Source organism: Streptomyces sp. NPDC020192 (assembly GCF_044388685.1).
Taxonomy (GTDB): Bacteria; Actinomycetota; Actinomycetes; order Streptomycetales; family Streptomycetaceae; genus Streptomyces.
In genome coordinates this window covers 54,745-166,544 of sequence record NZ_JBIRXG010000001.1, presented here as the reverse complement: position 1 = coordinate 166,544, position 111,800 = coordinate 54,745, and the positions used below count along the sequence as shown (strand labels likewise).

Below are 111,800 nucleotides of genomic sequence, written 5' to 3'. Positions count from 1 at the left end.
AAGCCGCGGATCATCGAGCTGCTGCTCATCACCACCGTTCCGGTGATGTTCCTGGCGCAGAAGGGCGTGCCGGACCTGAAACTGGTCCTGCTGACCTGCGTCGGCGGCTACCTCTCGGCGGGCGGCGCCAACGCGCTGAACATGTACATCGACCGGGACATCGACGCCCTGATGGACCGCACCTCGCAGCGGCCCCTCGTCACCGGCATGGTCAGCCCGCGCGAGTGCCTGGCCTTCGGCATCACCCTCGCGGTCGTCTCGACGCTGCTGTTCGGTCTCACCGTCAACTGGCTGAGCGCCTGGCTCTCCCTCGGAGCACTCCTCTTCTACGTCGTCGTCTACACGATGATCCTCAAGCGGCGCACGTCGCAGAACATCGTGTGGGGCGGCATCGCCGGCTGCCTGCCGGTGCTGATCGGCTGGTCCTCGGTCACGAACTCGATGTCCTGGGCGCCGGTCATCCTCTTCCTCGTCATGTTCTTCTGGACCCCGCCGCACTACTGGCCGCTGTCCATGAAGGTCAAGGAGGACTACGCGCGCGTGGGCGTGCCGATGCTCCCGGTCATCGCCTCCAACAAGGTCGTCGCCCGGCAGATCGTCATCTACAGCTGGGTGATGGTCGCGGTCTCCCTGCTCCTCACCCCGCTCGGCTACACCGGCTGGTTCTACACGGTGGTCGCCCTCGCGGCCGGCGGCTTCTGGCTCTGGGAGGCGCACGGCCTGCAGAACCGGGCCAAGGCCGAGGTGACCGGTGCGAAGCTGAAGGAGATGCGGCTCTTCCACTGGTCGATCACCTACGTGTCGATCCTCTTCGTCGCGGTCGCCGTGGACCCGTTCCTGCACTGACACCCGTCGGGCGTACGTCACAGGGGCCTGCTCTCGCCAGTCGATCTACTCGTGGGTAGCATCCTGACCATGGCAGACACGCAGCAGGTTGACCCGAAGGCCGAGCGCAAGGCGGCCAAGCTGGCCCACCAGATCAGCGCCTTCGCCAAGGCACACGGCGGCGCCGAGGGCCAGGTGGCCTACATCGGCGAACGCGGCGCCCGCATCGTCCTGGTCGGCGAGGACGGCGGCTGGGGCGACCTCGTCGCCCCGACGTACGCCATCGCCGAGCAGGCGGTGCAGAAGTCCGGGATCACGGTCCACGAGTCCTTCGACGGCGAGTTCGCTGCGAAGGTGAAGACGGGCACGTACGAGTGGAAGCGGATGGCGGGCATTCAGCTGGGCGGCTGACGGTCGAGCAGCCAACCCCCCTGAGCTGAACCGCGACCTCGAACCCTGTTCACCCGTTAGGACGTGTAAGGCAGCACGCGTCCTCACGGGGAGCCCCGGATGATCGAAACGCCGTCCCTCGTGGATCAGTACTGTCACGGCGTACTGCGGACGGAATTGGGCCTCGGCACCTTCGAGGCTCAACTGGCGCGTACCGAGGGACCCCCGGCCCCCGGTACGACCCTCTTCGACACGCAAACGGGCTTCGCCGTACGGCGCTGGTGCCCACCGCTCCTGGGACTGGAGCCCCACTGCCCGCCCGCCCGTTATCTGGCCCGCCGCCGTGAACTGGGCGTCCTGGAAGCGGGCCGCAGGCTGCTGCGGGGCAGCGGTATCACCAGCTACCTCGTCGACACCGGCCTGCCCGGTGACCTCACCGGCCCCGCCGAGCTGGCCTCCGCCGGTTCCGCCGAGGCCCACGAGATCGTCCGGCTGGAGCTGCTCGCGGAGCAGGTCGCCGACACCTCCGGCACCGTCGAGTCCTTCCTCGCCAACCTCGCCGAGTCCGTGCACGGCGCCGCCGCGAACGCCGTCGCCTTCACCTCCGTCGCCAGGCTCCGGCACGGCCTCGCCCTCACCCCCGAGCCGCCGGGGCCGGGGGAGGTGCGGGGCGCGGCGGGCCGCTGGCTGGCCGGGCGCAGGGTCGGCGGGGCGCTCTCCGACCCCGTGCTGCTACGGCACCTGCTGTGGATCGCCGTCGCCTCCGGACTCCCCCTCCAACTGCACGCGGGACTCGGCGAGCCCGGCTCCCGCATCGACCGTACGGACCCGGTGCTGCTCACCGACTTCGTGCGGGCCACGGCCGGCCTCGGCACCGATCTGATCCTGCTGCACGGCTATCCGTACCACCGGCACGCCGCCCATCTGGCCGGTGTCTTCGCGCACGTCTACACCGACTCCGGCGCCGCGCTCGTCCGTACCGGGGCCCGGGCCGCCACCGTCCTCGCCGAGATCATGGAGCTGGCCCCCTTCGGTAAGATCCTCTTCTCCACCGGCGCCCATGGCCTGCCCGAGCTGCACGTGGTCGGGGCCCGGCTGTTCCGCGAGGCACTGGCCCGGGTCCTGGGCGGCTGGGTCGCCGACGGGGCATGGTCCCTGGAGGACGCCCAGCGGGTGGCCCGGCTGGTCGCGGCGGACAACGCGCGCCGGGTGTACGGACTGCGGTGAACCGACCAGACTGAGCGGATGCCGACGGACACCGAATCCCTGCTCGCCCGCTTCCTGACCGACCTGACGCCGCTTCGTCCCTCAGCCGTGTGGGCCCATGGCTCCCTGGCCGGCGGCGACTACCAGGAGGGCCGCAGCGACCTGGACCTCATCGCCGTACTGCCGGGCCCGGTGACCCTCACGACCGTACGCCGGGTGGTGGCGTCACACCGGCGCCTGCGCGGCGATCCGCTCGCCGCCAAGCTGCACTGCAGCTATCTGACCCCCGCCACCCTGGACGACCCGGACCGGTCCCACCTCACCTGGGCGCACCGCCATGTGCTGCGCCGTCCGGTCACCCCCGTCACCCGGCGCGAGCTGCACGACTTCGGCCGGGTGCTGCACGGTGAGGCACCGGCCGGGCTGCTGCCGCCGGTGCCCGAGCGGCAGCTGCGCGCCTTCGTGGTACGCGACCAGCGCGACTTCTGGCGGCCCAACGTCGACAAGGCCCGGCTGTGGAAGCAGGACATCTGGGTCGACGCGGGCCTGCTGACCTTCGCCCGCGCCACGGTGACCCTGCGGGACGGCCGGCTGATCTCGAAACGGGAGGCCCTGGCCGAGCTTCCGACCCTCGGCGCCCCTGTCGAGGTGGTCGAGGACATCACCCGGCGGCGTTACGACAAGGGCCCCGCCCTGGCCACCGGGAACTGGGTCAACCGTCGCGCGGAGCTGACCCGGGCGTACCTGGGCCCGGCGATCGACACGCTGGTCACCACCTACGGGTGACTCACGCGCGCGTGCCCACCGTCACCTCGGACGAGGGGCCGGGCAGGTCCACGGTGGCCTCCGAGCGCTCGCGGAGCGACAGCAGGACGCGCAGGACGCCGATCCACACCAGGCACGAGCCGAACATGTGCAGGCCCACCAGCAGCTCGGGCAGGTGGGTGAAGTACTGCACGTATCCGATCACACCCTGGCCGAGCAGGATCAGGAACAGATCGCGCGTGCGCGCGAGCGGCCCCTTCGGCGCGTCCACCGCCTTCAGCACGAACCACAGCGCGAACGTCAGTGTCACCACGATCCAGGCGAGCACCGCGTGCAGCTTGGCCACCGTCTCCCAGTCGATGGGGATCCGCTTGACCTCGCTGGAGTCCCCCGCGTGCGGCCCGGCTCCGGTCACCACCGTGCCGACCGCGATGAGCAGCAGGGACGCGGCCACCAGGAACCACACCAGCTGCTGCACGGCCTTGCCGACCAGCGGCCGGGGCGCGCCGTCGCCCTCGCGGGTGCGCTGCCACATCACCGCGGCGACGGTGGTCAGGGCCGTCGCCAGCAGGAAGTGGGCCGCGACGGTGTACGGGTTGAGGCCCACGAGCACGACGATCCCGCCGAGGATCGCGTTGCCCATCACCAGCCAGAACTGCGCCCAGCCCAGCCGGGTCAGGCTGCGCCGGTACGGCTTCTCGGAGCGGGCGGCGATGATCGCCCAGCCGACAGCGGCGCACAGCACGTACGTCAGCATCCGGTTACCGAACTCGATCGCGCTGTGGTAGGTCAGCGCGTTCGTCGGCGTCAGCGAGCCGTCGGTGCACTCGGGCCAGGTCGGGCAGCCGAGACCGGAGCCGGTCAGGCGTACGGCGCCGCCGGTGACGACGATGACCACCGACATCACGAGCGCGGCGAGGGCCGCCCGCTGGACCGTCCGGGGGGAGGGGGTCCAGCGTTCGGCGATGAAGGCGAGCGGGTTGCGCACGGCCGCTGCGGCGTCGGCGGGATTCAGCTTGGGCACGCGCACCATCGTAGGCCGCCGCTTGTGCACGCTTTCACGAGGGTCCATCGTGGCGGCTCACTCCCAGCGGAAGAGCTTCCCCGCCGCCGCGAGCCCGGCGACCGCCCACACGGCGAGGATCCCCAGGTCACCCCACGGCATGCCGGCCCCGTGCTGGAGCACGCTGCGCAGGCCGTCCGACAGCGCGGAGATCGGCAGCAGCCCGAGCACGTCCTGCCCGGCGGAGCCGAACTTGTCCAGCGGGACGATGACTCCGCCGCCGACGAGCAGCAGCAGGAAGACCAGGTTGGCGGCGGCCAGGGTCGCCTCCGCCTTCAGGGTGCCCGCCATCAGCAGGCCCAGCCCGCAGAACGCGGCCGTACCGAGGATCAGCAGGAGCAGGACGGCTATGGGGTTGCCCTGCGGGTTCCAGCCCAGCGCGAACGCGATCACCGTCAGCAGGATCACCTGGAGGACCTCCGTGACCAGCACGGACGCCGTCTTGGCGGTCATCAGGCCCCAGCGGGGCAGGGGGGAGGACGCCAGGCGCTTCAGGACGCCGTAGCGACGCTCGAAGCCGGTCGCGATGGCCTGCCCGGTGAACGCCGTCGACATCACGGCGAGGGCCAGGATGCCGGGGGCGAGGAAGTCGACCGCCTTGCCCTTGCCCGTGTCCACGATGTCCACGGAGCTGAAGAGCACCAGCAGCAGGGTCGGGATGACGACCGTCAGCAGCAGCTGCTCGCCGTTGCGCAGCAGCATTTTGGTCTCGAGGACCGCCTGGGCGGCGATCATGCGGGGCAGCGGCGCCGCTCCCGGCTTCGGGGCGTACGTACCCGTAGCGGTCGTCATGAACGCAGCTCCTTGCCCGTGAGCTCCAGAAAAACGTCTTCCAGGGTGTGCCGCTCCACCGAGATCCGGTCCGGCATCACCCCGTGCTGGGCGCACCAGGAGGCGACCGTGGCCAGCAGCTGGGGGTCGACCCTGCCGACGACGCGGTAGCTGCCCGGGGTCAGCTCGGCGGCCGTGCAGCCGTCCGGGAGTGCCTTGAGCAGGGAACCGACGTCGAGGCCGGGGCGGCCGGTGAAGCGCAGGGTGTTCTCGGCGCCGCCCTTGCACAGCTCCTCCGGGGAGCCCTGGGCGATGACCCGGCCGCCGTCGATGATCGCCACGTCGTCGGCGAGCTGCTCGGCCTCCTCCATGTAGTGCGTGGTGAGGATCACCGAGACGCCGTCGGCGCGCAGGTCCTTGACCAGGTCCCAGGTGGCCCGGCGGGCCTGCGGGTCGAGGCCGGCGGTCGGCTCGTCCAGGAAGACCAGCTCCGGGCGCCCGACGACGGCCATGGCGAGCGCGAGCCGCTGCTGCTGGCCGCCGGACAGCCGGCGGTACGAGGTCCGGCCGCAGGAGCCGAGCCCGAGCCGCTCGATCAGCGCGTCCACGTCCAGCGGATGTGCGTGCAGCTTCGCCACGTGCCGCAGCATCTCGTCCGCGCGGGCGCCGGAGTACACGCCGCCGGACTGGAGCATGACGCCGATGCGGGGACGCAGCTCGGCGGACTGCCGTACCGGGTCGAGGCCCAGGACGCGCACCGTGCCGGAATCCGGCTTCCGGTACCCCTCGCAGGTCTCGACCGTGGTCGTCTTCCCCGCCCCGTTGGGACCGAGGACGGCGGTCACGCCCGCCTGGGCCACCAGGTCGAGGCCGTCCACCGCGGTTTTCGTGCCGTACCGCTTCATCAGGGCCTGGACCTGGAGCACCGGCTCACTTCGCATGGGTCCAGAGTCTAGGGAGAGGTCGGACCGCTCAGGTGGCCGGGTGCGGGAACTCCTCCTCACGAGGTCGGTGCACCGGCAGCCACCGCTCCGCGTAGGCCACCGCGTCCGCCACCGGGAACAGCCGTACGTCCGCCGCGCCGACCTTGCCGCGCACGACGGGCCGGTCCCGCTCGAAGTCGTGGCCCAGCTCGTCGAACCGATCGGAGGTGATCGAGACCTCGGTCACCGTCTCCCAGCCCCCGCCCGGTGCGGGCCGGCCGACGGCCACGAGCGGCCCGGGTATCCGGTACTCGGCCAGGTGGAAGCTGGTGCAGGCGTCGTAGCCCGCGCCCAGCAGCAGGACCCGGGCGCCGCGCTTCTCCAGCCGGGCCAGCGGGCTGTGCTCGCCGAGCCGGCAGTCGGGCGCGTGACCGTCGGTGATCTCGCGCGCGTGCGGGCCGACGGCCGCGAAGGAGGTCTGCGGGTGGGCGCTGCGCAGCGCTCCGGGCCAGGTCCGCACGGTCTCAGGGATCACGCCGACCCCGCGCGTGGGCGTGATCCGGGGGTCGTACGGCGGCATGGTGGCCCGGATCCGGTCCCACCACTCCTCGGGCACCGGCGGGTTTCCCCACACGGCCGGATCGGACAGGTCGCCGGACTGGGCCGGGACGACGAGCGTGCCGTCCGGACCGAGGGCGTCGAGGAGCCCCTGGACGACGGCGACCGCGCCTCCGTTGACCCAGCCGAGCGCGCTGAGCGAGGAGTGCACGAGGAGGATCTCGCCGGACTCCGCACCGAGCAGACGCAGCTGCGCGGCGAGTGTGTCCCGGGTGACAAGTGGGCCGGTCGGAGGGGGTGTGGGCATGGTTCCGGAGTCTTCCCGACGGGCCCGCGCGGCGCCACCGAATTGGCCGTGACGGGGTGCCCGGATGATCGATCAAAGATCGTTTCCGCAGGTCGGATTAGGTATGCCTAAGTGACGCAGGGCACCGCCCGGTGATCCGGAGGGCGCTTGTCAGGCTCCGCGGAATTACGCAACAATGGCGTTGTGAAAAACGTCGGCGAGGCTCGGGAGACCCCCCTGGGGGCCCCTCAGGAGGAGCTCGCGACCGGTGAGCGTTCCACACGCAACCGCGTCGCGCGATCCATCCTGGACCACGGCCCGTCGACCGTCGCCGAGCTGGCCGGCCGGCTGGGACTGACCCAGGCCGCCGTCCGGCGCCACCTGGACGCCCTGGTGGCCGACGACGTCGTGGAGGCACGCGAGCAGCGGGTGTACGGCACGCGCACGCGTGGCCGCCCCGCCAAGGTCTTCGCGCTCACCGACTGCGGCCGGGACGCCTTCGACCAGTCGTACGACAAGCTCGCCGCCGACGCGCTGCGCTGGATCGCCGAGCAGGGCGGTGGCCCCGAGGCGGTCGCCGCGTTCGCCCGCGCGCGGATCACCGCCCAGGCGAGCGCCTACCGCAAGGCGATCGAGGCGGTCACGCCGGACAAGCGCGCCGAAGCACTGGCCAAGGCCCTGAGCCTGGACGGGTACGCTGCTACGGCGCGCAGCGCACCGGTCGGCGAACAGCTGTGCCAGCACCACTGCCCGGTCGCCCATGTCGCGGAGCAGTTCCCGCAGCTGTGCGAGGCGGAGACGGAGATCTTCGCCGAGCTGCTGGGGACCCACGTCCAGCGACTGGCGACCATCGCGCACGGCGACGGCGTCTGCACGACGTTCATTCCCAAGATTTCCACTGACGCACCTGCAAGCACGGCCGGGAGGAACCCCGCATGACTCTCCCCACGGAGACTGCCCACCCTGAGCTCGAGGGCCTGGGCAAGTACGAATACGGCTGGGCCGACTCCGACGAGGCCGGCGCCTCTGCCAAGCGCGGTCTCAGTGAGGAGGTCGTCCGGGACATCTCCGCCAAGAAGAGCGAGCCGGAGTGGATGACCAAGCTCCGCCTGAAGGGTCTGCGCCTCTTCGACAAGAAGCCCATGCCGAACTGGGGCTCGGACCTGTCGGGCATCGACTTCGACAACATCAAGTACTTCGTGCGCTCCACGGAGAAGCAGGCGGAGTCCTGGGAGGACCTGCCCGAGGACATCAAGAACACCTACGACAAGCTGGGCATCCCGGAGGCCGAGAAGCAGCGCCTGGTCGCCGGCGTCGCCGCCCAGTACGAGTCGGAGGTCGTCTACCACCAGATCCGCGAGGACCTGGAGGAGCAGGGCGTCATCTTCCTCGACACCGACACCGCGCTGAAGGAGCACCCGGAGCTCTTCAAGGAGTACTTCGGGACCGTCATCCCCGTCGGTGACAACAAGTTCGCCTCGCTGAACACCGCCGTGTGGTCGGGCGGCTCGTTCATCTACGTCCCGCCGGGCGTCCACGTGGAGATCCCGCTCCAGGCCTACTTCCGCATCAACACGGAGAACATGGGCCAGTTCGAGCGGACCCTGATCATCGTCGACGAGGGTGCCTACGTGCACTACGTCGAGGGTTGTACGGCCCCGATCTACAAGTCGGACTCGCTGCACTCCGCGGTCGTCGAGATCATCGTCAAGAAGAACGCCCGCTGCCGCTACACGACCATCCAGAACTGGTCGAACAACGTCTACAACCTGGTCACCAAGCGCGCCGTGGCCTACGAGGGCGCGACCATGGAGTGGATCGACGGCAACATCGGCTCCAAGGTGACGATGAAGTACCCCGCCGTCTACCTGATGGGCGAGCACGCCAAGGGCGAGACCCTCTCCATCGCCTTCGCCGGCGAGGGCCAGCACCAGGACGCCGGCTCCAAGATGGTCCACATGGCGCCGAACACCTCGTCCAACATCGTCTCCAAGTCGGTGGCGCGCGGTGGCGGCCGTACCTCCTACCGCGGCCTGGTCGAGATCGGCGAGGGTGCCCACGGCTCGAAGTCGAACGTGCTGTGCGACGCGCTGCTCGTCGACACCATCTCCCGCTCCGACACGTACCCCTACGTCGACGTCCGCGAGGACGACGTGTCCATGGGCCACGAGGCGACCGTCTCCAAGGTCTCCGAGGACCAGCTCTTCTACCTGATGAGCCGCGGCCTCTCCGAGTTCGAGGCGATGGCGATGATCGTGCGCGGCTTCGTCGAGCCGATCGCCAAGGAACTGCCGATGGAGTACGCCCTCGAGCTCAACCGGCTGATCGAGCTCCAGATGGAAGGCGCGGTCGGCTAAGCGCCCACCGCCGGTCCCATCAAGCCACTCACGTAAGAAAGCGAGCAGACCGACAGCCATGGCTGAGGCTCAGAACATCCCCGTGGGCTCGACCACCGCGGGCCAGATCGCGGTGGCCGCCGAGTCGACCGTCGCCACGCGCATGAGCGCGCCCCCGTCCTTCGACGTCGCGGACTTCCCGGTCCCGCACGGCCGCGAGGAGGAGTGGCGGTTCACCCCGCTGGAGCGCCTGCGCGGGCTGCACGACGGCACCGCCGTCGCGGGCGGCGGGGGCGTGAAGGTCACCGTCGAGGCCCCCGAGGGCGTCACCGTCGAGACCGTCGGCCGCGACGACGCCCGCATCGGCAGGGCCGGCACCCCGGTGGACCGCGTGGCCGCCCAGGCGTACTCGGCCTTCGAGCAGGCCGGCGTGGTCACCGTCCCCAAGGAGACGGTGCTCACCGAGCCGATCCGCATCGCCGTGCACGGCGAGGGCGGGGTCGCCTTCGGCCACCAGGTGATCGAGCTGGGAGCCTTCGCCGAGGCCGTCGTCGTCATCGACCACACCGGTGACGCGGTGCTCGCCGCCAACGTCGACTACGTCCTGGGCGACGGCGCCAAGCTGACCGTCGTCTCCGTCCAGGACTGGGACGACAAGGCCGTCCACGTGGGCCAGCACAACGCGCTGGTCGGCCGGGACGCCACCTTCAAGTCCTTCGTGGTCACCTTCGGCGGCGACCTCGTACGCCTGCACCCGCGCGTCGAGTACGCAGGCCCCGGCGGCGAGGCCGAGCTGTTCGGCCTGTACTTCACCGACGCCGGGCAGCACCAGGAGCACCGCCTGCTGGTCACCCACAACACCCCGCACTGCAAGTCGAACGTCGCCTACAAGGGCGCGCTCCAGGGCGACGACGCGCACGCGGTCTGGATCGGTGACGTCCTCATCGAGGCCAAGGCCGAGGGCACGGACACCTACGAGATGAACCGCAACCTGGTCCTCACGGACGGCGCGCGCGTCGACTCGGTGCCGAACCTGGAGATCGAGACCGGCGAGATCGTCGGCGCCGGCCACGCCTCCGCCACCGGCCGCTTCGACGACGAGCAGCTCTTCTACCTGATGGCCCGCGGCATCCCGGAGCACGAGGCCCGCCGCCTCGTGGTCCGCGGCTTCTTCGCCGAGCTGGTCCAGCAGATCGGTGTCACCGACATCGAGGAGCGCCTGCTCGCCAAGATCGAGGAGGAGCTGGAGGCGTCGGTCGCATGACCAGCACCTTCGTACGCGTCTGCGGGCTCAGCGAGCTGGAGGAGGACACCCCGAAGCGGGTGGAACTCGAGGGCACGCCGGTCTCGGTCGTGAAGACCGAGGGCGAGGTCTTCGCGATCTACGACATCTGCTCCCACGCGAACGTCTCGCTCTCCGAGGGCGAGGTGGAGGACTGTCAGATCGAGTGCTGGCTGCACGGCTCCAGCTTCGACCTCCGCACCGGCAAGCCATCCGGCCTCCCGGCCACGCGCCCCGTCCCCGTATACCCCGTAAAGATCGAAGGGGACGACGTGCTCGTCTCCCTCACCCAGGAGTCCTGAGGCACCCATGGCAACGCTTGAAATCCGAGACCTGCACGTCACCGTCGAGGCCGACAACGCCACGAAGGAGATCCTCAAGGGCGTCGACCTCACCGTGAAGCAGGGCGAGACGCACGCCATCATGGGCCCCAACGGCTCCGGCAAGTCGACCCTCGCCTACTCGCTCGCGGGTCACCCGAAGTACACGATCACCGAGGGCACCGTGCTGCTCGACGGCGAGGACGTCCTGGAGATGTCCGTCGACGAGCGCGCCCGCGCGGGCCTGTTCCTGGCGATGCAGTACCCGGTCGAGGTCCCCGGCGTCTCGGTCTCCAACTTCCTGCGCACCTCCGCCACCGCCGTCCGCGGCGAGGCCCCCAAGCTGCGCACCTGGGTGAAGGAGGTCAAGGAGGCCATGGAGCGCCTCAACATGGACCCGTCCTTCGCCGAGCGCAACGTCAACGAGGGCTTCTCCGGCGGTGAGAAGAAGCGCCACGAGATCCTTCAGCTGGAGCTGCTCAAGCCCAAGGTCGCGATCCTCGACGAGACGGACTCCGGTCTGGACGTCGACGCGCTCCGCATCGTCTCCGAGGGCGTCAACCGCGTCCGCGAGACCGGCGAGGTCGGCACCCTGCTGATCACGCACTACACGCGCATCCTGCGCTACATCAAGCCCGACTTCGTCCACGTCTTCTCCGCCGGCCGGATCGTGGAGTCCGGCGGCGCCGAGCTCGCCGACAAGCTGGAGGACGAGGGCTACGAGGCATACACGAAGGGTGGCGCATCCGCGTGACACAGCTGCCGGGCCTCCTCGACACCGAGGCGATCCGCAAGGACTTCCCCGTACTGGACCGCGTGGTCCACGACGGCAAGAAGCTCGTGTACCTGGACAACGCGGCGACCTCGCAGAAGCCGCGCCAGGTACTGGACGCCCTGAGCGAGTACTACGAGCGCTACAACGCCAACGTCCACCGCGGTGTGCATGTGCTCGCCGAGGAGGCCACGGCGCTGTACGAGGGCGCGCGCGACAAGGTCGCCGAGTTCATCAACGCGCCGAGCCGCGACGAGGTGATCTTCACCAAGAACGCCTCCGAGTCGCTGAACCTCGTGGCGAACATGCTGGGCTGGGCCGAGGAGCCCTACCGGGTGGACCACGAGACCGAGATCGTCATCACGGAGATGGAGCACCACTCCAACATCGTGCCGTGGCAGCTGCTCGCGCAGCGCACGGGCGCGAAGCTGAAGTGGTTCGGCCTCACCGACGACGGCCGGCTCGACCTGTCCAACATCGACGAGATCATCACCGAGAAGACGAAGATCGTCTCCTTCGTGCTGGTGTCGAACATCCTGGGCACGGTCAACCCGGTCGAGGCGATAGTGCGCCGCGCCCAGGAGGTCGGCGCGCTGGTCTGCGTCGACGCCTCCCAGGCCGCCCCCCACATGCCGCTGGACGTGCAGGCCCTGCAGGCCGACTTCGTGGCCTTCACCGGCCACAAGATGTGCGGCCCGACCGGCATCGGCGTCCTGTGGGGCCGCCAGGAGCTGCTGGAGGACCTGCCTCCGTTCCTGGGCGGCGGCGAGATGATCGAGACCGTCTCGATGCACTCCTCCACCTACGCCCCGGCACCCCACAAGTTCGAGGCGGGCACGCCCCCGATCGCCCAGGCGGTGGGTCTCGGCGCGGCGATCGACTACCTCAACTCCATCGGCATGGAGAAGATCCTCGCCCACGAGCACGCGCTGACCGAGTACGCGGTCCAGCGTCTGCAGAAGGTCCCGGACCTGAGGATCATCGGCCCGACCACGGCCGAGGACCGGGGCGCGGCGATCTCCTTCACGCTCGGCGACATCCACCCGCACGACGTGGGCCAGGTCCTCGACGAGCAGGGCATCGCGGTCCGCGTCGGCCACCACTGCGCGCGTCCCGTCTGCCTGCGCTACGGAATTCCTGCGACCACGCGAGCGTCGTTCTATCTGTACTCCACGCCGGCCGAGATCGACGCACTGGTCGAGGGGCTGGAGCACGTACGGAACTTCTTCGGCTGAGGGGCGTGCTGAAAAGGTGAAGCTGGACTCGATGTACCAGGAAGTCATCCTGGACCACTACAAGAACCCGCACGGGCGTGGTCTGCGGGATGGCGACGCCGAGGTGCACCATGTGAACCCGACGTGCGGCGACGAGATCACCCTTCGCGTGAGGTACGACGGCACGACGATCACGGACGTCTCGTACGAGGGGCAGGGCTGCTCGATCAGTCAGGCGAGCGCCTCCGTACTGAACGAACTCCTCGTCGGCAAGGAGCTGGCCGAGGCGCAGAAGATCCAGGAGACCTTCCTGGAGCTGATGCAGTCCAAGGGAAAGATCGAGCCCGACGACGCCATGGAGGAGGTCCTGGAGGACGCGGTCGCGTTCGCCGGAGTCTCCAAGTACCCCGCGCGGGTCAAGTGCGCCCTCCTGAGCTGGATGGCGTGGAAGGACGCGACGGCCCAGGCGCTGGGTGGCGCCGAAGCCGAAAGGAAGACCGCATGAGCGACACCGTCGAGATGAAGCCGGCCTCGGAGGAGGAACTCCGCGAGGCCCTGATGGACGTGGTGGACCCCGAGCTGGGCATCGACGTCGTCAACCTCGGCCTGATCTACGGCATCCACATCGACGAGTCCAACATCGCGACCGTCGACATGACCCTGACCTCGGCGGCCTGCCCGCTGACCGACGTCATCGAGGACCAGGCCAAGTCCGCCACGGACGGCCTCGTCAGCGAACTGCGCATCAACTGGGTCTGGATGCCCCCGTGGGGCCCCGACAAGATCACGGACGACGGCCGCGAGCAGCTGAGGGCGCTCGGGTTCAACGTCTGACCGCACCGCGTGCGTGAAGCGGCGGCACCCTCGGGGTGCCGCCGCTTTGTCGTGCCCAGATGTCTTCCTGTGCTCAGCCCAGCCCGTCCACCAGCAGGAACGCCGAGTCCGCGCGGTACAGGTCGGTGTTCTCGTAAGGGGCCAGCTTCAGCTGGAAGTTCTGGTGGCGCAGGAAGCGGCCGGGGTAGTTGACCGACTCCAGCATGGTCGCTCCGGGGTAGGCGGAGGGCCGGGGGCAGAAGGTGGCGTCCTGGCGGAACAGGGGTGTGCCGTCGTCGGGTTCGTCACGCAGGAGGAAGCTCCGGTGGCGGAGGTAGCCGCCGTCGGCCGTGGCGAAGGAGTAACAGCCGCTGTTCGCCAGGCCCTTGACGACGGTGAACGTCGCGGCCTGGCGGTTGCCGGGTGAGGTGACCGAGTCGAGCCGGACGAAGTCGCCGCTGATGTGCCAGTAGCGGTCCGGGTAGTTGACGGACTGGACGGAGGTCCCCGCTTCCTTCGGGGGCTCCGGAATGGGTGAACTCCCTTTGTTCGTTGATGACTTGGACGGTGCCGACGCCGGATGCGGTCCGGCCGAGGCAGAGGCCGTCGTCGTCTCCGGGGTCATCGACGTCATGGCGCTGCTGCCCTTCGAGGGGGCGCTCGTATGCGTCGAGGGAGAGGCGAAGGACAGCAGGCCGGGGCCGGCCGCCGTCGGGGCGCCGTTCGTCGCCGGGACGGCCTCCGACTTCGGGTCCTCGCCCTGCAGGGCTATCGCGGTGACGCAGACGGCGACGGCCGCGAGCGCCAGCGCGCCGGCCAGCCAGAGTCTTCGGGTGCCGGGGGTCCGGGAGGCGTCGGCCGTCCAGCCGTTCTCCCAGGGTTGGGGGGTGTGGTCGGGCATGGGCCCGCACATTAGTGGCCGGACGGTGTGCAGTGAGCGGTTTCTGTGAAAGTGAAACTTTTTCGTCGCCGAAGCCGCGTTGTGTACGCTCGTACACATGGGATATCTCTTGCTCGCCGGCGCCATAGCCGCCGAGGTCGCCGCGACGACGGCGATGAAGTACAGCGCGGGTTTCAGCCGGCTCGGACCCTCGCTCGTGACGACGCTGGGCTACGTCGTCTCCTTCGCGCTGCTCGCCCAGACGCTGAAGACCGTGCAGATCGGCACCGCGTACGCGATCTGGTCCGGCGTGGGCACCGCGGCCATCGCCGCCCTCGGGCTGCTGCTGTTCGGGGAGGGGCTGAGCGTCACCAAGGTCGCCGGGATCCTGCTGATCATCGGGGGAGTCGTGGTGCTGAACCTGGGCGGGGCGAGCCACTGATGGCCCGGCGCTACGACCCCGAGCGGCGGCAGCGGATCATCGACGCCGCGATCCGCGTGGTCGGCCGGGACGGCATCGCCGGGCTGAGCCACCGCTCCGTCGCCGCCGAGGCGGACGTACCGCTCGGCTCCACGACGTACCACTTCGCCACCCTCGAAGAGCTGATGGTCGCCGCACTGCGGCAGGCGAACGAGGGCTTCGGCCGGATGCTCGCCGAGCGGCTGCCGGAGGGCGGCCAGGGTGATCTCGCCGCCGAACTGGCCGCCGAACTCGGTGCGTGGCTGGGCGGCGAGCGCACCGGCGTGGAGCTGGAGTACGAGCTGTATCTGGCCGCGCTGCGCCGCCCCGCGCTGCGCCCCGTCGCCGCCGAGTGGACCGAGGACGCGGCCGCGCTGCTGGCCCGGCGCACGGACCCGGTCACGGCCCGGGCGCTGCTCGCGCTCATGGACGGCATCTGTCTGCAGGTGCTGCTCACGGGCGGTTCGTACGACGAGGAGTACGCGCGCGCCGCACTCGCCCGGCTGATCCCCTGAAGCCGTGCCCGGCACGTGAGACGCCCCGGCACCGGTTCGCCTCCACGACCCCGCTCACGTTAGGTTTTGGTACATGACCGACTCTGCTTCCCGCACCACCGGCGCCGTCGCCGCCGGCCTCGCCACGATCGCCGCCGACGGCACCGTTCTCGACACCTGGTTCCCGGCCCCCCAGCTGGTCGAGCAGCCCGGCCCGGCCGGCACCGAGCGGCTGACCGCCGAGCGGGCGGCGGAGCTGCTGGGAGAGGGCGCGACCAAGGCGGTCGGCCCGGACGCCCGCCGGGGTGTCGAGGGGGTCGCGGTCCGCACGGTCATCTCCTCGCTGGATGAGAAGCCGATCGACGCGCACGACGTCTACCTGCGTCTGCACCTGCTCTCGCACCGCCTGGTCAAGCCGCACGGCCAGAGCCTGGACGGCATCTTCGGCCACCTCGCCAACGTCGCCTGGACCTCGCTCGGCCCGGTCGCCGTGGACGACATCGAGAAGGTGCGCCTCAACGCCCGCGCCGAGGGCCTGCACCTGCAGGTCACCTCGATCGACAAGTTCCCGCGCATGACGGACTACGTCGCCCCCAAGGGCGTCCGCATCGCCGACGCCGACCGGGTCCGTCTCGGCGCGCACCTGGCCGAGGGCACCACGGTCATGCACGAGGGCTTCGTCAACTTCAACGCCGGCACGCTCGGCACGTCGATGGTCGAGGGCCGCATCTCCGCCGGTGTCGTCGTCGGCGACGGCTCCGACATCGGCGGCGGCGCCTCCACCATGGGCACGCTGTCCGGCGGCGGCAACGTGATCATCTCCATCGGTGAGCGCTGCCTGATCGGCGCCGAGGCGGGCGTGGGCATCGCGCTCGGCGACGAGTGCGTGGTCGAGGCCGGCCTGTACGTCACCGCGGGCACCCGGATCACCATGCCCGACGGCCAGATCGTCAAGGCCCGCGAGCTGAACGGCGCCTCCAACATCCTCTTCCGCCGCAACTCGGTCACCGGCACGGTCGAGGCCCGCCCGAACAACGCGGTCTGGGGCGGCCTGAACGACATCCTGCACAGCCACAACTGATCATGGGTGGCCGTGACCTGCGGCCGCCTTGTCGATCAACGCTCTGATCTGCTGCCGAGCTGTCGGCACCGGTTGGCGTCGGTCATCGTCGAGCGCCCTTCCACGGCCCCAGGACGGCCCGGGAGGGCGCTCGTGCACGACCACTGCACGAGGAGTTCGCTCGGGGTGCTCTGCGTCGGCCGGCGCAAACTCATCCCCGGCTGTCGACTCACCCGTCCGGACCTGTCGGACTGCGCAGGCGGTGCGGTCGGCATGACGCTGGAAGCCGAGCCCGCGGGACGGCCGGAGAGGCAACCCGGGCCCCCGGTCGAGCCGATCAGTGGCCGGGTTCCCGCGCAGGGCTGCACCGGGGGCGCTTCCATGCTGCCCATCCTCCAGGAGCGTGACTATGGCCCGGAACCGCTGTCTGATTCTGAGCTCGCCGTCCGAAGTCTGGCGCCTGCTGTCCGACGGCCACCGCTACGGGGAGTGGGTGACAGGAACCCAGCAGGTCCTCGCCGCGGACCCGCATTGGCCAGACGTAGGCGCCCGACTGAAAGTCCGCGTCGGCGCCGGTCCTCTGACCCTCGACGACACCTGCGTCGTCCGCATCTCCGAACCGCGACACCGTCTGGAACTGGAAGCGAAGGCAGATCCCTTCGGCGCAGCTCGCATCGCTATGAAGTTGACCCCCTGGGGCGAGCACACCCTCTTCACCCTGGATTGGCACGCCCTCCGGGGCCCCGGCACCCGGATGCACGGACTCCCCGTGGACTACTTCGTCAGGGTCCGCAACGGCATGATGCTGACGAAGCTGGCTCGGATCGCGGTGCGCGAGCATGACGCGAGAGTGTGAGGCACCTTGGTCATGCGGGCAGCCCGGCCACGAACTTCCGCAACGCCGTGAAGTCGCCCTCGCGCAGACCGATTCTCGGGTTCACGTGATGCAGCAGGGCGGGGCCGGAGTGACGGTCCGCGACATACGCGCTGTCGGCCGGGCTCTGTTCGTCGTCCACCCAGGCGAACGGCCGCCCCTCGGCGTACGCCACGATCGCCTCCGTCTTCCAGTGGACGCCGTCCGGCCGTTCGGCGAACAGACCGGTGCCGAATTCGACGTACGGCAGATCGGCGGGCAGCCCGACGACCGGCGAGATCCAGACGTTGGCCTCCTCCATCCAGCTCGTCGCCCACACCAGCTCGTACCCGAGCCGCAGCAGCGCCGGGCCGTGCTCCGGATTCAGCCAGACCCGCAGGGGGCGCCGATAGGCGCAGGGCACCCGGATCGTCGTGTACCCCTCGGGCCGGCGCTCCGGCTGCGCCGCGTACGGGTTGAGGGGGCCGTCGACATCCAGGAACAGCAGGGGGCGGCTCACGGGGACACCGTACGGCAGGGCGGTCCGGCCCACCGGAATTTTTCAGCGGGCCGCCGTCAGCTCCTGGTACCGCGCCAGCAGCCCGTCGGCCGCCTCCTGGCCTGCGGGCAGGAGAGGCGCGCGCACCGGGCCCGCGGGCAGTCCGAGGCGGTTCAGGAGGGCCTTGGCGGTGACCGTGCCCGGCAGGCCCGCGTTCATCATCGCCTCGATCAACGGCGTGGCACGCAGCTGGAGTTCGCGGGCGCGGGCGGTGTCGGCCGCGTCGTAGGCGTCCAGGATCGACGTGATGTGGCCGGGGACGACGTTCGCGACCGTGCTCACACAGCCCGCCGCGCCGACCGCGTACAACGCGAGCACATGCTCGTCGCAGCCCGCGTAGTACGCCAACTCCGTGTGTGCCAGCACCTTCTGCGTGCCGAGGAAGTCGTAGGAGCAGTCCTTGACCGCCACGATCCGCGGGTGTTCGGCGAGCCGGATCATCGTGTCCGGCTCGATCCGGGTGCCGGTGCGGCCCGGGATGTCGTAGAGCATCAGGGGCAGGCCGCTCGCGTCGGCGACCTGCCGGAAGTGCGCCTCCACCGCCTCCTGCGGGGGACGGCTGTAGTACGGCGTCACCACCAGCACCCCGTCGGCACCCGCCTTCTCGGCCGCGAGCGCCAGCTCGACGGTGTGCCGGGTGTCGGCGCTGCCCACGCCCGCGACCAGGGACACCCCGTCGCCGACCGCCTCCCGGACGGCCGCGACCAGCTCCGCCTTCTCCGCGTCCGTGGTGGTCGGCGACTCACCCGTCGTGCCGTTCAGCACCAGGCCGTCGCAGCCCTGCGCCACCAGCCGCGCCGCCAGGCTGCGGGCGCCGTCCGGATCGAGGGCGCCCGCCTCGGTGAACGGCGTGATCATCGCGCAGAGGGAGCGGCCGAAGGGAGAAGAGGGCTTGCGTGTCGTCGTCATACGGGTAGTCTCGGCAGCGCGACGGTGAAGCTCTACTTAATTCTTCTAAGAGATATTGATAAGCAGCACTAATGAGTTGGGTCGACGGCCGAAGGCCCTGTGTCCAACTCGGCCCCTCATGGGTCACTATGGCCGAAGGGTCACCGACGTCACTCATGGGAGGCACCATGAAGCTCGGCAAGGCACTGGCCACCGGAGTCGCCGAGGAGCGGCCGCTCGGCCGCGAAGAGGCCGTCCGGGAAGAGGACATCGCGCTCCGCGAGGACACCGTCACCGTCGAACCGGCCGAGCCGGCCCGCGAAGAGGCCCCGGCCGCCCGATGAGACTGCGGCTCCCGGCGGAACGCCCGACGGAGCCGCCGACCGGATACAAGATCGCCCACCCGGTGCTGTCCCAGGACGGCACCCGGGCCGGGTTCACCGGAGTGTCGCTCGGCGGCGCGCTGCCGTACGGCGTGCTCGACGACGCCTCCTGCGTCTACGGCCGACGGCACCGCCCGCCCGCGCGGCTGTGCGACTGTGGTTTCCACTGCGTCCACGACCGCACGGCCGCCGAGGCCATGCTCTGCACCGCCGAGCACCGGGACGCCGTGCTGCTCGAGGTCTGCGTGCTCGGCGCCTACATCCGTTTCGAGCGCGGGTTCCGCTATGCCCGCCAGCGGGTGCGCACCGCCACCGCCGGCCCCTGTGCCTGCGGCGCCACCGCCGTTGCGCTCGCCGACGCCGGCTGGGGCCGCTCCGGCTGGCGCGCCCTCGTCCCCGTCTGTGCCGGCTGCGTGCGCGGCCGTACGTCCGTCTCGCTCGCCGACTTCGCACGGCTGGCCGGGGAGGGGCTGCGGGTGCTGGCCCGCGGTGGCGGTCCCGGGCTGCCGGCGTCCGGCGCGGAGCTGGGCGTGCCCGAACTCGTCGCCGAGGCTGCGCTGTTGCAAGCGCGCCTCGACTGGTTCCAGAGCCAGCTGGCCCGCCTCGGCGAACGGGGGGACAAGGGCCAGCCACCGAAAACTTGATCCGTCTGGACAAAAAAAGTTTTCGGTGCGAGGGTGGGCGCATGCTGGACGTGACCGTGATCGAGGACCCCGAGGCGGCGGCTGTGTCGCTGGACCCCATACGGGCCCGGCTGCTCGCCGAGCTGGCCGCCGAGCCCGCGTCGGCGGCGATGCTGGCCGGCAAGGTCGGACTGCCCCGGCAGAAGGTGAACTACCACCTCAAGGCGCTGGAGCGGCACGGCCTGGTCGAGCTGGCCGGAGAGCGCCGCAAGGGCAATGTCACCGAGCGGCTGATGCGCGCGACCGCCGCGTCGTACGTCATCTCGCCGGCCGCCCTGCCCGCCGTACAGCCGGACCCGGACCGCTTCCGCGACCAGCTCTCCGCGCGCTGGCTGCTCGCGCTCGGCGCCCGCCTGGTGCGGGACGTCGGCGCGCTGATCACCGGTGCCACGAAGGCCCGGCAGCGGCTGGCGACCTACGCCCTGGACGGCGAGGTCCGCTTCGCCTCCGCCGCCGACCGTGCGGCCTTCGTCCAGGAGCTGACGGCGGGCGTGAGCGCCCTCATCCGCAAGTACGACGCCCCCGACGCCGAGGGCGGCCGGGACCACCGGATCGTCGTCGCCCTCCATCCCACCGTCAAGGACCCCGCGGTCACGGACCAGCCCCCCATAGAAAGCTGAGCAGGAGCCCCACCATGTCCAAGGAATTCGAGATCGTCCGCGAGTTCGAGGTCGACGTGCCGCCCGAGCAGGTGTGGGACGCGGTCATCAACGCGTCCGGTGCCTACCTGTGGCCGATGGACCCGCCGGAGCCGCGGGTGGGCGGTTCGGGACCCTTCGGGTCGACGGTCACCGCCTGGGACCCGCCCCACCGCTACACCAACCGCAGCGAGGACGTCGGCTTCCCCACCCAGACCGTCAACCAGCTCGACTACACCATCGAGCCACGCGACGAGAGCCGCCGCGCCTGGGTGCGCTATGTCCACAGCGGCATCTTCACCGACGACTGGAACAACCAGTACGACGGCGCGAGCAAGCACACCAACTTCTATCTGCACACCCTGTGCGAGTACCTCACCCACTTCGCGCCCCGCCCGGTCACCTTCGCCCAGTTGGAGGGGCCCAAGGCCTCGCAGACCACGGAGGCGCTCGCCGCCGTCGGCCACGCCCTCGGCCTGCCGGACGACGCGGCCGCGGGGGCGAAGGTCAGCGCGCAGGGACCCGGCGGGCGGACCCTGGACGCCGTACTCGACTACCGGAACCCGTACTTCATCGGGCTGCGCACCGACCACGCGCTCATCCGCTTCTTCGGGCGCGGCCACTGGGGCGCCCCGCTCGGCATCAGCGTGCACGACTTTGCGCCGGACGCCGACGCCGAGGCGAACGAGAGCGCGTGGCAGGCCTGGCTGAACGGGGTGTTCAGCCAGGCGTGACCATCCTGATCAGGGACGGAACCGCAGCACCTGCGGGTCGTGGTCGCTGATCTGGTCGTTGAACTCGGCGTTGATGTGCACGCTGTCGTACTCGGAGTCGCAGCCGCGCCGGATCGCCGGGCTGATCAGGATCTGGTCCAGGACCTGCTCGTTGCCCTGGTAGTCGTAGGTGTAACGCTCGCTCCTCGGCAGCGACTTGATCGCCGACCACAGCTCGCCGTCACCCTCGAGGATCTTCGCGGTGCCGGAGAACTCGAAGTCGTTCATGTCGCCGAGCGCGACGACGTTCGCGTTCTTCTGGACCTTCAGGATGTCCTTGACGAACGCGTTCACCTCGGTCGCCTGCGCGTGGCGCTGGATCTCCGAGCTGCGCGTCGGCGGCTGGTACTGCGAGGTCAGGCCCTGGTCGCCGCCCTTGGAGATCAGGTGGTTGGCGATGACGAAGACGGTTTTGCCACGGAAGACGAACTGACCGACCAGCGGCTTGCGGCTGTCCTTCCAGGCCGCGTTCGCCGGGTCGATGCGGCCCGGCGAGACCGTCAGCTCGGCCTTGCCGTTCTCCTTGGTGACGCCGGCCGCCGTGGTCGAGTCGCCGCCCGCGCGGTCCACGAAGGACACCCGCTCCGGGTTGAACAGGAACACCTGGCGGATGTTGCCGCCGGGCTGGCCGCCGTCCTGGTCGTTGACCGGGTTGATGGAGCGCCAGTCGTACTTCGGGCCGCCTGCTGCGACGATCGCGTCGATCAGCTTGTTCACGGTGACGCTCGCGTCGACCGTGCCGTCGTCCGTGACGCCGTTGTCGTCCTGGATCTCCTCCAGGGACACGATGTCCGGCGACTGGAGGTTGTTCACGATCGCGGCGGCGTGCGCGTCGAACGTGCTGTCCGACGGGTCGAGGTTCTGGACGTTGTACGTCGCCATCGCCAGTTCGCGGCCCGACTGCTTGCGCGTGGTCTCGCGCTCCAGGCCGCCGCTCTTCAGCGTGCCGAGCCGGCTCGCGACCAGGGTGTAGCCGCCGAACTGGTTGAAGTCCAGCGGGCCGGTGGTGGTGCCGGCGAGGGTGTCGCCGACGTTTGCCTTCGGGAAGTCGGCGGTCGAGCCCAGCGACTGGATCTGGAGTCGGCCGGTGTTCTGGGAGTCGTAGGAGCCGTAGACCGTGCCGCCCCGGCGGTTGCGGTGCTCCCACGGCTTCGCCGTGACCCACAGCTCGCTGTACGGGTCGGTCGCGGTGACCACGCGGACGTCCTTGACCTCGACGTTCATGCCCTCCAGGGACTCGTAGTAGTCCAGGGCGTACGTGTCGGGGTCGAGGGTCAGGCCGTTGACGGAGCCGCCGGCGGCGGTGTCACCCTCCGGCGCGTACGCGTCCGGTACGGAGTTCTCGTCGATGACGACCGGTGCCGGGACCTGGTTGCCCGTGGAGACGGTGGTGACCGTCGGCTTGGTGATCTCCGTGACCGACTGGTTGCCGGAGGAGGCGCCGCCCGGGACGTACTCGGAGACCGTGCCGGTCACCGTCACCGAGTCGCCGACCGCGACCTTCGGCATGGAGCCGGTGAAGACGAAGACGCCCTCGCTGGTGCGCGGGTCGTCGTCCGGGTTCGGGTCCTGTATCCAGAAGCCTCTGGAGGAGCCGTACGTGCGCGTGGCCGTGACGATGCCGGGCACGTCCGTCACCTTCTGGCCGGCGTACGGCGAGATCCGGGTCGTGCCCTGGATGTCGTGGATGCGCACCGAGTCGGCGTGCGCGGGCGAGGTGAGGACGACGGTGGACGCCGCGCTGCAGACGGCGGCGACGGTGAGCGCGGCGAGGCGCGCGGAAGACCTGCTCGGCAAGGGATCCCTCCGGGGACATGACTTAAGTGCCGGGACGAGGTGGTACGGGAGCGTGGGGGGCTCGTAGCCCTCCGTGATGCACGTAGAGCCGAGTGAACAGTTGTCCCCCGAACTTCTACGCGCGTCAATCTCTTATCTGCGTAAGGGAGTTGTCAAGGTTTCGGCCATGTACGGCGGCCGACGGGGAGATGAACCGGGTGGCATGGGTGGAAATCCGTCTAGGCTGAGCGGCTGAGCCCGTTCACGGTCCGAGGAGAACCAGCCGATGTCAGACAGCTCCCCCCTGCCGCCCGTACGGCTGCACCCCGAAGCGGAGCTGGCACGCGCCGCGCTGTCCACGCCGTTGCTCTCCCGCGCCGCCCGCCTCGCCCGCTGGGCCGGACCCGAGACCCGCGTGGACGCCGGCGGCGGCCTGCTCGAGGGGCAGCTTCCGGCCGCCGTCGAACTGCTCGGACTGGCCGGCGACGACGCCGCCGCGTACGCGAGCGAGGCCTGGCGGGTCGCCGTGGACTCCGGCCTGGTCGAGATCACCGACGAGGAGGACGGCACGGTCCGCACGGGCGAGGAGCTGAAGCTGCTCACCGGTGGTTCCCCGCACGACGTGCTCACGGTGTGGCTCGCCGCGCTGGACACCGTCCTCGCCGACGCCGCCGTACCCGACCTGGACGACCTGGTCGACGCGCTGGACGCGGGCGGCGAGGTCGATTTCTCGTCACTCGACTGGGACCCCGAGACCGAGGCCGATTTCCTCGACGGCGTCCTCGGCAACCTCTACCTGCTGACCGTGAGTGAGGACGGCCCCGGCGACGCCCCCGTCCCGCTGCCCGCCCTCGCCGCCTCGATGATCGTCCCCGACGGCATGGGCGAGCCCACCAACGACGTCCTGGAGCAGGTCTCCGACGCGATGATGCGGCTGGACGACCAGTTCCGGACGCTGGAGCCGATCGGGCTGGTGGAGTACCAGCCGGTCGACGAGGCGCTGATGGCCGACGCCGACGAGGAACCGTCGGCGCTGGTGGACGACACCGACGTCACCCGCTACGGCATGGTCCGGCTCACCCCGCTCGGCGTGTACGGGCTGCGGGCGCGGCTGCTGGACGCCGGGTTCGAGGCGCCGGCCGTCGGTGAACTCGCCGACAAGGGCGCGGACGTCCTGCTCGACGGCACGGCCGGCTTCGGGCCCTCCGCGGCCCAGGACGAGACCGAGCGGTGGCTGGCGCGCCGCGAACCGCTCGGCGCGGCACGGGAGTTGCTCGTCGCGGCGCGCGGCGCGGACGAGGGTGCGCCGCTACGGCGGCTGCGCTGCCAGCAGGCCCTGTCGCTGATCGGCGGGGAGGCCGAGCCCGCGCTGCGCGAGGTGCTGGACGATCCCGAGCTGGGCGGCCTCGCCCGGGTGTGGCTGACCGAGCAGGGCGCCACCGGGGTGCCGGCGCCGTCCGAGGAGATGGTGTTCTGGCTGACCATCGACACCGTCGCCGCGCAACTCGCGGCCGAGGGCGACTCCGAGGAACTGCACGCGCTGGTGGAGGGGCTGGCCGCGCAGCACAGCGAGTTCTTCGCCGCGGCCTGGCGGGTGGGGCATCCGGCCACCGCCGATGTGCTGGAGGCGATGGGGCGGCTGCATCCGGACAAGAGGGTGGCGAAGGCGGCGCGGAAGGCCGCCTTCAAGGCGCGGTCGCAGCGGGGGAGTTGAGAACGACAGGAAAAACCCTTGGGCTTGACTGGCACTGGCGGGCAGCGTCGGCGCGCTCGCCACCGCCCCGGGCGCCCTCGCCGCCACGGACGACGTCGAGCCCACGGACGGCGAGTCGGCCCACGGCCACCACCACGCGGTCGGCTACGGCCCCCTGATCGCCGACCCGGACGGCATCCTCGCCCTGCCCGAGGGCTTCACCTACCGGGTCATCACCTACAGCGGCAGAACCAAGCTGGAGTCGGGCGAGTTCACCCCGTCCCACCACGACGGCACCGCCACCTTCGCCGGCCCCCGCGGCACCACCCTCCTCGTCAACAACCACGGGCTGAAGGGCCCGCGCGCCAACTGGACGCACCCGGTGCCGCTCACCGAGGGCCTCGTCTACGACCCCGCCGCCTCCGGTGGCTGCACGGTGGTCGAGGTCTGCCGCGACCACGTCGCCATTGGGGTCTCCCCTGCTCGAACGTAGTTGAGAGCTTGGGGAAGGGTCGGCATCGCGGGCACCTCCACCAACTGCGCGGCTTCCGCCACGGCCGCGGCAAGCTGCGCACCCTCGCCGACGACGCCGGCGTCCTCCAGGCCTTCACGTGCTTCGACTCCGGCGGCATGTTCGTCGACGACCTCTCCCGTGCCACGAAGACCGGCACGGTCTACGGCGTCGACTGGGCGGACGTCCCCGACCGCGACGCCAAGTCCGTCCCGGTGCGCAAGCAGTTCACCACTGGCCAGATCACCCGCGCCCGCAAGCTCGAGGGCATGTGGTGGGGCGACGGCGGCGCCTACATCGTCTCCTCCTGCGCCCGCGAGGAGAGCCCGGTCCAGCACGACGGCCAGGTCTGGTTCTACGACCCCAAGCGCCGCACCCTCACCCTCAAGGTGCTCCTCGGCGTGAACCCGGACCCGGCCGAGGACGGCACCTTCGACGGCCCGGACAACATCACCGTCTCCCCGTACGGCGGCCTCGTCATCGCCGAGGACGGCGAGGGCGTCCAGCACCTCTTCGGCGCCACCGAGAGCGGCCGCACCTACCCGATCGCCCGCAACGAACTGAACATCGGCACCGAAGAAGCGCCGGAGTACGGCGAGTTCACCGGCGTCACCTTCTCACCCGACGGCAGGACCCTGTACGCCAACATCCAGACCCCGGGCATCATGCTCGCCATCACCGGGCCGTGGAAGCGGCAGAAGCGGTAATTAATTCATTCGCTCGGACCGCGGCCGTCCTCCTAGAGTGATCCACGTCCAGGTGCGACAGGCAGGACCTACTTCCGCTCATAACGGGGAGGTCGCGGGTTCGAGTCCCGCCGCCGGTACAACAGGCCGGTGTAGCTCAGGGGTCAGAGCACCAACACGTCGGTTCCGCCGATCTCGATCTCTGGACACCGAAAAACTTCACGCACCTCCCGGTGCGGGGGCAGCGGCTACTTCCCTTTCCAGGAATGCACAACAGCCGCAGCCCAGTTGATCTCGGGAGGCGTGGCGCATGGTGGGTGTCCGGTGCGCAGGCAGCGGATACTTCAGGGACCTGGTCCGTAAGGGTGCGGGTTCGAATCCCGTCATCGGCCCAGGGCCGGTGTGGCGGAACGGAAGACGCGCCAGGCGTTAGTCCCGTCGCCGACTCCCGACCTCGGACACCCTCCTTCTGCCACGCCTCCCACCGAAATCCGAAAGACAGCGAATTCGGGGGGAATTCATCATGGCGCGATTCAATACGCGTGCCGTCAAGGCACAGGTGAAGTCGGCGGTCACGTCGACAGGCCGGGTCCTGCGGACCTACGAGGGTGGCCGGGGACAGGAGCGCGAGCCGCGCTCCGAGCTTTTCCTGCTCGCGGTATCCCACTTTCTCACGGGCACCTTCTACGAGAATGCCAAGGACCGCGACGACCGCTTCACCCGCCTGGTCCGCGACCTCGCCGTCAGCGACCCGGACTGGACGGCCGGCCTGCTGCGCTGGCTGCGCGGTGAGGGCAACATGCGGACGGCGTCGATCGTGGGCGCCGCCGAGTACGTGCACGCCCGGCTGACGGCCGGCGCGACCGACGGCCCCTCGAACCGGCAGGTCGTGGACTCCGTACTGCAGCGCCCGGACGAGCCGGGCGAACTGCTCGCGTACTGGACGTCGACGTACGGCCGCGCGATCCCCAAGCCGGTCAAGCGGGGCGTCGCCGACGCGGTACGACGGCTCTACCACGCCAGGTCGCTGCTGAAGTACGACACCGCGTCCAGGGGCTACCGCTTCGGCGACATCCTCAACCTGGTGCACGCGGCGCCGGACCCGGACAAGCCGTGGCAGGGCGAGCTGTTCCGGTACGCGCTCGACCGGCGGCACAACCCGGACACGGCCGTACCGCCCGCGTCGCTGCCGCTGCTCACCGCGCACCGCGAGCTGATGGCGCTGCCCGTCGAACAGCGGCGAGCGGTCGTCACGGCACCGGGCGGCGCCGAGCGGCTGGCGGCGGCCGGGATCACCTGGGAGGCGCTGGCCGGCTGGCTCCAGGGCCCGATGGACAAGGCGGCCTGGGAGGCGGTGATTCCGTCCATGGGCACCATGGCGCTCGTCCGCAACCTGCGCAACTTCGACGAGGCCGGAGTATCGGACGAGGTCGCCGCGCAGGTCGCGGCGCGGATCAGCGACCCGGTGGAGGTCGCGCGCTCGCGGCAGTTCCCCTTCCGCTACCTCGCCGCGTACCAGCACGCGCCGTCGCTGCGCTGGTCCTACCCGCTGGAGCAGGCGCTCGGTCACTCGCTGGCCAACGTGCCCGCGCTGCCGGGTCGGACGCTGGTGCTCGTCGACCGGTCGGGCTCGATGTTCTGGTCGCCGGCCTCCGAGCGCTCCCGGCTCACCCGGGCCGACGCGGCGGCGGTCTTCGGCACGGCACTCGCGCTGCGGGCGGCGGACGCCGACCTGGTGGAGTTCGGTACGACGAGCAAGGCGGTGGCGTTCCGCAAGGGCGAGTCGGTGCTGAAGATCCTGGACCGCTTCGGCGACCTGGGCGGCACCGACACCACCGAGGCGGTGCGCCGGCACTACAAGAAGCACGACCGGGTGCTGATCGTCACCGACGAGCAGTACACCTCGAACCGGAACGGCGGCCCGACCGCCCAGATCCCGGCCCACGTGCCCGTCTACACCTGGAACCTGGAGGGCTACCGGGCGGGCCACGGCCCGTCGGGCACGGGGAACAGGCACACCTTCGGCGGCCTTTCGGACGCGGCGTTCCGGATGGTGTCGCTGCTCGAGTCCGCCCGGGACGCGCAGTGGCCGTGGCAGGCCTGAGCGGCGTCCCGTGATGAGCGTGGCCCGCATTTCCACGGGGGATGCGGGACACACCTCTTCCCCCATGGGCCACTGATATCTAACATTTCAGTTGTGGAGGCGATACGACCCGTTCCCCGCACCCTGCTCCGCGACCGTGCCTACGCCGCGATCCGGGACGCCATCGTGGCCGGGGAGATCGAACCCGGCGCGGTGGTGCGCGACGCCGACCTCGCCGAGCAGCTCGGGCTGTCCCGGGCGCCCGTACGCGAGGCGTTCTCCCGGCTGGTGGACGAGGGCCTGCTGGAGAGCAAGCCGCAGAGCTACACCCGGGTCACCCCGCTCGTCGCCGCCGATGTCCGGGACGCGGCGGCCGTCGTCGGCGCAATGCACGAGCTGGTCGCCCGGACCGCCGTACCCCGGCTACGGGACGCGGACTTCGAGGAGATGCGCGCGGCCAACGGCCGGTTCGCCGCCGCCGTACGCGCCGGTGAGGTGGACGAGGCCCTGCACGCCGACGACGCCCTGCACGACGTGCTGGTCCGGGCGGCCGGCAATCGCGCGGCCGCCGCCACCGTCGCCCGCTACACCCCGCTCATCCGCCGCCTGGAGCGGCGGCGCTTCGGCGAGGGCGGCTCGTGCCGCTCGGCCGGACTGCACGAGCGGCTGATCGAGGCCTGCGCCGACGGTGATGTGGACGGGGCGGTCCGCGTCACGGAGGAGATCTGGCGCACGCTCACCGACCTGGCCGACCCCGACTGATCCCCCTCGCGTCTCTGGAGGTCCCGTGTCCCTGCCCGCGTCCCTGGCGTCGTACGACCGTTACCCCCTTCTCTTCGGCCCCTCCCCGGTGCACCCCCTGGAGCGTCTCACCGCGCATCTCGGCGGTGCCGCCCTGTGGGCCAAGCGGGAGGACTGCAACTCCGGTGTCGCGTACGGCGGGAACAAGACCCGGAAGCTGGAGTACCTGGTCGCCGACGCCCTCGCGCAGGGCTGTGACACGCTCGTGTCAATAGGCGGGGTGCAGTCCAACCACACCCGCCAGGTGGCCGCCGTCGCCGCTCGCGCGGGCCTCACGTGTGTGCTGGTCCAGGAGAGTTGGGTCGACTGGCCGGACTCCGTGTACGACAAGGTCGGCAACATCCTGATCAGCCGGCTCGCCGGCGCCGACGTACGGCTGGTGAGGGCCGGGTTCGGAATCGGGTTCAAGGACAGCTGGGAGCAGGCGCTGCGGGACGTCGAGACGGCGGGCGGGAAGCCGTACGCCATCCCGGCCGGTGCCTCCGACCATCCGCTCGGCGGCCTCGGCTTCGCCCGCTGGGCCTGCGAAGTCGCCGAACAGGAGCGGGAATCGGGTGTCTTCTTCGACACCGTGATCGTCTGCTCGGTGACCGGTTCGACCCAGGCGGGCATGGTCGCCGGGTTCCGCGCCCTGGAGGAGGCGGGCGGGCGGCGGCGCCGGGTCATCGGCATCGACGCGTCCGCCAAGCCCGCCGCCACGCGGGAGCAGATCGCGCGGATCGCCGGGAACACCGGTCGGCTCATCGGTGTGGAGAAGGAGTTGACCGAGGCCGACGTCGAGCTGGACGAGCGGTACCACGCGGGGACGTACGGCATCCCCGACGAGTCCACCCTGGAGGCGATGCGGCTGGCCGCGCGTACCGAGGGAATGGTCACCGACCCCGTGTACGAGGGGAAGTCGATGGCCGGGATGATCGACCTCGTCCGGCGAGGGGAGATCGGCCGCGACTCCACCGTGCTCTACGCCCACCTCGGCGGCCAGCCGGCGCTGAACGCGTACAGCGCGCTGTTCTAGACGGATCGGCGGCGGCCGGTGAGCATCGTCGCCGCCACGGCGAGCGCGGCCACGGAGAGCAGTGCGCCGACGCCGAAGGCCCGGGCGGAGCCGTGGACGAGGACGGCGTCCGGTGCCCCGGTGGTGTGCCGGGTCGCCGTGCCGTACACCGTGACCAGGACGGACAGGCCGACCGTGCCGCCGAGCCACTGGAGGGTCTGGAGCAGACCGGAGGCCGCGCCCGCCTCCCGGGGCTCGACGGCGGCGAGGATCGTCGCGTTCAGCGGCATGAAGCTCAGCCCGGTGCCGAGGCCCAACAGCAGCAGCGGGCCGAGCAGTCCGGTGACGTACCCGTCCCCGGCCCCGAGCCGCCAGAGCCAGCCGGTGGCCAGCACGACCAGGGTCATGCCGGTCAGCAGTACCGGCTTCACCCCGAAGCGGGCCAGCAGCCGGGGCACCAGTCGTACGGCCGTGAACATCACCAGCGTCATGGGCAGGAAGGCGAAGCCCGCGCGCAACGGGCTGTAGTGCAGGGCCTGTTGGCAGACCAGGGTGAGGAAGTAGAAGGCGCCGAACATGCCGGCGGGCAGCACCAGAATGCTCGCGTAGCCCCCGGCCCGGTTGCGGTCGGCGAGCAGGCGCAGCGGCATGACCGGCTGGCCGGCCCGGGACTCGACCAGGACGAAGCCGGCCAGCAGGGCGGCGGCCGCGCTGAAGCCGAGCTGGGCCCGGGTGTCGCTCCAGCCGGACTCGGAGACCCGGATGAACGCGTACACCAGCGAGGTCGTCCCGGCGGTTCCGGTCAGCGCGCCCGCCAGGTCGAACCGGCCCGCGTGGCGCGGGGTCTCGGTGACGAAGCGGGGCAGGGCGAGGGCAAGCGCCACGCCGATCGGTACGTTGATGAGCAGGGCCCAGCGCCAGGAGGCCCAGGAGGTGAGCATGCCGCCGAGGACGAGGCCGACCGAGCCGCCGATGCCGGCCATGGCCGAGTAGACGCTCAGGGCATGGTGCCGACGGGGGCCGTCGGGGAAGTTGGTGGTGATCAGGGCGAGCGTGCTGGGGGCGATCGGGGCGGCGCCGAGACCCTGGAGCGCGCGGGCCGCGAGCAGCCAGCCGCCGTCGGCGGCGAGACCGCCGAGCAGGGAGGACAGCGCGAACAGCAGGACGCCGATGGTCAGGGTGCGGCGGCGGCCGAGGATGTCGCCGACACGCCCGCCGAGCAGCAGCAGACCGCCGAAGGCGAGGGTGTAGGCGTTGAGGACCCAGGACAGGCCGGTCCGGCTGAAGTGCAGCCCCTGCTGGATGTCCGGCAGGGCTACGTTGACGACGGTGGAGTCGACGCCGACCATCAGGTAGGCGGTGACGATGACGAGGAGGGTGGTGCCGAGCCTCGCGGGTGGCGAGGGCGCGGTGGACGCGGTGGTGGCGGACGGTACGGACGGGGTGGACATGGCGGTCTCCCGGTCTGGGCGTCCCCGGGCGCGCGGCGGTGCGCGGGCAGGGGTGAGCTGCCCACGGAGTACGACGACGGTAAGCGGGGACTGTCTCCGTTTAGTCCTCGGTAAAATACGGAGAGAGTCCCCGGTTTGGCAAGGAGTAACTGGATGACGCAGGTCAGGCCCATGCGCGCGGACGCTCGGCGCAACTACGAGCGGTTGCTGAAGGTGGCGGCGGAGGCCTTCGCCGAGCATGGGGAGAACGCGTCACTCGACGACATCGCCAAGCGGGCGGGCGTCGGCTCCGGCACGCTCTACCGGCACTTCCCGACGCGGCAGGCGCTGCTGGAGGCCGCGTACGTGGACCGCATCGCGGCGCTGGGGACGCGGGCGGACGAGCTGGCGGCGGAACTGCCGCCGGGCGAGGCGCTGATGGAGTGGCTGTACGAGCTGTGCGTCGGCACGATCCAGGTGCGCGGGCTGAAGGCGCTGCTGGGGTCGGCGGTCACGGACGGAGGCTCGGCGGCGATGACGGCGTGCGGGACGACCGTGCGGAGCGCGGCGGGCCGGCTGATCGAGGCGGCACGAGCGGAGGGGTTCCTGCGGGCCGACCTGGAGCCCATCGAGCTGCTTCGGCTGGCTCATGGGGTGGCTACGGCGTCGGAGTTGGCGGATGGGAAGGGCGCGCAGATCCGCCGGTATCTGGCGTTGCTGACGGAGGGGCTGCGGCCGGGCGGGGAGACGTGAGAACCCGGCGCCCCCTGACGGACGGGGGCGCCGCAGGCTGTCGCAGGACCCTCTACAGCGCCCGCGCCCCCGGTTCCACCATGTTCCGCACCGTGCGTGCCTTCACGAAGTCGCCCAGCGCGGTCATGTCCCACTCGCCGGAGAACTGGCGGATGAGCTTGGCCATCATGACGCCCGTCTGGGGCTCGGCATGGGTGAGGTCGAAGCGGACCAGTTCCTCGTCGGTGGCGGCGTCCACCAGGCGGCAGTAGGCCTTGGCGACGTCCGTGAACTTCTGGCCGGAGAAGGAGTTCACCGTGAAGACCAGGCCGGTGACCTCCTGGGGGATGCGGCCGAGGTCGACCACGATCACCTCGTCGTCGCCCGCGCCCTCACCGGTGAGGTTGTCCCCGGAGTGCTTGATCGCGCCGTTCAGGATGGTCAGCTTGCCGAAGTAGCAGCTGTCGACATGGTTGCGCTGCGGGCCGTAGGCGATGACGGAGGCGTCCAGGTCGATGTCCGCGCCACGGAACGCCGGCTCCCAGCCGAGGCCCATCTTGACCTGGGAGAGCAGCGGGCGGCCGGCCTTGACCAGGGACACGGTCTGGTTCTTCTGCAGGCTGACCCGGCCCTTGTCCAGGTTCACCTTCCCCGCACCGGGAACGGGAGCCGGGGGAGCCGGAGGAGCTTGCGGGACCGGCGGGGCCACCGGCTGCTGCGGCGGAGCCGCCGGTGCCGTGGCCGGTTCCTCCACCGTCACCCCGAAGTCCGTCGCGATGCCCGCCAGCCCGTCGGCGTACCCCTGGCCCACCGCTCGGGCCTTCCACTGGCCGTTCCGCCGATAGATCTCGACGATCACCAGGGCCGTCTCGGCACCGAGCTGCGGGGGCGTGAACGTGGCGATCACGCTGTTGTCGTCCGCGCCACGAATCGTGGCCGTCGGCTCGATGCCCTGGAAGGTCTGGCCCTGGGCGTCCGGACTGGCGGTGACGACGATCTTCTCGATGCCGGGCGGTACGGCCGCCGTGTCGACGGTGATCGCGTCAGGGGCCGTACCGCCGCCCGAGCGGTAGGTCACGCCCGGGCCGCTCGGCTGGTTGTAGAAGATGAAGTCGTCGTCGGAACGCACCTTGCCGTCGCCCGTGAGCAGCAGGCCCGATACGTCGAGCCGCACCGGGGCGGCGACGTCCACCGTCACGCGAGTGGTGGGCAGCGGGATGTTCGAGCCGGGGGTCATAGCTGTCATGCCGGGTGAACGAGCAAGGGCGCTTTACCGTTCCCTTAAACTTCTACGGCACCACGACGATCTTCCGCCCCACCCCCGCCGCGAACTGCTCCAGCGCCTGCGGGTACCGCTCCAGCGGGATCCGGTCGCTGATGAAGACCTGCGGATCCAGCACCCCGTTCGCGAACAGCTCCGCCGCCCGCTCGAAGCTGTGCAGCACCGCCATGGACCCGGTGATCGTAATCTCCTGGTTGTAGATCCGGTACGGGTCGATCGTCACGCGTGTCGCGTAGTCCGCCACCCCGAACTGCAGGAACGTGCCCGCCTTCGCGACCCGGTCCAGGCCGTCCTGGATCGCGGCCGCGTTGCCGGTCGCGTCCACCACCAGGTCCCAGCCCTGCGGGCGGTCCAACTCGTCCGCGCTGCCCGCCGCCCCCGAGACGCCGAGCCGTCGGGCCGTCTCCAGCCGGGCCGGGTTCACGTCCACCACGTCCACGCTCGCCGCGCCGGTCCGCTTGGCCAGCTCCAGCATCATCAGGCCCATGGTCCCGGAGCCGTAGATCAGGACGTGGGAGCCGAGGCGGGACCGCAGGACGTCGTAGCCGCGGACCGCGCAGGACAGCGGTTCCACCAGGGCCGCGTCCTCGGTGCGTACGTGCTCGGGCAGCTTCACGCAGTTCGCCACGGGCGCCACCGCGTACTGTGCCGCTCCGCCGGCCGTCGTCACACCGATCGCGGCCCAGCGCTCGCACAGGTTGTTGTGTCCGGTACGGCAGTAACGGCACTCGTAGCAGTACAGCGAGGGGTCCACCGCCACCCGGTCGCCGATCGCGAGCTCGGTGACCTGGGTGCCGACCCCGACCACCTCGCCCGCGAACTCGTGTCCGGGGACGATGGGCAGCTTGGGCGCGAACTCGCCCTGGAGGATGTGCAGATCGGTGCCGCACAGGCCGCAGGCGGCCACGTCCACGACGACCTCGCGCGGGCCCGGTGCCGGGTCGGGCACCTCGGTGACGACGGCGCGGCCCACGGACTCGATGACGGCGGCCTTCATTTCACGGCTCCCAATGACAGGCCCTGGACCAGCTTGTCCTGGGCGGCGAACCCCGCGGCGAGCACCGGCAGGGAGATGACGAGCGACGCGGCGCACACCTTGGCCAGGAACAGGCCCTGGCTGGTGATGAAGCCGGTCAGGAAGACGGGGGCGGTCTCGGCGACCACGCCCGTCAGGACTCGGGCGAACAGCAGCTCGTTCCAGCTGAAGATGAAGCAGATCAACGCCGTCGCCGCGATGCCGGGCAGGGCGATCGGCGCGACCACGCGCGCGAGGATCGTCGGGAGCCTGGCGCCGTCCACTCTCGCCGCCTCGATGACGGCCACCGGCACCTCGGCGAGGAAGGACTGCATCATCCACACCGCGATCGGCAGGTTCATGGAGGTGTAGAGGATGACCAGGAGCCATATGTTGTCGAGCATCCCGGTGTTCTTGGCGAACAGGTAGATCGGCAGCAGGCCCGCGACGGCCGGCAGCATCTTCGTGGACAGGAAGAAGAACAGCACGTCCGTCCACTTCTTCACCGGCCGGATCGACAGCGCGTACGCCGCCGGAAGGGCCAGCAGCAGGACGCAGACGGTGGAGACCACGGACGCCACCGTGGAGTTGACCAGCGCGGGCCACGGGCTCGCCCCGCCGCCGCTGCCGAAGAACTCGCGGTAGCCGTCGAGCGTCAACGACGCCGTGAGGGACGGCGGGTTGGTCGCCGCGTCGGACTCCGAGTGGAACGACGTCAGCGCCATCCACGCGATCGGCAGGAAGAACACGATCCCGGCCAGCCAGGCCACGAGGCCCAGCCCGTTGTGGCGCAGTACGGCACTCAGTCCGTTCCGGCGCGGTACGGCGGTCATGCGCGGGACACCTCCTCGCGGAACAGGGACGACACCACGCGCAGCGCGAAGGTGGCGATGATGATCGAGCCGATGACGACCAGGACGCCGGCGGCCGAGGCGAGGCCGTTCTCGTGGGCCTGGTAGAAGCTCTGGTAGACGGTGTAGGGGAGGTTCGCCGTCCCCAGACCCCCGGAGGTGATCGTGAAGACAGCGTCGAAGTTCTGGACGATGTAGATCGAGCCGAGCAGGGCGCCGAGTTCGAGGTAGCGCCGCAGGTGGGGGAGGGTGAGGTGGCGGAAGATCTGCCAGTCGTTCGCGCCGTCGACCCGCGCGGCCTCGATCTGCTGCTGGTCCCGGCTCTGCAGCCCGGCGAGCAGGATCAGCATCATGAACGGCGTCCACTGCCACACCAGGGAGGCCTCGACCGCGAGCAGCGGGGTGTTCGAGATCCAGTCGGGCTGTGGGCCGCCCACATAGTGCAACAACCCATTCAGCAAGCCGTATTCAGGGTTGTAGAGCACATGTTTCCAGAGCAGGGCCGCGGCCACCGGCACGATCAGGAAGGGGGCGATGAGCAGGGTGCGCACGATGCCCCGGCCGCGGAACCTCCGGTCCAGCAGCAGTGCGAGCGCCAGCCCGAGGACCAGGCTGGCCACCACCACCGCCACGGTGAGTAGCACGGTCGTCCACACCGAGTGGCGCAGGTCGGCGTCGGTGAGTACCTGGCGGTAGTTGTCGAGGCCGGTGAAGTGGCGGGCCTTGGGGTAGAGGGCGTTCCAGTCGAAGAAGGAGATCACCAGCGTGGCCACGAACGGCAGCTGGGTGACCGCGATCATGAAGACGAGGGCCGGCAGCAGCGGGGCCCGGGTGGCCCAGGCGCGCAGCCGGGCCGAGGGCTGCTTCAAGGCCCGTGCGGGGGTGGCCGTGAGAGGGGCCGTGGTCGTCGCTGTCATCGTCCCTCGTACTCCTTGGAGATCTTCTCGGCGAGAGCCTGCGACGTGTTCAGGGCCGAGCCGACGGACTGGCGTCCGGCGATGGCCGCGCTGATCTCCTGGGAGACCTTGGTGCCGAGGTCGGTGAACTCGGGGATGCCGACGAACTGGATGCCGGGCGCGGGCCGTGGCTGCACGCCCGGGTCGTTCGGGCGGGCGCTCTCGATGGCCTCCTTGGTCATCTCCTGGAAGGCGGCGGCCGACGTGCGGTAGTCGGCGTTCTGGTACGTCGACGCCCGCTTGCCCGCGGGCACGTTCGGCCAGCCACTGGTCTGGCCGACCAGCTGCTCATAGCCCTTGCTCGACGCCCAGGAGATGAACTTCCAGGCCTTGTCGGGGTTGCGGGAGGCCTTCTGGATGCCCCAGGCCCAGGTGTAGAGCCAGCCGGAGGACCGGGTCCTCTCGACCGGGGCGGGCGCGTAGGCGAGCTTGCCCCTGACCGGTGAGTCCGTCGCCTCCAGCAGTCCGGCCGCACTGGTGGCGTCGTACCACATGGCGACCTTGCCCTGGGTCATGTCGTTCAGGCACTCGGCGAAGCCGGACTGGGCGGCGCCGGACTCGCCGTGCGCACGGACCAGATCGACATAGAACTTTGTCGCCTTCTCGAACTCCGGCGAGTCCAGACGCGCCGTCCACTTCTTGTCGAACCAGGTGCCGCCGAAGGTGTTCACCACGGTGGTCAGCGGCGCCATCAGCTCGCCCCAGCCGGGCAGGCCGCGCAGACAGACGCCCTTCATCCCGGGCTGCGCGCCGTCCACCCGGGCGGCCAGGTCGGCGACCTGCTGCCAGGTGGGGTGGGCCGGCATGGTCAGGCCCTTCGCCGCGAACACGTCCTTGCGGTACATCAGGAACGACGACTCGCCGTAGAAGGGCTGCCCGTAGAGCCTGCCGTCGGCGGCGGTCAGCGACTGCCGCATCGGCGCGAGGACGTCCTGCTCGTCGTACGACGGGTCCTTCGCGACGTACGAGTTCATCTCGTGCAGCCAGCCGTTGCGGGCGTAGATCGGTATCTCGTAGTTGGACAGGGTGGCCACGTCGTACTGGCCGGCCTGGTTGGCGAAGTCCTGGCTGATCTTGTCGCGGACGTCGTTCTCGGGCAGGACCGTGAAGTTGACCTTGATGCCGGTCTCTTTGGTGAAGTGGGCGGCGGTGAGCTTCTGGAGCTCGGTCATCTGGGGGTTGTTGACCATCAGCACGTTGATGGCGTCGCCGCCGGAACCGGACCCGCCCGCGCCGACCCAGCAGCCGGAGAGCAGCGGGGCGAGCAGCGTCCCTGCGGCGGCCATGGCGAGCGTGGCTCGCGGCCTCCGTCGGCTCTGGGTTCGCATGGATCGCTCCTGGATTAATGGGGATATAAAGGGCACTTCATGGCGTGGATGTGCCGCGTGTGCGCGTGAGTTGACTTTTTTGGACCGAGTGAGTTGGTTTTTCAGACCCGGATGACCTGCGGGCCCAGCAGGGAGTAGCGGTGGGCTTCTGAGGCCGGCAGCAGGGTGCTCGTCACGATCGCCTCCAGCGCGCCGACCTCGGCGAACCGGCAGAAGCTGACCGCGCCGAACTTGGTGTGCACGCCCGCGAACACGGTCCGCCGGGCGGCCCGTATCGCCTGTGCCTTGACCTCGCTGACGGCTGGGTCGGGCGTGGTCAGACCGTGTTCGCGGGAGATGCCGTTGGCGCCGATGTAGGCGAGGTCGATGACGAATCCGGCGAGCATCTTCGTCGTCCAGTGGTCGACGGTGGCCAGCGTGCCGGCCCGGACCCGGCCGCCGAGCAGCAGCACCGACATGTTCTCGGCCTCCGCCAGGGCGCCCGCGACCGGCAGGGAGGCGGTGACCACGGTCAGTGGCCGGTCGGTGGGCAGGGCCTCCGCGATCAGCTGCGGGGTGAAGCCCTCGTCCACGAAGACCGTCTCGGCGTCCCCGAGCAGCTCGGCCGCGGCGGCCGCGATCCGGCGCTTCTCGGGTACATGGCTGGTGGCGCGGAAGGCGAGCGTCGTCTCGAAGCCGGCGCTCTCCACCGGATAGGCGCCGCCGTGCGTACGGCGGACCAGGCCGTGGTTCTCCAGGGCGCGCAGATCGCGCCGGATCGTCTCCTTGGCCACGCCCAGCTCGGCCGCGAGCGCGGTGACGTCGACCTGCCCGGTGGCGCGCGCCGCCCGCACGATCTCGCGCTGGCGCTCTTCGGCCGTCCTCGTGCTCATCTCGTCACCACCTTCCCGCTGTGCTCCATGGCCTGCCCGTTCGGGCTCATGGGGGAAGTTCTACAGCGGGTGCGCGGGACTGACCAGGCCTGTTGCGGGCCCGATACTGCCCGCTTGGGCCCGTTCACCCAGGGCGGTGCCCGGCGCGGACCTGCGAGGCCGTGGCCGGCGGGGTGAGAGCGGGCGGTCCGGATGCCCGAACACGACGGCGGGCGGGCCCGTTCGGTGCCCGCCCGCGCGCGTGAGCGACTGTTTTCCGCCGCCCGGAGCCTTCGCCGGGGTCAGTGCGGCCAGATCGGCGGGTCGCTCACGAAGTGCCCGCCCAGGTGGCTGTGCGCCGGGTTCCCCGGGTCCAGCTCGCCCTGCTCGGCGATCAGCTTCTCGGCGTACGGCTCGGAGTCGTCCTGCGGCTCGTAGCCGAGCGCCCGCGCGGTGGTCAGGTCCCACCACAGGCGGGTGTTGGCGGAGGAGCCGTAGACGACCGTGTGGCCGACCTCCTCGGCGGTCAGGGCCGCGTGGAAGAGGCGGGCGCCGTCGGCCGGGCTCATCCACACCGAGAGCATGCGCACGCTGGTCGGCTCCGGGAAGCACGAGCCGATGCGCACCGAGACGGTCTCCAGGCCGTGCTTGTCCCAGTAGAGCTGGGCGAGGTCCTCGCCGAAGGACTTGGACAGGCCGTAGAAGGTGTCCGGGCGGCGCGGGGTGTCGATCGGGATCAGCGGCTCACCCGCGCGCGGGGCCGGGGCGAAGCCGACGGCGTGGTTGGAGGAGGCGAAGACGATCCGGGGCACGCCCTCCTGGCGGGCGGCCTCGTACAGGTTGTACGTGCCCTCGATGTTCGACTTCAGGATCTTCTCGAACGGGGCTTCGAGCGAGATGCCCGCGAGGTGGAGGATCGCGTCCACGCCGCGTACCGCCTCGCGCACCGCCGCCGTGTCGCCGAGGTCGGCGGTGATCGCGTCCGGCGCGCCCTCGACCGGACGCACGTCGAACAGGCGCAGCGTGTAGCCGTACTCCGGCAGCAGGGACCGCATCAGAGTGCCGAGCCCGCCGGCGGCGCCGGTGAGCAGAACGGTGCGGGGAGCGGGCATCCTCGGTCCTCCTTGTGGCCAGTATTCACATACGTGGACAAGCTAGAGAGTTTCGCCGTGCACCGTCAAGTGTCCCGTGATCTCGGTGAATTCGCTTCGGGGTTGCGAGTTTGCCTGCTTGACCTGCCCCAAGGGGGCCCCTTAGCGTGGTCGCGTTCAGAAATGTAGACGTTAATCAGAAACATGCACTGGTGTGCCTCAAGACCGGTGTGTCTCAAGGGAGAGCCCGTGACGCCAGCCCCTCTCACCGAACGGCTCAGCGATCCGCGCGGACCGCTCTTCTTCCCCGTCACGGCCTACGGCCAGGACGGCGCCCTCGACCTCGACGCCTACCGCACCCATGTGCGCCAGGGCGTCGAGGCCGGTGCCGCCGCCGTGTTCGCCTGTTGCGGCACCGGAGAGTTCCACGCGCTGCTGCCGGAGGAGTTCCAGGACTGCGTCCGGGCGGCCGTGGAGGCGGCCGGGGGGCGCGTGCCGGTGGTCGCGGGTGCCGGATACGGCACCGCGCTCGCCGTCCGCTACGCGTGCCTGGCCGAGGAGGCGGGCGCCGACGGACTGCTCGCCATGCCGCCGTACCTCGTCCAGGCCGGCCAGGAGGGCCTGCTGCGCCACTACCGCGAGGTCACCGCCGCCACGGCCCTCCCGGTCATCGTCTACCAGCGCGACAACGCCGTCTTCACCCCGCACACGGTGGTCGAACTCGCCCGCACCGACGGCATCGTCGGCCTCAAGGACGGCCTCGGCGACCTCGACCTCATGCAGCGCATCGTCAGCGCCGTGCGCACCGAGGCCCCCGGGGACTTCCTGTACTTCAACGGCCTGCCCACCGCCGAGCAGACCCAGCTCGCCTACCAGGCCCTCGGCATCACCCTGTACTCCTCGGCCGTCTTCTGCTTCGCCCCCGAGATCGCCCTCGCCTACCACCGCGCCCTGAACACGGGCGACACGGCCACGGTCCGGCGCCTCCTGGACGGTTTCTACCGCCCGTTCGTGGAACTGCGCGCCCAGGGCCGCGGCTACGCCGTCTCCCTCGTCAAGGCGGGCGTACGGCTGGGCGGCCTGGACGTCGGCGAGGTCCGGCCCCCGCTCCACGAGCCGCCGGAGGAGCACGTCAAGCAGCTCGCCCAGCTGATCGAACGGGGCTACGCGCTGCTGGAGGAGGGCCGGTGAAGACGTCCGCGTTCCTCTACCCCTGGGACGTCACCGGGGACCCCGAGGCCCCCGCGCGCGTGGCCGGGCTCGGCGTGGAGCAGGTGACCCTCGCCGCCGCCTACCACTCCACCCGCGCCCTGACCCCCCGCCACCCCCGCCACCGCATCGTCACCGCCGAGTACGCGGCCGCCCTCTACCCGCCGGGCGAGCGCTGGGCGGGCCGGGGCCTCAGGCCGTACCCGGCCGGCCGCTGGGCCCCGGGCGACGCCTACGGCGAGGCCGCGCAGGCCCTCGCGGCGGCCGGTCCGGAGGTCCACACCTGGGTCGTCCTCGCGCACAACTCCCGCCTGGGCGCCGAACACCCGGACACCTCGGTCGTCAACGCCTACGGCGACCGCTACCCCTGGGCGCCCTGCATCGCCCAGCCCGCCACGCGCGCGTACCTCGTCGACCTGGCCGCCGAGGCCGCCGTACGCCCCGGCGCGCACGGCACCGAGCTGGAGTCCCTCGGCTGGTACGGGCTCCAGCATCTGCACGCCCACGACAAGACCGGCGGGGTCGGTCTCGGGGAGGCCGGGCAGTACCTGATGTCCCTGTGTTTCTGCCCGTCCTGCCGCTCCGGGTACGGCGAACAGGGCCTGGACCCGGACGAGTTGGCGGCCTCCGTGCGGGACGCGCTGGAGCCGCTGTGGCGGGGCGCGGCCGGCGACGAGGGCTGGCCGACGGTCGGCAAGCTGCTCGGCGAGGAGACGGCGGCCCGCACGCGCGCGTGGCGCGAGGAAACCGCCGGCACCCTCCAGGAGGAGGCCGTCGCCGCCGTACGCGCCGCCGCACCGTCCGGCTTCCAGGTCCTGCTGCACGCCGACCCGGTCTCCTACCACTGTGGCGCCAACGCCGGCGTCGACCCCGCCCGCGTCCTCTCCGTCGCCGACGGCGTCGTCGTACCGTGCACCGGCGGTACGGCCCCGCTGGAGCCCTTCGCCGCACACGCCCGAAAGGAGACGGTGCTGGCCGCCCACTTCACCGTGGTCTCCGGCATGGGCGGCAGCCCCGGCACCCTCGCCGACGACGCGGCACGCGCGCGTGCGCGGGGCGCGACGGAACTGCGGCTGTATCACGCCGGATTGGCGTCGGACTCGGATCTGGCGGCGGTGCGCGAGGCGCTGGCGGCGCGCTGACACAGGGAGGCCGCCGTCAGCAGCAGCGCCAGGCCGTAGAGCGGCAACAGCAGCCCGGGGGAGGCCAGTTCGACCAGGCCCGCCCCGACGCCCAGCCCGATGACGTTGGGCGTGAAGACCAGGGTGTTCGCGGTGGCCGTCGCCCGGCCCAGCAGCGGGCCGGGCGTCTGCTGCTGCACGGCGGTGAACGCCGCGACGAGCACGCAGGGCAGCCCGAGACCGCCCACCGCGGAGGAGGCGAGGGCGACCGGGTCCCACGGCACGGCACGGGCGATCACCGAGAGTGCGGTCAGCGCGATCCCCGCCGCCGCGAACCGCCGCGCGCCGAGCCGCCGTAGCGCGGCGCCCGAGACGAGCCCGGCCGTCACCGAACCGGCGCCCTGGACGGCGTAGAGCAGGCCCGTGTACGCGGGGGAGTGGCCGAGGCGGTCGACGACCGCGTACAGCGTGGTGCTGCTCAACGAGGCGAGGAGCATCGTCGTACCGCCCGCCCGGACCAGTGGTCGCAGCTCCGGGTGGCCCCACAGGTGCCGGACGCCCTCCGCGGTCTCCCTCCGCCGGCTGCCGCCGGACCGGGCGGGCCGCTCCTCGCGCACCCGCAGCAGGGCGTACAGCCCGGCGGCGACCGCGAAGGTGCCCGCGTCCAGGCAGGCGACGGCCGGGCCGCCGAAGGCCGTGTACAGACCCGCCCCGGTCAGCGGGGCGACGAGCTTCATGCCTTCGGTGACGGCCATGCGCAGCCCGTTGAAGTCGCCGAGCCGCTCCGGGCCGATCACAGCGGTCACCAGGGCCGACTCGGCCGCGTCATGGACGACCTCGGCGGCGCCGTAGACCAGCAGGACGGTGAAGAGCAGCCACAGGCCGCCCGGGGAGCGCACGGTGCACAGGGTGAGCAGCAGGGCTGCCAGTCCCGCGTTCAGGGCCACCAGCAGGGGCCCCCGCCGCACGCGGTCGGCGATCGTGCCCAGCGCCGGGCCCACCAGGGCGGGGGCCCACATGGCGAGCATGCACAGCGCGGCCAGGCTGTCGGAGCCGGTCAGGTCCCTCACCCACACACCCGATGCCAGAAAGAGCGCGGAGTTGCCGAAGCCCGACACCACCACCGCCGCCAGATACAGCCCCGCGTTGCGGTCGCGCAGCACGCGCGGCAGGGTCCAGGAGGTCGTCATGCCTGGTCATCGTGGGGCTAAGGGGGGTGAGCGTGGATCGGCAAGGTGCCTTATTTCGCCGTGGCAGACCGCTGGCGGCAATCCGTCGGAACGTGTCAGTCGTGCCCCTGGGGCACGGGCGGACGCGCCCCTACCGTCGAGCGCATGCGTTACGTCGCCCCGATCATCATCGGTCTCGTCTACGTCCTGTTGATGTCCCTCATCCCCGAACCCCGCCGGCGCCGCTTCAACGCGGTCATGGTGGCCGGCGCGGGCGCGGCCTACCTCAGTGGCGGCGGCCTCGGCGGCTGGGAGTTCGCGTTCACCGCCCTGTCCACCTACGTCGCCTACAAGGGGCTGGACTCCTGGGCCTGGATCGGTGCCGGCTGGCTGCTGCACACGGCCTGGGACGTCGTGCACCACCTCAAGGGCCACCCGATCATCCCGTTCGCCCACGACTCCTCGTTCGGCTGCGCGCTGTGCGACCCGGTGATCGCGGTGTGGTGCCTGGGCGGCGGGCGGTCGCCGTGGACAAGACGGCGTGGGACCGATGAGTCTTCCGGAGCCCGCCGGTCTGCCCTTCGTACAGGTAGCGCGACCCTGAAGGAGTGAGACAGGAATGACCACGCTGGACCTCGGACCGCAGACCAGGATCGTGGCGCGGCTCGCCGAAGCCGTGACCGACGAGCGGCTGACCGGCCCGACACCCTGCCCTGACCTGGCGGTACGGAATCTGCTGGGCCATCTGCTGGGGCTGTCCGTCGCCTTCCGCGACGCGGCCCGCAAGGATCTCGGCCCCACGACCGACACCAGCCCGGCCGTCGCCGCCTCGGACATCGGGCCCGGCTGGCGCGAGGAACTGCCCAAGGTGCTGGACGATCTGGCCGACGCCTGGCGGTCCCCGGCCGCGTGGACCGGGGACACCCGGGCCGGTGGCGTGGACCTGCCCGCCGCGGTCGCGGGTGCCGTCGTCGCCGACGAGCTGGTCATCCACGGGTGGGATCTGGCTCGCGCCACCGGGCAGGAGTACGTCCCTGATCCTGCTGCGTTGGGGGCGGCGCTCACGTTCTTGCGTGCCGCGGCCGACGATCCGAATCGGGGGAGCGGGCTGTTCGGGCCGGTCGTTCCGGTGCCGGAGTCCGCGACGTTGCTGGACCGGGCGATCGGTTTGAGCGGGCGGGATCCGAAGTGGCGTCCGGTGCTGGGGTAGAGGCTTCCCGCCGTAGGGGTGCTGACCGCTTCCGGCTGCGGGTGCGTCGTGGCTGGTCGCGCCCACGCGGCGGAGCCGCATGTCGACACAGCCCAGCGCCCCTGAGGGAGTTGCCGCGCCCCTCGTTCACAAGGCGCCGTAATCTTCCCCCATGCCCCTCAGCCTCACCGTCCTCGGCACCGCCTCCCCGCACCCCGGCCCCGGTCGGCCCTGTTCGGGGTATCTGCTGGCCGGGGGCGGGGCCGAGGTGTGGGTGGACGCCGGGGGCGGGTCGTTCGCGGCGTTGCAGCAGCACACGGATCCGGCGCGGCTCACCGCGATCTGGATCTCGCATCTGCACGCCGACCACAGTGCCGATCTGCTCGCCGCGGCGTACGCCTTCGCCTTCGGCGGCATGACCCCGCACGCGCCGGTCCCCGTGTACGCCCCGCAGGACTGCGCCCAGCGGCTGGCCGGCTTCTTCGGGCGGCCGGACGTCGAGTTCCTGAAGGGCGTCTTCGACTTCCGGGCCCTGTACGACGGTCATGACGTCCGGCACTGGAACCTGCGGCTGACCGCCCGTGCCGTCGCCCACGACACCGAGGCCTACGGGCTGCGCGCCGAGTGCCAGGGCAGTGTGTTCGCGTACTCCGGGGACAGCGGGCCGTGCGCCGCGCTCGGCGAACTCGCCTCCCGCGCCGACCTGTTCCTGTGCGAGGCCGACCTCGACGCGCATCGCGAGAGCGAACACGGCGAGCAGGTGCATCTGACGCCCGAGGACGCCGGCCGCATCGCCCATGAGGCGCGGGTGCGGGAGCTGCTCGTCACCCACGTCGGGCCCACGCTCACCCGCGAGTCGGCGACCGCCCGCGCCGCCGCCGTCTCCGGCCGGCCCACCCGCGCCGCCGTCGAGGGCGACGTCCACACCGTCTGAGGCCCAGGCCTCGGCCGCCACAACTTCCTTTGCGGGAAGCATTGACGAAGCACAGGCCCCCTCTTACCTTCAACCGCGTCGTACTTCGTACGTCATATATGAGACGCGATATGTGAGATCCGAGAGGGCCGCATGACCTCTGTGCCCACCCCGATCCCGTCCCGCACGCAGTTCGTGCTGGACGCGATCAAACACCGCATCCTGACCGGGCAGTTGACGCCTGGACAGGCCCTGGTCGAGACCGAGCTGGCCGCGCAGTTCGGGGTGTCCAAGACTCCCGTGCGCGAGGCGCTGAAGACCCTCGCCGGGACGGGGCTGGTCGTGATGAGCCAGTACAAGGGCGTCACGGTGCGCATGGTGGACGCGGACATGGCGCGCGAGGTCTACGACGTGCGGTTGCTGCTGGAGCCCGAGGCGCTGCGAAGGGCCGTGCGGCGCGGTGCCTCCCTCGATGCCGCCCGCGACGCGCTCTCCCGTGCCGACGAGGCCACCGACACCGCGGAACGGTCGCTCGCCAACCGGGAGTTCCACCGCGCCCTCTACCTGCCCTGCGGCAATCCGCTGCTCGGCCGGATGCTGGACGAGGTCCGCGACCAGGCCGCCCTCGTCTCCGCCGTCGCCTGGGCCACCGACCCCTCCTGGGGGCGGGAGGCCGCCGAGCACCGGGAGATCCTGCGGCTCGCGCTCGCCGGCGACGCCGACGGTGCCGCCGGCGCCCTGCACGCCCACATCGGCTCCTTCGTCCAGCGCGCATTCCCCTCGGACACCTTGGACACCTCGGACCCCGAGCCTCCCGCAGAGGAAGGTCTTCAATGAGCAGCGTGACGTTCGAGAGCAGGCGGGCGGCACTGGCCGACGTGGTGGCCATCCCGGTGACGCCCTTCGCCGCGGACGGCTTCGTGGACGGCGGCACCCACCGGGCCCTGCTGCGCCGCCTGCTCGACGCCGGGATCAGGACCCTCACCCCGAACGGCAACACCGGCGAGTTCTACGCCCTCACCCCCGAAGAGCGGCGCCTGGTCACCGAGTTGACCATCGAGGAGACCGGCGACCGCGCGGCGATCCTCGTCGGGGTCGGCCACGATCTGCCCACCGCCGTCGCCTCCGCCCGGCACGCCCGTGACCTCGGCGCCGGGATGGTCATGGTGCACCAGCCCGCGCACCCCTATGTCTCGGCGGCCGGCTGGGTCGACTACCACCGCGCCATCGCCGAGTCCGTGCCCGAGCTGGGTGTGGTGCCGTATCTGCGCGACGCCCGGCTGCCCGGCGCCCGGCTCGCCGAACTGGCCGACCACTGTCCGAACGTCATCGGCGTCAAGTACGCCGTACCGGACGCCTCCCGCTTCGCCGCCTTCGCCCGCGACGCCGGCCTCGACCGCTTCGTCTGGGTCGCGGGTCTCGCCGAGCCGTACGCACCCTCCTACTTCTCGGCGGGCGCCACCGGCTTCACCTCCGGACTCGTGAACGTCGCCCCGGCCGTCTCGCTGAACATGATCGAAGCGCTTCGATCCGGCGACTATCCGGCCGCCATGAAGGTCTGGGAGCAGATCCGCCGCTTCGAGGAACTCCGTGCCGCCCATGGCTCCGCCAACAACGTCACCGTCGTCAAGGAGGCCCTCGCCTCGCTCGGCCTGTGCCGCCGGGACGTCCGCCCGCCGAGCCGGAACCTCCCCGAGGACGAGCGCGCCGAGGTCGCCGCCATCGCCGCCGGGTGGTCCATGTGAACGCGCCCCGCAAGCGCCCCGAAGAGCTCAGAAGCCACCAGTGGTACGGCACCGACGGACTGCGCTCCTTCAGTCATCGGGCCCGTACCCGCCAGCTCGGCTATCTGCCCGAGGAGCACCTCGGCAAGCCGGTCATCGCCGTCCTCAACACCTGGTCCGACATCAATCCCTGCCATGTGCATCTGCGGGACCGGGCGCAGGCCGTCAAGCGCGGGGTGTGGCAGGCCGGGGGCTTCCCGCTCGAGTTCCCGGTCTCCACGCTCAGCGAGACCTTCCAGAAGCCGACCCCCATGCTCTACCGCAACCTGCTCGCGATGGAGACCGAGGAACTGCTGCGGTCGTACCCCGTCGACGGCGCGGTGCTCATGGGCGGTTGCGACAAGTCGACCCCCGCGCTGCTCATGGGGGCGGCGAGCGTCGGCCTCCCCGCCGTCTTCGTGCCGGCCGGGCCCATGCTCCCCGGACACTGGCGGGGCGAGGTCCTCGGCTCCGGCACCGACATGTGGAAGTACTGGGACGACAAGCGGGCCGGCCTCATCGGCGACTGCGAGACGGCCGAGCTGGAGAGCGGCCTGGCCCGCTCGCCGGGCCACTGCATGACCATGGGTACGGCGTCCACGCTGACGGCCGCCGCCGAGGCGCTCGGCGTGACCGTGCCGGGGGCCTCCAGCATCCCGGCGGTGGACTCGGGGCACGACCGGATGGCCGCCAGGGCGGGGATGACGGCCGTCGAACTGGTCCACCGGGACCGGAGACTCTCCGAGATCCTCACCCGTGACGCCTTCGAGGACGCGGTCACCACCGTGCTCGGTCTCGGCGGCTCCACCAACGCCGTGATCCATCTGATCGCCATGGCCGGCCGGGCGGGCGTCCGGCTCACCCTGGACGACTTCGACCGCATCGCGCGTACCGTGCCGGTCCTCGCCAACGTCCGCCCCGGCGGCCGGAAGTACCTCATGGAGGACTTCCACTTCGCCGGCGGCCTGCCCGGTTTCCTCTCCCGGATCCCGGACCTGCTCCACCTGGACCGGCCGACGGTGTCGTACGACACCCTGCGCGAGCAGATCGCGGGCGCCCGGGTGCACCACGACGACGTCATCCGGACCCGGGACAACCCGGTCGCGAGCGAGGGCGGGGTCGCCGTGCTGCGCGGCAACCTCTGCCCGGACGGCGCGGTCATCAAGCACATCGCCGCCGAGCGGCAGCTGCTCAAGCACACCGGCCCGGCCGTCGTCTTCGACGACTACAGGACCATGCAGCGCACCATCGACGACCCCGCGCTCGGCATCACCGCCGACAGTGTGCTGGTGCTGCGGGGCGCCGGGCCCAAGGGCGGCCCTGGCATGCCCGAGTACGGCATGCTCCCCATCCCGGACCACCTGCTGAAGCAGGGCGTGCGGGACATGGTGCGGATCTCCGACGCCCGGATGAGCGGCACGAGTTACGGCGCCTGCGTGCTGCACGTGGCCCCGGAGTCGTACGTCGGCGGGCCCCTGGCGCTGGTGCGCACCGGGGATCTCATCACCCTGGACGTCGAGGCCCGCAGCCTCCATCTCCACGTGGACGACGCGGAGTTGGCGCGCCGCAGGGCCGAGTGGACTCCGCCGCCCGCCCGGTACGAGCGCGGCTACGGCGCCCTCTACAACGAGCAGATCACCCAGGCCGACACCGGCTGCGACTTCGAGTTCCTCGCCCGGCCGGGCCAGGTGCCGGACCCGTACGCCGGCTGACCCTCGTCTCTCCATCGTCGAAGCGCTTCACCCATATGTATCTAGCAAGCGCTTCCTGTAGAGCCCCACCCGCTGTAAACGTCCACTGCGAACGGAGAACAGTCATGGCCCAAGCCGCAGCCGTGGCGAAACCGCCCGCGCCACCCCGGCGGCGCCGTGCCTCCGCGACCCCGCGCAGGCTGCCGTACCTGCTGATCGCCCCGGCGGCCCTGCTGATGCTGGGCTTCATCGCCTACCCGGTGCTCAGCGTCTTCTACTACAGCCTGCAGAACTACAACCCGACCAAGCCATGGCGGAACGGCTTCGCCGGATTCGGCAACTTCACGCAGATCTTCGCGCACGACCCCCAGTTCTGGGACACGCTGACCTTCAGCGCCAAGTGGGTCGTGGTGGAAGTCGGGTTGCAGCTGCTGTTCGGCCTGACGCTGGCACTCATCGTCAACCAGACCTTCGTCGGGCGGGCGTTGGGCCGCGCGCTGGTCTTCTCCCCGTGGGCCGTCTCCGGCGTGCTGACCTCCGCGATCTGGGTGCTGCTCTACAACTCCCAGACGGGCATCACCCGTTACCTCGCCGACGCGGGGATCGGGTCGTACGGCACCAGCTGGCTCTCGGACACCTCGACGGTCTTTCCGGCGGCGGTCGTCGCCGACCTGTGGCGGGGCGTGCCCTTCTTCGCGATCCTCATCCTCGCCGACCTCCAGTCCGTCTCCAGGGACCTGTACGAGGCCGCCGAGGTCGACGGGGCAAGCAGGCTCAAGCAGTTCTGGCACATCACCCTGCCCCATCTGAAGGACGCCATCGTAGAGCCGACTCATGAGAAGCAGCATCCGCAGAAGCCGGCACGCCGCCACGGCCGTCGCCCTGGGCTCCGTCCTCGCGCTGACCGCGACCGCGTGCGGCGACAACGGCAGCGGCAGCGCGGGGGACAAGGGGAACGAGGGGTCCGGCAAGGGCACGATCACCTTCTGGGACAACAACGGCGGTGTCCGCACGGACATCTGGAAGCAGATCATCGCCGACTTCGAGCAGAAGTACCCGGATATTAAGGTCAACTACGTCGGCATCCCGGCGGCCGGCGCCCAGTCCAAGTACGACACCGCGATCCAGGGCGGCGGGCTGCCCGACGTCGGTGGTGTGGGCACCGCGATGCTCGCCGAGATCGCGGCCCAGAACGCGCTGGAACCCCTGGACTCCCGGCTGTCGAAGAGCACCCTCAACGGAAAGCTGAGCCAGAACCTACTTGACGTCAGCAAGGCGGCCGGCGGCCGCAACACCCTCTACCAGGTGCCCACTTCAGCGAACAACGGCACGCTGTGGTACCGGACGGACCTGTTCAAGAAGGCGGGTCTGGACGCTCCGACCACCTGGTCGAAGTTCTACGCGGCCGCCGACAAGCTGACGGACAAGGGCAAGAACGAGTTCGGCTTCACCATCCGCGGTGGTGCGGGATCGATCGCCCCGGCCCTGGACGCGGTGTACGGCCAGACCGGCATCACCTCGTTCTGGAACGGCGACAAGACCACCGTCAACGACCCCAAGAACGTGGCCGCGCTGGAGAAGTACGTCGCGCTCTACAAGAAGGACACCCCGTCCGCCGACGTCAACAACGACTTCACGAAGATGGTCGCCCAGTGGGACAGCGGCACCATCGGCATGCTGGGCCACAACCTCGGTTCCTACCAGGACCATCTGAAGGCGCTCGGCAAGGACAAGTTCCGGGGCGTTCCGAACCCGACGCAGGACGACGGAACGCGCGTTCAGGTGTCCAACCCGGTGGACGGACTCAGCCTGTTCAAGTCCGGCAAGAACAAGGCGGCCGCCTGGAAGTTCATCGAGTTCGCGGTCTCGGCCGCGGAGAACTCCAAGTTCAACCGGTCGGCGGGGCAGGTGCCGGCCAACACGGACGCGGCGAAGGACGCGTGGATCCAGCAGGCCGAGCCGACCAAGCTGGCGGCCGAGGCGCTCAACGGGGCCAACACGAAGATCGTCCAGCTGCCGTACTACCTGCCCGACTGGAACACCATCTCCAAGTCCGACAACGAGTCCAACTTCCAGAAGCTGCTGCTCGGAAAGCTGAGCGCGAAGCAGTTCCTGGACACGCTCGCCGACCAGCTCGACAAGGCGCAGGCGGACTGGAAGAAGAACCACTGATGTCCCTTACCCGCAGACAGGTGACGGCCGCCGCTCTGGCGGCCGTTCCCCTCACAGGTCGTGCCCCGCGAGGGCAGCGCACCCTCTACATCGCCGGTGATTCGACGGCAGCGCGGAAACACGCCGACGAGGCTCCTGAGACGGGGTGGGGAATGGCCCTCCCCTTCTTCCTCAGGAAGGAGGTGACGGTCGCCAACCGTGCGGTGAACGGCCGGAGTTCGAAGAGCTTCGTCGACGAGGGACGACTGGAGGCGATCCTCTCCGAGATCCGGCGCGGCGACCTCCTTCTCGTCCAGTTCGCGCACAACGACGAGAAGGCCACCGACCCCACCCGCTCCACCGAGCCGTGGACGACGTACCAGCAGTATCTGCGGCTCTACCTCGACGGCGCCCGGGCCCACGGGGCCCGGCCCGTCCTCGCCACCCCGGTCGAGCGCCGCAGATTCGACGCCGACGGCAACGCCGTGCCGACCCACGGCGACTACCCGGCGGCCATGCGCGCGCTCGCGCGGGAGGAGGGCGTCGCGCTGCTCGACATCGAGGCGCTGTCGCTCGCGCTGTGGCAGCGCCTCGGGGTGGAGGAGACGAAGACCTACTTCAACTGGACCGCCACCGAGCAGGACAACACGCACTTCAACCCGCCCGGCGCCATCGCCGTGGCCCGGCTCGTGGCGCAGGAGCTGCTGCGCACCCGGGTGCTGGCGCGGCACGACGTCGTACGGCTGCACGAGGACATCCCGGCGTCCTGGATCACCTGGCCGCCGGCGCCCACTGCCTGACCTTCACAGAGGAGACCCGCACAGTGCGCACACAGAAATGTCATGGACGCGTCATGGCATGGCTCGTGGGCTGCACGGCCCTGGTCCTCGCCGTCACCGGCACCGCCACCGCCTCCGCCCAGCCCGGTCCGCGGACGGGGCTGGACCGGCAGGTGCTGCCGGCGAACGACGGCTGGGCGGCCGACGGCACCGGGACGACCGGCGGGTCCGCCGCCGACTCCGCGCATGTGTACACCGTCAGCACCTGGGACGCGTTCAAGGCGGCCCTCAAGGACGGCGGCACCGCCCCGCGGATCATCAGGGTGAAGGGGACCATCGACACGACACGCGACTGTTCCTCCTTCGCCGTGCCCGGCTACGACTTCGCCACCTACCTCAAGACCTACGACCCGGCGGTGTGGGGCCGTACCAAGAAGCTCGACGGCGAGCCCGCCGACAGCCCCGAGGGCCTGCGCCGCGCCTCCGCGGCCGACCAGGCCGCCTACGTCGAGGCGAACGTCCCCGCCAACACGACGATCGTCGGCATCGGCAAGGACGCCGGGTTCAAGGGCGCCAACCTGGTGATCAAGGGCGTGGACAACGTCATCGTGCGCAACCTGCGCCTCGAGAGCGCCCTCGACTGCTTCCCGCAGTGGGACCCGACCGACACGGCCGTCGGCAACTGGAACTCCGAGTACGACGACGTGACCGTCTACGGCAGCACACACGTGTGGATGGACCACAACACCTTCACCGACGGCGACCACCCCGACAGCTCCCTGCCGTCCTACTACGGCCGGATCTACGAGCAGCACGACGGCGAGATGGACATCGTCAAGGGATCCGACCTCGTCACCGCGTCCTGGAACGTCTTCGAGGACCACGACAAGACGACCCTCATCGGCAACAGCGACGGCGCCGCCACCGCCGCGATCGACCGGGGCCACCTCCGGGTCACCCTGCACCACAACCTGTACCGCAACGTGCTGGAGCGCGCCCCGCGCGTCCGCTTCGGCAAGGTCGACTCCTACGACAACCACTTCGTCGCCGGCGGCAGCGACTACGTCTACAGCTACGGCATCGGCATGGAGTCCCAGATCGTCGCCGAGCACAACGCGTTCACCCTGCCGGACGGGGTGAAGGCGGGCACGATCCTGAAGAAGTGGAAGGAGTCGCCGATCACCGCCGACGACAACTACGTCAACGGTGAGCCGACCGACCTCATCGCCGTGCACAACGCCCAGGTGCCCGGCGAGATCCTCCAGCCGGGCGCCGGCTGGACCCCGACCCTGCGCACGAAGGTGGACCCGGCGCAGGCCGTACCCGGCATCGTCGACCACCAGGCAGGCGCCGGCCACCTGTGCTGAACCGCCGGCCGGGGCGCGCACCCCACCGCCCCGGCCGTCCTCCTCCCGCTTCTCAGAGCCGCACGCACCGCGAAGGAGCATGCCCATGCCCTCGCCCCAACTCCCGCCGGATCCTGTCCGTGGTCCGATCCCGAGAGGCCGGTTCCCTCACGACCTGGCCATGTGGGTACGGCCAGAGGCGACGGGGAGGCCCCGAACCACCACTCTCGTGGAGCGGGGGCCCCGCACTCCCCCAGCTACCGCTGGGGGTGCCCCCAGGCACCGCACCCGGCGTCCCAGATCACACGATCGAGTTGAACCGGCCTTCATGCACGCTTCACGGCGAGCTGTCCTCCCCAACAAACCGCTCACCCATCCGCTCGCTCTGAGCCGGCGAAAGGACCCGCACGTCATGCGTCGTATCAAGAGCACGATCCTCGCCCTCACCGTGGCCGCCGGCGGGCTCGGCCTGCTCGCCGCGCCCGCGCACGCGGCCACGGTGGTGGTCAGCAACTCCACGGACCTGGCGAACGCCGTCAAGAACGCCACCGCAGGCACCGTCATCCAGGTCCGCGGCGGCACCTACCACCCGACGGCCACGCTCCAGTCCACGGCCAACGGCACCTCCTCGTCCCCGGTCACGCTGACGGCGTACGGCTCGGAGACGGTGAAGATAGACGGCTCGTCGCTCCCCTCCGGCTCGTGGATCTTCAAGCTGACGGCCGACTACTGGAACGTCTCGGACATCACGTTCCAGAACGGGCCGAGCCACGCCGTCGTCTGCCAGTCCTGCACCGGGACGTGCTGGAACAACGACAAGACCATCGACAACGGCGACTCCGGCTTCACGCTCACCGGCGACGGCACCGTGAACAACACCGTCAAGAACCTGGACAGTTACGGCAACTACGACGCCGCCACGCACGGGCAGAACGCCGACGGGGTCGCCATCAAGTTCGGCTCGGGCACGGGCAACCTGGTCACCGGGGCCCGGCTCTTCAACAACTCGGACGACGGCATCGACCTGTGGTCCTTCTCCTCGCCGGTGACCATCGAGCACACCTGGTCCTTCGGCAACGGCAAGAACCGCTGGGGCGACAGCGCCTTCGAGGGCAACGGCAACGGCTTCAAACTGGGCGGCAACGGAGTGACGGTCGCCCACGTCGTCAACAACTCGGCCGCCTGGGACAACTCCGGCAACGGCTTCACGGAGAACTCCAACACCGGGTCGATCGTCATCAACCGTACGACGGCCTACGCGAACGCCAAGTGGGGCTACTACTTCGCGACCAGCTCGGCCAAGCTCGGCAAGTACCTGGCCGTTGGCAACGGCAGCGGTCCGGCCGGCAAGGGCTCCAACGTGACGTCGGCCGGCAACAACTGGGACTCGGGCATCGCCACCCCGCCGTTCATCTCCACCGACGCCACCACCGCGTACAACGCCCGCACGTCGGACGGCTCCCTGCCGGACACGACGTTCCTGACGACGGGGAGCACGACGATCGGAGCGACGATGAACTGAGCGACGGGAGTCAGCTCCCGCCGCCCCACTCGGCGCGGAGACCCTGACGTCGCATGGCATGCCCCCGTACGGTGAACCGCACATCGATCAGCGAAAGAGCGTATCGATCGGATAACAGCCCTCGCAGGGTCGGGTGTTATGCGCGTAGACAGTCTCTGACCTGGTACGTCACTCCAATCACCAGATCCGGAGAATTCATGCGGAAGTCCCACAGAGCCGTTGCCCTCGGTGCTGCCTGTGCCCTCGCCGGTGTCGCGCTGTACGGCGCGGGCGCGGCCGGTGCCCGGCAGTCGACGGCGAACTCCACCCACGAGCCCTACAACATCGGGCAGTTGGTGAAGGACATCGACACGTACTACGGCACCGGCCTCGACGGCAACGGTGTCTACCAGGCGTCCCCGGACAGCCCGTACGCCAAGGACCTGGACCGGATCGACGCCGACGCCAAGGCCTACATCGACAAGGCCGCACGCAAGGCGCACCGGCACGGTGAGAAGCCGGCCGTCATGTTCGACATCGACGACACGCTGCTGCTCAGCCTGGACTACGAGAAGCGGTACAACTACACGTTCAGTCCGACCACGTGGAACGACTACGTGAACCGTGCCGACCGGCCGGCCGTCTTCGGCAGCCCCGAGCTGGTCCAGTACGCCGAGTCCAAGGGCGTCGAGGTCTTCTACAACTCCGGTCTCAGCGAAGCCCAGCGCGCCGCCGCCGTCGCCAACCTGAAGAAGGTCGGCGCCGATGTGAACCTCGACGCCGACCACATGTTCCTCAAGGACAAGGCCAACCCGCCGGCCTACCTGAGCGACTGCGCCACCCCGGGCACCTGGACCTGCACGACGGTGCAGTACAAGTCCGGCACCCGCAAGCACATCGAGGACGACCTCGGCTACGAGATCATCGCCAACTTCGGCGACCAGTACTCGGACCTGGACGGCGGTTACGCCGACCGCACGTACAAGATCCCGAACCCGACGTACTTCGTCGGCTGAGCCTAGCCGTACGTCCTGAGCAGCCGCTCGTACTCCGCCCCCGTCACCGGCAGCACCGTGCCGTGGCGGGGGCTCGCCGGCAGCGCGTAGCCCGTGGACTGCGTCCACTTGCCCGAGGCGAGATCGGTGGTCTCGAAGGGCACGTACCCGCGCAGGCCGTACTCGTCGATGAACAGGTACCACTTGTTCTCGGTGTTGGACTTGAAGACGGTCGGCCCCTCACCGCGCTGGATGGCGCCGCTGCCGATGCAGTCCGCGACGAAGTCGTACTTCGTGGCCGTCAGGTCCCGCGACTTCTCGGCGGTGATGAACTTCGAGCACGGCGAGCTGGAGCTCGGATCCCGCTCGTCCTTCGTGAAGCGGTAGTACGTCCCCCTGTCCTTGATCACCGTCGAGTCGATCACCGAGTACCCGGGGTCGTCCCAGACCTTCGGCGCGCTGAAGGTGCGGAAGTCCTTGGTGGTCGCGTACATCATGCGGTTGTACGTCGAGCCGGTGTGGTCGGGGTCGTCGGCCGCGTACAGCTTCGACGCCCAGAAGACGACGTACTCGTGCAGCCGTGAGTCCCAATGGGCCTCCGGCGCCCAGGTGTTGCCCGCGTTGTCCGGTGCGACCTTCACCAGCCGCTGGTCGGTCCAGTGCACCAGGTCGGTGGACTCCCGGATCATCACCGACTTGCTGCCGTGCCGCTGGACGTAGTCCCAGCTGCCGCTGCTGTTCTGATACATCATCAGGTCGGTCGCGATCAGGAAGAACGTGTCGCCCTTCGGGGAGCGGATCACGAACGGATCGCGCAGGCCCTTCTCCCCGATGGTCGACGACAGCACCGGCTTGCCCCCGTTCAACTCTCGCCAGTGCAACGCGTCGTTGCCCTGGCTGAGGGCGAAGTGGATCTGCTCGCCGTCGGCCAGGCCCTCGCCGGTGAAGTAGACGAATAGATAGCCGGCGTACTTGCTCCGCGCGATGTGCGCGGAGCCCGGCTGGGCGGCCAGCAGGGTGAGAACAAGGGCGAACAGGGGAACCAGCAGATTTCTGAGACGCATGTTTCTGAGACGCATGGCCGTCCTGGGGGATCGTGGGGCTTTCTGTTCAGTGTTGTGCGTTCCGCGCTCTGGGAGTGTGGCCAGCGGGGGACAGTGCGTCAATCGGTGCGTGCGTGATGCGGGCGGCCGAAAGTTTCGGTTGTTTTCGCGCGGGCCCGGCAACCTGTTCCGGCCACGGCGACGACTGGAACCCGTCACACCCCCGCCCCATCCCCGAGGAAAGGAACCACCCGTGCGGCAGAGCACCGGACGCCACCGCAGGACACGCACCCTCTCGATCGCCGCCGCGGTGGCGGTCGCCGCGGGCGCCGGCGGCGTCTACCTCGGCCTGACCGACGGCGGAGCCCAGGCCGCCACGGCCACGGTCACCGTCTCCACCACCGCCCAGCTGGAGTCGGCCGTCAAGAACGCCGGCGCCGGCACCGTCATCCAGGTCCACGGCGGCACGTACTACCCCACGGCCACCCTCAAGTCGACCGCCAGCGGCACGAGTTCGCACCGCATCACGCTCAGGGCCTACGGCACCGAGAAGGTGCGGATCGACGGCTCCAAGCTGCCCGCCGGCTCCTGGCTGGCGGGGATCTACGGCAGCTACTGGACCGTGGAGAACCTCACCTTCCAGAAGTCCCCGGCCCAGGGCTTCGTCGCCACCTCGTCGACCGGCGGCATCTTCAGGAACCTCGTCACCGCGAACAACGGCGACTCCGGCTTCACCCTGCGCGGCGACGACACCGTCGACAACCTCGTCCAGAACCTGGACAGTTACGGCAACTACGACGCCGCGACGCACGGCCAGAACGCCGACGGCATCGCCATCAAGTTCGGCTCCGGCACCGGCAACAAGGTCACCGGAGCGCGCCTGTACAACAATTCCGACGACGGCCTCGACCTGTGGCAGTTCTCCTCGCCGGTCACCATCGAGCACTCCTGGTCCTTCGGCAACGGCAGGAACCGCTGGAACGACTCCGCCTTCCAGGGCAACGGCAACGGCTTCAAGCTGGGCGGCGGCGGAGCCTCGACCGCCCACTTCGTGGGCGACGACGCGGCCTGGGACAACACCCTCAACGGCTTCACCGAGAACTCCAACACCGGCGCGATCGTCCTCAACCGCGACACAGCCTTCGGCAATTCGGCGGCCGGGTTCTTCTTCGAGACGGGGAAGGCCCGGCTGGCCCGCAACCTGGCCGTGGGCGACAAGGGCGGCCCGGCCAAGCTGGGTTCACACACCGTGTCGGCCGGCAACAACTGGGACAGCGGGGTGAGCACGCCCGCTTTCAGGTCGACGGACGCGAGTTCCGTGTACGGGGCGCGTGGCGCGGACGGTTCCTTGCCGGCCACGACGTTTCTGACGACAGGGTCCGGCACCATTGGAGCGACCATGAACTGAGTCGCGGTTCAACTGTGTGGCGCGAAGCCGCCCTTCACCGCGTACGGCTTGCCGTCTGCGGTGCCCGTGATGGTGTAGCTGTCGTTCTTCGCGTCCCGGCCGCCGCGATCGTGGTTGTACTGCCCCGCGAACACCCACTGGCCCGCCGGGACCGTACGGCCGTCCTTGAGGGTCCAGGTGTAGACGAGGAAGCCGTCCCGCTCTTCCACGGTCTGTGTGAAGTCCGTCTCCGGCAGGGAGCGCCAGGCGCCCGTCGAGGACACTCCGCCGGTCTGGGCGACCTTCAACTCGACGGTGAGGGAGGTCAGTTGCTTCGAGTTCTTCAGGGTCAGGTTGCTCTGCGCCCAGAAGTCGTTGCTGTGCGGGTCGACCGAGCCGTCCGACCACAGGGGACCGTCCTGCTCGCCGTGGGCCACGGGCGGCTGTACGGAGGATTCCGGCGTGCGGGACGGTGAGGAACTCGGTGCGTGCGTCGAGTGCGTGACGCCCGCGCTGGGTGCCGGGTCGCTGGAGCCGGACGGTGCCGGTGGGCGCGAGGTCGCGGACGGCGACGGGGTCGGGGACACCGCCACCGTCTGTTGCGCGGGAGGCTTGTCCTTCACCGCGGACGCCACCGCGTACCCGCCGACGGCGAGCACTCCGGCCACCGCCGCCGTGGCGCCGACCACCCGGGCCCAGCCGAGGACCAGCGGGCGCGTGGCCCGGTGGCCGGAACGGGAGGAGCCGGAGGAACGGGAAGGCGCGGCCATGCCGCGTTCCACGCGGGCCAGGATGCGCGCGCGGTCGGGTTCGTGGGCCCCGGCCGCCTCGTGCAGCCGGGCGCGCAGCTCGTCGTGCACGTCCTGCTGCCTCATCGGTTCCTTCCTCCGCTCTCGCCGCCCCGGGCCGCCATCGCCGCGTGCATCCGCCGCGGATCGCCCTGGGAGCCGAGCAATCTTTGCAGCTCGGCCATGCCCTTGGACGTCTGGCTCTTAACCGTACCTACCGACACCCCGAGCGCGAGCGCGGTGTCCTTCTCCGAGAGGTCGAACGCGTGCCGCAGCACCACACACGCCCGTTTGCGGAACGGCAGTCTGCGCAGCGCCTCCTGGACGTCCACCACACCGGCCACGTCCGGGTTCTCGGTCTTCTCCTCGCGGTGCGACCAGAACAGCGCGATCCGGCGCCGTTCGCGCACCGCGCTGCGGATCCGGGTGCGGGCCAGGTTGGCGACCACGCCCCGCGCGTACGCCACCGGATGGTCGGCGGCGCGCACCCGGTCCCAGCGGTGCCACAGTGCCAGCAGCGCGTCCGCCGCCAGGTCGTCGGCGGCGTCCGACTCACCGGTCAACAGATAGGCCAGTCGGGAGAGTTCGGCGTAGTGACGTTCGAAGAAGGCATGGAACTCCACGGAGGCGGCGTCGTCGACGACTGTGCCCACGGGTGACCTCTTCTCGGTGCGGCGACTGCACGTGTCTGCTGTGAGTGTCATGCGAATGACATGCGGGGGTCCGGAGGAGACCCGGACGGAGATCCGGAGCGTAGCAGTGATCGTTCTGTGTACGTCGTACGGGGGGTCGGACACCGTATGGTCCACCGAACCGCATTCCGTAACACGGAGAAAACCTGAATCAGGTTGAACGAGGGAACAATCCAGCCAGCATCCGCACACCGCCCATCAGGCAACGAGGAGTTGGACCATGTCCGCACCACGGAACGGCGTCGACCGTTTCTTCAGCATCTCCGCACGTGGTTCCACGTTCGGCCGGGAGATACGCGGCGGTTTCGCCACGTTCTTCACCATGGCCTACATCCTTGTCCTGAATCCGATCATCCTGGGCAGTGCCAAGGACAAGTACCAGCACACCCTCGACACCGGCCAACTCGTCACCGCCACCGCGCTGGTGGCCTGTGTGATGACGATCATCATGGGCGTCGGCGGCAACCTCCCGCTCGCCATCGCCGCCGGCCTCGGCCTGAACGCCGTCGTCGCCTTCCAGCTCGCCCCGCTGATGAGCTGGTCCGACGCGATGGGCCTCGTCGTCCTCGAGGGCCTGATCATCTGCCTCCTGGTCCTCACGGGACTCCGGGAAGCGATCATGAACGCGATCCCGCAGCAGCTGAAGCAGGCCATCGGCGTCGGCATCGGCCTGTTCATCGCCTTCATCGGCTTCGTCGACGCCGGGTTCGTCAGCCGTATCCCGGACGCCGCGAACACCACCGTGCCCGTGCAGCTCGGCGCCGTCGGACGGCTCACCGGCTGGCCCGTGCTCGTCTTCTGTCTCGGCGTGCTGCTCACCATCGGACTGATCGCCCGGAAGGTGAAGGGCGCGATCCTCATCAGCATCGTGACGATGACCGTCGTCGCGATCATCATCAACGCCGTCGCCGACATCAAGAGCTGGGGCCTGACCACGCCCAAGCTCCCGGACAAGATCGTCGCCGCCCCGGACTTCGGACTGATCGGTCACTTCAGTCTGTTCGGCGGCTTCGGCAAGGCCGGCGTGCTCACCGCCGTCCTGCTCGTCTTCACCCTGATCCTGTCGGACTTCTTCGACGCCATGGGCACGATCGTCGGCATCAGCGCCGAGGCCGGGCTGCTGGACGAGAAGGGGCAGGTGCCCGGCATCGGCCGGGTGCTGTTCATCGACGGCGCCGCCGCCGTCGCCGGCGGTCTCGGCTCCGCCTCCTCCAACACCGCCTACATCGAGTCGGCGGCCGGCGTCGGCGAGGGTGCCCGCACCGGCCTCGCCAACCTCGTCACCGGCGGCCTGTTCGGCCTCGCCCTCTTCCTCACCCCGCTGCTCACCATCGTCCCGCTCCAGGCGGCGGCGCCCGCGCTGATCGCGGTGGGCTTCCTGATGATGACCCACGTCAAGCACATCGACTGGGACCGGTACGAGATCGCCGTCCCGGCGTTCCTCACCATCGCCGCGATGCCGTTCACCTACTCCATCACCGACGGGATCGGGGCGGGCTTCCTGTCCTACGTCCTCATCAAGACCGTCCTGGGCAAGGCCAAGGAGGTCAACTGGCTGTTGTGGGGCGTGTCGGCGCTGTTCCTGGTGTACTTCGCCATCGATCCGGTGGAGCAGCTGCTCGGGGTGAAGTAGCGCCTCAGCTCTTCAGCGCCGCCTGCATCATCGCCTTGGCCACCGGTGCCGCCAGCCCGTTACCGCTGACCTCCGACCGCGCCGCGTCCGACTGCTCGACCATCACCGCCACGGCCACCTCCTTGCCGGTGCTGTCGGACTTTCCGAACGACGTGAACCAGGCGTACGGAGTCTTGCTGTTGTTCTCGCCGTGCTGGGCGGTGCCGGTCTTGCCGCCGACGGTGGCGCCGTCGATCAGGGCGTTCGTGCCGGTGCCGTCCTTGACGACCGTCTCCATCGCCGACTGGAGCTGCTCGGCGGTGGAGGAGCTGAGGATCTGCTTGCCACCGGCGTCGGAGTCGTAGTCCTTCAGCACATCGCCACCGCTGTCGGTGATCTGCGACACCATGTGCGGCGAGACCAGCTTGCCGCCGTTGGCTATAGCCGCGGACACCATGGCCATCTGGAGCGGGGTCGCGGTGACGTCGAACTGGCCGATGCCGGACAGCGCGGTCTGCGCCTTGTCCATGCCCGACGGGTACACACTGGCGTAGGCCCGCACCGGCACGTCCTGCGCGTCGTCGTTGAAACCGAACTTGTCGGCCATCGCCTTCACCTTGTCCTGACCGAGGTCGACGGCCATCTTGCCGAAGACGTTGTTGCAGGAGTACCGCAGGGCGGTGCGGATCGAGGCGTTCTTGCAGGGCGCCGACCGGTTCTCGTTCGTCAGCGGACGCACCGTGCCCGGCAGGGTGTACGGGTCGGGGCTGTCGGTCGGCTCGGCCACGTTCTTGTAGAGCCCGTCCTCCAGCGCGGCCGCCGCCACGACCAGCTTGAACGTCGACCCCGGCGGCAGCGGCTGACGCAGCGCGCGGTTGGTCAGCGGCTTGTCCTTGTCGGCGCCCAGCCGCTTCCAGGCCGCACCGGCCGTGTTGACGTCGGTGAGCGACGAGGGGTCGTACGACGGCGTCGACACCACGGCGAGGATCTTTCCGGTCTTCGGGTCGATCGCGACGGCCGCGCCCTTCTTGCCACCGAGGGCCTGGTAGGCGGCCTTCTGCACCGCCGGGTCGATCGTCGTGAGCACGTTGCCCGGGTCGGCGCGCTCGCCGGTGAGCGTGTCCAGGACGGTCTTCAGCTTGGTGTCCGTGCCGTTGAGCAGGTCCTTGTAGACGCCCTCCAGCTGGGTGGGGGCATAGGCCTGCGAGGCGTAGCCCGTCACCGCCGCGTAGAGCTCGCCGTTCGTGTACGTCCGCTTGTACGCGAGGTCGCTCCCCTTGGTCCGAGTGGATCCGGTGATCGCGTTTCCGGCCACGATGATGTTCCCGAGCGGCCGCGAGTACGTCTCGATCGCGCCTCGCCGGTTGTCGTTGTCGTCCGCGAGGGCCTGGCCGTCGTAGAACTGCACCCAGGTCGCCCTGACCAGCAGAGCGAGCACGAGCAGCAGCGCGAAGACGGACGCCCGCCTGATCGTCTTGTTCATCCCGCTCCGAAGACGATCGGGACGGGGCCGATCGTTCCCGTACGCCCCGTTTTCTCATCGCGCGTTCAGGAACCGCCTCACTGCGCGTTCAGGAAACCGGCCTCGTACGCGGCGATCACCGCCTGGGTGCGGTCCCGGGTGCCCGTCTTGGCCAGCACCGCCGCCACGTGCGACTTCACGGTGGCGGGGCCGACGTCCATGCGCCGGGCTGTCTCGGCGTTGGTGAGGCCCGCGGCCATGTGCCGCAGCACCTCGCTCTCGCGCCCCGTGAGCCTGCTCACCCACGCCGGGGGAGCGGGCGCCCGGCGTGCGTGCCCCGCCGCGAGGGCCCGTACGGCCGACGGGAACAGCAGGCTGTCGGTGCGCGCGACCAGCCGTACCGCCTGCACCAGGGTGTCGGCGTCGGACCGCTTCAGCAGAAAGCCGGCGGCACCGGCGCGCAGGGCGTCGTACACATAGGAGTCGTTCTCGAAGGTGGTCACGACCACGATCCGCGGCGGCTCCGCCATGGTGGCGACGATCTGCTCGGTGGCCCGGATGCCGTCGACCTCCGGCATGCGGACGTCCATGAGCACGACGTCGGGCCGCAGTTCCCGGACCGCCGACACGGCCTCGGCGCCGGTCGTCGCCTCGCCGGCCACCTCCAGGCCCGGCTCGGCGGAGAGGATGGCGCGCAGGGCGGTGCGGACCATGCGCTCGTCGTCGGCGAGGACGATCCGGATCGAAGGCTGGGTCATACCGGTCCTTCCAGGGGCAGTCGTACGTGCAGACGCCAGATGTCCTCCGCCGGGCCCGCCTGCGCCGTGCCGCCCAGCAGTCGCACCCGGTCGGCGATGCCCCGCAGACCGTGACCGCCGCCGGGGCGGGGAGCCGGGGCCGCGCCCAGGGGGTTCTCGACGGTGATCTCCAGGTGCCCTGCGGCGGTGCCGATGCGGACGGCGACCGGCGCGCCGGCGTGTTTCAGGGCGTTGCTCAGGCCCTCCTGCACGATCCGGTACGCCTCTCGGGAGACCAGCGGCGGCAGTGCGGCGGGGTCGGTGTCGACGGCGGCCGTCACGGGCTGCCCGGCGGCCCGGGTCCGGCGCAGCAGCCCGGCCAGGTCGGTCGCGAGGGTCGGCGCGGGCGCGGTGCCCGGCGCGTCCCCGTCCCGCAACACGCCCAGCACGGCGTCGAGTTCACCGACCGTGCGCCGGGTGGTCTCCTCGATCGCGGCGAGCGCCTCGCGGACGAACTCGGGGTCGGTGTCGAGGAGCCGGCGGGCCGCACTCGCCTGGAGGGTGACGGCGCTCAGCGCATGGCCGACGGAGTCGTGCAGCTCGCGGGCGAGCCGGTTGCGCACGGCGAGGTCGGCGGCGCGGGCCTCGGCAGCCGCCAGCCGGTCCTGAGGCGTGGGCCCCAGCAGCGCGGGCGCCCAGCGGGCCAGCAGGGCCCCGCAGCCGGCGGCGCACGCGGCGAGCGCGAGCAGCGTGGCCAGGCCCGCGACCGGGGACAGCGCCAACGCCCAGCCGTGGTCGAGGACTTCGGGCAGGGCGAGCGGGGAGTGACGCAGCCCGGCGAACAGGGGCAGGACGATCAGCACCACCGCGAACGGCGGCACGGCCAGCGACATCCCCGCGATGATCCCGCCGAGGCCGAGATGCAGCGTGAACCAGGCCGCCGTGCACACCCGTTCGGCACGGGTGCGGGCCGGGCCGTGGGCGAGAGCCTCCGCGTCGATCCCGCACAGGGACCGCACCGCGGCCGACTCCAGCGGCCGGGTCAGCGGGAACAGCGAGGTGACGGCGGCGATCGGCAACCCGACCGCGAACGAGCCGAGTTGCAGGGGCAGTGAGCCGAAGACGTCGTCCACGCCGGTGAGCGGACCGACGACCAGCGAGCCGAGCAGGACGTACGGCATGGCGAGCGCGCCGCCCAGGATCAGATGGATCCACCGGCGCCGCGCCCGCCCGCCGAAGAGCGGCCTCAACATCTCTGTCACTGCGGGGCTTTGCGGGACCGCTCCGCGAGGAAGCGGGCGATGAGGGTCGCCACGAGCACGCCGGTGATCATCTGCCCAGCGTAGGTGAGGCCGGTCAGCGTCGTCGGCCGTCCACCCGACACCAGCGTGGCCAGCGACATCCAGCCACCCCAGCAGGCCACGGCCCCGGAGCCGGTCCAGGCCAGCGCCAGTGGCACCGCCACCGGCAGCGCACGGCCGCGACGGAAGGCGAGCTGCCAGGCACCGGTGACGGCCGCGACGAGGAAGAGGAGGTACACGCACTGCAGGGACCGGTCGCCGCTGCCGTCCGGGCTCGCCGCACCACAGGCCCGCAGCAGCCGTACCACGCCCGGGAACAGCGCGAGCAGCGCCGCCGTCACGGCCGTCAGCCGCTGCGCCCCCGCCGGGCCCGCGACCGGCAGCTCCCGCACCCGCCCCCGCCACAGGTGCCCCCAGCGCTCGCGGGCGTACCCGGTGAACAGCGCGCCCAGCGCCAGCCCCTGCACGATGAACCCGCTGTACACCACCCCGAAGACCCAGTCGGCCAGGAAGGGTTTGTCGTCGCTGTGGCCGCCTCCGCCGCCGTGCAGGACGAGTTGCAGCGGGAAGCCCACCATGATGGGGGCGAGGAGACCCACGGCGAGCCACATCGGCACCGTCAGCAGCCAGGCCGGCACCCGCCGCCCCCACGGTCGGGTGAGCAGCAGTGCCAGCACCACGACGGCCGCGTCCATCAGGACGGTGAGGCCGTTGGCGGCGATCATGGTCAGCCGGTGCTTCAGCAGCGGGCTGCCGTCCGGGATGCCGAGGTGACTCCCGGCGATCCAGGCGAGCTTGAGGGACAGATAGGGCAGGCAGGCGGCGGTGGCCACGAGGCGGAGCGAGCGGCGCCGGACGGAGACACCGACAGCGGCAGGGGCCGTTGAGATCGTCATGGCTCCACGCTCCCGCGCGGCCGGGGGTGTTCACCTCCTGCGGCCCGACGATCCGTCTCCGCCGTGCGGGGGAGGGGCTCAGGCGTCCAGGACGAGGACGACCTCCTCGATCTCCCGGCCCCGTCCGTTCGCATACCCGCGGGCGCGGGCCGTCTCGCGGAAGCCGCACTTGTCCAGCACCCGCAGCGAGGCGGCGTTGTCGGCCGCCGCCCGCGCGTACAGCGGGCGTTCGGGCACCTCGGCGAGCAGGGCCCGCAGGGCCGCCGTGGCGACACCGCGCCCCCAGTACACGCGGTCGATCCAGTACGTCACCTCGCGCTCGCCCGGCTCCCCGTAGACCGCGGCGCTGCCCACCACCCGCCCGTCGGCGAGCACCGTGCGCGGCACGTCACGGGAGGCGCGGATGCGTTTCCACTGGGCGTCGAAGGCATCCCGGTCGGCCGGATCCGGCGGGCCGAACGCGGCCATGCGGAGCGCCTCCGGGTCCGTCATCTGCCGGAAGAACAGCGGCAGATCACTGTCCTGAACGACACGCAGCGCGATCTCCATGGGCTCGAGCCTACGACGGTACGGCGCCCGGGCTCACGACCGCCCGCGCTCAGAGCCTGCGCGTCGCCAGCGTCAGCCGGTCGCGGGCGTCGAACAGGGCGTCCTTGATCATCTGCTCGTGGGCGGGGGTGAGCCGGGCCACCGGCACCGAGCAGCTGATCGCGTCCCGGGCCGGGGTGCGGTACGGGATCGCCACGCCGAAGCAGCGCAGGCCCAGCGTGTTCTCCTCGCGGTCGACCGCGAAGCCCTGCTCCCGCACCTGGCGCAGCTCATCGATGAGCTTCTCGCGGTCGGTGATCGTGTGCTCGGTGAGGGCCGGGAGGGTCTCCGGGAGCAGCTTGCGGACCTGCTCGTCGGTGTAGGTGGCGAGGATCGCCTTGCCGAGGGAGGTGGAGTGCGCGGGCAGCCGGCGCCCGACCCGGGTGAAGGGGCGCAGATAGTGCTGGGACTGGCGAGTGGCCAGATAGACCACGTTCGTACCGTCGAGCCGCGCCAGGTGGATCGTCTCCGTGGTGTCGTCCGACAGCCGGTCCAGCGTCGGGCGGGCCGCCGCCACCACCTCGTCGCCGTCGATGTACGACGTGCCGACCAGCAGCGCCCGCACCCCGATGCCGTACCGCGTGCCCGTCGCGTCCGTCTCCACCCAGCCCAGCTCCACGAGCGTGCGCAGCAGCATGTACAGGCTGGACTTGGGGTACCCCACGGCCTCCTGCACGGCCGCGAGGGAGTGCATACCGGGCCGGCCGGCGAAGTACTCGAGCAGCTCAACGGTCCGTACCGCGGACTTGACCTGCGCCCCGCCCCCTGTCTCGCCTGCCGACATCGCCCTTGACCCCTTCGTTCGACGGGAAATAGTCTCCAACAGCATATTCATCATCAGAGACGGCGTTCAGTATATCGAACGACCCTGGTGAATGGACCAGATATACGTGGAGGGACCCGCGGTGGCAGCAGCACCAGTCTGGAGTGTCGACCCCCGTACCGGGAAGCAGCGTGAACAGGTTGCGGTGGAGGCCACAGCCCAGGAGGTCGACGCCGTGGTCCGCGCCGCGCACGCGGCGCGCGGCTCCCTGGCCGACCGCGCCGTCCGCTCGGCCTTCCTGCGCACCGCCGCCGAGCAGTTGGAGGCCGCGAAGGACGGGCTCGTCGAGACCGCCGACGCCGAGACCGCCCTCGGCCCGGTCCGGCTGACCGGCGAACTCGCCCGCACCTGCTACCAGCTGCGGGCCTTCGCCGACATCGTCGACGAGGGCGCCTTCCTCGACGTCATCATCAACCACCCCGACGACACCGCGACCCCGCCCGTCCCGGACCTGCGCCGTTACAAGGTCCCGCTCGGTGTCGTCGCCGTCTACTCCGCGTCCAACTTCCCCTTCGCCTTCTCCGTCGCCGGCGGTGACACCGCGAGCGCGCTCGCCGCGGGCTGCCCGGTCGTCGTCAAGGCCCACCCCGACCACCCGGCCCTGTCCGAGCTGGTCGCCAAGGTGCTGCGCCGGGCCGCCGCCGAGCACGGCATCCCCGAGGCCGTCGTCGGCCTCGTGCACGGCTTCGAGGCGGGCGTCGAGCTGATCAGGCACCCGCGGGTCACCGCCGCGGGCTTCACCGGGTCGATCCGGGGCGGGCGCGCGCTGTTCGACGCGGCCGCCGCGCGTCCGGTGCCGATCCCGTTCCACGGCGAACTCGGCTCGCTGAACCCGGTCCTGGTGACCGAGGCGGCCGCCGCCGAGCGGGCGGAGGCGATCGGCTCCGGGCTCGCCGGGTCCATGACGCTCGGCGTCGGCCAGTTCTGTGTGAAGCCCGGCCTGGTGCTCGTGCCGTCCGGCGCGGGCGGCGACCAGGTGGTGAAGTCCCTCGCCGCCGCCGTCAGCGACACCGAGGCGGGGGTCCTGCTCGACCACCGCATGCGCGACAACTTCGTCGCCGGGGTCCAGGAGCGGGCCCGCCTGGCGGACGTCGACTCGCCCGTCACACCGGGCGCGGGCGGCGAGCACACGGTCAGCGCGGGGGTCCTCACGGTGCCGGCGGAGAAGCTGACCGAGGAGGGGGCGTACGACCTGCTGCTCGAGGAGTGCTTCGGGCCGGTCACCGTCGTGGCCCGCTACTCCTCCGAGGAGGAGGCGGCCACGGTCCTGTCCCGGCTGCCGGGCAACCTCACCGCGACCGTTCAGGTGTCCGCCGAGGAGGCCGCCGGGGAGGGCCGGGGACCGGAGCTTCTCGCCGAGCTGACTCCGCTGGCCGGCCGTGTGGTCGTGAACGCGTGGCCCACGGGCGTCGCGGTGGCTCCCGCCCAGCATCACGGCGGGCCGTACCCGGCGACGACCTCCACGTCGACCTCCGTGGGCGGTACGGCCATCGAGCGGTGGCTGCGGCCGGTCGCGTACCAGAACGCGCCCACCGCTCTGCTGCCGGCGGAACTCCGGGACGAGAATCCGCTGGGGCTGCCTCGGCGGTTCAACGGGGTTCTGGAGCGGTGACGACCAAGGCCTAGGTCGGTTTCAAAGGCCCCTGCCAGAATCGGACGATGGACTTGGAACTCCCCGAACTCCCTTTCCCCCTCCGTACGTACGGCCCCGAAGGGCACTGGTCCTACGAGGACGGCGTACTGTCCGGATGGGCCGGGCCCCGGCAGGACCGGTTTGTCACGCCGACCGGTGAGGCCCTCGATCCGGCCTCCGACGCGCCGCGGCTGCTGGGGGCGCCCGAGGGGGACTTCCAGTTGATCGCCCGGGTGACCGTGGGGTTCCGGGCGGCCTTCGACGCCGGCGTGCTGTACGTGCACGTCGGCGAGCGGGCCTGGGCCAAGCTGTGCCTGGAGTACTCCCCGGCCGTGCCCACCGTCTGCACGGTGGTCACCCGGGGACACTCCGACGACGCCAACTCCTTCACGGTGGACGGGAGTTCGGTGTGGCTGCGGGTCAGCCGGACCGGGCGGGCCTTCGCCTTCCACGCCTCCCGGGACGGCGAGAGATGGACCTTCGTCCGGCTGTTCACCCTGGGCGACGAGAAGGAGACCGGTGACGCGCTGGTCGGCTTCATGAGTCAGTCGCCGATGGGGGAGGGGTGTGTGGTGACGTACGACCACCTCGCCTTCAAGCCCGGCTGGCCGGACGACCTCCGAGACGGAAGCTGAGCAGCAGGGTCGGCACGAACAGGGCCGCGCCCAGCACCAGACTCGCCCGCATCCCGGTGGCGGAGCCGCCGTTCACCAGCGCGCCGAACACCGCGATCCCGAGTCCGCCGGCCACCTGCCGCGCCGCGTTGAGCACCCCGGCCGCCAGCCCCGCCCGCTCGGCCGGTACGGCGTCCATCATCACGGCGGTCAGCGGCGGGACGGTCAGCGCGCAGCCGAGGGCCATCGGGATCAGCAGGACGGCCACCACGACGGAGGGCGTGCCCGGGCCGACCGCCAGCAGACCCAGCAGTCCGGCCACGGCCAGCGCCTGACCGATCAGCATCGGCAGGCGCGGGCCGTAGCGGCCGGCCAGCTTGCCGGACAGCACGTTGGTCACCCCGATCAGCCCGGACATCGGCAGGAACAGCAACCCGGCGTACAGCGCCGAACGGCCCTGCACCCGCTGGAAGAAGAGCGAGAAGAGGAACACCACGCCGTAGAAGGCCACGCTGCACGCCGCCCCCGCCGCCACGGCCACCCGCACCGCCCGGTCCCGGAACAGACCGAGCGGCACGACCGGGTGCGGCCGGCGTGACTCGATCCGGAGGAACAGGGCGGCTGCCACCACCGCCACGACACCGGCCGCGATGCCCGTCGTACCGCCCTCGATGACCGCGACGGTGACGGCGGTCAGGGTGATCACGGCCGTCAGCTGGCCGGGCAGGTCCAGGGGTGCGGGCCTGCGCTCGGAGCGCGGTGCGCGCAGCAGCAGGAGCAGGGCGGCCACGCCCAGGGGCAGGTTGATGAAGAAGATGCCCCGCCAGTCCCAGGCGATGGTCAGCGCGCCGCCCGCCACCGGGCCCAGCGCCAACGCGACCGAGCCGCCGGCCCCCCACAGCGCCACCGCCCTGGCGCGCCGCGCCGGGTCGGGGTACGCCTGCCGCACCAGGGACAGCGACGCGGGCAGGACGACGGCGGCCGCCACACCCTGCACCACGCGTGCGCCGATCAGAACGGGAAGCGTCGGTGCCAGACCGCAGGCCGCCGAGGCGAGGGTGAAGACGCCGATGCCGAGGGCGTACGCCCGGCTCGCCCCGGCCCGGTCCGCGAAGGCGCCGGTGGAGAGCATCAGGGAGGCGAAGGCCAGCGTGTAGGCGTCCACCACCCACTGGAGCCCGGACATGCCGCCGCCGAGCGCGGAGCCGATCGAGGGGAGGGCCACGGTGACCACGGACGCGTCGAGGGTGATCAGCGCGAAGCCCAGGACGGCGGCGGTCAGGGCGAGGGCGGGAGCCGGGGTCTTCTGTGGCAACTCGCCTGCTATGGAGGCGAGTTGGGGTTCGGAGCGGGTCTGCTTGGTTGGCATGACTCCATGCTGCTGATCTCGTCCGGCCTACAGTAGTGGCCTGAATGCCATGCACCCGGAGGTTCTGGCCATGCTGCGTGTCGCGGTCGTCGCGTCCCCGCCCGTGTCGATGTTCAACCTCGCCATCCCCGAACTGCTCTTCAACAAGGTCGAGATCGACGGCCGGCCCGGCTACGAGGTGGTGATCTGCGCGCCCGACCCCGGCTCCGTGCCCACCACCGGCACGCTCGGCCTGCACGTTCCGCACGGCCTGGAGGTGATGCGGGCGGCGGACACCGTGATCGTGGCGGGTACCGGCGAGCCCTTCTCGCCCCATCCGCGCGTGCTGGACGCACTGCGCGAGGCCGCCGACGCGGGCGTGCGCATCGCCTCCCTCTGCACCGGCGCCTTCTCGCTCGCCCAGGCCGGGCTGCTCAAGGGCCGCAAGGCCACCACCTACTGGGCGCACGCCGACGAGCTGCGCCGCCGGCACCCCGACATCGAGGTCCAGGGCGACGTCCTCTACGCCCAGGACGGCCAGTTCCTCACCTCCTCCGGCTACGCCGCCGGCATCGACCTGTGCCTGCACGTCATCCGCACCGACTACGGCGCCGCCGTCGCCAACACCGTCGCGCGGCTCGCCCTGGTCGCCCCGGTCCGCCCCGGCGGCCAGACCCAGTTCATCCAGACCCCGCTGCCGCCCGAGCGCGGCACCGTCTGCGCCGACACCCGCGGCTGGGCCATGCGCAACCTGGACAAGCCGCTCACCCTCACCGACCTGGCCCGGCACGCGGGTGTCTCGGTGCGCACCCTCACCCGCCGCTTCCACGCGGAGAGCGGCGTCAGCCCCTTGCAATGGCTCCTCCACCAGCGCATCGAACGGGCCAAGGAACTCCTGGAGACCACCACCCTCCCCATGGACCAGGTCGCCACCGCCTGCGGCCTCGGCACCGCCGACTCCCTCCGCACCCACCTGACCCGCCGCACCGGCCTGACCCCGAGCGCGTACCGGGCCCAGTTCAGCCGCCATGGAACCGGCGCGGGAGCGGTCACGTCCTCGTTGGCATGATCAGTGACCGCGTGAAGGGCAGCCGCGTGATCCGCACCGCCCTGCCCGCCGAGGCCGAGACCATTGCCGCGCTGCACCAGCGGGCCCGCTCGACGTACTACCCCGACGGCCTCCCGGACGACGGCATCGACTGGGTCGCCGCCTGGCGCGGCGCCGTCGAGCGGCCCGACGGGCAGGTGCTGTGCGTGGTGGAAGGGGGCGTGATCACCGGCATGGCCTCCTTCCGGGCCCCGGACAACGGCCCGGCCGACACGGTCAAGCTCTTCCAGTTCCACGTCGACCCTGACCACTGGCGCTCAGGGATCGGTACGTCCCTGCACGCGGCCTGTGTGGAGCAATGGCGGGCCGACGGCAAGCGGGCGGCCGTTCTCGACGTGCACGTGGACAACCGGCGTGCCCAGGCCTTCTACGCCCGCCAGGGCTGGATCCCGGACCCGGAGAACCCGCCCGCCGAGGGTGACCATCACCTGTTCCTGCGCTTCTTCGTGCCCGGGGAATGAACCGGGCTGTTTGAACGTTCACGTACCGGGTGGAGAGGGTCTCCGCCTGCGTACGAGCTGGAGAAGAGCCGAGAGCATGCGTGTCGAGATCTGGACGGATATCGCCTGTCCCTGGTGCTATGTCGGAAAGGCCCGTTTCGACAAGGCGCTCGCTGCCTTCCCGCACCGCGACGAGGTCGAGGTGGTGCACCGGTCCTTCGAGCTGGACCCCGGCCGGGCCAAGGGTGACGTGCAGCCGGTGATCAGCATGCTCACCAAGAAGTACGGCATGAGTGAGGCACAGGCCGAGGCCGGTGAGGACAACCTGGGTGCCCAGGCCGCCGCCGAGGGCCTGGACTACCGCACCCGGGGCCGCGACCACGGCAACACCTTCGACATGCACCGCCTCCTGCACTTCGCCAAGGAGCAGGGCAGGCAGGACGAGCTGATCCAGATCCTGTACCGGGCGAACTTCGCCGAGGAGCGGTCCGTCTTCACCGAGGGCGACGAGCGGATCGTCGAACTGGCCGTCGAGGCCGGGCTGGACGCGGAGGCCGTGCGGGCCGTGCTCGCCGACCCCTCCCGCTACGCCGACGACGTCCGCGCCGACGAGCGCGAGGCCGCGCAGCTCGGCGCGAACGGTGTGCCGTTCTTCGTGCTCGACCGCACGTACGGCGTCTCCGGCGCCCAGCCCGCCGAGGTCTTCACCCAGGCGCTCAGCCAGGCCTGGGGCGAGCGGTCCCCGCTGAAGCTGGTCGAGCAGGGGGATCAAGAGGACGCGGCGGCGTGTGGCCCGGACGGGTGCGCGGTGCCGCAGCAGGGCTGAAGCCGCAGGTCGGCGCGGATGTATAAGGCTTCCTAAGCGAATCCACGTAAACATTCGCAATGGACGGCGGGTTCCCCGGGCCGCAGAGTGGACCCATGGAGACCTTCGAGAGCCTCGTCCGCGCCGAGTTCCACCCGAAGAACACCTATCTGAACACCGCGAGCAGCGGCCTGCTGCCCGCCCGTACCGTCACCGCCCTGCACGAGGCCGTCGCGATCCGGGCCGAGGGCCGTGCCCTGGACCCCCTGTTCGAGGACGTCGAGATCGCCCGCGCCGCGTTCGCCCGGCTCGCCGGAGTGCCGGTGACCCGGGTGGCGGCGGGCGCCTCCGTCGCCTCCCAGACCGGCCTGGTCGCCGCCTCGCTGCCCGCCGGCGCCGAAGTCCTCACCGCCGAGGACGACTTCACCTCCGTGATCAACCCCTTCTACACGCGGGGCGACCTCAAGGTCCGTGCCGTACCGCTGGAGCGGCTCGCCGAGTCCGTGCGGCCCGGCACCGCGCTCGTCGCGGTGAGCGCGGCCCAGTCCGCCGACGGGCGGATCGCCGACCTGCCCGCCCTGCGCGAGGCCGCGCGTACCCACGGCGCCCGTACCTACGTCGACTTCTCCCAGGCGGCCGGCTGGCTCCCCATGGACGCCGACGCCTACGACTTCACCGTCTCCACCACCTTCAAGTGGCTGCTCGGCCCGCACGGCGCCGCGTTCCTCGTCGTACCGGAGGACTTCGGGGAATTGACCCCGCTGCTCGCGGGCTGGGTCGCCGCCGAGAAGCCGTGGGACAGCTGCTACGGCCCGGTGGCCGAACTCGCCCACTCGGCACGGCGGTTCGACGTCAGCCCCGGCCTGTTCACCTACACCGGTGTGCGCCACTCCCTCGCCCTGATCGAGGAGTTGGGCGTGACCGCCGTACAGGCCCATGACCTGGCCCTGGCCGACCGGTTCCGCACCGGCCTCGCCGTCCTCGGCCACGAGGCGCTGCCCGCTCCGGGCTCGGCGATCGTCTCCGTCCCCGGACTGGGCGAGAGGCAGGGCGAGTTGAGCCGCGCCGGTATCGAGGTCTCCAACCGCGCCGGCAACCTGCGTGCCTCCTTCCACCTCTACAACACGCCCGCGGACGTGGACCGGCTGCTGGACGTACTCGCCGGCTGACGACATGACCGGGCCGGGTCCTCCCGTCCCACACAGGAGGCCCCGGCCCGGGGTTCGCGTACGGCTACTTCACCGGGGTGAAGTCCCGGGCGCCGATGAACTCGGGCCGTCGTACCGGCGCCGCGAACGGCTCCACCGCCGCGTTCTCCACGCTGTTGAACACGATGAAGACATTGCTGCGCGGGAACGGGGTGATATTGTCCCCGCTTCCGTGCATGCAGTTGCAGTCGAACCAGGTCGCCGAGCCGGCCCTGCCTGTGAAGAGCCTGATGCCGTACTCGCCGGCCATCTTGGTCAGCGCCTCGTCGGACGGCGTGCCCGCGTCCTGCATCTGGAGGGACTTCTTGTAGTTGTCCTCGGGCGTGGCGCCGGCGCAGCCCAGGAACGTCCGGTGCGAGCCGGGCATGATCATGAGCCCGCCGTTGGTGTCGTAGTTCTCGGTCAGCGCGATCGAGACGGACACCGTGCGCATGTTCGGCAGGCCGTCCTCGGCGTGCCAGGTCTCGAAGTCCGAGTGCCAGTAGAACCCGCTCGCCCCGAAGCCCGGCTTGACGTTGATCCGGGACTGGTGGACGTACACGTCAGAGCCGAGGATCTGCCGGGCCCGGCCGACCACGCGCGGATCCCGCACCAGGTTCGCGAACACCTTGCTGATCCGGTGGACTTCGAAGACCGAGCGGATCTCCTGCGACGTCGACTCCACGATGGAGCGCTCGTCGGTGCGGATCGCCGGGTCGGTGACCAGCCGGTCCAGCTCCTGCCGGTACACCTCGACCTCGTCGGGGCTGATCAGCTGGTCGATCGCGAGGAAGCCGTCACGCTCGTACGACTGGAGGTCGGCGGTCGGGATCGGGCCGGGCGTGTCCGGGGAGCCCCAGACGACTGGGTCCTGGCGGGGGACGGTCACCTCGGCGGCGCCACGGCTGGGGTACAGATCGGTGAGCGTGGTCATGAGATCTCACACCTCCTCGGGCTCGGTGAGCAGCGGATAGACGCCGTTCTCGTCGTGGTCCTCCCGTCCGGTCACCGGCGGGTTGAACACGCAGATGCAGTGGAAGTCCTCCTTCACCCGCAGTGTGTGCCGCTCATGGCCGTCGAGGAGGTACATGGTGCCGGGCGTGATCGTGTACGACGTCCCGGTCTCGTGGTCGGTCAGTTCGGCCTCGCCCCGGGTGCAGACGACGGCCTCGACGTGGTTGGCGTACCACATCGACGTCTCGGTCCCGGCGTACAGGATGGTCTCGTGCAGGGAGAAGCCGACCCGCTCCTTGGCGAGGACGATCCGCTTGCTCTCCCAGGTGCCGGACTTCGCCTTGACGTGCCGGTCGGTGCCTTCGATGTCCTTGAACGATCGGACGATCACGGTGTCGCTCTTCCTCCTAGGTCTGCCGGTCAGACGGTTTCGCGGACGGCGCGGGCGAGGATCCGCAGGCCCTCGTCCAGCTCGTCCGGGGTGATGGTGAGGGCCGGCAGCAGCTTGACGACCTCGCCCTCCGGGCCGGACGTCTCGATGAGCAGCCCGAGTTCGAAGGCCCGCCTGGCGATCCGCGCGGCCCGCGCCTTGTCGTGGAACTCCAGGCCCCACACCAGGCCGCGCCCGCGGTACTCCCTGATGTCGGCGAGGTTCTCCTCGGTGATGGAGATCAGCGCCTGCTCGACCTGCTCGCCCCGGGCGCGGGTCTGCTTCTCCATCGCCGAGCCGTCGGCCCAGTACGTCTCCAGCGCGGCGGTGGCGGTCACGAACGCGGGGTTGTTGCCGCGGAAGGTGCCGTTGTGCTCGCCGGGCTCCCACAGGTCCAGCTCGGGCCTGAACAGGCACAGCGACATCGGCAGCCCGTAGCCGCTGATCGACTTGGACACGGTGACGATGTCGGGCACGATCCCCGACTCCTCGAAGGAGAAGAAGGCACCGGTCCGCCCGCACCCCATCTGGATGTCGTCGACGATCAGCAGCATGTCCTGCCGCTCGCACAATTCCTTGAGCGCGCGCAGCCATTCGGGCCGGGCCACGTTGATGCCGCCCTCGCCCTGCACGGTCTCCACGATCACCGCGGCGGGCTTGTTGAGCCCGGAGCCCTGGTCCTGCAGCAGCCGCTCGAACCACAGGAAGTCCGGGACCGTGCCGTCGAAGTAGTTGTCGAACGGCATCGGCGTGCCGTGCACCAGCGGGATGCCGGCGCCGGCCCGCTTGAAGGCGTTGCCGGTGACGGCGAGGGAGCCCAGGGACATCCCGTGGAAGGCGTTCGTGAACGACACGATCGCCTCCCGGCCCTTGACCTTCCGGGCCAGCTTCAGCGCCGACTCCACGGCGTTGGTGCCGGTCGGCCCCGGGAACATGACCTTGTACGGCAGGTCGCGCGGGCGCAGCACCAGGTCCTGGAAGGTCTGCAGGAACGACCGTTTGGCCGTGGTCGACATGTCCAGGCCGTGGGTGACTCCGTCGCGGTCCAGATAGTCGATCAACGCCCGTTTGAGTACGGGGTTGTTGTGGCCGTAGTTGAGTGAGCCGGCCCCGGCGAAGAAGTCGAGGTACACATGACCGTCCTCGTCGTACATCCGGCTGCCCTGCGCGCGGTCGAAGACCGTGGGCCAGCCGCGGCAGTAGCTGCGCACCTCGGACTCGAGTGTCTCGAAGACGCTGAGGTCGGGCTGGGTGATGGTCACGGTGAATCGCTCCTCAGTGCGAGGTGAAGGGGGTCAACGGGCCGATGCGGTAGAGGACTTCGGGGTCGTGCGCGCCGTCCGGGAACAGTTCGGCGGGAAACAGCACCGCACGTTCGAGGTGCGCTCCGTGCCGGGCGGCGAACGAGGTGAACAGCCGCTCGGAGGCCGTGTTGCCGGGGGTGATGGTGGTCTCGACGTCGGTGATGCCGCGCTCGGCGACCAGGCGCCCGGCCAGCCCGTCCAGCAGCGCGGCGGCGATGCCGAGGCCCCGGTGGCCGCAGTCGACGGCCACCTGCCAGACGAGCAGTGTGTGCGGGCGGTCGGGCCGCACGTAGCCGGTGACGAAACCGACCGGCTCCCCGTCCGCACCGCGCGCCACCGCCGAGGTGCCGGCGAAGTCCCGGCACCACAGCAGATAGCTGTACGAGGAGTTCAGGTCGAGGGTTTTCGACTCCTTGGCGAGACGCCAGAGCGCGGCTCCGTCGGTCACCGTCGGCTGGTCGACGATCAGGTCTGCGGGTGCGGCAGTCATGCGGAATGAATTTAGCGAGGTGAATTCAGAAATGCACGGGCGGGGTGATCGCTATGGACGCTGCGGGTTGCGGTATGTCCGGAATGTACGGGTACAAATCGGTACAAATATACCGGGCTGTGGAGTGTGTCACAGCCCGGAAATCTGATGGAAAACTCCCCCGTTTAGTGCCGCGAAAAGCGGGCAGAAGAATACGGGAAGCTATCGTCGGTGAATGTGGCGGAAATGGTGAAGTTATTGTTTTGAATTATCACGCGCCGGTGGTGCCGTCGATACGCTCGCGCAGAATATCGGCGTGACCGTTGTGCCGGGCGTACTCCTCGACGAGATGGATCAGCACCCAGCGCACACTCACCTCAACACCGGCCAGCGGCTCGTCGACGATCCGCCCGGTGTCCTCCAGGTCGCGCTCGGCGAGCAGCTCCCGGCCGCGCGCGACCTCCGCCCGCCACACGGCCAGGGCCTCCGCCAGGCCACGCTCCGGGTCGAGGGCGTACCCCGTCTCCTCCTCGAACACGGGCGGCACGTCCAGCCCGCCCAGCACCCGCTGGAACCAGTTCCGTTCGACCTCCGCGAGGTGCTGGACGAGCCCGAGCAGGGTCAGCGCCGACGGCTCGGCCGAGGCCAGCCGCACCTGTGCGTCGTCCAGCCCCCGGCACTTCAGTTCCAGCGTGGCCCGGTGGAAGTCCAGCCAGCTTTCCAGCATGGGGCGTTCGGGACCGGTCATCGCGGGGATGGGACGTCCGTCGGGGAGGGTGTGGGGTGTCTGGGGTGTGGTCATGGGCGGCAGCATGGCACGCGGGTACGACAACGCCCGGCGCTCCGGCCGACGCGGTGCGTTTCCTCCGTAACCCTGCGCAGGGGGATGAACGGGCCTTACTGTGCAGGGGAGATCAGGGGGACCCGGGAGGGCGGACGGGGATGCTGGAGCAGGCGTGGACGGCGCTGGCCGCCGCGGGCGGAGCCGCCGTGGTGCGGGCCGCGGGGACGGACGCGTGGACCGGGCTGGGGGAGGCGGTGGCCCGCTGGTTCGCCCGAGGTGACGCACAGCGCGAGCGGGCGGAACGCACACGCCTGGACCAGACCGCCGGTGCACTGCGATCCGCGGATGATGCGGAGCGGGTGCGCATCCGTGAGGAGGCCGCCTGGCAGGCCCGTATCGAGGCCCTGCTGGAGGGCCTGGACCACATCGAACGGGTGCGGGCCGTCGAGGAGTTGCGCGCTGTGCTGGCCGAGCACGACCGTCCCGGCACGGCAACGGCCGACGGTTCGATCGCGGTGGGAGCCGGTCACGGAGGCGGGCGCGTCGGCCGCCCTTCGGTGCCGGTTCCGTCCCGGGGCTGACCGGACCGGCCACCGCAAGCCCAGCCCTGCCCACCGCCGACACCGGCGCGCCGAAGACGCTCGCGCTGCCCGCCGGGCACGCCGCGATGGTCGCCGTACCGGGTCCCGCGACATCTCCTGTCGTCCGGCCGCCGGCGCAGCCGAGCGTCCTCGGGAACTGGGAGCCCGTGGCCGACGCCGATCTGCTCGGCCTCGGTGTGCACCGCGCCCGTGCCGGAGACGGCGAGGGCGACGGTGACGGATCGGCGCTGCCGCCCTACATCCCGCGCGACGTGGACGCCCAGGTGCGGGCCGAGCTGCGGGCGGCCGCCGAGTCCGGCGGATTCGTGCTGCTCACCGGAGACTCGACCGCCGGCAAGAGTCGCACGGCCCTCGAAGCGGCGCGGGCCGTCCTCCCGGGACATCTCCTGCTCGCCCCGCCGTGGGACGCCGATCTGCGCCTCCTGCGCCGGGCGCCCGGGGAACCGGCATACGACCGGCACGTCCTGTGGCTCGACGATCTGCATTACTACCTGCGGCCGGGCGGCCTCGATCCGACCCTGCTGACGTCGCTGACCAGAGACCGCCTGGTGATCCTCGCGACCCTGCGCGACGAGCGCTACGACAGGCTGCGGGACGCGGCCGACGACGTCTCCGGCGAGGGCGGCCCCGGCCATATGGCGGCCGAGACCGGACTGCGCGTCCTGAACCTGGTGGAACCGGTCGTCGTACGACGGCTGTGGAGCACTGCCGAACTGGCCCGGGTCGCCCAGGCCGACGACAGCCGGCTGCACGAGGCCCACGTCCGGCACGGCATCCACGGCATCGCCGAATACCTGGCGGCCGGACCGGAACTCCTGGCCGTGTGGCGCAGGGCCGAGCGGTCCACCGCCAGGGGCGGCCATCCGCGAGCCGCCGCACTCGTCGCGGCCGCCGTGGACCTCGCTCGCGTGGGCATGATCGGCGATCTGCCGGCGGCCCTGCTGAACGAGGCGCACCACCACCATCTGAAGGCCCTGGGCGGCGCGGCACTGCGCCCGGAGTCCTATGACGACGCCGTCACCTGGGCCTCCCAGGTCCGCTACGGCGTCGCCAGTCTGCTGATGGAAGGCGAGGAGGAAGGCACCAAGCGCCCCTTCGACTACCTCGTCGACTCGGTGGCCCGCGACCCCGACGCACCGCACGTACCGGAGTCGGTGTGGCTGGCCGCCCTGAAGTACGCCGACGACCGGACGCGCCCGATCGTCGCCCAGGTGGCTTCGATCAGCGGGCGGTGGGCGATCGCCGAACAGGGATGGCGCCCCCTCGCCGAGGCCGGTGACGAGGAAGCGATCGTCAACTACACCTCCGCCGTGCTGTTCCAGCGAATGGATCCGGCCGAGGTCGAACCGCTGCTGCGCCCCGTCGCCGAGGCCGGGCACCCGGTCGCCCAGCTCAATCTCGCAGGCGTCCTGAAAATGCGGGGTGCGGACGAGGAAGCCGCGCGGTGGTGGTCGAAGGCGGCGGAGGCCGGAGTGGTCGTCGCGGCCTTCAGCCTCTACACGCACTGCCGTGCCCGGGGTGATGACGAACGGGCCGAGACCTGGTTGCGCCGTGCCGCGGAGGGCGGCTACGCCACGGCGATGGCCACGTTGGCAGCGCTCCTGCACACGCGTGGCGAGGAGGCCGAGGCCGAGCCGTGGTGGCAGGCGGCGGCCACGGCCGGGGACACCGAGGCGATGTACGTCCACGGACACCAGCTGCGGCTGCGCGGTGACGACGGGGCCGAGCCGTGGCTGCGCCGTGCCGCTGAACGAGGCCACGTCCGGGCCGCCGAGATCCTGGGCCGTGCCGCCGACGAGCGCGGCGACCTCACCCAGGCCGAAACCTGGTGGCGTGCCGCCGCCGAGGCCGCAGACGCAGAGGCCGCCAACCAGCTCGGTGTGCTCCTCAGCAGACGGGGCGACCGGGCCGAGGGTGCCACCTGGTACGCGAAGGCGGCAGAGAGCGGCCATGAGGTGGCCATGTTCAACCTGGCCGCATGGCTGTCCGACGAAGGCGACGTCGAAGCGGCCAAGAAGTGGTACCGGCGTTCGGGCGAAGCGGGCAACGCTCAGGCCTTCACCAACCTCGGAGCCCTGCTGGGGGACGAGGACGACACGGCGGGCGCGGAGGCCGCGTGGCGCCGGGCCGCGGAAGCCGGTGACACGACCGGCTGCCTCAACCTGATCGACCTGCTGATCTGCGACGGACGCGCCGACGAGGCACAGCCGCTGCTGCTGGGACTGCTCGACGACGCCGACGACATGGATGAGATCACGACGTTCGCCGTGGCGGTCCAGAGCTGGGGCAGACCGCACGTGACCGAGGCGATCCTGCGCTGGGCCGCCGAGACCGGCCGCATCGACGCCACCCACAACCTCGGTTCGCACTACTACACCCAGGGAATGCCGGCGGAGGCGGAACACTGGTGGCGCGTCTCCGCCCCCGAGTTCGCCGCCTCCGCCTACAACCTCGGCATCCTGCTCTCCGAACGCGGTGACGTGGAGGAGGCTGCCTCCTGGTGGCGCAGGGCCGCCGAGCGAGGACACCGGCAGGCGAGCCTGGCGCTCGCCGACCGGCTCCTCGAATCCGGCCGCCCGGAGGAGGCGGAGGGCAGGCTGCGCGAGCTGGCCGGCGAGTTTCCCGCGGCCGCCTTCGCGCTGGGCCTGCTGCTCCTCGACAGGCCCGACGGCCGCACCGAGGCCGAGTACTGGTGGCAGCAGGCCGCGGAACAGGCGGACGCGGACACGGCCTTCCGCTGGGCGTCCTACATCGTCGAGCGCGGTGACGAGGAGAGGGACGAGGAGAGGGACAGGGAGAAGGTGGAGTTCTGGTGCCGCAAGGCCGCCGAGGCAGGCCACCCGCGCGCAGCCCTCAACCTCGGTGGCCTGCTGGCCGGGCGCGGGCAGCTGACGGAGGCGGAGTCCTGGCTGGCCGAGGCCGTGCGCCGAGGGCTTGACGACGCGGCCCAACCCCTCGCCGCGGTAAGGGAGTTCCTGGCCTCCCCGCCGAGTTCCTGAGCGCTACCGCCCCTGCCCCCAGACCGCCGCGACGGCCCCCCGGGCGGCCTCCAGGTCCACGGCCAGGCCGTGCTGGGCGAGTGCTCCGCCCAGGGCCGCGAGCGATCCCTGGACCGCCCCCGGCGTGGCGTCCGCCCCGTAGTGGTTGACCCGGATCATCTCCTTGGCCAGCGCGCCCCCGCCCGCCGCCAGCGGCAGCGCGGGGTCGCCCGCCAGGGCCCGCGCCACCAGCTCCGAGGCCACCACTCCCGACGGCACCCGGAGCGTCGTGGCCACCGGCGCGGCGTCCTTCTCGTCGTACACGTACGGCTCCAGGCCCCCGCCCAGCGCCACCGCACCCGCCCGCGACGCCAGCGCGGCGCTGCGGTGCCGGGCCATCACCGTGTCCAGCCCCGCCGACCCGATCCGCGCCAGGCACGCCTCCAGCGCCAGCATCTCCAGCTGCGCCGGAGCGTGCGGCAACGCCCTGCGGCCGGCGTCGAGCCAGCGCTCCTTCCAGTCCAGCAGGGACAGGTAGGAGCGGCGCGGCGCGTTCGGGTTGGCCGCCATCCGGGCCCAGGCGCGCTCGCTCACCGAGATCGCCGACACGCCCGCCGGGCCGCCCATCGCCTTCTGCGCCCCGATCACGCACAGGTCCACGCCCCACGCGTCCGGCAGCACCGGCTCCGCGCCCACGGAGGCCACCGCGTCCAGGTAGAAGAGCGCGCCGTGCCGCCGTACCACCTCGCCGATCTCCGCGACCGGGTTGGTGTTGCCGGTCGCCGCCTCCGCGTGGACGAGGGACACGAAGTCGATCTCGGGGTGCTCGGCGAACGCCTCCTCGATCTGCTCGGCCGTGACCGCCGTGTGGAAGGGGACGGAGATGTCGTGCACGGTCGCGCCACAGGCGCGCAGCCAGTCGCCGAAGGTCTGCCCGTAGGGGCCGGTGATGACGTTCAGGGCCACCGTGCCCGGACCGGCCGCCGCGCGGATCGCGCCCTCCAGCGGGAGCAGCGCCTCACCCTGGGTGATCAGCACGTCCTGCCGGGTGTCCAGCAGCCGGGCCACCCCGTCCTCGATCGCGGCGAAGCGCTCGGCACTCAGCGGGGGCAGGTCGAGGAAGGGGTGGGTCACGGCTCTTCTCTCTTCGTTCGGCGGTTGGTTCCAGGCGTCGACTCCCTCGATCTTAGGTGCAACGGCTCCGTAACCATGGGTTTGATTTGAGAGACTCAAACACATCCTTATAATCGGAAGCCACAGTTCCCCCACAGAGAAGATTCCCCCCATGAAAACGTTCTTCGGACGCCGGACCCGCCTCCTGGCCGTCACCACCGCGACCGCCGGGCTGGTACTCGTGGCCGCCGGCTGCTCCTCGAACGGCGGGGGGAGCGGTGCCACCGTCAAGGGGGTCCACATCGTCAAGGCCGGTCAGCTGACCACCTGCACCCACCTGCCGTACCCGCCGTTCCAGTCGGAGATCAACGGCAAGGTGCAGGGCTTCGACGTCTCCCTGATCGACCTCGTCGCCAAGAACCTCGGCGTCAAGCAGCAGATCGTCGACACCCCGTTCGAGAACTTCAAGACCGGCGCCTTCCTGAACTCCGGCCAGTGCGACCTGGCCGCCGCGGGCATGACGATCACGCCCGAGCGCAAGAAGAACGTCGACTTCTCCGACCCGTACTTCGAGGCCACCCAGGCCGTCCTCGTCGACAAGAACAGCGGGATCAACTCGCTCGCCGACGTCAAGGCCAAGGGCAAGAAGCTCGGCGCCCAGGCGCAGACCACCGGCGAGGACTACGTCAAGTCCAAGGGCTACGACCCGATCTCCTTCGAGTCCTCCGACGCGGTCCTCAACGGCCTGCGCACCGGACAGGTCCAGGCCGTCGTCATCGACTACCCGGTCGTCCAGGGCTGGCTGAAGGACAAGGCCAACGCCGCCACGTTCAAGGTCGTCGACAACCTCAAGACCGGCGAGCAGTACGGCTTCACGGTCAAGAAGGGCAACACGGCGCTGCGCGAGGCCATCAACAAGGCCCTCAAGGACGCCAAGGCCGACGGCACCTACAAGAAGATCTACGAGCAGTGGATCGGGCCCTACAACGCCTCCGTCGCCTCGCCCGCCGCCTCATGACCGATACGGACGTACGACTCCAGCCGAAGAAGAAGGGGCTGACGCGACGTCAGAAGCGCCGTCTGTCCCGGGGCCTCCAGTACGTCGTGTTCGTCGCCGCCGTGATCGCCATAGCGGTCACGGCGGACTGGGGGCGGCTGCAGAACCAGTTCGCCCAGGGCGGCATCGCCCGGCAGATGTGGCCCGACGTCATCACGCTGGCGCTGAAGAACACCGTCCTGTACACCGTGTCCGGCTTCGTCCTCGGACTGGCGCTCGGCCTGGTCATCGCGCTGATGCGGCTGTCCTCCGTGGGCCCGTACCGCTGGGTGGCCGGCATCTACATCGAGGTCTTCCGCGGCCTGCCCGCCCTGCTGATCTTCGTCTTCATCGCGGTCGCCGTCCCGCTGGCCTTCCCGGGCACGGAGATCCCCGGCGGCACCTACGGCAAGGGCGCCCTCGGCCTCGGACTCATCGGCGCCGCCTACATGGCGGAGACGTTCCGCGCCGGCATCCAGGCGGTGCCCAGGGGGCAGATGGAGGCGGCCCGTTCGCTGGGCTTCTCGCCGGCCAGGGCCATGATCTCCATCATCATCCCGCAGGCCTTCCGGATCATCCTCCCGCCGCTCACCAACGAGCTGATCATGCTCTTCAAGGACTCCTCCCTGGTGCTGCTGCTCGGTGTGACCCTGGAGGAGCGCGAACTGTCCAAGTTCGGCCGGGACCTGGCCAGTACGACCGCCAACTCCACGCCGATCCTGGTCGCGGGCCTGTGCTACCTGCTGGTCACCATCCCGCTCGGCTTCGTCGCCCGCCATCTGGAGGCCAGGGCCCAGGAGGAGATCAAGTGACCCGCCCCGAGATCCGCGTCCGGGACCTGCACAAGTCCTTCGGCGGCAACCAGGTGCTCAAGGGCATCGACCTGGAGATCGACCAGGGCGAGGTCGTCTGCGTGATCGGCCCCTCCGGCTCCGGCAAGTCCACGCTGCTGCGCTGCGTCAACCTGCTGGAGGAGCCCACCAAGGGCCAGGTCTTCGTCGGCGGCACCGAGATCACCGACCCCGACGTCGACATCGACGCCGTACGCCGCCGTATCGGCATGGTCTTCCAGCAGTTCAACCTCTTCCCGCACCTCGACGTCACCGCGAACCTCACGCTGCCCCAGCGCCGGGTCCTCGGGCGGGACAAGGCGCAGGCCGCGCGGATCGCCGCCGAGAACCTGGCCCGCGTCGGCCTGTCCGAGAAGGCGGACGCCTACCCGTCCTCCCTCTCCGGCGGCCAGCAGCAGCGCGTGGCCATCGCCCGGGCCCTCGCCATGGGCCCCGAGGTGATGCTCTTCGACGAGCCGACCTCCGCGCTCGACCCCGAGCTGGTCGGCGACGTCCTCGCGGTGATGCGCCGGCTCGCCCAGGAGGGCATGACCATGATGGTCGTCACCCACGAGATGACCTTCGCCCGCGAGGTCGCCGACCGGGTCGTCTTCATGGACGGCGGCGTGATCGTCGAGGACGGCAGCCCCGAGCAGGTCATCGGAAACCCCCGGCACGAGCGCACCCGGCACTTCCTCTCCCGGCTGCTCGACCCGGCGATGGCCGAGGTGGAGGAGGAGACCTCGGACCAGGTGGGCACGTCCGAGCAGTAGCTCATTAAGGTGCAGTACATGAGCGATGGCGCCGTGCTGCACGTGAAGGGGCGGGTCCTGGTCGGGCCCGAGGACGTCCGCGACGAGCTGTGGGTGGTCGGGGGCCGGGTGTCGTACGACCGTCCCGCCGGCGCCCGGGACGTCACCACCGTCGAGGGCTGGGCGCTGCCCGGCCTGGTCGACGCGCACTGCCACGTGGGCCTCGACGCACACGGCCCGGTCGACGCCGACACCGCCGAGAAGCAGGCGCGCACCGACCGGGAGGCGGGCGCCCTGCTGCTGCGGGACGCCGGCTCGCCCTCCGACACCCGCTGGATCGACGACCGCGCCGACCTCCCGAAGATCATCCGGGCCGGCCGGCACATCGCCCGCACCCGCCGCTACATCCGCAACTACGCGTGGGAGATCGAACCGGAGGACCTGGTCGCCTACGTCGCCCAGGAGGCGAAGCGTGGCGACGGCTGGGTCAAGCTCGTCGGCGACTGGATCGACCGCGACCTCGGCGACCTGTCCGCCTGCTGGCCGCGCGAGGCCGTCGAGGCGGGGATCGCGGAGGCCCACCGGCTCGGCGCCCGCGTCACCGCGCACTGCTTCGCGACCGACTCCCTGCGCGACCTGGTCGAGTCGGGCATCGACTGCGTCGAGCACGCCACGGGTCTCACGGACGACCTGATCCCGCTCTTCGCCGAGCGGGGCGTCGCGATCGTCCCCACCCTCGTCAACATCGCCACCTTCCCGCGGCTCGCGGACGGCGGCGAGAGCAGGTTCCCGCGCTGGTCCGCGCACATGCGCCGGCTGCACGAACGCCGTTACGACACCGTGCGCGGCGCCTACGACGCCGGGATCCCCGTCTACGTCGGCACGGACGCCGGCGGCTCACTGGCCCACGGCCTGGTCGGCGCCGAGGTCGCCGAGCTGGTCACCGCCGGCATCCCGCCCGTGGCCGCCCTGTCGGCGACGACCTGGGGCGCCCGCGCCTGGCTCGGCCGACCCGGCCTCGAGGAGGGCGCACCGGCCGACCTGGTGGTGTACGAGAGCGATCCGCGCGCCGACGTACGGGTGCTGGCGGCGCCACGCCGGGTGGTGCTCAACGGGCACGTTGTGGAGTAAGGGAACGCGTGTGCTTCACGATTCGAAGAGGTGTGCCGATTCTCCCCGAATGAGTGAAGTAACCGAGGATCGCTGACCGTTCACCCGTAGTGAGTACAAGGTTGACGGGTCCCAAGCATGTTCCCTCTGGGGGTCCCACCACCTTGAACAGCAACAACTTCCGCATGCCCGCGCGCCGTCTCGCCGCCGCGGCGACGGTCACCGCCCTCGCCGCGGCGCCCGCGGTCCTGGGCACGAGCGCCGCGCACGCGACCGGTGACCACGGTCGCGCCTCCGCCGTCGTGCTCCGCACCGGGCTCGACGTGTCCCTGCTCAACAAGACCGTCGACGTCCCGCTCACGGTCTCCCTCAACGAGGTCCAGGCACCGCAGAGCGCCGACAGGACCGCGCTGTCCGCCCGGCTCGACGGCGTGGCCGGCGGCAAGCCGTTCACCGTCCTCGGCGCGGACGTCGCCTCGGCGAAGGCCACGGTGACCGCGCAACGCGCCGAGGGCTCGGTCCGGCTCGCCCACGCCCGGCTGCACGTCCCCGGACTGCCCCTGCTGTCCCTGATCGAGGCCGACACGGTCACCGCGAAGGCCACCTGCGAGGCCGGCAAGGCGCCGGTCGCCTCCGCGAACGTCCTCGGTGCCGTCACGGTCCTCGGCAAGCGCGTCACGCTCACGGCCGGCGGCCCGACCGAGGTGAAGGTGCCCGGCGTCGGCGAGGTCCGCCTCGACCTCGCCCGGCACAGCACCACGACCCGCACGGCCGCCGCCACCGCGCTCGAACTCAAGGTCTCCGTCGACCCGTTGAAGCTCAACGTGGCCGACGTCGAGGGCACGGTCACCCTCGCCCAGGCGACCTGCGAGTCCCCGACGGCCCCGCCCGGCGGCCGGCCGGTGCAGAGCCACGACCCGGCCGCGGGCACGACGTCCCAGGACGCCCCCGCCACGTCCGACCCCGCCTCCGGCACGAAGCCCCAGGGAGGCGTGTCGAAGGCCGGCCTCGCCGAGACCGGCGGCAGCTCGGCGACCCCGTACCTCGCGGGCGGCGCGCTGGCGCTGCTGCTGGTCGGCGGCGGAGCGGTGGTGGTGGCCCGGCGCCGCAGGAGCTGACCCCACGCGCCCGTCGGCCGCTCCCCGCCCGATGCTCACGCCGGGTAGGGAGCGGCCTCCCGGCCCGCCCGCAGCGTGGCCGACCACCAGGACAGCTGGTCGAGCAGTGTCTTGGCGTAGCCGGAGGCCTGCTCGTCCAGCGGACGGCCGTCCTGCCAGGCGGTGAAGTAGTTCGGGAAGGACAGCCCGTCCCGGATGGTCACCGCGTGCAGCTCGGTGAGCACGTTCTCCAGGTGCAGCACCGCGTGCCGGCCGCCGGCCGCGCCGCCGTAGCTGACGAAGGCGACCGGCTTGGCCGTCCACTGGGTGAAGTGCCAGTCGATCGCGGCCTTCAGGGAGGCGGGGTAGCTGTGGTTGTACTCGGGCGTGACGACGATGAACGCGTCGGCCTCCTCCAGCGCCGAGGTCAGCCGGGCCATCCCGGCCGGTCGCGGGTAGGCGTCGCCCGCGAACTTCGGCGACTCGGCGGGCAGTGCCAACGGGATGTCGATGTCGGCGAGTTCGAGGACGTCGACCTCGAACCCTCCATGTGTACGGGCCTGTTCGGCCACCCAGGACCCGACGACCGGTCCGAACCGGCCCTCCCGGACGCTTCCGACGATGATCAGCAGCTTGTGTGTGTTCTCCATGCCCACCACGATCAGGCGTCCGGCGCCGGACAACCAGGCCGTGCTCAGGCTGGCCCCCGCAGGGCCACGCTGAGCCCTCCGCGATGGTCACAGGGCGACCTATCCTCACCTCATGGGTACACCACTGGGGGACTTCGTCCGGGCCAAACGGGACAGCATCCAGCCGGAGACACTGGGACTTCCGGAGCGCGGCCGCCGCCGCTCGCCGGGCCTGCGCCGACTGGACCTTGCCGCACGGGCCGGGATCAGCGTCGAGTACCTGACCCGTATCGAGCAGGGCCGCGACCGCAACCCCTCGGTGTCCGTGCTCAACACCCTCGCCGACGCCCTCAGCCTCGACGCCGCCGAGCGCGGCCATCTGCGCTACCTCGCGAAGATCACCGGCGGCGCCTGCCCCTCCCACACCCGGCCGGCCCCGCCCCGCCGGGACGTCCGCCCCGCCCTGCTCCGGACGCTCCGCCTGCTGGAGCCGGGCATCGCCGTCGTGACCAACCGCCTCGGCGACATCCTCGCCCGCACCAGCGGCTACGAACTGCTGACGGAGGGCACGGGCCTCCTCGACGCCGCCGACCCGAACCTGACCCGGTACGTCTTCACCGACCCGCGCGCCCGCACCTTCTTCGCCGACTGGCACGAGGTCGCCGACGAACAGGCCTTCGACCTCTGGCTCGGCCCCTCCATCGAGAACGCGGAGTGGCTCAGCACGGAACTGGCCCCGGTGGCGGGCCCGGAGTTCACCAGCCGGCTGAACCTCCATGTGGTGCCGCAGCGCGGGGTGCTCCGCCTGCGCCACCCGTCGGGACCCGAACTCCGGCTCACCCGCGAGACGTTGGACGCCACGGCGGATGCGCAGCAGCTCGTCGTCCACCTGCCGGCGGACGAGGCGACGGCGGAGGTGATGGCGGGGCTCCGGGCACGGACGAGGGGTGGGCTCAGGGCGATCTCGTGACGGAGCCCTGGCTACCCGAGTGCGACGGACAGAGCCGAGAGGAACCCGTTCACCGTCCCCCGGTCCCGCACAGCCACTCGTACCCAGTCCACGCCGAGCCCCGGAAACGTGTCACCCCGCCGCACGGCGTAGCCGAGCTCGCGCAACCGTCGTCGTACCCCGGCCGCCCCCGGCACACGGACCAGCACGAACGGCCCCGCCGCCGGACCGGCCACCGAGACACCCCGGTCGGCGAAAGAGGCGAGCCCGGCCACCAGATGGGCCCGGTCCGCCGCGATGCGATGCGCCGCATGCCCCGCCTCCGCCAGCGCCCACGGCGTGACACATGCCTCGGCGGCGGCCAGGGCGGGTGTCGACACCGGCCACAGCGGCTGGGCCGACTCCAGCGACGCGATGATCTCCGGCGCGGCCAGCACGTACCCGATCCGCAGCCCGGCCAGCCCCCATGTCTTGGTCAGGCTGCGCAGCACCACCAGACCCGGTACGTCCGTCCGCCCGGCCAGCGCCTCCCGCTCACCCGGCACCGCGTCCATGAACGCCTCGTCGACCACCAAAGTCCGCCCGGGTCGGGCCAGCTGGGCGATCGAGCCCGCCGGATGCAGCACGGACGTCGGATTGGTCGGATTCCCGATCACCACCAGGTCGGCGTCCTCCGGCACGGCCGACGGATCCAGCCGGAACCCGTCCGCCTCCCGCAGCAGCACCCGGTCCACGGTGTGCCCCGCGTCCCGCAGCGCGGCCTCCGGCTCGGTGAACTGCGGGTGTACGACGACGGGTTGCCGTACCTTCAGGGCGCGCGCCAGCAGCACGAACGCCTCCGCCGCCCCGGCCGTCAGCAGTGCCCGCTCCACCGGCAGCCCGTGCCGCGCCGCCACCGCCGCCCGCGCGGCCCGCCCGTCCGGGTAGGCCGCGAGCGAGCCCAGCGACTCGGCGATCCGCTCCCGCAGCCAGACCGGGGGAGTGTCCGCGCGCACGTTGACGGCGAGGTCGACCAGCGCGGCCCCGTCGTCCCGCACCTCGGCATCACCGTGATGCCGCAGATCGTGCCCGGTGGCCCCGGTGTCCTCAGTGCGCATGGCTGTGCGTGTGCCCCCCGTGATGGTGATGCCCGTGGCCGTGGTGGTGCCCGTCGTCGTCCGGGTGGAAGTGCGGCTGCTGCGGCAGCCCCACCTTGTCCTCGAAGCCCGGCAGCGCGATCCGGTACACGCACGAGTCGCAGTTCATCCGCAGATCACCCCTGACCGCCTCCTCGTACCGCTCCATCACCAGATCGAGCAGCTCCGGCTCGGGCCCGATGACCTCGGCGGAGCGCACCTCGACCTCCGGGTGCGCGGCCGCCCAGCCCTCGGTCTGCTGCCGCACCCGGTCCGGCAGGATCCCGGTGAACAGGAAGTAGGGCAGGACGACGATCCGCCGCGCCCCCAGCCGCACGCACCGGTCCAGCCCGCTCGGCACGTCCGGCGCCGCCAGCGACACGAACGCCGTCTCCACACCGGCGTACCCACGGCCCTCCCACAGCAGCCGCGCCGCCTTGTACACCTCGGCGTTGGCGTCCGGGTCGGTGGACCCGCGCCCGACCAGCAGCACGGTCACATCGGCCCGGTCCTCGGGGCTCCTTCCGGAGGAGCCCAGCGCCTCGTCCAGCCGCCGCTCGAGCACGCCCAGCAGCGCCGGGTGCGGGCCCAGCGGACGGCCGTAGGTGTACGAGATCCCCGGGTGCCGTTCCTTCTCGCGGGCCAGCGCCGCCGGGATGTCCCCCTTGGCGTGTCCGGCGGACACCAGCATCAGCGGCACCGCCGCGAACCGTCGCACACCCCGCTCGACCAGCTCGCTGACGGCGTCGCCGAGCGGCGGCGGGGACAGCTCGATGAAGCCGCCCGCGACGGGCAGTTCGGGGTGGCGGCGGCCCAACTCCCGTACGAAGTCGCGGAACGCCTCGGCTCCGGCCTCGTCCCGGGTGCCGTGGCCGGCGATGAGCAGGGCGGGCGGCGGGGTGGTCACTGGATCTCCTCGGATGAAGTGGGGTGGTACAGCAGGGCGTTGAGTGCGGCGGCGGCCACCGCCGACCCGCCCTTCTCGGACACGTTGCTCACGGCGGGCAGCCCGCTCTCGCGCAACGCGGCCTTGGACTCGGCCGCCCCGACGAAGCCGACGGGCAGCCCGATGACGAGCGCGGGGGAGGCGTCCAGGGTGAGCAGTTCCTCCAGGGCGGTCGGCGCACAGCCGATCACCCACAGGGCCCCGGGGCCGACCTGTTCGTAGGCGAGCCGGATCGCGTGGGCCGAACGGGTCAGCCCAGGGCCGGACGTGGCGTCCCTGAGCCGGCACACGGTCTCCCGCCGGGTGATCCCGGCCGCGACCATCTCCACGTCCACGACGACCGGCGCCCCGGCGTGCAGCGCGGCATGCGCCTTCACCAGGTCGTCCTCGTCGGTCACGAGGTCGGTCGCGTACTCCAGGTCGGCGGCGGAGTGGATGACCCGCTCCACCACCGCCCGGGTCAGCGGCGGGAAGTGCGAGGTGTCCAGCCGGGCGCGCAGCCGCCGGAAGGACTCCTGCTCGATGGGATGGACGATCCTGTTCACCGGGCCTCCTCGGCGGCGTTCTGCCAGCGGTAGCCGCGCGGGGTCACCATGCGTCCGGCGATGATCCGGGTCGCGGTGTTGCCCACGGTCACGACCGTCATCATGTCGACCGTCGCCGGGTCGAGCGCACCGAGGGTGGTCACCCGGCTCGACTCGTCCGGCCGGGACGCGTTGCGTACGACCCCGACGGGCGTCGTCGGCTCCCGGTGCCCGGCGAGGATCGCGAGGGCCTTGGGCAGCTGCCAGTCGCGGCCCCGCGAGCGCGGGTTGTAGAAGGTGACGACGAGGTCCGCCTCGGCCGCCGCCCGCACCCGCCGCTCGATGACCTCCCACGGCGTGTGCAGGTCGGACAGGCTGATGGACACGTGGTCGTGGCCCAGCGGCGCGCCCAGGATCGCCCCGGCGGCCAGTGCGGCCGTCACCCCGGGCACCCCGACCACGTCGATGTCGTCGGACGCCTCGGCCAGCGCCGGGGACGCCATCGCGTACACACCGACGTCCCCGCTGCCGATCAGCGCCACCGCGTGCCCGCGCCGGGCCTCCGCGACCGCCGTACGCGCCCGCTCCTCCTCCGCGCCGAGCCCCGACTCCAGCACCCGCGTTCCCGGCCGCAGCAGGTCGCGGATCTGGTCGACGTACTGGTCGAGCCCCACCAGCACGGAAGCGCGCCGGAGTTCGGCCGTGGCACGCGGGGTGAGCAGATCCCGGGCGCCGGGTCCGAGCCCGACCACCGCGAGCCGCCCGCGCCCCGGACGCCGTACGACGGCACAGGTCGCCATGGCGGGCTGCCCGTCAGCCCGCACGGACTTCCGCTTGGGTACGAGGAGTTCACCACCCCGGACCAGGGCGGCGGCCTCCGCCACGGACGGCGTGCCGACGGCCGCGAGCGGCGCGTCGGAGGGGTTCGGCACCTCGACGCCCGCCAGCTCCTGCGCCGGGTACGTCACCAGGGGCACGCCCAGCCGCTCGGCGGCCGCCACGATGCCCGGCTCCTCCGACTTGGCGTCCACGGTGGCCAGTTCGGCGACGGACTTCACCGAGAGCCCCGCCTGAGCGAGCACCTCCTCGACCAGTCCGAGCACCTCCTCCACCGGCGCCCCCCTGGACGCGCCGACCCCGACCACCAGCGACGGCGGCCTGAGCAGCACCTCGCGCTCGCCCGGCTCGACGGCCCGATCGGTCAGCCGGACGGTGTACGCCCCCTGTGCCGAGACCGGCAGCGGCGGCAGCGGCCACGCCACCTCGGCCTCCAGCGCGACCGGTTCGCCGTCCAGCAGCGCGCGCGAGACCGCGGCCACCGAACCCTCGTACGGCAGCCCGAGCGTGTCCAGCCCCGCCAGCCCGACGGAGTCCGTCGCCGTCGTCACCACCGGCTCGGCGCCCAGCAACTCACCCACTTCCCCGGCGAGTTCGTTGGCACCGCCGCCGTGCCCGCCGACCAGCGACACCGCGTACCGGCCGCCCTCGTCCACGCACACCACGCCCGGGTCCGCCGTCTTGTCGCCGAGCAGCGGCGCGAGCAGCCGTACGGTCGCCCCCGTCGCCAGGAAGCACACCAGCTGCTCGCACTCCGCGAACGCGGCCCGTACCACCTCCCCGACGGGACCCTCGTACACCCGCGTCCGCTCCGGCCACGCCGCGGCCAGCCGGTCCCGCGCCGCCGCCCCCGCCGCGGTGGCGGAAATGAGGCCGATCACTGAGCAACTCCTTCGTTAGACACGGGGGTTCGCACGCCCCAGAGCAGAAACACAGGATTGGTCGCCGCGAGCCGGGTCACGTCCCCCGGCAGCGGCGCCAGTCGCGACGACTGCAACAGCACCCCGTCGCAGGTGAACCCGGCGGCCGTGAGCGCCTCGCGCGCCGCCGGCACCCGGTCGAGCGCGGCCATGGCGACGACGACCGTCCGCCGCGCCCGCCGCGCACAGGCGCCGACGATGGCGGGCAGGTCACCGCCCCCGCCGCCGACGAACACCGCGTCGGGATCGTCGAGCCCGTCCAGGGCCTCGGGCGCCGAGCCGTGCACCACATCCACGTCGACGTCATGGGCGCGGGCGTTGGCCCGGACGCGCTCCACCCCGTCCGCCGCCTTCTCCACGGCGACGACGGCCGCGCCGAGCCGGGCACACTCCACCGCGACCGAGCCCGACCCGGCGCCCACGTCCCACACCAGGTCACCGAGACGCGGCCCCAGTCGAGCGAGGGCCAGCGCGCGCACCTCGAACTTGGTGATCATCGAGTCCCGGTGCGCGAACTCGCCCTCGTCCAGCGCCCATCGGGCAGGTGACGCCGGAACTCCGGCCACCGTACGCACCGCGCCGAGCGCCCGCGTCTCGTCCAGGCACAGCACCACGCTCACCGCCGTACCCCAGTCCCGGGCCGCCGCCTCGGCGGGCGTCACCCGCTCCACGTGCTCGCGTGCCGGATCGCCGAGCGCGCTCGCCACGACCAGCACCCGGTACTCACCCAGGGCCGCCCCCAGTTCGGCGGGTCCGGCGCCCGGCCCGGTCAGCACGGCCACCTTCGGCCGCGCCCGGCAGACGTTCACCGCCGTCCGCAGATCCCGGCCGTGCGCGCTGACCACGACCGCGTCGTCCCAGGGCAGCCCGATCCGCGCGAACGCCGTCGCCACCGAGGAGACACCCGGCCGTACGTCCAGCAGCCCGGCCCCGAACCGCTCCGCCAGCGCCCGCACGATCCCGAAGAACCCGGGGTCCCCGGAGGCCAGCACGAGCACCGGCAGCTCCTTGCCGACGTACTCGGCGATCGTGTCCAGCGCGGGCGCCAGCGGCCCGAGGACGACCCGCTCGGCCGCCTCCGGCAGCCGCGGCCGTACGGCGTCCAGGTGCCGCCGCCCGCCGACGACGAGCGCGGCCCCCGCGAGGACGTCCTCGGGCACCGGCGCACCGGTCCCCGTGCCGACGACCGTGATCAACTGCTCGCCCCCCGCTCGCGCAGGGTCCGCCGGGCCTCCGGGTCGGCCTTGCGGTAGCCGTGGAAGTGACCCGGGTGGTACAGGTGCGAACGCGTGCCGTGGGCGTCCAGCGCCGGGCCGACCAGGAAGAGCGTGTGCTTCCAGAGCTTGTGCTCCTTGACCGTCTCCTCCAGCGTGCCGATCGTGCACCTCGCGACCAGTTCCTCCGGCCAGGTGGCCTGGTAGGCGACGACCACCGGGGTGTCCGTCGGGTAGCCGCCCTCCAGCAGCTCGCGCACCAGCTGGCCGCTGCGCGCGGCGGAGAGGAAGATCGCCATCGTCGTACCGTGCCGGGCGAACTCCCGTACCTCCTCCCCGGGCGGCATCGGCGTCTTGCCGCCCCCCAGCCGGGTGAGGACCACGGACTGCGCGACCTCGGGGATGGTCAGTTCGCGCTGCGCGAGGGCGGCCACGGCCGAGAAGGACGAGACGCCCGGTACGACCTCGGTGGCGATCCCGATCTCCGCGCACCGGTCCAGCTGCTCCTGCGTGCCGCCCCACAGCGCCGGGTCGCCGGAGTGGATCCGGGCCACCTTCAGGCCCTCGGCGTGGGCGCGCCGGTAGACGGCGACGACGTCCTCCAGGGACATGGCCGCCGAGTCCAGGATCTCCGCCTCCTCGCGCGCGTGCTCGAGGACCTCCGCCTGGACCAGGCTGGCCGCCCAGATCACCACGTCCGCGTCCCCGATCGCGCGCGCGGCGCGGAACGTCAGCAGATCGGCGGCGCCGGGGCCGGCACCGACGAACGTCACCTTGCCGGTGGGGGCAGTGGTGGTGGCATCGATGGTGGCATCGGCCATGGGAAAGGTCCTCTCGTACGGAAAACACACAGCAGGAGCAGTGAAATGTCAGAGTGTGGGGCGATAGGGGAGGCGCCGGATGTGCGCGAAGGCGCCTCCATCGGATAGCAAGTCCCTATGGCGGTCTTCGTCGCGCTCGGCGCGTTCCTGATGACGCTGGCCGGCGGCTGGACGGCTCAGCGTGTGACCGACCGTCGGCACCTGGTCCTGGGCCTGGCCGGCGGTCTGATGCTGGGTGTGGTCGGCCTGGACCTGCTGCCGGAGGCGCTGCACGCCGCCGACCGCGAGATCTTCGGCGTACCCGCCGCCCTGCTGCTCTTCGTGGCCGGCTTCCTGCTGGCCCATCTGGTCGAACGCACCCTGGCCGCCCGCCAGGCCGCCCACGGAGGCGCCGAGGGCCACAGCCACCGGGCGCCCGAGGTGGGCCTGGCGGCGGCCGGCGCGATGGTGGGGCACAGCGCCATGGACGGCGTGGCGATCGGCGCCGCCTTCCAGGTGGGCGGTGGCATGGGCGCGGCCGTCGCGCTCGCCGTGATCGCGCACGACTTCGCCGACGGCTTCAACACCTTCACCATCACCAGCCTGTACGGCAACGCCCGCCGCCGGGCCGTGGCGATGCTGGTGGCCGACGCCTGCGCACCGGTGCTGGGCGCGCTGTCGACGGCCTTCCTCCACATCCCCGAACCGGTGCTCGGCGGCTATCTGGGCCTCTTCGGCGGCGCACTGCTCTATCTCGCCGCCGCCGAGATCCTCCCCGAGGCCCACCACGAGCACCCCGCCCGCTCCACCCTGCTGTGCACGGTGGCGGGCGCGGCCTTCATCTGGCTGGTGGTCGGCATCTCCGGCGGCTGACCAGGCCGCCGTACGGGTCACCCCGAGGGGGCGGGTCACAGCTTCCCGCCCCGTCCGCCGTCCCGGCGCGGCGGCGCGATCAGCGTGGAGAGGTACGGCAGCGGCTCCCCGCCCAGCTCGGCGGCCGGCCGCACGGACTCCTCCGGCAGGCCCAGCGCCGCCCCCCACACGGCGTCCGCCAGCCGCCCGGTCTCCGCGAGCGCCTCGGCGACCTCGGCGGCCCGCCGCCCGAACTTGTACGCCACCACCGTCCCCGGCCCGGCCAGCGCGTCCTTGAGCACGGCGGACCCGGCCGTGACCGGTACGAGGGTCAGCGGCTCGGTGCCCTCGGTCAGCACGGCACCGGACCGGGCGGCGAGGTCCTGCATGGCGGTGATCCCGGGCACGGTCTCCACGACCACGTCCGGCAGCAGCTCCGCGATGGTCTGCGCGAGGTACGTGAACGTCGAGTACACGTTGGGATCGCCGATGGTGGCGAAGGCGACGGACGCGTGCCGCTTCAGCAGCCCGGCGACCCTGTCACCCGCCGCGTCCCAGGCGGCCTCCCGGCGCGCCCGGTCGGTCCGCTCGTTCAGCGCGAACACCACCCGGACGACCTTCTCCCGGGGCACGTAGTGCAACACGGTCGCCTCGGCCCGCCCCCGCTCACCGGTGTCCATGACGGGTACGACGACCACATCGGCGGCCCGCAGCGCGTTGACCCCCTTGACGGTCACCAGCTCCGGATCACCGGGACCGACCCCGACACCGATCAGCCTGCTGCTCATGACGTCCGGCACCTCTCCACGAACCGACGGGCGACACCGGGCTCGGACGCCCAGTGCGTGTGCAGATAACTCGCGTGCACGCCCTGCTGTACGAAACCTTCCACCCGCCGCGCGGGCGCCCGCACCCCCCAGGCGGGAGCCGCCCCGGCGCCGGGCTCCACGACCGTGCGATGAAACTCGTGCCCCCGCATCCGCGTCCCGGCGACGGCCAGCACACTGTCCCCGACGGCAACGGCGTCCCGATAGCCGAGGGTGAGCCGCTCCGTCATCCGCGCGGTGGCATCCAGCACCCCGCACATGGGCTGCCCGTCCAACTCCCGGCACAGATAGAGCAGTCCGGCACATTCGGCGGCCACGGGCGCGCCGCGCTCCGCGAGTCCGGCGACGGCCTTCCGCAACGTCTCGTTGGCGGACAGCTCACCGGCGTACACCTCGGGAAAACCGCCACCGATGACCAACCCGGCCGTTCCTTCGGGCAGTTGCTCGTCATGGAGGGGGTCGAAGACGACGGCTTCGGCACCGGCGGCGGTGAGGAGTTCGGTGTGCTCGGCGTAGGAGAAGGTGAAGGCGGGGCCACCGGCGACGGCGACGACGGGCGCTCGCTCCTCCGTCGTGGTGACAGGCGGTTCCCAAGGAGCACAGGACAACGCTCCCGCGCCCCGGGCCAGTCCCAGCAGAGCGTCGAGATCGCAGCCTTGCCCGACCTGAGCGGACATCGCCGCCACCGCGTCCACGGCATCGGTCCGTCGTTCGGCAACAGGTACCAGCCCAAGATGCCGCGAGGGTGTATCCACCTGGGCCACCCGCCGCAGCACACCCAGAACCGGCACACCGGCCGAGTCCAGCGCCTCCCGCAGCAACTCCTCATGCCGGTCGGACCCGACCTTGTTGAGGATCACACCCCCGACCCGCACCTCCGGATCCCAGGACGCGAACCCGTGCACCAGCGCCGCCACCGACCGCGACTGCGACGACGCGTCGACCACCAGCACCACCGGCGCCCGCAACAGCTTGGCGACATGGGCCGTGGAGGCCAGCTCACCTTCCCCCGCCGCCCCGTCGTACAGCCCCATCACACCCTCGACCACGGCCAGATCGCACCCGCGCGCCCCGTGCAGGAACAGCGGAGCGATCAGCTCCGGCCCGCACAGGTACGCGTCCAGGTTCCGCCCGGCCCGCCCGGTCGCGAGCGCGTGGTACCCGGGGTCGATGTAGTCCGGTCCGACCTTGTGCGGGGACACGGCGAGCCCCCGCGCGGCGAACGCGGCCATCAGCCCCGTGGCCACGGTGGTCTTGCCGCTGCCCGAGGAGGGCGCGGCGATGACCAGCCGTGGCACCGACGACATCACCACTCGATGCCCTTCTGGCCCTTCTGCCCCACATCCATGGGGTGCTTGACCTTGGACATGTCGGTGACCAGGTCGGCGAAGTCCACCAGCTTCTCCGGCGCGTTCCGCCCGGTGATGACGACGTGCTGGGTGCCCGGCCGGTCCCGCAGCACGGAGATCACCTCATCGGTGTCCACCCACCCCCAGTGCATCGGGTAGGCGAACTCGTCCAGCACGTACAGCCGGTACGTCTCGGCGGCCAGATCCCGCTTGACCTGCTCCCAGCCCTCCCGGGCCTTCTCCTCGTTGCTGAAGTTGTCCCCCTGAAGATCGCGCTGCACCCACGACCAGCCCTCGCCCATCTTGTGCCAGTCGACGGTGCCGCCCTCGCCGGAGGCACCGAGCACGCGCAGCGCGTTCTCCTCGCCGACCTTCCACTTCGCCGACTTGACGAACTGGAACACCCCGATCGGCCACCCCTGGTTCCAGGCGCGCAGCGCGAGCCCGAACGCGGCGGTCGACTTGCCCTTGCCGATCCCGGTGTGCACGACGACGAGCGGACGATTACGGCGCTGACGCGTCGTCAAACCGTCATCCGGCACCACACTTGGCTGTCCCTGCGGCATTAAGCGGCCCTCCTCGACGTCCCCTGCACATCCCTCACGAGCCCGGCGATCGAATCCGCCCGCAGCTCGTCCAGCGTGACGGCCGTACCGCCCAGCTCACCCGCGAGCTGCCCGGCCAGCCCCAGCCGCACCGGCCCCGACTCGCAGTCCACGACCACCGAGGCGACCCCCTCGGCCGCGAACAGCCGAGCCGCCCGCCCCGCGAGCGCCACCGGCTCAGGCCCGCCCGTGGCCCGCCCATCGGTCACCACGACGACCAGCGCCCGCCGCGCCGGATCCCGCAGCCGCTCCACCCGCAGCACCTCGTGCGCCTTGAGCAGCCCGGCCGCCAGCGGCGTACGGCCACCCGTCGGCAGCGACTCCAGCCGTACGGCGGCGGCATCGACGGACGACGTCGGCGGCAGCGCGACATCGGCACCGGCCCCCCGGAAGGTCACCAGCCCCACCTTGTCCCGCCGCTGATAGGCGTCGAGCAGCAGTGACAGCACCGCACCCTTCACGGCGCTCATCCGCTGCCGCGCCGCCATCGAGCCGGAGGCGTCCACGACGAACAGCACGAGGTTGCCCTCGCGCCCCTCCCGGGTCGCCTGCCGCAGATCGTCCCGGCGGATCACCAGCCCCGGCCCGGACCGGCCCCGCGCCCGCTGGTGCGGGGCGGCGGCCTGCACGGTCGCGGCCAGATGCAGCTTGGTCAGCGTCCCCTGGGGCCGCCGGGACCCGGTGGTCCGCCCGTGCTCGGTCCGCGCCCGCGAGCGCCGCCCGGCGGCACCCTCGCCGATCCCGGGCACGCTCAGCACCTTGGTCCGGAACGGCTCGGCGGCCCGTACGGCCGACTGCTCCCGCCCACCGGACGCCTGCGGCTCCCCGCCCTCACCGGCCTCGGGCCGCGCGGCGGCGTCCCCGTCGCCCTGGGGGCCGGAGCCGGGCGCGGGCTGCCCACCGCCGCCACCGGGACCGTCGGGGTCGGGGTCCTCGTCGCCCTGGGAGTCGTCCCCGGAGAACTGCTCCAGCGTCTCGTCCAGCTTGTCCTCGTCCAGACCCGGAGCGTCGAACGGGTTACGGCGCCTGCGGTGCGGCAGCGCGAGCAGCGCCGCCTGCCGCACGTCCTCGGCGAGCACGTCCGTCCGCCCGGCCCACGCGGCCAGCGCGGTCGCCGTACGCGCCATCACGATGTCGGCCCGCATGCCGTCCACCTCGAAGGCCGCACAGGTCGCCGCGATCTGCCGCAGCGCACCTTCGCCCAGCCGCACCTGCGGCAGCAACTCCCGTGCGGCCACGATCCGTTGGCGAACGACGGCCTCCTCGCCCGCCCACGTCGCGGCGAACCCGCCCGGATCGTCGTCGTACGCCAGCCGGCGCCGTACGACCTCCACCCGCTGGTCGGGCTCCCGCGAGGCGGCCACCTCGACGGTGAGCCCGAACCGGTCCAGCAACTGCGGCCGCAGCTCGCCCTCTTCGGGGTTCATGGTGCCGACGAGCAGGAAGCGCGCCGCGTGCCGCACGGAGACGCCCTCGCGCTCCACGTACGAGGCACCCATCGCCGCCGCGTCCAGCAGCAGGTCGACCAGGTGGTCGTGGAGGAGGTTGACCTCGTCGACGTAGAGGATGCCCCGGTGCGCGTCGGCCAGCAGACCCGGCTCGAACGCCTTCACACCCTCGGCGAGCGCCTGCTCGATGTCCAGCGCGCCGACCAGCCGGTCCTCGGAGGCGCCGACGGGCAGTTCGACCATCCGCGCCGGACGTGTCGTACCGGATGCCGCCTCGTGCGGACCGTCGGGACACCCGGGGTCCGGTGACCCGGGGGCGCACGAGAAGCGGCAGCCGGGCACGACGGCGACCTCCGGCAGCAACGCCGAAAGAGCCCGCACCGCCGTCGACTTGGCCGTGCCCTTCTCGCCGCGCACCAGCACACCGCCGACGGCGGGGCTGACCGCGTTCAGCAGCAGCGCGAGCCGCAGATCGTCCTGACCGACAACAGCCGTGAAAGGAAAGGGAGTCGTCACTGGTCGTCGCCCTCCAAGTCGCCTTCCAGCTCCAGGTAGGTGGCGCGCAGCCGCTCCAGCGTGTCCGCGTCCGGCTCGGCCCACAGCCCCCGGTCCGCCGCCTCCAGCAGCCGTTCGGTGATGCCGCGCAGCGCCCACGGGTTGGACTGCTTCATGAAGTCCCGGTTCTCCGGGTCGAAGACGTACTCCGCGCTGAGTTTCTCGTACATCCAGTCGTCGACGACCCCGGCCGTGGCGTCGTACCCGAAGAGGTAGTCGACGGTCGCCGCCATCTCGAAGGCGCCCTTGTAGCCGTGCCGGCGCATGGCGGCCATCCAGCGCGGGTTGACCACCCGGGCACGGAAGACGCGGTGCGTCTCCTCGCCCAGCGTGCGGGTCTTCACCTGGTCCGGTACGGCGGAATCACCCACGTAGGCCTCGGGGTTGACGCCCGTGAGGTGCCGGACCATCGCGACCATGCCGCCGTGGTACTGGAAGTAGTCGTCGGCGTCGACCAGGTCGTGCTCGCGGGTGTCGACGTTCTTCGCCGCCACCGCGATCCGCTTGAACGCGGTCTCCATGTCCCCGCGCGCCGCCCGCCCGTCGAGCCCGCGCCCGTAGGCGTAACCGCCCCAGACCGCGTACACCTCGGCGAGGTCGGCGTCGGAGCGCCAGTTGCGGGCGTCGATCAGCGGCAGCAGACCCGCGCCGTACGCGCCCGGCTTGGAGCCGAAGATACGGGCCGTGGCGCGCCGCCGGTCGCCGTGCTCGGCCGCGTCCTTCTCCACATGGGCCCGGACGTAGTTGGACTCGGCGGACTCGTCCAGCTCGGCCACCGTCCGCACCGCGTCATCGATCAGCCCGACCACATGCGGGAACGCGTCCCGGAAGAAGCCGGAGATACGGACCGTGACGTCGATGCGCGGCCGCCCCAGCTCCGCCAGGGGCACGATCTCGAAGCCCGTCACCCGGCGTGAGGCGTCGTCCCACACCGGACGGCAGCCCAGCAGCGCCAGGATCTCGGCGATGTCGTCACCCTGGGTGCGCATCGCGGACGTGCCCCAGACCGTCAGGCCGACCGACTTCGGGTACTCCCCGGTGTCCTGCAGATACCGTTGCACGAGCGAGTCGGCGAGCGACTGCCCGACCTCCCAACTCAGCCTGGACGGAATCGCCTTGGGGTCGACCGAGTAGAAGTTCCGGCCGGTCGGCAGGACGTTCACCAGGCCTCGGGTCGGCGAACCCGAGGGGCCCGCCGGGACGTAACCGCCGTCCAGCGCCCGCAGGATGTGCCCGATCTCGTCCGTGGTCCGCGCGAGCCGGGGTACGACCTCATCGCAGGCGAATTCCAACACCGCTACGGCGTCCGGGAGTTCGGTTCGCAGCGCGTCCCGCAGGACGGTCGGTACGGCCGTTCGCTCCCACGCCCGTTCCTCCATGCCCTCGGCGATCCGTCGGCACAGCTGCTCCAGCAGGTCGATCGCGTCGGCGGCCGTACGGGAGGGACCCTTGACCAGGTCCGTCAGCTCGACCGGAACCTTCACCGGCGCGCCCGGCTCGGTCAGCAACTCCTTCTCGACCAGCCCGAAATGAGCGGCGAGGCAGGCCCTCAGCCCCGGCAGCGCGTTCGCCCGGCCGCCCCACACCTGGGACGCCCGCAGCACGGCCAGCACCAGGTTCACGCGCGGCTCGCCGACCGGACCGCCGCCCAGAACGTGTAGCCCGTCGCGGATCTGCACGTCCTTGATCTCGCACAGATAGCCGTCGATGTGCATGACGAACTCGTCGAAGTCGTCGTCGCCCGGCTGCTCGTCCACATGCAGGTCGTGGTGGAGTTCGGCCGCCTTGACCAGCGTCCAGATCTGGGCGCGCACCGCCGGGGCCTTCGTCGGGTCCAGGTCGGAGACGAGCGCGTACTCGTCGAGGAGCTGTTCCAGCTTGGCCAGGTCGCCGTAGGTGTCGGCGCGCGCCATCGGCGGTACCAGGTGGTCGACCACCGTGGCGTGCCCGCGCCGCTTGGCCTGGGTGCCCTCGCCGGGGTCGTTCACGATGAACGGGTAGATGAGGGGGAGGTCACCGAGGACCGCGTCCGGCGCGCAACCGCCGGACAGCCCCAGCCCCTTGCCCGGCAGCCACTCCATCGTGCCGTGCTTGCCCATGTGCACGATCGCGTCCGCGCCGAAGCTGTTCTCCAGCCAGCGGTAGGCGGCCATGTAGTGGTGCGACGGCGGCATGTCGGGGTCGTGGTAGATCGCGATCGGGTTCTCCCCGAAGCCGCGCGGCGGCTGGATCATCACCACGACGTTCCCGAACTGGAGGGAGGCGAGGACGATGTCGTCGCCGTCGACGTACAGGCTGCCCGGCGGCTCGCCCCACGCCTCCAGCATCGCGTCCCGCAGCCTCGGGTCGAGCTTGTCGAACCACGCCCGGTAGTCCGCCAGCGGCACCCGGGCGGGCGCGGCCGCCAGCTGCTCCTCCGTGAGCCACTCGACGTCGTGGCCGCCGGCCGCGATCAGCCGATGGATCAACTCATCACCCTCGGAGGGGTATTCGGTAAGCCCGTACCCGGCGTCCCGCAGTGCGTCGAGCACCCGTACCGCCGACGCGGGCGTGTCCAGGCCGACCGCGTTGCCGACGCGGGAGTGCTTGGTCGGGTACGCGGTGAAGACCAGCGCGATCTTCTTCTCCGCGTTCGGCTTGTGCTTCAACTGCGCGTGCCGTACGGCGATTCCGGCGACCCGGTGCGCCCGCTCGGGGTCGGCGACGTACACCGGGACCTCGTCCGTGCCCTGCTCCTTGAAGGAGAAGGGCACGGTGATCAGTCGGCCGTCGAACTCCGGGATCGCGACCTGCATCGCGGCGTCCATGGGGGACAGGGCGGCGTCCGACTCGTCCCAGGTCTGCTTCGACGAGGTGAGGCAAAGTCCTTGCAGGACGGGGATGTCGAGGTCGGCGAGCGCGCCGATGTCCCACGCCTCCTCGTCGCCGCCCGCCGAGGCCTGGGAGGCGTGCGTGCCGCCGGCCGCGAGCACGGTGGCGACCAGCGCGTCGGCCCGGCCCAGCAGCTCGTACAGCCCGGCGTCCGCACCGCGCAGCGAACCGCAGTACACGGGAAGGGCGTTGGCGCCCCGCGCCTCGATCGCGTCGCACAGGGTGTCCACGAAGGCGGTGTTGCCGCTCAGCTCGTGCGCCCGGTAGAAGAGCACGCCCACGGTCGGCCGGCCGTCCCGTACTTCACAGGAGCCGTGGACGCCGTACGCCGGCATCGCGCGCGGCTCCTCGAAACCCTCACCGGTCAGCAGCACGGTGTCCGACAGGAACCGGGACAGCTCCAGCAGGTTCGCCGGGCCGCCCTCGACCAGGTACCGCAGCGCCTCCGCCACCACACCGGCGGGCACCGACGACTCGGCCATCAGCTCCGCGTCCGGCACGGCCTCGCCGCCCAGCAGCACGGTCGGGATGCCGGACGCCTTCAACGCGGCCAGCCCGTCCTCCCAGGCGCGCTTGCCGCCCAGCAGCCGCACGACGGCCAGGTCAGCGCCCTGAACGAGGCCCGGCAGTTCGGCGGCGACGTCCACCCGGGTCGGATTGCCGATGCGGTAGTCCGCGCCGGAGGCCCGCGCCGCCAGCAGATCCGTGTCGGCGGTGGACAACAACAACACTGTGCTCATGCGGGCGCTCCCGGTGGGATGAAAGGCAGTCCTTGCGGCGCGCCCGACTCGATGAGCCGCCAGAGCGCGTCCGTGTCCGCGTGCTGTTCGATCAGGTCGCCGAGCCGGTCGAGCTGCTCCTCGCGCAGCGCGGCGAAGGAGGTGTCCGGCGCGGGCACGAAGCGGCGGCCCGCGGCGGCGGCCACCTCGCGCAGGAAGGCCCGCCGGAAGCCGTCCGACTCCAGCGAGCCGTGCCAGTGGGTGCCCCAGGTCTGCCCGACCCGGCAGCCGTCCAGGAAGGGGACTCCGCCGTCGACTTCGGCGACGCCGTGATGGATCTCGTACCCCTCGACCCGCTCGCCGAGCGCCTCGCCGGCCGGCCGGGTCAGGGTCTTCTCACGGGCGAACCGCACCCGTACCGGCAGCACCCCGAGCCCGGGGACCGCACCGGCGCGCGACTCGACCTCGTCCTCGATGTGCTCACCGAGGATCTGGAAACCGCCGCAGACACCGAGAACGGGCCGGCCTTCCGAGGCCCTTCTGACGAGCGCGTCGGCCAGCCCCCGCTCCCGCAGCCACTCCAGTGCCCGCACGGTCCCGCGCGTGCCCGGTACGACGACCAGGTCCGCGTCGGCCAGCTCCTCCGGGCGGTCCACGAACCGCACCACGACACCCGGTTCGGCGGCGAGGGCGTCCACGTCGGTGAAGTTGGACATCAGCGGGATCGCGCACACGGCGACCCGCAGCACGTCCTCGCCGACCGGCGGAGCCACGGCGGACTCGCGGACAGCCCCGCGCAGCGACACATGAAGCCCGTCCTCCTCGTCGATGCCGAGCCCGTGCCGGAACGGCAGTACGCCGTAGGTACGCCGCCCGGTGAGACCCCGGAGCATCTCCAACCCCGGCTCCAGCAGCGAGACATCGCCCCGGAACCTGTTCACCAGGAACCCGGCGATCAGCTCCTGGTCCTCGGGCGAGAGCAGGGCGACGGTGCCGAAGAAGGAGGCGAAGACGCCCCCGCGGTCGATGTCTCCCACCACCAGCACGGGCAGCCGCGCGTTGCGGGCGATCCCCATGTTCACGATGTCCGTGCGCCGCAGGTTGATCTCCGCCGGCGACCCGGCCCCCTCACAGATCACCGCGTCATACGTGCCCCGCAACTCGGCCAGGCAGTCCAGCACGGTGCCGAGCAGCTTCTGCTGACGCCCGCCGTGGTAGCCGCGCGCGCTCAGTTCGCCCACCGGCTTGCCCAGCAGCACCACCTGGCTGCTCTGCTCGCCGCCGGGCTTGAGCAGCACGGGGTTCATCAGAGCGGTCGGCTCGACCCGGCAGGCCTGGGCCTGCATGGCCTGGGCCCGGCCGATCTCCGCGCCCTCCCGGGTCACGAAGGAGTTGAGCGACATGTTCTGCGCCTTGAACGGCGCGACCTTCACGCCCTGGCGCACCAGCCACCGGCAGATCCCGGCCGTCACGACGCTCTTGCCGGCGTCGGAGGTGGTGCCGGCGACGAGGAGTCCCCCGTTCACTTCCCACGTCCCTTCAGACCCTTGACGCTTGTGACGAGGAGGCGCGCGGCGACCGTGGTGCCGAGCGCGAGCAGGCCGACGCGGCGGGAGAGCCGTACGGCCCGGTCGATGTCGGTGACCCGGACCGCCCGGCCGGTGTCCCCGCCCAGGACGGGCCGGTGCTCGACGCGGCCGCCGTACGAGAGCGTCCCGCCCAGGCGCACGCCGAGCGCGCCCGCGAACGAGGCCTCCACGGGCCCGGCGTTGGGGCTCGGATGCTTGCGGGCGTCCGTCCGCCAGGCGCGCAGGGCACCGCGCGGGTCGGGTCCGGCCACGGCGGCGAGTACGGCGGTCAGCCGGGCCCCCGGCCAGCCGGCCACGTCGTCGAGGCGGGCGGAGGCCCAGCCGTAGCGCCGGTAGCGGGGGGATGTGTGACCCACCATCGCGTCCAGGGTGTTGACCGCCCGGAACCCGAGCAGCCCCGGCACCCCGGCCACCGCACCCCACACCAGCGCGCCCACCACGGCGTCGGAGGTGTTCTCGGCGACGGACTCGACCACGGCCCGGGCGATCCCGTCGGCGTCCAGCGCCTGCGGGTCCCGGCCGCACAGATGCGGCAGCCGCTCCCGGGCCGCCTCGACGTCCCCGCGCTCCAAGGCCTGCCCGATCGTGCGGGCCTCGCGCGCGAGCGATGTGCCGCCGACGACCGACCAGACGGCGGCGGCGGTCAGCGCGGCGGAGGCGGCGGGGGAGGGGCGTACGGCGCGTGCGGCGACCGTGCCGAGTGCGACGGCGCCACCCGCGCACACCACGGTGTGCAGCGTGCCCCAGCCGCGGTGGTCGCGCCACAACGCGCCTTCCACGGCCGTGGCCGCCCGCCCGAACACGGCGACCGGATGCCCGCGGCGCGGATCGCCGAGGAGCAGATCACCGAGAAGGCCGGCGGCGGCGCCGTACGCGTAGGAGCGATCGGCACCCATGGGCTCAGCCGGCCGTGGGTACAGGAGCGGGCCTGGTACGGGTCCTTCGGCAGCCGGGCATGGCGATCGATGTCCTCACTCAGGGTGTCCGCGCCCTGGTTCGACGAGATTCGGCGGTGAGAGTTCCTGGCTCCCGGGGGTTCTTCCCCGGTGACAGTGGCGGGACCGCGCCGGATTCGCACCGACTTCCTCTCCTGCCGCCGTACATGGCCTGGGCAGTCCACCACGCGCCCGGAACGGCCGTCAACTTGCCGTTGACCTGCAGGGGGAGAGTGTGCCGATCCCCACATCGCGGGGCGCCCGTGACCTCTGGGTATGGCGAAGGCTCCCCTCTGTCCAGGAGAGAGGGGAGCCTTCGTGGTGCCGGGTTCGTGGCGCTCGGTCAGACCTTGGCCACGATCAGGTAGATGCCGTACGCCACCGCCGCCGCGCAGGCCGCGAAGCAGACGTAGGCGCCGGTGACGGCGAGGGCCGCGGAGTCGCCCTGGGCCGCCGCCTTCTCGCGCCGGGCCAGGCCGTTGACGCCGAGGGTGAACAGGGCCACCAGGCCCACCGTGACCGCGAGGCTGACGCCGAAGACGGAGCCGATGGCCGACCAGTCGATCTTCATGATGCTTCCTTGGGTAACCGGATGGCCGGGGTCAGACGGTGGCGGCCGGCGGAGTGGCCGAGGTGGCCGGGGCCGCGGGTTCGGCGGCGGCCGGGGAGGGGATGGTGGCCGTCAGGTCCTCGCCGATCGTGCCCGCCGGGGGCGGGGTGACGGCGGCGATGGCGGTGGTCACCACACCGGCCGGCTCCTCGGTCTCCGCCACGACGTTGGTGTGGTCGACGACCTCGCGGCGGGAGAGCTTCCAGATCGTGGCGCTCGCGGCGACCAGGAAGACGGCGACGACGGCGGTGCCCCAGTCACCGAGGTCCGTGACGGACTCGGCGCCCGCGCCGACCAGCGCGGCGGCCGGGAGGGTGAGGAGCCAGGCGACGACCATGCGGGTCGCGGTGGACCAGCGGACCACACCGCCCTTGCGGCCGAGGCCGGTACCCATCACCGCGCCGGAGACGACGTGCGTGGTGGAGAGCGAGAAGCCCAGGTGGGAGGAGGCCAGGATGGCGGTCGCGGCACTGGTCTGGGCGGCGAAGCCCTGGCGCGGCTCCAGGTCGGTCAGGCCCGTGCCCATGGTGCGGATGATGCGCCAGCCGCCGATGTAGGTGCCGAGCGCGATGGCCAGGCCCGCGGAGAGGATCACCCAGGTGGGAGGGTTCGAGCCCGGGGCGATGGAGCCGCCCGCGATCAGCGCGAGGGTGATGATGCCCATCGTCTTCTGGGCGTCGTTGGTGCCGTGGGCGAGGGAGACCAGGCCGGCGGAGGCGATCTGGCCGGCGCGGTAGCCCTTGCGGGTGGCCTCGCCCTCGTTCTTGCCGCCGATGCCGTAGGACAGGCGGGTGGACAGCATGGCCGCCAGACCCGCGACGAGCGGCGCGGCGACCGCCGGGAGCAGCACCTTGGTCACCAGCACGTCGCCGTGCACGGCACCGAAGCCGGCGGAGGCGACCGTGGCGCCGATCAGGCCGCCCATCAGGGCGTGCGAGGAACTCGACGGCAGGCCCACCAGCCAGGTCAGCAGGTTCCAGAGGATCGCGCCGACCAGGGCGGCGAAGATGACCTCGGGACGGATCCCCTTCTCGTCGACGAGACCCTTGGAGATCGTTTTCGCGACCTCCACGGAGAGGAAGGCGCCCACCAGGTTCAGGGCGGCCGACATGGCAACTGCGATCTTGGGCTTCAGGGCGCCTGTCGAGATGGTGGTGGCCATCGCGTTGGCGGTGTCGTGGAAACCGTTCGTGAAATCAAACGCGAGTGCGGTCACCACCACAATCGCGAGGATCAGCGAGAAGCTTTCCATTTACCCAGGCATTCGTTCGAGGTCATTGGCTGGACGAACGTAGGCAACCTGGATGAACGGAAGGTGAACTGAGACGGGCGTGGCGGTGTCTGAAGGGAGGGGGTGGGGTTCCGCTTGCCACTGTGTGTCGCCCGCGACCCAGGCGCCCCTTGGCTATCGGCCGCGCGCGAAGGTCCGCAGCCGGTCGGCCGACCCGTTGAAGAGATTCTGGTCACCCGGCAGCGTGCCCTCGGTGCCGTACTGCCAGAACGTCCAGTACCGCCAGCCGCCCGGCAGTGTCCCCGGGCCCGAGGTACCGTGCCGGGCGATCCACAGCGCGTGGCTGGAGGAGAACGCGCGGCTGTTGCCGGTGCAGAGCTTCCACCACTGGGTCGTCGTGTAGATCACCGGACGCCGCCCGGTCTCTTCCTTCACCTCGTCGCTGAAGTCCCGGATCCAGCGGACCATCATCGCCTTGCTCAGCCCGTAGCACTTCTGCTTCTTGCTGTACGGGTTGTACTCGATGTCGAGCGCGGGCGGCAGCGTCCAGCCGTCCGCCTGCCAGTCGCCGCCGTCGTGCACGAAGAACTGGGCCTGCGCGGCGCCGGAGGACTGGTCCGGCAGTGCGAAGTGGTACGCGCCCCGGAGCAGACCCGCCTCGCGTGCGCCGTTGTACTGCTCGTCGAAGTAGGGGTTGCGGTAGTCGGTCGCCTCGGTCGCCTTGACATAGACGAACCGCGCGCCGGTCTTCCTGGCGGACGCCCAGTCGACGTGCTCCTGATGCGAGGAGACGTCGTGCCCCCGGGGCCGGCTTTTGACCAGCGCCGGCGGCCCGGCCGCCGCGGCCGCGGGCGCCGCGAGGGCGAGCGCCGCCGAGGCCGCCGCGAGGACACCGGCGCGGCGACGGAAAAGAGTGCGTTCACTGGCCATGCGTCTCCCCGGGTCGGCGGACGAGCGGTCGTCCGACGGGCAAGAGGGATCATTCAAGGCCCGGCGATCACCGAATCAGCGCCACTTTCCGGCGATTCGCCCCGACTTCCGCCCGTTCGGCGGCTTCAGGGGCTTATGGGGCGGGGAGTGGGGCTGTGGTGGCCGGCTCCGATGGCTGGGGGCTTCGGGGGCTTCGGGGGCTTCGGTGGCTGCGCGGCTCGGAAGGCTCGGCGGCTTGGGGGCACGCCTTCCACGCACAACTGCTGGCCGGAAGCGACCGCCCACCCCTTTCCCGGCGGCCCCGGCTGGCAGGATCGCGGCATGGCTGAACAACGGCGGAACGTGGAGCGGGGACGGGTGACGGAGGGGCAGGGGGAGGGGCGGGCGTCGGAGGAGGAGGGGCGGGGGCCAATGGAGCAGGGGCGGGCTTCGGCAGAGCAGGGACGGGTGGCGGCGGGGCAGGGTCGGATCTCGATGGGAGAGGGAGGGGCGGCGGTGGAACAGGATCGGGCGTGGGTGGAGCTGGTCGCGGTGGCGCGGCGGACCGTCGCCGACGGGCTGGTGGTCGGCACCTCCGGCAACGTCTCGGTGCGCGTCGGGGACGTCGTGCTGGTCACCCCGTCGGGCGTCCCCTACGACCGGCTCACCCCGGACGACCTCACCGGCGTCGACCTCACCGGCCACCAGGTGCTCGGCACCCTGGTGCCGACCAGCGAGCTGCCCATGCACCTCGCCGTCTACCGCACGACCGACGCCCGCGCGATCGTCCACACCCACGCCGTACACGCGACGGCGGTCTCCACGCTCGTGCCCGAGCTGCCGCTGGTCCACTACATGGCCGCCGCCCTCGGCGGCCCCGTCCGGGTCGCCCCCTACGCCCCCTACGGCACCGACGAACTGGCCGAGAACATGCTCCGCGCCCTGGAGGGCCGCTCCGGCTGCCTGTTGCAGAACCACGGCACGATCACCTACGGCACCACCCTCGACCAGGCCTACGACCGCACCGCCCAGCTGGAGTGGATGTGCCGCCTGTGGCTGACGGCCTCCTCCGTACCGGGCCTGACCCCGTCCCTGCTGACGGAGACGCAGCTGGCGGAGGTGGGGGAGCGGTTGCGCGGGTACGGCCAACGGAAGTGACCCGCGCCACGCGGCCTGCGATCCACCACAACGGCGCCCAGCCACAACGCACGTACTGCTCAGCGGTGCCGACCCACCCTCCCCACGCCCCGACGGCTCGGCCCCGCCCACCCTCTCCGCTGGCCCACGGCCGCAACCCCCACGACACTGGACAGGTGCGCCCAGTCAGAGCGACCGCCACCGCAGTCACCGCTGTGCTCGCCGCCGGCGCGGCATCCGTCGCCGCCGGGCGGCTCGCCAGCGATGCCGCGCTGAAGGCGCCCGCAGGCCGCCCGCTGCCCACCGAACCCCGCCTCACCGTGCACGGCACGGCGGCCGGCCGCATCACGCTGACCCGCGATCTGGCCTCGCTGCGCCCCGGCACCTACGGCCTCGCCGGCAACGGCGCGCACGCGGTCGTCGGCCTCGTCCTGGACGCGGCGGAGCACAGCGCCGACACCGTCGTACGCCGCCTGGAACGCGTCACGCACGGCACCCTCACCCCCGGCGACCCGGTGTGGCTCACCCCGAACCTGTACGTCGGCAATCCGGACGCCGCCCTCGGCCTCGACCACGCCGACGTCGACGTACCCGGCGAACTCGGCAACCTGCCCGCCTGGTTCGTACCCGGGGCCCGGGACACCTGGGTGATCGCCGTACACGGCCTCGGCACCACCCGGGAACAGGCCATGAACCTCATGGCCCCCCTGCATTCCCGCCGGGTCCCGGTCCTCGCGCTCGCCTACCGCGGCGACCTCGGCGCCCCCCGCCCGCCGGACGGACTGAACCACCTCGGCGAGACCGAGTGGCGGGACGTGGACGCGGCGATCCGCTACGCCGTCCGCTACGGCGCCCGCCGCGTCGTCCTGCTCGGCTGGTCCACCGGCGCCACCATGGCCCTGCGCGCCGCCGAGCACTCCGCGGTGCGCGAGCGCATCGCCGGGCTCGTCCTCGACTCGCCGGTGCTGAGCTGGGAGGCCACGCTGCGCGCCCTCGCCCGGGCCCGGCACACCCCGCAGCCGCTGCTGCCGCTCGCTGTGCGGGCCGCGCAGGGCAGGACCGGCCTGTACGCCGACCGGGCCGCGCGGCCCACCGACCCCGACCTGCTCACCGTACCGACCCTGATCTTCCACGGCCCGGACGACGAGGTCGCCCCCTGGGAGTACTCCCGCCACCTCGCCACCCGCCGCCCGGACCTGGTCGC

The 111,800-nt window shown here is 71.3% G+C and carries 107 protein-coding genes, 2 pseudogenes and 1 riboswitch (2 of these 110 only partly in view); of the genes and pseudogenes, 59 read left to right on the top strand and 50 right to left on the bottom strand.

Going from position 1 to position 111,800, the window contains the following annotated elements; all coding sequences use genetic code 11:
- From ACH47Z_RS00830 to ACH47Z_RS00815, 4 genes are all read left to right on the top strand, one after another.
- On the top strand, positions 1-846 hold the 3' portion of the coding sequence (locus tag ACH47Z_RS00830) for a heme o synthase (RefSeq protein ID WP_399070332.1). The gene continues 111 nt to the left of window position 1, outside the view; the window shows 846 of its 957 coding nt (coding positions 112-957); the start codon falls outside the window, past its left edge; the stop codon is at positions 844-846.
- A gap of 69 nt (positions 847-915) precedes the next feature.
- The gene (locus ACH47Z_RS00825; RefSeq protein ID WP_399069056.1) at positions 916-1,236 is read left to right on the top strand and encodes a hypothetical protein; all 321 of its coding nucleotides are present in this window, start codon (positions 916-918) and stop codon (positions 1,234-1,236) included.
- A 99-nt stretch (positions 1,237-1,335) separates the two neighbouring features.
- Positions 1,336-2,442: an amidohydrolase family protein gene (locus ACH47Z_RS00820; RefSeq protein WP_399069054.1), complete on the top strand. Its 1,107-nt coding sequence runs from the start codon at positions 1,336-1,338 to the stop codon at positions 2,440-2,442.
- 18 nt (positions 2,443-2,460) lie between these two features.
- Complete coding sequence (locus ACH47Z_RS00815; protein WP_399069053.1) at positions 2,461-3,207, top strand: nucleotidyltransferase domain-containing protein; 747 nt, start codon at positions 2,461-2,463, stop codon at positions 3,205-3,207.
- A 1-nt stretch (position 3,208) separates the two neighbouring features.
- On the opposite strand, the gene ACH47Z_RS00810 is transcribed toward ACH47Z_RS00815, so the two are convergent.
- Genes ACH47Z_RS00810 through ACH47Z_RS00795 form a run of 4 tightly spaced genes read right to left on the bottom strand, consistent with a single transcriptional unit; the run spans position 3,209 to position 6,808 of the window.
- Positions 3,209-4,219: a heme A synthase gene (locus ACH47Z_RS00810; protein WP_399070330.1), complete on the bottom strand. Its 1,011-nt coding sequence runs from the start codon at positions 4,217-4,219 to the stop codon at positions 3,209-3,211.
- Positions 4,220-4,267: 48 nt separating this feature from the next.
- Positions 4,268-5,041 (bottom strand): ABC transporter permease, encoded by a 774-nt coding sequence (locus ACH47Z_RS00805; protein WP_399069051.1) that lies wholly within the window; start codon positions 5,039-5,041, stop codon positions 4,268-4,270.
- The gene (locus ACH47Z_RS00800) at positions 5,038-5,961 is read right to left on the bottom strand and encodes an ABC transporter ATP-binding protein (RefSeq protein ID WP_399069049.1); all 924 of its coding nucleotides are present in this window, start codon (positions 5,959-5,961) and stop codon (positions 5,038-5,040) included. The genes ACH47Z_RS00805 and ACH47Z_RS00800 overlap by 4 nt, the downstream gene beginning before the upstream one ends.
- Before the next feature lie 31 nt (positions 5,962-5,992).
- The gene (locus ACH47Z_RS00795; protein ID WP_399069047.1) at positions 5,993-6,808 is read right to left on the bottom strand and encodes an aminoglycoside N(3)-acetyltransferase; all 816 of its coding nucleotides are present in this window, start codon (positions 6,806-6,808) and stop codon (positions 5,993-5,995) included.
- A gap of 183 nt (positions 6,809-6,991) precedes the next feature.
- Between ACH47Z_RS00795 and ACH47Z_RS00790 the strand changes: the two genes are divergently transcribed.
- The 8 genes from ACH47Z_RS00790 to ACH47Z_RS00755 are packed head-to-tail and all read left to right on the top strand — an operon-like array spanning position 6,992 to position 13,545.
- Positions 6,992-7,726, top strand: a complete 735-nt coding sequence (locus ACH47Z_RS00790; RefSeq protein WP_399069045.1) for a helix-turn-helix transcriptional regulator — start codon at positions 6,992-6,994, stop codon at positions 7,724-7,726.
- Positions 7,723-9,144 carry a Fe-S cluster assembly protein SufB gene (gene sufB, locus ACH47Z_RS00785; RefSeq protein WP_399069043.1) on the top strand — a complete coding sequence of 474 codons (1,422 nt, stop codon included), beginning with the start codon at positions 7,723-7,725 and terminating at the stop codon, positions 9,142-9,144. Before ACH47Z_RS00790 ends, sufB begins: the two co-directional genes overlap by 4 nt.
- A 58-nt stretch (positions 9,145-9,202) precedes the next feature.
- Complete coding sequence (gene sufD / locus ACH47Z_RS00780) at positions 9,203-10,387, top strand: Fe-S cluster assembly protein SufD (RefSeq protein ID WP_399069040.1); 1,185 nt, start codon at positions 9,203-9,205, stop codon at positions 10,385-10,387.
- Positions 10,384-10,707 (top strand): non-heme iron oxygenase ferredoxin subunit, encoded by a 324-nt coding sequence (locus ACH47Z_RS00775; RefSeq protein ID WP_399069038.1) that lies wholly within the window; start codon positions 10,384-10,386, stop codon positions 10,705-10,707. The genes sufD and ACH47Z_RS00775 overlap by 4 nt, the downstream gene beginning before the upstream one ends.
- 7 nt (positions 10,708-10,714) lie before the next feature.
- Entirely contained in the window at positions 10,715-11,479 is a 765-nt protein-coding gene (sufC, locus tag ACH47Z_RS00770; protein WP_399069036.1) for a Fe-S cluster assembly ATPase SufC, read from the top strand.
- A complete protein-coding gene (locus ACH47Z_RS00765; protein ID WP_399069034.1) occupies positions 11,476-12,732 on the top strand; it encodes a cysteine desulfurase in 1,257 nt (418 codons plus the stop codon). Before sufC ends, ACH47Z_RS00765 begins: the two co-directional genes overlap by 4 nt.
- A gap of 16 nt (positions 12,733-12,748) precedes the next feature.
- Complete coding sequence (gene sufU, locus ACH47Z_RS00760; protein WP_399069032.1) at positions 12,749-13,216, top strand: Fe-S cluster assembly sulfur transfer protein SufU; 468 nt, start codon at positions 12,749-12,751, stop codon at positions 13,214-13,216.
- On the top strand, positions 13,213-13,545 hold the full coding sequence (locus tag ACH47Z_RS00755) for a metal-sulfur cluster assembly factor (protein WP_399069030.1): 333 nt from the start codon (positions 13,213-13,215) through the stop codon (positions 13,543-13,545). The genes sufU and ACH47Z_RS00755 overlap by 4 nt, the downstream gene beginning before the upstream one ends.
- A 73-nt stretch (positions 13,546-13,618) precedes the next feature.
- Here ACH47Z_RS00755 and ACH47Z_RS00750 read toward each other — a convergent pair whose 3' ends face one another.
- The gene (locus tag ACH47Z_RS00750; protein ID WP_399069028.1) at positions 13,619-14,425 is read right to left on the bottom strand and encodes an AbfB domain-containing protein; all 807 of its coding nucleotides are present in this window, start codon (positions 14,423-14,425) and stop codon (positions 13,619-13,621) included.
- 97 nt (positions 14,426-14,522) lie between these two features.
- On the opposite strand from ACH47Z_RS00750, the gene ACH47Z_RS00745 reads away from it, so the two are divergent.
- The 4 genes from ACH47Z_RS00745 to ACH47Z_RS00730 all read left to right on the top strand — a co-directional run bounded on the left by ACH47Z_RS00745 (position 14,523) and on the right by ACH47Z_RS00730 (position 17,274).
- Positions 14,523-14,846 carry a DMT family transporter gene (locus tag ACH47Z_RS00745; RefSeq protein WP_399069026.1) on the top strand — a complete coding sequence of 108 codons (324 nt, stop codon included), beginning with the start codon at positions 14,523-14,525 and terminating at the stop codon, positions 14,844-14,846.
- On the top strand, positions 14,846-15,379 hold the full coding sequence (locus tag ACH47Z_RS00740; protein WP_399069025.1) for a TetR/AcrR family transcriptional regulator: 534 nt from the start codon (positions 14,846-14,848) through the stop codon (positions 15,377-15,379). Before ACH47Z_RS00745 ends, ACH47Z_RS00740 begins: the two co-directional genes overlap by 1 nt.
- A gap of 73 nt (positions 15,380-15,452) precedes the next feature.
- The gene (gene dapD / locus ACH47Z_RS00735) at positions 15,453-16,439 is read left to right on the top strand and encodes a 2,3,4,5-tetrahydropyridine-2,6-dicarboxylate N-succinyltransferase (protein WP_399069023.1); all 987 of its coding nucleotides are present in this window, start codon (positions 15,453-15,455) and stop codon (positions 16,437-16,439) included.
- A 388-nt stretch (positions 16,440-16,827) separates the two neighbouring features.
- Positions 16,828-17,274: an SRPBCC family protein gene (locus ACH47Z_RS00730; RefSeq protein ID WP_399069021.1), complete on the top strand. Its 447-nt coding sequence runs from the start codon at positions 16,828-16,830 to the stop codon at positions 17,272-17,274.
- Between the two features lie 10 nt (positions 17,275-17,284).
- On the opposite strand, the gene ACH47Z_RS00725 is transcribed toward ACH47Z_RS00730, so the two are convergent.
- Both ACH47Z_RS00725 and dapA read right to left on the bottom strand, forming a co-directional pair.
- Positions 17,285-17,791 carry a hypothetical protein gene (locus ACH47Z_RS00725; protein WP_399069019.1) on the bottom strand — a complete coding sequence of 169 codons (507 nt, stop codon included), beginning with the start codon at positions 17,789-17,791 and terminating at the stop codon, positions 17,285-17,287.
- 42 nt (positions 17,792-17,833) lie between these two features.
- Positions 17,834-18,739, bottom strand: a complete 906-nt coding sequence (dapA, locus tag ACH47Z_RS00720) for a 4-hydroxy-tetrahydrodipicolinate synthase (protein WP_399069017.1) — start codon at positions 18,737-18,739, stop codon at positions 17,834-17,836.
- 167 nt (positions 18,740-18,906) lie between these two features.
- Between dapA and ACH47Z_RS00715 the strand changes: the two genes are divergently transcribed.
- Genes ACH47Z_RS00715 through ACH47Z_RS00700 form a run of 4 tightly spaced genes read left to right on the top strand, consistent with a single transcriptional unit; the run spans position 18,907 to position 21,156 of the window.
- Positions 18,907-19,062 (top strand): hypothetical protein, encoded by a 156-nt coding sequence (locus ACH47Z_RS00715; protein WP_399069015.1) that lies wholly within the window; start codon positions 18,907-18,909, stop codon positions 19,060-19,062.
- The gene (locus ACH47Z_RS00710) at positions 19,059-19,745 is read left to right on the top strand and encodes a hypothetical protein (RefSeq protein ID WP_399069013.1); all 687 of its coding nucleotides are present in this window, start codon (positions 19,059-19,061) and stop codon (positions 19,743-19,745) included. The genes ACH47Z_RS00715 and ACH47Z_RS00710 overlap by 4 nt, the downstream gene beginning before the upstream one ends.
- A 41-nt stretch (positions 19,746-19,786) precedes the next feature.
- Positions 19,787-20,404: an ArsR/SmtB family transcription factor gene (locus tag ACH47Z_RS00705; protein ID WP_399069011.1), complete on the top strand. Its 618-nt coding sequence runs from the start codon at positions 19,787-19,789 to the stop codon at positions 20,402-20,404.
- 14 nt (positions 20,405-20,418) lie between these two features.
- Positions 20,419-21,156: an SRPBCC domain-containing protein gene (locus tag ACH47Z_RS00700; RefSeq protein ID WP_399069009.1), complete on the top strand. Its 738-nt coding sequence runs from the start codon at positions 20,419-20,421 to the stop codon at positions 21,154-21,156.
- A 9-nt stretch (positions 21,157-21,165) separates the two neighbouring features.
- Here the strand turns inward: ACH47Z_RS00700 and ACH47Z_RS00695 are convergent, their stop codons facing one another.
- Positions 21,166-22,992, bottom strand: coding sequence for an endonuclease/exonuclease/phosphatase family protein (locus ACH47Z_RS00695; RefSeq protein ID WP_399069008.1), 1,827 nt, complete (start codon positions 22,990-22,992; stop codon positions 21,166-21,168).
- Positions 22,993-23,257: 265 nt separating this feature from the next.
- On the opposite strand from ACH47Z_RS00695, the gene ACH47Z_RS00690 reads away from it, so the two are divergent.
- From ACH47Z_RS00690 to ACH47Z_RS00670, 5 genes and pseudogenes are all read left to right on the top strand, one after another.
- On the top strand, positions 23,258-24,685 hold the full coding sequence (locus ACH47Z_RS00690; protein ID WP_399069006.1) for a hypothetical protein: 1,428 nt from the start codon (positions 23,258-23,260) through the stop codon (positions 24,683-24,685).
- Positions 24,686-24,713: 28 nt separating this feature from the next.
- Positions 24,714-25,882: pseudogene (locus ACH47Z_RS00685) on the top strand (alkaline phosphatase PhoX).
- Positions 25,883-26,384: 502 nt separating this feature from the next.
- The gene (locus ACH47Z_RS00680; protein WP_399069004.1) at positions 26,385-27,965 is read left to right on the top strand and encodes a TROVE domain-containing protein; all 1,581 of its coding nucleotides are present in this window, start codon (positions 26,385-26,387) and stop codon (positions 27,963-27,965) included.
- A 93-nt stretch (positions 27,966-28,058) separates the two neighbouring features.
- Positions 28,059-28,706, top strand: a complete 648-nt coding sequence (locus ACH47Z_RS00675) for a GntR family transcriptional regulator (protein ID WP_399069001.1) — start codon at positions 28,059-28,061, stop codon at positions 28,704-28,706.
- Between the two features lie 25 nt (positions 28,707-28,731).
- On the top strand, positions 28,732-29,760 hold the full coding sequence (locus ACH47Z_RS00670; RefSeq protein WP_399068999.1) for a 1-aminocyclopropane-1-carboxylate deaminase: 1,029 nt from the start codon (positions 28,732-28,734) through the stop codon (positions 29,758-29,760).
- On the opposite strand, the gene ACH47Z_RS00665 is transcribed toward ACH47Z_RS00670, so the two are convergent.
- Positions 29,757-31,190: an MFS transporter gene (locus ACH47Z_RS00665; protein ID WP_399068997.1), complete on the bottom strand. Its 1,434-nt coding sequence runs from the start codon at positions 31,188-31,190 to the stop codon at positions 29,757-29,759. The genes ACH47Z_RS00670 and ACH47Z_RS00665 overlap by 4 nt on opposite strands.
- A gap of 153 nt (positions 31,191-31,343) precedes the next feature.
- Between ACH47Z_RS00665 and ACH47Z_RS00660 the strand changes: the two genes are divergently transcribed.
- Entirely contained in the window at positions 31,344-31,922 is a 579-nt protein-coding gene (locus tag ACH47Z_RS00660) for a TetR/AcrR family transcriptional regulator (protein ID WP_399068995.1), read from the top strand.
- A 52-nt stretch (positions 31,923-31,974) separates the two neighbouring features.
- Here the strand turns inward: ACH47Z_RS00660 and ACH47Z_RS00655 are convergent, their stop codons facing one another.
- From ACH47Z_RS00655 to ACH47Z_RS00625, 7 genes are all read right to left on the bottom strand, one after another.
- The gene (locus tag ACH47Z_RS00655) at positions 31,975-33,138 is read right to left on the bottom strand and encodes a TerD family protein (RefSeq protein WP_399070328.1); all 1,164 of its coding nucleotides are present in this window, start codon (positions 33,136-33,138) and stop codon (positions 31,975-31,977) included.
- Positions 33,139-33,190: 52 nt separating this feature from the next.
- The gene (locus ACH47Z_RS00650) at positions 33,191-34,180 is read right to left on the bottom strand and encodes a zinc-dependent alcohol dehydrogenase family protein (protein WP_399068993.1); all 990 of its coding nucleotides are present in this window, start codon (positions 34,178-34,180) and stop codon (positions 33,191-33,193) included.
- Complete coding sequence (locus tag ACH47Z_RS00645; RefSeq protein ID WP_399068991.1) at positions 34,177-35,031, bottom strand: carbohydrate ABC transporter permease; 855 nt, start codon at positions 35,029-35,031, stop codon at positions 34,177-34,179. The genes ACH47Z_RS00650 and ACH47Z_RS00645 overlap by 4 nt, the downstream gene beginning before the upstream one ends.
- Entirely contained in the window at positions 35,028-35,966 is a 939-nt protein-coding gene (locus tag ACH47Z_RS00640) for a carbohydrate ABC transporter permease (protein WP_399068990.1), read from the bottom strand. The genes ACH47Z_RS00645 and ACH47Z_RS00640 overlap by 4 nt, the downstream gene beginning before the upstream one ends.
- Complete coding sequence (locus ACH47Z_RS00635) at positions 35,963-37,333, bottom strand: ABC transporter substrate-binding protein (RefSeq protein ID WP_399068988.1); 1,371 nt, start codon at positions 37,331-37,333, stop codon at positions 35,963-35,965. Before ACH47Z_RS00635 ends, ACH47Z_RS00640 begins: the two co-directional genes overlap by 4 nt.
- A 101-nt stretch (positions 37,334-37,434) precedes the next feature.
- Complete coding sequence (locus ACH47Z_RS00630) at positions 37,435-38,205, bottom strand: DeoR/GlpR family DNA-binding transcription regulator (RefSeq protein ID WP_399068986.1); 771 nt, start codon at positions 38,203-38,205, stop codon at positions 37,435-37,437.
- A gap of 281 nt (positions 38,206-38,486) precedes the next feature.
- The gene (locus ACH47Z_RS00625) at positions 38,487-39,296 is read right to left on the bottom strand and encodes an NAD-dependent epimerase/dehydratase family protein (RefSeq protein ID WP_399068984.1); all 810 of its coding nucleotides are present in this window, start codon (positions 39,294-39,296) and stop codon (positions 38,487-38,489) included.
- 228 nt (positions 39,297-39,524) lie between these two features.
- On the opposite strand from ACH47Z_RS00625, the gene ACH47Z_RS00620 reads away from it, so the two are divergent.
- Together ACH47Z_RS00620 and ACH47Z_RS00615 are read left to right on the top strand one after the other, a co-directional pair.
- Complete coding sequence (locus ACH47Z_RS00620; protein ID WP_399068982.1) at positions 39,525-40,466, top strand: 5-dehydro-4-deoxyglucarate dehydratase; 942 nt, start codon at positions 39,525-39,527, stop codon at positions 40,464-40,466.
- Positions 40,463-41,626: a hypothetical protein gene (locus ACH47Z_RS00615; RefSeq protein ID WP_399068980.1), complete on the top strand. Its 1,164-nt coding sequence runs from the start codon at positions 40,463-40,465 to the stop codon at positions 41,624-41,626. Before ACH47Z_RS00620 ends, ACH47Z_RS00615 begins: the two co-directional genes overlap by 4 nt.
- On the opposite strand, the gene ACH47Z_RS00610 is transcribed toward ACH47Z_RS00615, so the two are convergent.
- Positions 41,563-42,795: an MFS transporter gene (locus ACH47Z_RS00610; RefSeq protein ID WP_399068978.1), complete on the bottom strand. Its 1,233-nt coding sequence runs from the start codon at positions 42,793-42,795 to the stop codon at positions 41,563-41,565. The genes ACH47Z_RS00615 and ACH47Z_RS00610 overlap by 64 nt on opposite strands.
- A gap of 144 nt (positions 42,796-42,939) precedes the next feature.
- Between ACH47Z_RS00610 and ACH47Z_RS00605 the strand changes: the two genes are divergently transcribed.
- From ACH47Z_RS00605 to ACH47Z_RS00550, 12 genes are all read left to right on the top strand, one after another.
- Complete coding sequence (locus ACH47Z_RS00605; protein WP_399068976.1) at positions 42,940-43,386, top strand: DUF6010 family protein; 447 nt, start codon at positions 42,940-42,942, stop codon at positions 43,384-43,386.
- Positions 43,387-43,393: 7 nt separating this feature from the next.
- Positions 43,394-43,984 carry a TIGR03086 family metal-binding protein gene (locus tag ACH47Z_RS00600; protein ID WP_399068975.1) on the top strand — a complete coding sequence of 197 codons (591 nt, stop codon included), beginning with the start codon at positions 43,394-43,396 and terminating at the stop codon, positions 43,982-43,984.
- A gap of 151 nt (positions 43,985-44,135) precedes the next feature.
- Entirely contained in the window at positions 44,136-44,897 is a 762-nt protein-coding gene (locus ACH47Z_RS00595) for an MBL fold metallo-hydrolase (RefSeq protein WP_399068972.1), read from the top strand.
- 132 nt (positions 44,898-45,029) lie between these two features.
- Complete coding sequence (locus tag ACH47Z_RS00590) at positions 45,030-45,713, top strand: GntR family transcriptional regulator (RefSeq protein WP_399068970.1); 684 nt, start codon at positions 45,030-45,032, stop codon at positions 45,711-45,713.
- Entirely contained in the window at positions 45,710-46,621 is a 912-nt protein-coding gene (locus ACH47Z_RS00585) for a dihydrodipicolinate synthase family protein (RefSeq protein WP_399068968.1), read from the top strand. Before ACH47Z_RS00590 ends, ACH47Z_RS00585 begins: the two co-directional genes overlap by 4 nt.
- Entirely contained in the window at positions 46,618-48,351 is a 1,734-nt protein-coding gene (gene araD / locus ACH47Z_RS00580) for an L-arabinonate dehydratase (protein ID WP_399068966.1), read from the top strand. Before ACH47Z_RS00585 ends, araD begins: the two co-directional genes overlap by 4 nt.
- 104 nt (positions 48,352-48,455) lie before the next feature.
- On the top strand, positions 48,456-49,397 hold the full coding sequence (locus ACH47Z_RS00575; RefSeq protein ID WP_399068964.1) for a carbohydrate ABC transporter permease: 942 nt from the start codon (positions 48,456-48,458) through the stop codon (positions 49,395-49,397).
- Positions 49,309-50,502, top strand: a complete 1,194-nt coding sequence (locus tag ACH47Z_RS00570; protein ID WP_399070326.1) for an ABC transporter substrate-binding protein — start codon at positions 49,309-49,311, stop codon at positions 50,500-50,502. The genes ACH47Z_RS00575 and ACH47Z_RS00570 overlap by 89 nt, the downstream gene beginning before the upstream one ends.
- Entirely contained in the window at positions 50,502-51,281 is a 780-nt protein-coding gene (locus ACH47Z_RS00565; protein ID WP_399068963.1) for a rhamnogalacturonan acetylesterase, read from the top strand. The genes ACH47Z_RS00570 and ACH47Z_RS00565 overlap by 1 nt, the downstream gene beginning before the upstream one ends.
- Before the next feature lie 53 nt (positions 51,282-51,334).
- Positions 51,335-52,627, top strand: coding sequence for a polysaccharide lyase family 1 protein (locus tag ACH47Z_RS00560; RefSeq protein ID WP_399068961.1), 1,293 nt, complete (start codon positions 51,335-51,337; stop codon positions 52,625-52,627).
- A gap of 391 nt (positions 52,628-53,018) precedes the next feature.
- Positions 53,019-54,128, top strand: a complete 1,110-nt coding sequence (locus ACH47Z_RS00555) for a chondroitinase-B domain-containing protein (protein ID WP_399068959.1) — start codon at positions 53,019-53,021, stop codon at positions 54,126-54,128.
- 197 nt (positions 54,129-54,325) lie between these two features.
- On the top strand, positions 54,326-55,123 hold the full coding sequence (locus ACH47Z_RS00550; RefSeq protein ID WP_399068957.1) for an HAD family acid phosphatase: 798 nt from the start codon (positions 54,326-54,328) through the stop codon (positions 55,121-55,123).
- 8 nt (positions 55,124-55,131) lie between these two features.
- Here ACH47Z_RS00550 and ACH47Z_RS00545 read toward each other — a convergent pair.
- A pseudogene (locus tag ACH47Z_RS00545) lies at positions 55,132-56,166 on the bottom strand (glycoside hydrolase family 43 protein); the annotation flags it as partial.
- Between the two features lie 232 nt (positions 56,167-56,398).
- On the opposite strand from ACH47Z_RS00545, the gene ACH47Z_RS00540 reads away from it, so the two are divergent.
- A complete protein-coding gene (locus ACH47Z_RS00540) occupies positions 56,399-57,553 on the top strand; it encodes a right-handed parallel beta-helix repeat-containing protein (RefSeq protein ID WP_399068955.1) in 1,155 nt (384 codons plus the stop codon).
- Positions 57,554-57,561: 8 nt separating this feature from the next.
- Here the strand turns inward: ACH47Z_RS00540 and ACH47Z_RS00535 are convergent, their stop codons facing one another.
- Entirely contained in the window at positions 57,562-58,407 is an 846-nt protein-coding gene (locus ACH47Z_RS00535; RefSeq protein WP_399068953.1) for a hypothetical protein, read from the bottom strand.
- Positions 58,404-58,973 carry a SigE family RNA polymerase sigma factor gene (locus tag ACH47Z_RS00530; RefSeq protein ID WP_399068951.1) on the bottom strand — a complete coding sequence of 190 codons (570 nt, stop codon included), beginning with the start codon at positions 58,971-58,973 and terminating at the stop codon, positions 58,404-58,406. The genes ACH47Z_RS00535 and ACH47Z_RS00530 overlap by 4 nt, the downstream gene beginning before the upstream one ends.
- A gap of 259 nt (positions 58,974-59,232) precedes the next feature.
- On the opposite strand from ACH47Z_RS00530, the gene ACH47Z_RS00525 reads away from it, so the two are divergent.
- Positions 59,233-60,645 carry an NCS2 family permease gene (locus ACH47Z_RS00525; RefSeq protein WP_399068949.1) on the top strand — a complete coding sequence of 471 codons (1,413 nt, stop codon included), beginning with the start codon at positions 59,233-59,235 and terminating at the stop codon, positions 60,643-60,645.
- Between the two features lie 4 nt (positions 60,646-60,649).
- On the opposite strand, the gene ACH47Z_RS00520 is transcribed toward ACH47Z_RS00525, so the two are convergent.
- The 6 genes from ACH47Z_RS00520 to ACH47Z_RS00495 form a co-directional block, all read right to left on the bottom strand.
- The gene (locus tag ACH47Z_RS00520) at positions 60,650-62,107 is read right to left on the bottom strand and encodes a peptidoglycan D,D-transpeptidase FtsI family protein (protein ID WP_399068946.1); all 1,458 of its coding nucleotides are present in this window, start codon (positions 62,105-62,107) and stop codon (positions 60,650-60,652) included.
- Positions 62,108-62,184: 77 nt separating this feature from the next.
- Positions 62,185-62,844 carry a response regulator gene (locus ACH47Z_RS00515; RefSeq protein ID WP_399068943.1) on the bottom strand — a complete coding sequence of 220 codons (660 nt, stop codon included), beginning with the start codon at positions 62,842-62,844 and terminating at the stop codon, positions 62,185-62,187.
- Positions 62,841-64,076 (bottom strand): sensor histidine kinase, encoded by a 1,236-nt coding sequence (locus ACH47Z_RS00510; RefSeq protein ID WP_399068939.1) that lies wholly within the window; start codon positions 64,074-64,076, stop codon positions 62,841-62,843. The genes ACH47Z_RS00515 and ACH47Z_RS00510 overlap by 4 nt, the downstream gene beginning before the upstream one ends.
- A gap of 5 nt (positions 64,077-64,081) precedes the next feature.
- Positions 64,082-65,020: a hypothetical protein gene (locus ACH47Z_RS00505; protein WP_399068937.1), complete on the bottom strand. Its 939-nt coding sequence runs from the start codon at positions 65,018-65,020 to the stop codon at positions 64,082-64,084.
- 78 nt (positions 65,021-65,098) lie between these two features.
- Complete coding sequence (locus ACH47Z_RS00500; RefSeq protein WP_399068935.1) at positions 65,099-65,569, bottom strand: GNAT family N-acetyltransferase; 471 nt, start codon at positions 65,567-65,569, stop codon at positions 65,099-65,101.
- A gap of 49 nt (positions 65,570-65,618) precedes the next feature.
- Positions 65,619-66,392 (bottom strand): IclR family transcriptional regulator, encoded by a 774-nt coding sequence (locus tag ACH47Z_RS00495; RefSeq protein ID WP_399068933.1) that lies wholly within the window; start codon positions 66,390-66,392, stop codon positions 65,619-65,621.
- Positions 66,393-66,513: 121 nt separating this feature from the next.
- Here ACH47Z_RS00495 and ACH47Z_RS00490 point away from each other — a divergent pair, with 121 nt between their 5' ends.
- Together ACH47Z_RS00490 and ACH47Z_RS00485 are read left to right on the top strand one after the other, a co-directional pair.
- Entirely contained in the window at positions 66,514-68,043 is a 1,530-nt protein-coding gene (locus tag ACH47Z_RS00490) for an aldehyde dehydrogenase (NADP(+)) (protein ID WP_399068931.1), read from the top strand.
- Positions 68,044-68,090: 47 nt separating this feature from the next.
- Entirely contained in the window at positions 68,091-68,699 is a 609-nt protein-coding gene (locus ACH47Z_RS00485; RefSeq protein WP_399068929.1) for a DUF1349 domain-containing protein, read from the top strand.
- Here the strand turns inward: ACH47Z_RS00485 and ACH47Z_RS00480 are convergent.
- The gene (locus tag ACH47Z_RS00480) at positions 68,659-70,047 is read right to left on the bottom strand and encodes an MFS transporter (RefSeq protein WP_399068928.1); all 1,389 of its coding nucleotides are present in this window, start codon (positions 70,045-70,047) and stop codon (positions 68,659-68,661) included. The genes ACH47Z_RS00485 and ACH47Z_RS00480 overlap by 41 nt on opposite strands.
- A gap of 49 nt (positions 70,048-70,096) precedes the next feature.
- Between ACH47Z_RS00480 and ACH47Z_RS00475 the strand changes: the two genes are divergently transcribed.
- From ACH47Z_RS00475 to ACH47Z_RS00460, 4 genes are all read left to right on the top strand, one after another.
- Positions 70,097-71,095: a GlxA family transcriptional regulator gene (locus tag ACH47Z_RS00475; RefSeq protein WP_399068926.1), complete on the top strand. Its 999-nt coding sequence runs from the start codon at positions 70,097-70,099 to the stop codon at positions 71,093-71,095.
- A complete protein-coding gene (locus ACH47Z_RS00470; protein WP_399068924.1) occupies positions 71,092-71,595 on the top strand; it encodes a GNAT family N-acetyltransferase in 504 nt (167 codons plus the stop codon). Before ACH47Z_RS00475 ends, ACH47Z_RS00470 begins: the two co-directional genes overlap by 4 nt.
- Positions 71,596-71,671: 76 nt before the next feature.
- Positions 71,672-72,400 carry a DsbA family oxidoreductase gene (locus ACH47Z_RS00465; RefSeq protein WP_399068921.1) on the top strand — a complete coding sequence of 243 codons (729 nt, stop codon included), beginning with the start codon at positions 71,672-71,674 and terminating at the stop codon, positions 72,398-72,400.
- Between the two features lie 95 nt (positions 72,401-72,495).
- Positions 72,496-73,548 carry an aminotransferase class V-fold PLP-dependent enzyme gene (locus ACH47Z_RS00460; RefSeq protein WP_399068919.1) on the top strand — a complete coding sequence of 351 codons (1,053 nt, stop codon included), beginning with the start codon at positions 72,496-72,498 and terminating at the stop codon, positions 73,546-73,548.
- A gap of 64 nt (positions 73,549-73,612) precedes the next feature.
- On the opposite strand, the gene thpD is transcribed toward ACH47Z_RS00460, so the two are convergent.
- The 5 genes from thpD to ACH47Z_RS00435 all read right to left on the bottom strand — a co-directional run bounded on the left by thpD (position 73,613) and on the right by ACH47Z_RS00435 (position 77,525).
- A complete protein-coding gene (thpD, locus tag ACH47Z_RS00455) occupies positions 73,613-74,500 on the bottom strand; it encodes an ectoine hydroxylase (RefSeq protein ID WP_399068917.1) in 888 nt (295 codons plus the stop codon).
- A 6-nt stretch (positions 74,501-74,506) separates the two neighbouring features.
- The gene (locus tag ACH47Z_RS00450) at positions 74,507-74,911 is read right to left on the bottom strand and encodes an ectoine synthase (RefSeq protein WP_399068916.1); all 405 of its coding nucleotides are present in this window, start codon (positions 74,909-74,911) and stop codon (positions 74,507-74,509) included.
- 29 nt (positions 74,912-74,940) lie between these two features.
- Positions 74,941-76,212, bottom strand: coding sequence for a diaminobutyrate--2-oxoglutarate transaminase (gene ectB, locus ACH47Z_RS00445; protein WP_399068914.1), 1,272 nt, complete (start codon positions 76,210-76,212; stop codon positions 74,941-74,943).
- Positions 76,213-76,225: 13 nt separating this feature from the next.
- Positions 76,226-76,744: a diaminobutyrate acetyltransferase gene (gene ectA, locus ACH47Z_RS00440; RefSeq protein ID WP_399068912.1), complete on the bottom strand. Its 519-nt coding sequence runs from the start codon at positions 76,742-76,744 to the stop codon at positions 76,226-76,228.
- Positions 76,745-76,994: 250 nt separating this feature from the next.
- Positions 76,995-77,525 (bottom strand): DinB family protein, encoded by a 531-nt coding sequence (locus tag ACH47Z_RS00435; RefSeq protein ID WP_399068910.1) that lies wholly within the window; start codon positions 77,523-77,525, stop codon positions 76,995-76,997.
- 140 nt (positions 77,526-77,665) lie between these two features.
- On the opposite strand from ACH47Z_RS00435, the gene ACH47Z_RS00430 reads away from it, so the two are divergent.
- Together ACH47Z_RS00430 and ACH47Z_RS00425 are read left to right on the top strand one after the other, a co-directional pair.
- Entirely contained in the window at positions 77,666-78,088 is a 423-nt protein-coding gene (locus tag ACH47Z_RS00430) for a hypothetical protein (protein ID WP_399068908.1), read from the top strand.
- Between the two features lie 167 nt (positions 78,089-78,255).
- Positions 78,256-81,108, top strand: a complete 2,853-nt coding sequence (locus ACH47Z_RS00425) for a tetratricopeptide repeat protein (protein WP_399068906.1) — start codon at positions 78,256-78,258, stop codon at positions 81,106-81,108.
- 3 nt (positions 81,109-81,111) lie between these two features.
- Here the strand turns inward: ACH47Z_RS00425 and ACH47Z_RS00420 are convergent, their stop codons facing one another.
- Complete coding sequence (locus ACH47Z_RS00420; RefSeq protein ID WP_399068904.1) at positions 81,112-82,221, bottom strand: pyridoxal-phosphate-dependent aminotransferase family protein; 1,110 nt, start codon at positions 82,219-82,221, stop codon at positions 81,112-81,114.
- A 151-nt stretch (positions 82,222-82,372) separates the two neighbouring features.
- Between ACH47Z_RS00420 and ACH47Z_RS00415 the strand changes: the two genes are divergently transcribed.
- From ACH47Z_RS00415 to ACH47Z_RS00395, 5 genes are all read left to right on the top strand, one after another.
- Positions 82,373-83,218: a transporter substrate-binding domain-containing protein gene (locus tag ACH47Z_RS00415; protein ID WP_399068902.1), complete on the top strand. Its 846-nt coding sequence runs from the start codon at positions 82,373-82,375 to the stop codon at positions 83,216-83,218.
- Positions 83,215-84,048 carry an amino acid ABC transporter permease gene (locus ACH47Z_RS00410; protein ID WP_399068900.1) on the top strand — a complete coding sequence of 278 codons (834 nt, stop codon included), beginning with the start codon at positions 83,215-83,217 and terminating at the stop codon, positions 84,046-84,048. The genes ACH47Z_RS00415 and ACH47Z_RS00410 overlap by 4 nt, the downstream gene beginning before the upstream one ends.
- On the top strand, positions 84,045-84,839 hold the full coding sequence (locus ACH47Z_RS00405; RefSeq protein WP_399068898.1) for an amino acid ABC transporter ATP-binding protein: 795 nt from the start codon (positions 84,045-84,047) through the stop codon (positions 84,837-84,839). The genes ACH47Z_RS00410 and ACH47Z_RS00405 overlap by 4 nt, the downstream gene beginning before the upstream one ends.
- 18 nt (positions 84,840-84,857) lie before the next feature.
- Positions 84,858-85,949: an amidohydrolase family protein gene (locus ACH47Z_RS00400; RefSeq protein WP_399068896.1), complete on the top strand. Its 1,092-nt coding sequence runs from the start codon at positions 84,858-84,860 to the stop codon at positions 85,947-85,949.
- A 143-nt stretch (positions 85,950-86,092) separates the two neighbouring features.
- Positions 86,093-87,046 (top strand): SCO1860 family LAETG-anchored protein, encoded by a 954-nt coding sequence (locus ACH47Z_RS00395; protein WP_399068894.1) that lies wholly within the window; start codon positions 86,093-86,095, stop codon positions 87,044-87,046.
- 35 nt (positions 87,047-87,081) lie between these two features.
- Here ACH47Z_RS00395 and ACH47Z_RS00390 read toward each other — a convergent pair whose 3' ends face one another.
- Positions 87,082-87,675 carry an NADPH-dependent FMN reductase gene (locus tag ACH47Z_RS00390; protein WP_399068892.1) on the bottom strand — a complete coding sequence of 198 codons (594 nt, stop codon included), beginning with the start codon at positions 87,673-87,675 and terminating at the stop codon, positions 87,082-87,084.
- Positions 87,676-87,787: 112 nt separating this feature from the next.
- Between ACH47Z_RS00390 and ACH47Z_RS00385 the strand changes: the two genes are divergently transcribed.
- Positions 87,788-88,624, top strand: coding sequence for a helix-turn-helix domain-containing protein (locus tag ACH47Z_RS00385; protein WP_399068890.1), 837 nt, complete (start codon positions 87,788-87,790; stop codon positions 88,622-88,624).
- Positions 88,625-88,635: 11 nt separating this feature from the next.
- Here the strand turns inward: ACH47Z_RS00385 and cobC are convergent, their stop codons facing one another.
- The 6 genes from cobC to cobM are packed head-to-tail and all read right to left on the bottom strand — an operon-like array spanning position 88,636 to position 94,980.
- Entirely contained in the window at positions 88,636-89,700 is a 1,065-nt protein-coding gene (gene cobC, locus ACH47Z_RS00380; RefSeq protein ID WP_399068888.1) for an Rv2231c family pyridoxal phosphate-dependent protein CobC, read from the bottom strand.
- Positions 89,690-90,625 carry a sirohydrochlorin chelatase gene (locus ACH47Z_RS00375; protein ID WP_399068886.1) on the bottom strand — a complete coding sequence of 312 codons (936 nt, stop codon included), beginning with the start codon at positions 90,623-90,625 and terminating at the stop codon, positions 89,690-89,692. Before ACH47Z_RS00375 ends, cobC begins: the two co-directional genes overlap by 11 nt.
- Positions 90,622-91,209, bottom strand: coding sequence for a precorrin-8X methylmutase (locus ACH47Z_RS00370; protein WP_399068884.1), 588 nt, complete (start codon positions 91,207-91,209; stop codon positions 90,622-90,624). The genes ACH47Z_RS00375 and ACH47Z_RS00370 overlap by 4 nt, the downstream gene beginning before the upstream one ends.
- On the bottom strand, positions 91,206-92,906 hold the full coding sequence (gene cobJ, locus ACH47Z_RS00365) for a precorrin-3B C(17)-methyltransferase (protein ID WP_399068882.1): 1,701 nt from the start codon (positions 92,904-92,906) through the stop codon (positions 91,206-91,208). Before cobJ ends, ACH47Z_RS00370 begins: the two co-directional genes overlap by 4 nt.
- Positions 92,903-94,141 (bottom strand): precorrin-6y C5,15-methyltransferase (decarboxylating) subunit CbiE, encoded by a 1,239-nt coding sequence (gene cbiE, locus ACH47Z_RS00360; RefSeq protein WP_399068880.1) that lies wholly within the window; start codon positions 94,139-94,141, stop codon positions 92,903-92,905. The genes cobJ and cbiE overlap by 4 nt, the downstream gene beginning before the upstream one ends.
- Entirely contained in the window at positions 94,138-94,980 is an 843-nt protein-coding gene (cobM, locus tag ACH47Z_RS00355; RefSeq protein WP_399068878.1) for a precorrin-4 C(11)-methyltransferase, read from the bottom strand. The genes cbiE and cobM overlap by 4 nt, the downstream gene beginning before the upstream one ends.
- Before the next feature lie 117 nt (positions 94,981-95,097).
- On the opposite strand from cobM, the gene ACH47Z_RS00350 reads away from it, so the two are divergent.
- Entirely contained in the window at positions 95,098-95,832 is a 735-nt protein-coding gene (locus tag ACH47Z_RS00350) for a ZIP family metal transporter (protein ID WP_399068876.1), read from the top strand.
- A 35-nt stretch (positions 95,833-95,867) separates the two neighbouring features.
- On the opposite strand, the gene cobI is transcribed toward ACH47Z_RS00350, so the two are convergent.
- From cobI to ACH47Z_RS00300, 10 genes are all read right to left on the bottom strand, one after another.
- On the bottom strand, positions 95,868-96,599 hold the full coding sequence (gene cobI / locus ACH47Z_RS00345; protein WP_399068874.1) for a precorrin-2 C(20)-methyltransferase: 732 nt from the start codon (positions 96,597-96,599) through the stop codon (positions 95,868-95,870).
- A complete protein-coding gene (locus ACH47Z_RS00340; RefSeq protein ID WP_399068872.1) occupies positions 96,596-97,945 on the bottom strand; it encodes a cobyrinate a,c-diamide synthase in 1,350 nt (449 codons plus the stop codon). Before ACH47Z_RS00340 ends, cobI begins: the two co-directional genes overlap by 4 nt.
- The gene (gene cobO / locus ACH47Z_RS00335) at positions 97,945-98,553 is read right to left on the bottom strand and encodes a cob(I)yrinic acid a,c-diamide adenosyltransferase (RefSeq protein ID WP_399068870.1); all 609 of its coding nucleotides are present in this window, start codon (positions 98,551-98,553) and stop codon (positions 97,945-97,947) included. Before cobO ends, ACH47Z_RS00340 begins: the two co-directional genes overlap by 1 nt.
- A complete protein-coding gene (locus ACH47Z_RS00330) occupies positions 98,553-100,556 on the bottom strand; it encodes a putative cobaltochelatase (protein ID WP_399068868.1) in 2,004 nt (667 codons plus the stop codon). The genes cobO and ACH47Z_RS00330 overlap by 1 nt, the downstream gene beginning before the upstream one ends.
- Entirely contained in the window at positions 100,553-104,206 is a 3,654-nt protein-coding gene (cobN, locus tag ACH47Z_RS00325) for a cobaltochelatase subunit CobN (protein WP_399068866.1), read from the bottom strand. Before cobN ends, ACH47Z_RS00330 begins: the two co-directional genes overlap by 4 nt.
- Positions 104,203-105,711, bottom strand: a complete 1,509-nt coding sequence (locus ACH47Z_RS00320) for a cobyric acid synthase (protein WP_399068864.1) — start codon at positions 105,709-105,711, stop codon at positions 104,203-104,205. The genes cobN and ACH47Z_RS00320 overlap by 4 nt, the downstream gene beginning before the upstream one ends.
- Positions 105,708-106,670, bottom strand: coding sequence for a cobalamin biosynthesis protein (locus tag ACH47Z_RS00315; protein WP_399068862.1), 963 nt, complete (start codon positions 106,668-106,670; stop codon positions 105,708-105,710). Before ACH47Z_RS00315 ends, ACH47Z_RS00320 begins: the two co-directional genes overlap by 4 nt.
- 97 nt (positions 106,671-106,767) lie before the next feature.
- Positions 106,768-106,910, bottom strand: a riboswitch (cobalamin riboswitch).
- 142 nt (positions 106,911-107,052) lie between these two features.
- The gene (locus tag ACH47Z_RS00310; RefSeq protein WP_399068860.1) at positions 107,053-107,280 is read right to left on the bottom strand and encodes a hypothetical protein; all 228 of its coding nucleotides are present in this window, start codon (positions 107,278-107,280) and stop codon (positions 107,053-107,055) included.
- A gap of 31 nt (positions 107,281-107,311) precedes the next feature.
- The gene (locus ACH47Z_RS00305; RefSeq protein ID WP_399068858.1) at positions 107,312-108,571 is read right to left on the bottom strand and encodes an anion permease; all 1,260 of its coding nucleotides are present in this window, start codon (positions 108,569-108,571) and stop codon (positions 107,312-107,314) included.
- Positions 108,572-108,724: 153 nt separating this feature from the next.
- Positions 108,725-109,480, bottom strand: a complete 756-nt coding sequence (locus ACH47Z_RS00300; protein WP_399068856.1) for a lysozyme — start codon at positions 109,478-109,480, stop codon at positions 108,725-108,727.
- A gap of 474 nt (positions 109,481-109,954) precedes the next feature.
- On the opposite strand from ACH47Z_RS00300, the gene ACH47Z_RS00295 reads away from it, so the two are divergent.
- Positions 109,955-110,617, top strand: coding sequence for a class II aldolase/adducin family protein (locus ACH47Z_RS00295; RefSeq protein WP_399068855.1), 663 nt, complete (start codon positions 109,955-109,957; stop codon positions 110,615-110,617).
- Between the two features lie 155 nt (positions 110,618-110,772).
- Positions 110,773-111,800, top strand: the 5' portion of a protein-coding gene (locus ACH47Z_RS00290) for an alpha/beta hydrolase (RefSeq protein ID WP_399068853.1). Its footprint extends 100 nt past the window's final position; the window shows 1,028 of its 1,128 coding nt (coding positions 1-1,028); its start codon is at positions 110,773-110,775; the stop codon falls past the right edge of the window.

Bases quoted from the DNA above. Each gene is read 5' to 3' on its own strand.
- ACH47Z_RS00595 (WP_399068972.1), top strand. From the start codon at position 44,136: ATGCCCCTCAGCCTCACCGTCCTCGGCACCGCCTCCCCGCACCCCGGC.
- ACH47Z_RS00800 (WP_399069049.1), bottom strand. From the start codon at position 5,961: ATGCGAAGTGAGCCGGTGCTCCAGGTCCAGGCCCTGATGAAGCGGTAC.
- ACH47Z_RS00520 (WP_399068946.1), bottom strand. From the start codon at position 62,107: ATGAACAAGACGATCAGGCGGGCGTCCGTCTTCGCGCTGCTGCTCGTG.
- ACH47Z_RS00715 (WP_399069015.1), top strand. From the start codon at position 18,907: ATGAAGCTCGGCAAGGCACTGGCCACCGGAGTCGCCGAGGAGCGGCCG.
- ACH47Z_RS00560 (WP_399068961.1), top strand. From the start codon at position 51,335: ATGGCATGGCTCGTGGGCTGCACGGCCCTGGTCCTCGCCGTCACCGGC.
- ACH47Z_RS00515 (WP_399068943.1), bottom strand. From the start codon at position 62,844: ATGACCCAGCCTTCGATCCGGATCGTCCTCGCCGACGACGAGCGCATG.
- ACH47Z_RS00385 (WP_399068890.1), top strand. From the start codon at position 87,788: ATGGGTACACCACTGGGGGACTTCGTCCGGGCCAAACGGGACAGCATC.
- ACH47Z_RS00690 (WP_399069006.1), top strand. From the start codon at position 23,258: ATGTCAGACAGCTCCCCCCTGCCGCCCGTACGGCTGCACCCCGAAGCG.
- ACH47Z_RS00510 (WP_399068939.1), bottom strand. From the start codon at position 64,076: ATGTTGAGGCCGCTCTTCGGCGGGCGGGCGCGGCGCCGGTGGATCCAT.
- ACH47Z_RS00390 (WP_399068892.1), bottom strand. From the start codon at position 87,675: ATGGAGAACACACACAAGCTGCTGATCATCGTCGGAAGCGTCCGGGAG.
- ACH47Z_RS00410 (WP_399068900.1), top strand. From the start codon at position 83,215: ATGACCGATACGGACGTACGACTCCAGCCGAAGAAGAAGGGGCTGACG.
- ACH47Z_RS00525 (WP_399068949.1), top strand. From the start codon at position 59,233: ATGTCCGCACCACGGAACGGCGTCGACCGTTTCTTCAGCATCTCCGCA.
- ACH47Z_RS00485 (WP_399068929.1), top strand. From the start codon at position 68,091: ATGGACTTGGAACTCCCCGAACTCCCTTTCCCCCTCCGTACGTACGGC.
- ACH47Z_RS00705 (WP_399069011.1), top strand. From the start codon at position 19,787: ATGCTGGACGTGACCGTGATCGAGGACCCCGAGGCGGCGGCTGTGTCG.
- ACH47Z_RS00550 (WP_399068957.1), top strand. From the start codon at position 54,326: ATGCGGAAGTCCCACAGAGCCGTTGCCCTCGGTGCTGCCTGTGCCCTC.
- ACH47Z_RS00500 (WP_399068935.1), bottom strand. From the start codon at position 65,569: ATGGAGATCGCGCTGCGTGTCGTTCAGGACAGTGATCTGCCGCTGTTC.
- ACH47Z_RS00315 (WP_399068862.1), bottom strand. From the start codon at position 106,670: ATGGGTGCCGATCGCTCCTACGCGTACGGCGCCGCCGCCGGCCTTCTC.
- ACH47Z_RS00505 (WP_399068937.1), bottom strand. From the start codon at position 65,020: ATGACGATCTCAACGGCCCCTGCCGCTGTCGGTGTCTCCGTCCGGCGC.
- ACH47Z_RS00350 (WP_399068876.1), top strand. From the start codon at position 95,098: ATGGCGGTCTTCGTCGCGCTCGGCGCGTTCCTGATGACGCTGGCCGGC.
- ACH47Z_RS00610 (WP_399068978.1), bottom strand. From the start codon at position 42,795: ATGACGACCTCCTGGACCCTGCCGCGCGTGCTGCGCGACCGCAACGCG.
- ACH47Z_RS00655 (WP_399070328.1), bottom strand. From the start codon at position 33,138: ATGACCCCCGGCTCGAACATCCCGCTGCCCACCACTCGCGTGACGGTG.
- ACH47Z_RS00625 (WP_399068984.1), bottom strand. From the start codon at position 39,296: ATGCCCGCTCCCCGCACCGTTCTGCTCACCGGCGCCGCCGGCGGGCTC.
- ACH47Z_RS00665 (WP_399068997.1), bottom strand. From the start codon at position 31,190: ATGTCCACCCCGTCCGTACCGTCCGCCACCACCGCGTCCACCGCGCCC.
- ACH47Z_RS00640 (WP_399068990.1), bottom strand. From the start codon at position 35,966: ATGACAGCGACGACCACGGCCCCTCTCACGGCCACCCCCGCACGGGCC.
- thpD (WP_399068917.1), bottom strand. From the start codon at position 74,500: ATGACCACGCTCACCGATCTGTACCCCAGCCGTGGCGCCGCCGAGGTG.
- ACH47Z_RS00650 (WP_399068993.1), bottom strand. From the start codon at position 34,180: ATGAAGGCCGCCGTCATCGAGTCCGTGGGCCGCGCCGTCGTCACCGAG.
- ACH47Z_RS00775 (WP_399069038.1), top strand. From the start codon at position 10,384: ATGACCAGCACCTTCGTACGCGTCTGCGGGCTCAGCGAGCTGGAGGAG.
- ACH47Z_RS00460 (WP_399068919.1), top strand. From the start codon at position 72,496: ATGGAGACCTTCGAGAGCCTCGTCCGCGCCGAGTTCCACCCGAAGAAC.
- ACH47Z_RS00470 (WP_399068924.1), top strand. From the start codon at position 71,092: ATGATCAGTGACCGCGTGAAGGGCAGCCGCGTGATCCGCACCGCCCTG.
- ACH47Z_RS00535 (WP_399068953.1), bottom strand. From the start codon at position 58,407: ATGAGGCAGCAGGACGTGCACGACGAGCTGCGCGCCCGGCTGCACGAG.
- ACH47Z_RS00600 (WP_399068975.1), top strand. From the start codon at position 43,394: ATGACCACGCTGGACCTCGGACCGCAGACCAGGATCGTGGCGCGGCTC.
- cobI (WP_399068874.1), bottom strand. From the start codon at position 96,599: ATGAGCAGCAGGCTGATCGGTGTCGGGGTCGGTCCCGGTGATCCGGAG.
- ACH47Z_RS00795 (WP_399069047.1), bottom strand. From the start codon at position 6,808: ATGCCCACACCCCCTCCGACCGGCCCACTTGTCACCCGGGACACACTC.
- sufC (WP_399069036.1), top strand. From the start codon at position 10,715: ATGGCAACGCTTGAAATCCGAGACCTGCACGTCACCGTCGAGGCCGAC.
- ACH47Z_RS00340 (WP_399068872.1), bottom strand. From the start codon at position 97,945: ATGTCGTCGGTGCCACGGCTGGTCATCGCCGCGCCCTCCTCGGGCAGC.
- ACH47Z_RS00660 (WP_399068995.1), top strand. From the start codon at position 31,344: ATGACGCAGGTCAGGCCCATGCGCGCGGACGCTCGGCGCAACTACGAG.
- ACH47Z_RS00630 (WP_399068986.1), bottom strand. From the start codon at position 38,205: ATGAGCACGAGGACGGCCGAAGAGCGCCAGCGCGAGATCGTGCGGGCG.
- cobM (WP_399068878.1), bottom strand. From the start codon at position 94,980: ATGGCCGATGCCACCATCGATGCCACCACCACTGCCCCCACCGGCAAG.
- dapA (WP_399069017.1), bottom strand. From the start codon at position 18,739: ATGACGACGACACGCAAGCCCTCTTCTCCCTTCGGCCGCTCCCTCTGC.
- ACH47Z_RS00480 (WP_399068928.1), bottom strand. From the start codon at position 70,047: ATGCCAACCAAGCAGACCCGCTCCGAACCCCAACTCGCCTCCATAGCA.
- ACH47Z_RS00755 (WP_399069030.1), top strand. From the start codon at position 13,213: ATGAGCGACACCGTCGAGATGAAGCCGGCCTCGGAGGAGGAACTCCGC.
- cobO (WP_399068870.1), bottom strand. From the start codon at position 98,553: ATGCCGCAGGGACAGCCAAGTGTGGTGCCGGATGACGGTTTGACGACG.
- ACH47Z_RS00300 (WP_399068856.1), bottom strand. From the start codon at position 109,480: ATGGCCAGTGAACGCACTCTTTTCCGTCGCCGCGCCGGTGTCCTCGCG.
- ACH47Z_RS00740 (WP_399069025.1), top strand. From the start codon at position 14,846: ATGGCCCGGCGCTACGACCCCGAGCGGCGGCAGCGGATCATCGACGCC.
- ACH47Z_RS00305 (WP_399068858.1), bottom strand. From the start codon at position 108,571: ATGGAAAGCTTCTCGCTGATCCTCGCGATTGTGGTGGTGACCGCACTC.
- ACH47Z_RS00565 (WP_399068963.1), top strand. From the start codon at position 50,502: ATGTCCCTTACCCGCAGACAGGTGACGGCCGCCGCTCTGGCGGCCGTT.
- ACH47Z_RS00400 (WP_399068896.1), top strand. From the start codon at position 84,858: ATGAGCGATGGCGCCGTGCTGCACGTGAAGGGGCGGGTCCTGGTCGGG.
- ACH47Z_RS00750 (WP_399069028.1), bottom strand. From the start codon at position 14,425: ATGCCCGACCACACCCCCCAACCCTGGGAGAACGGCTGGACGGCCGAC.
- ACH47Z_RS00605 (WP_399068976.1), top strand. From the start codon at position 42,940: ATGCGTTACGTCGCCCCGATCATCATCGGTCTCGTCTACGTCCTGTTG.
- dapD (WP_399069023.1), top strand. From the start codon at position 15,453: ATGACCGACTCTGCTTCCCGCACCACCGGCGCCGTCGCCGCCGGCCTC.
- ACH47Z_RS00700 (WP_399069009.1), top strand. From the start codon at position 20,419: ATGTCCAAGGAATTCGAGATCGTCCGCGAGTTCGAGGTCGACGTGCCG.
- ACH47Z_RS00635 (WP_399068988.1), bottom strand. From the start codon at position 37,333: ATGCGAACCCAGAGCCGACGGAGGCCGCGAGCCACGCTCGCCATGGCC.
- ACH47Z_RS00310 (WP_399068860.1), bottom strand. From the start codon at position 107,280: ATGAAGATCGACTGGTCGGCCATCGGCTCCGTCTTCGGCGTCAGCCTC.
- ACH47Z_RS00645 (WP_399068991.1), bottom strand. From the start codon at position 35,031: ATGACCGCCGTACCGCGCCGGAACGGACTGAGTGCCGTACTGCGCCAC.
- ACH47Z_RS00810 (WP_399070330.1), bottom strand. From the start codon at position 4,219: ATGGTGCGCGTGCCCAAGCTGAATCCCGCCGACGCCGCAGCGGCCGTG.
- ACH47Z_RS00590 (WP_399068970.1), top strand. From the start codon at position 45,030: ATGACCTCTGTGCCCACCCCGATCCCGTCCCGCACGCAGTTCGTGCTG.
- ACH47Z_RS00680 (WP_399069004.1), top strand. From the start codon at position 26,385: ATGGCGCGATTCAATACGCGTGCCGTCAAGGCACAGGTGAAGTCGGCG.
- ACH47Z_RS00730 (WP_399069021.1), top strand. From the start codon at position 16,828: ATGGCCCGGAACCGCTGTCTGATTCTGAGCTCGCCGTCCGAAGTCTGG.
- ACH47Z_RS00555 (WP_399068959.1), top strand. From the start codon at position 53,019: ATGCGTCGTATCAAGAGCACGATCCTCGCCCTCACCGTGGCCGCCGGC.
- ACH47Z_RS00495 (WP_399068933.1), bottom strand. From the start codon at position 66,392: ATGTCGGCAGGCGAGACAGGGGGCGGGGCGCAGGTCAAGTCCGCGGTA.
- ACH47Z_RS00415 (WP_399068902.1), top strand. From the start codon at position 82,373: ATGAAAACGTTCTTCGGACGCCGGACCCGCCTCCTGGCCGTCACCACC.
- ACH47Z_RS00825 (WP_399069056.1), top strand. From the start codon at position 916: ATGGCAGACACGCAGCAGGTTGACCCGAAGGCCGAGCGCAAGGCGGCC.
- ACH47Z_RS00295 (WP_399068855.1), top strand. From the start codon at position 109,955: ATGGGAGAGGGAGGGGCGGCGGTGGAACAGGATCGGGCGTGGGTGGAG.
- ACH47Z_RS00575 (WP_399068964.1), top strand. From the start codon at position 48,456: ATGGCCCAAGCCGCAGCCGTGGCGAAACCGCCCGCGCCACCCCGGCGG.
- ACH47Z_RS00475 (WP_399068926.1), top strand. From the start codon at position 70,097: ATGCACCCGGAGGTTCTGGCCATGCTGCGTGTCGCGGTCGTCGCGTCC.
- ACH47Z_RS00465 (WP_399068921.1), top strand. From the start codon at position 71,672: ATGCGTGTCGAGATCTGGACGGATATCGCCTGTCCCTGGTGCTATGTC.
- ACH47Z_RS00435 (WP_399068910.1), bottom strand. From the start codon at position 77,525: ATGACCACACCCCAGACACCCCACACCCTCCCCGACGGACGTCCCATC.
- ACH47Z_RS00710 (WP_399069013.1), top strand. From the start codon at position 19,059: ATGAGACTGCGGCTCCCGGCGGAACGCCCGACGGAGCCGCCGACCGGA.
- cobC (WP_399068888.1), bottom strand. From the start codon at position 89,700: ATGCGCACTGAGGACACCGGGGCCACCGGGCACGATCTGCGGCATCAC.
- ACH47Z_RS00430 (WP_399068908.1), top strand. From the start codon at position 77,666: ATGCTGGAGCAGGCGTGGACGGCGCTGGCCGCCGCGGGCGGAGCCGCC.
- sufB (WP_399069043.1), top strand. From the start codon at position 7,723: ATGACTCTCCCCACGGAGACTGCCCACCCTGAGCTCGAGGGCCTGGGC.
- sufD (WP_399069040.1), top strand. From the start codon at position 9,203: ATGGCTGAGGCTCAGAACATCCCCGTGGGCTCGACCACCGCGGGCCAG.
- ACH47Z_RS00745 (WP_399069026.1), top strand. From the start codon at position 14,523: ATGGGATATCTCTTGCTCGCCGGCGCCATAGCCGCCGAGGTCGCCGCG.
- ACH47Z_RS00815 (WP_399069053.1), top strand. From the start codon at position 2,461: ATGCCGACGGACACCGAATCCCTGCTCGCCCGCTTCCTGACCGACCTG.
- cobN (WP_399068866.1), bottom strand. From the start codon at position 104,206: ATGAGCACAGTGTTGTTGTTGTCCACCGCCGACACGGATCTGCTGGCG.
- ACH47Z_RS00585 (WP_399068968.1), top strand. From the start codon at position 45,710: ATGAGCAGCGTGACGTTCGAGAGCAGGCGGGCGGCACTGGCCGACGTG.
- ACH47Z_RS00805 (WP_399069051.1), bottom strand. From the start codon at position 5,041: ATGACGACCGCTACGGGTACGTACGCCCCGAAGCCGGGAGCGGCGCCG.
- ACH47Z_RS00820 (WP_399069054.1), top strand. From the start codon at position 1,336: ATGATCGAAACGCCGTCCCTCGTGGATCAGTACTGTCACGGCGTACTG.
- ectA (WP_399068912.1), bottom strand. From the start codon at position 76,744: ATGACTGCCGCACCCGCAGACCTGATCGTCGACCAGCCGACGGTGACC.